This is a genomic window from Bacillus sp. FSL L8-0193, assembly GCF_037976065.1.
GTDB classification, from domain to species: Bacteria; Bacillota; Bacilli; order Bacillales; family Bacillaceae; genus Bacillus; species Bacillus paralicheniformis.
Genome location: NZ_CP150261.1, coordinates 307,843 through 423,185 on the forward strand (window position 1 = coordinate 307,843; position 115,343 = coordinate 423,185).

Here is a 115,343-nt window from a genome sequence, read left to right on the forward strand (position 1 = left end):
GTGACATCCTGCATTTTGATTGCGCTGATCGGTCAGCAAAGTCCTGGATTTTCAATTGCTTCTATTATTTATATTCCTGTTTCATTGGCTGTAATCGGGATTGTTATTGCGTTTTGGTCGATCCGAAAAATTGACCGGGAAGATGTATTATAATGGATCAATTATATAGTGAAGGTGCAAATTGACGGATTCCAGGCATTTACCTATACTTGAAGAACTGAAACAACAAGGAAAACGGGTGAACATGTCATGGAATTTGAAATTCGCTATATTTCTTTTTACGTCATTCAGGTCGACGGCAAGGATGAGCAGGCCAACAAGCAATATAAACATTTTCAGACGCTGGATACAGAGGAATTTGAAACCAGCGAACTGAAGGATTTCTTAGACGGGGAATTGAAAAAAATCGTGAAGCGGAAAGCCGAACGCCATCCGAAATCAGAGCAGGTGCCGACGAAAATCGGCCGCTTCATCACAGAGCCGGGGCATGAGCTTGATTCTAATCCGAACTACAATCTGTTTCACAAAACAAAACTGGCGGAGACAAAGGAAGAATTCAATGAGCTGAGCGAACAGTTCGTCCGCACATACCTCGACACGAGCGCCGTCAGGGGAGGCGTTTTTTTGGTGGCGACAGCCGTACCGCGCAAATACTTCGATGATACATTTGTCTTTGTCATGAAGTGCGACTTTGAACCGAAGGTCGCTTCGATCGCCGATGAATCATCGCTGATCCGCAAGGTCGAAATGGCGATCACGACGAAAAACATGAAATCGATCCAGTATCCGCACATGCCTGAAGAGGGCATGACAGAGGAAAGCGAAGTGAAAATCCACCAGGCCTCGCACGCCCGCTACTTTGAAGACTTCTTAAAATTCGTCGAGTACGGCGAGTCGATGCCGGAAATCATGAAGTCCCAAGTGATGAACATGGTGCAGGAGCATGTGTACGAAGCATTTGAAGACAAAAGCGAAGAACTCCAGCAGTTTGAACATGATCTCGAAATCTGGGAAGCGAGCGAAAAGCGGGAGATTCAGGAACGCCTCGACACCCATCAAGTCATCGAAGCCTCCGCCCAGATCGTTGAGCATATGCCTGAGGCAGAGCTGAAAATGAAGCTGGGAGCAACCGAGATTAAAGGACTGCTGGCTGAATTCGGAGATTCGATCCACCTTGCCAAGGTAAACGGGCGCTATGTCGCGCTGATAGAAGCCGAGACGATTTCCTTTGAAAAGGGCAGTTCTCCGGTGGAATTTTATAAACCTGAGGGACTGCATGAGGTGATTGAGCGGATACGGAATAAAAGTGACAGGGAAGATTAGAAATAAGGAATGGCATCCGTTTTTTCGGATGCCTTTTGATTTTTCATCCAAATTGATGAGGGTGCTATGTAAATTACTGTTTAATAAGGTTAATATAAACATAATCAAGCCGATATAGGGATTATAGAAAGAATTGAGGAGAGGTACCCAATGCGTCTCAATAGTCAATACATCCGTACACAGCTGATGATTCAGAATATGTTGAAAAGGAATGCGGCTGATACAACTGTAAAAAATGTCTCTTCCGATATCACTGCCTTTGCGAAGAAGGCCAGCAGTCAAGCGGGAAGACCATCGAAGGAAAGTTTGAGTAAGCTGAACTACTCAAAGGACAGTATTGTGAATCATGCCGAAGCTTTCAGGCGGGCATACGAAGCAGCAAATGATCAAACTGTGGAAGAAACGAAGATCAATGCCCAAAACCCCTATGAGTCAGAAAGTGATATCAGGAAAAAAATCTTAGATGAAAAATACAGCAAAATCAATGCAATGAACAAAACGAAACCTGATCCTTTAGGCTATATTAAGGATAAATACAAAAATTCCAATTCCCCTTATTTCAGAAATGACCTGTCGGCAGCAGAAAGACAAGCTGCATATGACAATGAAACTGAGTGGCTGTTCAAAGGAAAAGCGCAAAACTATAATATGCAGGATGCCGCGTTTCGAAATGTGAATTTTAATGGGGAAGTAGAGGCGGAGAATGAGAAAATATATCAGCGCAGCCAAGTCAACAAACAGCTTCAAGCGCTGCTGGATCAATATCATATTGCCATTCCTGCGGATACGGCGCTCACCTTTACAATTTCACCGATTGATTATCAAGTAAAAGTGAGCGGAACTGATGATGGGCAGCTCATCCATCAACTTGAACATATATTGCAATCAGGAGAAAACAGCAAACAGTTATTTCTGCATATCATGAAAAGCTTGAGCAGCGATTCAGCCCAATATTCCAAAGAAGCGCAGCAAAAATATCACACGGTTCGCGAGATATATGAGGTGACAGGCTATCACCTGAAGGACTTGGAAGTGGTTGATGGCCGATATGTAACACCTGACGGCCGTGATTTGTTAGATGTGTATAAAGAAGAGCTGGAGAAGGACCCTGTCCAAAAGAAAACGGCTCATTTCGCAATCGCTCATTATGGAGCAGAGCTGAACAGACTTGCAGAAGCCGGATATGATTCTGTTCCGGATTTTATCTTATCTATTGACTACAGCAACGGATCTTTGCGGGATACAGGGCAAAAGAAAAGCTATGGAACCGGGGATACGGCTTGGCTAAGAGAATTAAAGCGCCGAACGGGTGTTAATTATTAGTTAGGCAGGAACATATGGGTTTCCTCTATCAGTTTGATTTTCTTAATAATTGAATTTTGCGTTGCGGGTCACCCTGCCACCTGTTAAAATAAGGATAACTTTAAAGAACGGAGGGATTTCCCAAATGGCATACATCAGATTCCGATTGAACTTTGTCCTCGCTAACTAAATCGTGAACAAAGTCTCTGCCTGTGTGCAGGGTAATCGGGATCAGTCTGCCTGTTTTTAGGGGACCCTTTATGCAATAACAGAGGGAGAGGCGCGGATTCCAGCGCCTCTTTTTTTGCCTTTAAAAATAGCTTATCTGAAGCTTGCCTTCAGTTTATTTGTCATATTATCTTTTTCCGTTTACTTTCCAGCGCAGGCAGACGACCTGTGCTTTTTTTTATTAAAAACCTTCAGTAAAGGGGAAAATCGTATATGACAATTGTAAATGAACAAATTGAACAAATATTAAAACTTGCGGAAAAACACGGCCTTCGGCTGAAACGAAAGCATGCGGAAATCAACGAGTCCGGCATGGATTTTCAAGTCGTCTTTGCCGAAGATGAAGCAGGCAAGAGATGGGTCTTGAGAAAACCGCGGCGCGACGATGTGATTGAAAGAGCAGTGTATGAAGGGAAAGTGCTGAAGCTGCTGCAAAACCATCTTCCCGCCGCTGTGCCGGATTGGCGCATTCATACTCCCGAACTGATTGCATATCCGGAGCTTCCGGGGGTTCCTGCCGCGGTCATTGACATGGAGGTGAAGAATTACGTATGGAACATGGATCATGAGCCTCCGGCTGAAGCCTTTGTCAAGTCATTGGCGAAAACGCTCGCGCTATTGCACAGCATTGATCATAAAGCCGCAGAAGAAGCGGGCATGCATGTGATGAATCCGGATGGCGTCAGGCGGTCAAAAGCAGAGCAGATGGAACAGATCAAAAGAGAGCTCGGGGTTAGCGGCGAGCTCTGGGAAAGATGGCAAAAGTGGCTGTCCGACGACTCGTATTGGCCTGAACATACTGCGTTTATCCACGGCGACTTGCATCCCCCGCATATTTTAATTGACCAGCATCAGAGCATAACTGGGCTGTTGGATTGGACGGAAGCGAAAATCGCCGACCCGGCAAAAGATTTTCTATTATACGAGACGATTTTAGGAGAAGCCGAAACCGCCCGGCTCATCTCTTATTATGAAAAAGAAGGGGGCCGGGTCTGGCCGCGGATGAAAGAGCATATTACGGAATTGCAGGCCGCCTACGGCATCGAAATCGGCATGTTCGCCCTGCAGACAAAACAAGAAGAGCACTTGAAGATGGCGCTGGACGCGCTTGGGGTCAGACAATAAAAAAAGGGCTGTCGATTTCGATCGACGGCCCGTTTCACATCATAATTTTTTCAATTATAGCAAAAAAAACCTTTTTTTCTTCCTCTGACAATTTGCCGAAGAGCTTGTCGATCAAGGCCTGGCGGTTTTCCACCATTTGTGCGGCGATCCTCGTTCCTTCTTGCGACAGTTCGATCCAGACGGTGCGCCGGTCATCGTTATTTCTCGATCTGATCACAAAGCCCTCTTTCTCCAAATGGTTCAGAGCTGTTGTCGTTGCTGATGGAGACAGGGCGACCTCCTGTAAAATCTCCTTTATCGTACATGTTCCGTGTCTGTAAATGATACGCAAAATAAACCCTTTGCCGCTCGTGATACTTTTCGGAATCGTTTCTTCGTCCAATTTCTTTGAAGACCGCAAATATTTCGTGAAAGCATGATCCAATAGATTCGCTTCAATCCGATGGTGATTCATGAAGGTTTCCTCATTTCCGACATCGTGTAGTAGATCAGCAATTTTATGCTGGTCAAACAAACATAGGTCTATTTTATCATAAGCGAATGCTCCGCAAAAAACGATTTTATGAATTTTAACATGAGCGATTTAATTTCTTTTGTTATCAATTCATAAAGATAATAATTCTATTATGAAATAGTTTTACAATGGATATATTTTGTTTTAGAATGAATTTGTGCGTCACATAATCTCACCAGGTTTTGTGAGAAACAATGAAAATTTGGAGATGAAAATTTTGAGTACACTTCAGCAATTAATCAATCATCATATGGAAACGTCAGATGGGTTGGAAGCATTGTCCGGAGGAGATCGAACGTTTACGTTCAAAGCGTATCATCAACGGGTGAACCAGCTGGCTCATTATCTGCTGGAGGAGGGTGTTCAAAAAGGAGACCACATCGCGGTTTTATGTAAAAATAATCATCATTTTCCCGTCATTTTGCTGGCGTCTCTTAAAATCGGGGCGACAGTCGTGCCGTTAAGCTGGCAGCTGACATCGTATGAATTAAAAGGAATCTTGAACAACTGCCGGCCGAAGGTGATGTTTTATGACTTGGAATTTGCCGATATACTAACGCCGCTCCGCGAACAGCTTCAGTTCTGCCTGATGATTGAAGCGGGTGCGGGAATGAACACGACTGAACAGTTTGAGAGCCTATTTAAAAACAGGCCGCTGGAGGTGGAGGCCGACCAGGTGACCGAGCATGATTTGGCTTTAATGCTGTTCACCTCGGGCACGACCGGAAATCCGAAAGGCTGCATGGTCAACCACGGCAGTCTGGCCGCATACTTGACAGAGGTGAACGTGAAATCGAAACAGCTGAAAGGCATGCGCTTTTTAGCGAGCCATCCGCTTTATCATATGAGCTCGCTCAACCATGTTTTTCAGGCGGCTTTTGAAGGAATTGGCCTTCATTTTTTATGGGACCCCGAACCGTTTGAAATCCTGCAGGAGATCGAGAAGAAACACATTCATATGATGATGGCGTTTCCTTCCGTCTACACTTACATGCTGGAGGAAATGAAAAGACATCCATTCGACCTGTCGTCTGTGAAAATGCTTGTCTCCGGCGGCACCAAGGTGCCGGCGCGGCTGATTAAGGAGTACAATGACATGGGAATCCTGATGGTGCAAGGGTATGGCAGCACAGAAGCATGGACGGTCAGCGTATGGCGGCCTGACATGGGCTGGGATAAAGTCAATTCAGCCGGCAAGCCGATTCCGCAAGTCAGCATAAAAATCGAAGACCCTGATACACATGAAGAGCTGCCAAGGGGCGAAGTCGGAGAAGTCGTCGTCAAAAGCCCGTATGTTTTTGAAGGGTATTACCAAAATCCTTCCGCCACGCAAAAGGTGCTGAAAGACGGCTGGTTTTATATGGGGGACTCCGGCAAACTTGATGAAGACGGATTTTTATATATTACCGGCCGGTATAAAGACGTCATTGTCTACGGAGGCGACAACATTTATCCTGACCAGGTGGAGGAGATCATCGATCAAGTGCCCGGAGTCGTCGAATCGGCCGTCATCGGCGTCCCGGATGAAATGTACGGGGAAGTTCCGAGGGCGTATGTGGTGAAAAACGAAAGCTCCGGCCTTAAGAAGGAGGACATTATCGCGTATTGCAAAGAGCGCCTGTCCGACTATAAAATTCCTGAAATCGTTTTTACCGACAGCCTTCCGAAAAACAGGCTCGGCAAAATCGTCAAAAAAGATTTGCGCGAACTGGCTGTTAAAGGACAGTGAGCGCAGTAACAGAAAGCTTATCCAGCATTGGATAAGCTTTTTTTGCTGCCGTTTTTTGTAACGTTTTCCAATGCTAAACCCACTACAACAGTAGGAGGTGTTGACAATTGAAATCGAAATGGAGTGCGATGGTGATATGGACCGGTCTTTTATTGTTGGCCGGATGCGGAGTGCACAAGGAGGCCGATCCCCCGCCCGTCAGATCCGCGCAAAAAACGGACGCCTCGTTATCTGAAGCTGAACAGCGGTTTGCGCTCGCATTGTTTCAAGACATGATAAAAGAGGAAGGAAGCCGGAAAAACATCTTCCTCTCGCCTTACAGTATTCACCAGGCACTTGTGATGACGGCAAACGGTGCCGCGGGAGACAGCAGAAAGGAACTGCTCGGCACTTTAAACCTCAACCAGACGGATATGACATCGATCAACAGGATGTCACAATCTGTGAATCGTTCGCTAGAAACGCTGCCTCACGGCGAATTTTCATCGGCCAATTCGATATGGTCCAAAAGGGAGCTGAAAGAAAGCTTTCAAGACGCGATCAAAGGCCTTGGCGACGCCTATCAGCTTCATGATGATCCAAATCGGGCAGCAGAAGAAATCAACGGCTGGGTCAAAAAGAAAACGAAAGACCGCATTGATCAGATCGTTGACAAGGTCTCGTCGAATACGATTGCCTACATCATTAATGCCGTCTATTTTAGAGAAAGCTGGAAGCATCCATTTGATCCTCACATGACAGCGGAACAGCCATTTTATTCTGCGGACGGCTCCGCAAAAAAACACCCCATGATGACGCAGACAAACCGCTTTCCTTATCTGGAAAACAAACATTTTCAAGCCGTCAAGCTTCCTTTTCAAGACGAAGGTCTGTCATTGGCTGTTTTTCTGCCGAAAAAAGCGGCAAATCTTGAACAGCTTCTAGCTGGCATGACGTATGATCAATGGCGCGCCTTGCATAAGGGCTGGACGATGAAACAGGTGGAGCTCAAGCTGCCGCGCTTCTCATTTCAAACAGACTACATGTTAAATGAACCGCTTAAACGGCTTGGAATGAAAACCGTGTTTAGCAGCGCGGATTTTTCAAATATGTTTGCCGGAGAAGGCGCCGCTCAAATTGATAAAGTCAGACATAAAACATTTATCAAAGTAGATGAAGCGGGTACCGAAGCATCCGCGGCAACGGCGGTTGAGATCATCGAATCAGCTCCCGTCCCTGAAGTGACGATGACTGCAGACCACCCATTTTATTTCGCGATTGTTGATGAAACATCCGGAATGAACCTTTTTGTGGGCAGTGTGGCAGAGCCGTCGGATGAGTAAACTTGGAAAAATTCTATTATTTTATAAAATATTCATTAAACTTCCAATTCAATTACCGATATAAGGAAGGGAGTTCCTTTATGGTGATGAATAAACGGGAGGCAATGACAAATGAAAAAAAGTTTGTTTCTTTTCGTGTTCAGTGTGTTTTTGATGGCGATTCCAGCATTTTCGGCTTCGGCAAATGTTTACGAAGATGAGTATGAACCCAACAATTCTTTCGCTGAGGCTTACGATTTAGGATTGTGGAAATACAAGACGATTTCGGCGACGATTCACAGCGAAAGCGATAAAGATTATTACAAATTTTACGCGACAAAGGGAGAACAGCTTGCCATTCACCTAAAGAACATCCCAGCAAATACAGACTATGATCTTTACTTATTTAAAGATTCTTACGGCTATCCTGCAGTAGGATCTTCTGAAAGAACGGGAAACCAAAATGAAATCATCCGCTTGGATGTTCCGGAGACAGGCCGGTACATTGCGGTCGTCACGTCTAAAGACGGTTCATATGACGGTTGGGGATTTTACAGACTTGAATTTATCGACAGAATGAAGAGCGGTGCTTATACGGCGAATTTGTCTCCATCATCCATCTCAAGCCCGGGACAGGGAGTCGTTTCTCCGGTTGCCGCCGTCAATCTTGCCAATGTCTCGGCCATTCCCGAAGGAGCGACTGTGAAAAGCGTTTCCGCCGAGGGAACCATTTCTCCGAGCCTCGGACACACCTACAGGGAAGTTCTGAACAAGGAAGAAGGCGTTTGGCACACATCGGTTTCCGGCGGCACACTGTTTCCGGATCTAAAGCCTGAACTTGCGCTTCCGGTCAAAACGACATGGAATGTGAGATACTATTCGCTCGCTTGGAGCAGTTCAACATGGAGATCGCCGCAGCTGAAGATCAATTATCAATATGATTCAACATACGGCTGGTAAACAGATCCAAATTCCGTCCGATATAAAAAGTAATCGAATGTAATTGGCATGAAAGGAGCTCCCATGAATATTAGAGACAGGGTAAAACTTTCGCTTTATTCCGAGCAGCTGATGAAGCCTGCCGCCGCGGAGATGCCGGCTAAGACTACAGGTTCCAAGAGAATGGCCGGCAGCCAAACAGACACCCTCTCCATCAGCAAACAGGCTGAAGCGGCTCAAAAAAATGCACCGTCATTACGATCACAAATGAACGGCGTTCAATTTGAGATCTATAATCTTTATGTGGACAGGCAGCGTTTGAACAGCCAGATCGATGAGACGCTGCGCGAGAGCGGAATTTCTCTTTCCGAGAGTGAACATCTGACATTGCATGTAGACGGAAATAACCGGATTATAGTTGAAGGCATCGAAGATGAACAAAAAAGAACCCGGATCGAAGCCGTTTTAAATAACAGTGATAAACGGTTTGGCGCCCGTCTGTTGAGCCATGCGGAATTGATCGGTGAACAAAATGGAACGCCGCTGGATAAAGAAGCTTATGAAAAATGGCATGTGAATGAGTTTTTGAAAACGATTGCCGGTCTGTCTTTGGCTGATGTCAGTTTGGATGAAAAAGGAGAGCTTGAAGGCGGAAATGAGAGGCTCATCAGAGTGATTGACTCTGCCAAAGACCCGAAAAGCGACTTGGAGAAGAGCTTTCAAAACATGCTGAAGAAGCTGAAGAATGTTCTGGCGAAAGGGCCGGACACCATTGCGGACAGATCGGCTTCTTTCGGATATGCCGGCGGAACGCTCATCGATCTCAATGTATCAAAAGGATTCTCCGCGGGCCAGCTGAACGAGTGGCTGGATGATCCGTTTCTTAAAGAAGTCTTGCTGAACAATTCTTAAAAGACCTGGCGAAGCAATTTTGCCGGGTTTTTTGTTTGTATAAAAAAAATTTCAAATTTCGCATTGACCCTCACGTTGCGGGATACTTTATAGTCGATATTGAAGGGAGGTCAGATAAATGAAAATGAAAGTAAAGGAAGTGGCCGACTTAGTCGGCATCAGTGTGCGCACACTGCATCATTATGATGAAATCGGATTATTAGCTCCGTCGGAGACGACCGAAGCCGGGTATCGGCTGTATTCAGATGACGATCTGGAAAAGCTGCAGCAAATCCTGTTTTTCAGAGAGCTTGACTTCCCTTTAAAAAAGATTAAAAGCATTCTTGAGAACCCTTCATTTGACAGGAATGAGGCGCTTCAGCTCCATCGCAAAGCGCTGCTGGAGAAAAGAAGCCGGCTTGACCAAATGATTGCGACAATCGATAAAACGATCCAATTCGCGAAAGGAGAAATCAACATGACAAACGAGGAAAAATTCGCGGGATTTGATTTCAGTCAAAACCCGTATGAGGAAGAAGCGCGGGAACGCTGGGGCGATGAAGCCGTCGACAGATCGAAGGCCTATATCGAATCCATGCCCGAAGGTGAACGGAAAAAGATGGAACAGCAATATGATGCCATTTACAGAAAAATCGCCGCCCTCAGAAAAGGCGCCTCAGACTCAGAGGAAGCACAGGCGGCTATAAAGGAATGGTACGACTTTCTGAACAATAACACCGGCCACAGCTATTCGCTCGAAGCTTTCAAAGGTCTGGGACAAATGTATGTCGCTGACGAGCGCTTTACGAAAAACATTGATCAATACGGCGCCGGCTTGGCAAAGTTCATGTGCGACGCCATGACGGTGTTTGCTGACAGGAATAAGGAATAATCGCTGGAAACCGCCTGATAAGGTCGTGAAATGACCTTTTAGGCGGTTTTTTTAATTTTAATGTGAGCTATTCCTTTTGGGCAATAGCCTGTGCTCACTTATTTGATTTGCAGGGTAAATGCTGTGTTTGATTTGTGTCGAATCTTCTAATATGTTATTATATCGTCAGTCGATATATCGTAAGGCGATGTAAAATAAGGAGGCGAATGATTTGAATACACACTTTACCGGGATGTTATTTGTTTTGAGCGGAATTTTTTTATTAAATTTAGCGATTTTATCAGGAATAAACGGTGTATGGTGGGGACTAGCTCTTGGCGGCAGCATCATTTTCAATCTAATAGGTGTTGTACTGCTCATGAGATATATAAATGAAAAACACCATACTTAAAATGAGGTGCGAAAAGTGAAGAAAAAAACGGCGGAAAGCTATTTACCGCTTACGCAGGCTACGTATTACATATTATTGTCATTAACTCAACCATTACATGGCTACGGCATTATGCAAAGGGTTGAGAGCATGAGTGAGGGTGAGGTCAAACTAGGGCCTGGCACTCTTTATGGTGCACTAAGCAAACTCGAAAAGCAGGGGCTGATTAGAAAGGAAGGCGAATCCGGCGATAATCGGCGAAAGCAGTATATTTTAACGAATGAAGGATGGCAGGTGATTGAACTCGAATTTAAACGCCTATCCAAATTAGTGACGATCAGTCAATCTATTTTTCAAAAAGAGGGAGATACAAGTCATGAGTAAAAAAAGAAAGCGTAAATTCCGTTTTTTTCTTGCTTGGCAAGACCGGAAGGAGGAGAACTGGCTGAATGAAATGGCAAAACAGGGGTGGATGTTAAAGTCCTTCTTTTTATTTATCTATATATTTGAAAAGACAAAACCAAGCAATACAGTATATCGGCTCGACTATAAGACAACATCAAACCTGGATCAGGAAGAATATATTCATATATACGAGGATGCAGGCTGGAAGCATGTGACACAGTTTTTAAATTGGCATTACTTTGCGGCTGATCCCAGTCAAGTTCAAACAAATGCGATTTATACAGACCGCGAATCTGAAGCAGAAAAATATAATGGCTTACTAAAAGTGCTGTATGCTGCATTTGCCAGTGTATTTCTCAGCTTGGGACTACCGCTTCTCGTCATAGGCATCCCTGGATATTTTTATTGGATAGCAGCATTCAATCTCCTTGTTTTGTATCTGTTGACCGTGTGTATATTAAAGGTTCGTAAAAAAACAAGAATTTAATGCTGATTGACACATGCTAATTTTCAGAGTAATATATTTTTTACAAATCATGTACGGTTAAACGATATTGAGGAAGAGCAAGTACGTGTCAGAGCATGGGTTTAAGAGAGTCGGTGGCTGGTGTGAACCGATGCCCTTCTGACGCCGAATGGGCTTCTGAATCGCTTCGCTGAAACGGACAGTAGGCGGAGCCGGGATAGTTCTCTCCGTTATCAAGAGAAGCGTATCGAAAGGGCTGACTGTTCCCTTTCCGTATGTTCCAAGCGAATCGTTGATGCGATTAATAAAGGTGGTACCGCGAGACCCTCGTCCTTTTGTGACGGGGGTTTTTTGTATTTTTAAGGAGGTGGTGGCCATGGAGGAAGGCTGGCCGGAGTGGCCGCATCATATTAAACGGAAACGGAGGTGTGATGGTAAATGGTGATTGCAACGGACGATTTGGAAATGACATGTCCAAATTGCAATGGAAGCGGAAGAGAAGAGCCGGAGCCTTGTCCAAAATGTTCGGGAAAAGGTGTGATTTTGACGGCCCAGGGAAGCACATTGCTCCATTTTATAAAAAAACATATCCACGAATAAAAAGGACGGGTGTTGAAAGTTGAGTCGAGAAGAGAAGAGTACAGCTGAGCAGAGCGGCCATATTCAAAGCGGCGTTCGAAAAGCGGCCGGGGTCGTTTTTATGGTCTTTGGGACGATGTGTTTTGCTTCAAAATCCATTTTTGTCAAATGGGCTTATGAACAAGGTGCACAGCCGGAAGCGGTGCTGTTGTACCGGCAATTATTTGCGGCGCCGCTGTTTTGGCTGATTTTTGTTGTGTATCGTTCAAAGCTTCCGGCTAAACCAGAAAAAGCGGAGATTTTTAAAGCTTATGCGGCCGGATTGCTTTGTTTTTTTCTGTCGCCATTGCTTGATTTTATCGGCCTTCATGATGTTTCGGCAATCGTTGAACGGATGATTGTGATGAGCTATCCCATGTTCGTATTGATCATCACTGCCTTTGTAAATAAAAAAATGATCCCGGGTCAAACGTTTGCTGCCATCTTGCTTGTGAATGCCGGGCTGTTCTTGGCTGTCGGCGGATGGGATGTGCAAGCATTTGAAGCGAACCTGTCAGGAGCTTTTTTGATCTTATTGTCCGCTGTCGCCTATGCGGTTTATCTTGTTGTGGCGGGAGGTCTTGTCCGTCAAATCGGCGGGATTCGGATGAATGCCTATGGAATGTCGGCGGCAAGTCTTGCGATGGCCGGTTATGCGCTGTTTCGCGCAACAGGAAAACAGCCGGGAATCCTGCTTTCTTATCCTCCCGCAATGTATGGTTTTTTTATGATCATTGCGGCGGTGACGACGGTCATTCCTTTTTTATTCATGCTGGAAGGCATGAAGCGGATAGGAGCGGAGCGGGGAGCCGTCATTTCTATGATCGGCCCCGTTCTTACCATCTTCGGAGGTGTTTTGTTTTTAAACGAACGTTTAACATCCATTCAGTGGCTGGGGTGCTTCCTTGTGCTCCTGACCATCAGTCTGCTGGAATACCGGAAATAGAAAAAGGGATTTATATCCCTTTTTCTGTATGCACTTAAATACATAAAGATCGTTTACTCAGTGTCGCCTGTTTTCATGACATAAGTTCTAGCCGCAAAATCGTGGACAGCTTGTTTCGTTTCTGAAAAAACGACGGTTAAATACAGCAGACCGAAAGCAATATGCACCCATGAGACGATGTAGCGCACGAAAGCCTGCCATAGCTTCATCCGTCAGCCTGTATCATCAGAAACAATGCGAATTCTAAAAAGTGCTCTTCCAATGTGCCCCGGAGCTTTGTCAGCGGCATCAAAAGCGGATACAAAAACGAATACCAGCAGTGCTGTTGCACCGACCTCAGGAGATCCGTCTCCAAATCAATGCGGATGAAAAGTGTAATCCGACCGCCAATACGCAATCGATCAACAATGCACCCGCTCTAACCCAAAAACCAGCGTATTGCAAAATGTATAACACCCTCTGTCATAAATGGATGATAAAAACACAGAACTAACTATTTTATAGTCTTTTTTTCTATTTGTCCTCTTTTATAAAATTTTACTTTTCAGCTAAATCATACTGATTTTCATTATCGGATTTCCCCCTCCTGAAAGTTTTGATAAAATAAATAAGTTGTAGTATAAGATACGGAGGTTTAAACGTGGGAAAAGTAAAGAGAAATATGCCTTGCCCCTGCGGCAGCGGGCTGAAATATAAAAAATGCTGCGGCAAAGCAGAGGGAGCGTTTCCGGCTGTCGCGGTGCAGGAATTGAAACAAATCCAGAAAGACGTCATGGAATTCGCTTTTACGGAACATAAAGACACAATCGATCAATTTCTTAATCAGTATTCTTTTCTGTCAGACTTGGATCAGTCTGCACAAAAGATATGTGTTTTTAATCTGGGCGTGTGGGGAGTATTTTCCCGGCCGTTGGCAGACGGAGGATTGACGATTTTCGAAGACTTTTTACAGAAAAAGGGTTCTTCGATTCTCAGATCGCAGACTAAGGAAGCCGTTCAATCGTGGAAAGACCTCTCCCCTGCGCTGCTGCGTGTGAAACATATAACAGATGGCGGCATTCGCTTTGAGGATGCTGTAACAAATGAAGAGCTCACTATAAGGATGAATGTGAAGCGGGAAGGGCCTTTTGTAGGCGAGTACGTGCTCGGCTTTCCGATCAAGATCGGAAGCCATACCGAGTTCTTCTTACAATTCACCATCTATCCTGCAAAAATGGCGGATGCTCTCAAAGACAGGTTAAACGATGCTTTAAGCCGTTTCACAGAAGAAGGCGGAACAAAAGAACAGCTGATGAGAGATGATTTTCATCATGTGTTAATGCAGCTTTGCCGTCAGGAAGAGAGTGCACCGTCTGAACAAGGGTCGGAAGACATCGAATGGGCCAATGAGATGGAGAAAGAAACAGCGTTTGTCTTTGAGAAAGGTATGCTTGACGAAGGACATTCTGAATCATTTGTCTCCTGGGCGGTCGGCCTTTGGAAATCGTATTGTGTTAAAAAAGCGCCGGTCATCAAGAAAACAGAAGCCTTTGCAGCTGCTTTGGAGTATTTTATCAATACGATCTCCAAATCGGAAAAATCGTTATCCCAGGCGAAGCTTGCAAAAAAATACGGCGTCAGCGCTTCGACTGTATCGAATCGTTTTAAAGATATTGAAGCCGTCCTGCAGGACGAACTGGATCATCATCTTGAGCTTATGCCTTCTTAAGGCAAAGGCCGCTAAACCTTTCGGGGAACCGGAAGGTTTTTTGTGTTTGATTCTGATTAAATCTTGAGAAAGGTATTTTAAGATATCGGTACCGATCAGATCAAACAAGGAGAGATTAAGATGAGTACAATTCTATTGGAAACAAGGCATCTTCAAAAAAAGTTTGGAAGGTCGCAAGCGGTCTCAGACGTCTCACTGTCAGTTAAAAAGAACAGTATTTACGGTCTGCTTGGACCGAATGGAGCAGGAAAATCAACGACTTTAAAACTTTTAACCGGAATCTTAAACCCGACTGCCGGGGACATTTTGGTTGAGGGGCGGAAATGGAAAAGGTCTGTATTAAAAGACATCGGTTCTTTAATAGAATCCCCGCCTCTGTATGATAATTTAACAGCCTACGAGAATGCCAAGGTGCATGCCACATTATTGGGTCTTCCTGATGCGAGAATAACAGAGGTGCTTAAAACTGTTGATATGCATCATGCCGGAAAGAAAAAAGCGGGGCAGTTTTCTATGGGGATGAGACAAAGGCTGGGAATCGCCATCGCTCTTTTAAATCGCCCTAAATTACTCATACTTGATGAGCCTACGAACGGTCTCGACCCGATCGGTATACAAGAGTTAAGGGAACTGATCAGGTCATTTCCAAAGCAAGGGATGACGGTCATCTTATCAAGCCACATTTTGTCGGAAGTCGAGCAGATCGCAGACCATATCGGGATTATCAGCGGAGGATACCTCGGATATCAGGGGAAAATCAATAAGGGGGACGATCTCGAGCGGCTTTTTATGGATGTTGTCAAATCAACGCGGGGGAAAGAAGGCGGAGAACAATGATCGGATATTATGCGAAAGCGGAAAACCTGAAGTTTAAAAGAACATTTTCGAGAAAGATGATCTTCATTGTGCCTTTGATTAATATTTGCTTCGCCTTTTTAATGAATCCAGGATTCTTTGTAGCAGGTACGTATAATTGGTGGTCTGTCATCTTGATGCCGGTCATGATCGCCTTGCTTTGTGCATTATCACACCAGAAAGAAATGAAAGCGTCGAATTATAACGGCATTTTTTCTTCTCCCGTACATTTACATATGATCTGGTCTGCAAAAATAAGCGTCATTGCGCTCTATTCTTTAGCGTCTCAAGCTGTTTTTTTAGGGTTCATGGTTGTGATGCAGTTTGTCATTCCTCAATTTTCGAGCATTCATTTGACAGTCATTTCCGCGAATCTGCTGCTTTGGCTTACGACACTGTGGGAGATCCCCATCTGTTTATGGATAGCGCGAAAATTTGGGTTTATATCTGCCGTTTTGTTCAATATGCTGTGCAGTATCGTGTTGGGCATCATGTCGGCATCAAGTCCTTTTTGGTGGCTGAATCCGTGGAGCTGGCCGATCAGGGTCATGTGTCCGACAATTGGCATCCATCCAAACGGTGTGCCTCTTGAAAATGGCGATCCTTTAACAAGCTGGGCAGTCGTTCCTCCGGCTGTTGTTCTATCTATTGTTTTATTTGCTATTTTGGCGCGTCTGACCAGGCGGTCTTTTTCCCCTGCCGTTGATCGCAAATCGATAAAACGGGAGGCGGTTTGATTTGTTGCTATTTTTCAGATGCCTTGCGGCTGATTTTCAAAAAACAAAGCGCACATCTTTTATTTGGCTTCACTTGACCGTTCCGGTTATCTGTGCGAGTGTTTTTCTGCTTTATTTCTATAACAGAGATCATGATCCATATCAATTATACCGCACGTATTTTGAGGCAATTGCGATTGCCCTGCCGCTTCTGATTGGAATAGTGTGCGGAATGACGGCTTCATTAGAGGAGCGGGCAGGCCGTTTTCAAGTGCTGTTGGGCGGCACGGCGCCCAAATTAACGGCTTATTTAAGCAAAGTTACACTGCTTCTGTTCATGAACTTGTGTGCGGTATTCTTGGCTATTGGACTCTATGTATTGGGGCTCAAAGTTCTATTTCATGTGCCGAACCTGACAATCGCCCTTTTTTTAGAGGCTGGGGCATGGCTGGCAGCCGGAAGTGTCACACTTTATTTCATTTATTTTCTGATCAGCTGCATATTTGGAATGGGGGCTTCGATTTTAATAGGCGGGGCAGGTCTTTTGATGACAGCACTGATGAATACGGGATTGGGCGATGTCATTTGGAAATATAATCCCTGGGCATGGGGAATCAGGCTGACAGGGTATAAGGGGATTGACCGATTTGTCCAAATTGATCCGTCTCTGCGTTCTGTTCTAGACGGGGAAATCAAGCAGGGGGCTTTCATCATGGTGTTTGCTATAATAGCTGTATTCGCTCTAAGCATCGTTTGGTTTATCCGCTGGGAAGGAAGAAAAGCTTATGAATAATGAAAAAGGGTGGTCAGCAAGTGGCGAACATATTGGCAGTAGATGATGAGAAAGATATTCTTGTACTCATACAAAATATTTTGCGCCGCGATCAGCATCAAGTTCATACATTGAGTCAAGTTAACGCCGAATCTCTCGACGTGTTTTCAGGGTATGATTTAATTTTGCTTGATGTGATGATGCCGGGGATGGACGGATTTGAATTATGCGAGAAAATCCGGCCGCTGGTAGATTGTCCGATCCTGTTTCTCACCGCTAAGACGGAGGAAGAGGCCATCGTTAAGGGCCTCCTGACTGGGGGAGACGACTATATTTCAAAACCCTTCGGCGTTCTTGAGCTCAGTGCGAGAGTAAATGCACACTTGAGAAGGGAAAAAAGAGAGAAACACGAAACTAAACGTGTGATTTCCGGTTTTTTATTTCACTTTGACAGTAAAGAAGTATTTATTCATGATCAAAAGCTGAATTTAACAAAAAATGAATTTAAAATATGTGAGCTGTTGGCTCAGCATAAAGGACGAACTTTTACACGAGAAGAAATTTATGATTATGTATACGGGCTGGAAGGCAATGCATTATACTCCACGATAACCGAATTTATCCGCACGATCCGAAAAAAATGCAAAGAACACGAAAGAGATCCGATCAAAACGGTATGGGGCGTAGGGTACAGATGGGAATAATCCGTAAAAAAAAGACGCTGCGCAGAGAACTGATCAAATATATGCTCACTTTGAGTTTCAGCCTGATCGCGATCACGGCTGTATATGTTTTGATCAATATGATCGGAATGAATGCAGGGCTGTTTTATCCTGCCAATTACAATGAAATCGAAGCTGAAAAGCTTAAGCCCAAGCTTCAATCGGCTGAACGGATAACGGAAGACATGATACCTGATACGATGCTGTATGCCATATTGGATAAAAAGTCGAAACAAAAGACAGCGGGAAACATGAAAGAAACGAATCTTTCCATTGTACGGAAAAAAATAGAGAGCAGGCCGTATGTCACCTTAAGTCAAAAAGGCTATATGATCATCGAACGCAAAGACGAGTATTGTGTGTTGGAGTATCCTTTGCGCGCTGAGTTTCGGTCTCCCCTGCTGAGACGGTTTCTCCCGAACTATGAGCTGACAAGCTTATGCATCATCATTCTGCTTCTAATTACGGTTGTTTTTGCGGTAACAACCCGATTTGCAAACAGGTTAAAAGATCATTTTCAAACATTAAACACCATCGCTGAGCAAATTAAAAAACAAAATTTAAATTTCACTCCGGAGTTTTCGAATATTAAGGAATTTGATCATGTGATCAGTTCCCTGATAGACATGAGGAATGCCCTTCAAGCCTCCCTCCGCGCGCAGTGGCACTTAGAGAAAACGAAAAAAGAACAGATCGGCGCATTGGCTCATGACATTAAAATTCCAATGACCATTATTAAAGGTAATGCGGAATTGCTGAGCTTATCACCGCAAAATCAAGAGCAGTCGGAATATATCAGATACATACTTGATGCGGGGCAAAAAATCGATCAGTACATTGACCAATTAATCCATTTGTCAAAAACGGAGGAAGCATTAAATATCGATTATAGAGAAAGCGCTGTGAAACCGTTAGTCGAAAGTGTTCTCAATGACACTGAAGCATACATAGGGAACAAATCGGTTGACATTGTGCTGAAGGAACAGAACCTTGAAGATAAAAAAGCACTGTTGGACAAACAGCTGCTTCATCGAGCGTTGATGAACATCATGACGAACGCTGCAGATCACACACCAGAAGGCGGGAGAATCGATTTTGAAGCTGTGTGTACGGATGATCAATTGATTTTCACAATCACTGACAGCGGAAAAGGATTTTCTCAAGAAGGCCTGCAGAAAGCTGCCGAGCTTTTCTATATGGAAGATAAAAGCCGGACATCGAATGGGCATTACGGTATGGGACTTACCTTTGCGCTTCGTGTTGTCAAGCTTCATCAAGGCGATTTATCGATTAAAAACGGTGAAGCGGGGGGCGGACAGGTGCAAGTAACCATCCCCCTCTGAGACCAGATCATCATCATTCAATGTCCCATTATGTCATCATCCCAAACCTTCCGACATCAGCCGGAAGGTTTTTTCGGTTTTCCCAGTTCCTGTTTCAAATATTGGTAAAGCTTTGCATCCGCTTGTTTCAGCGGGAAAGACGCGGTTTTGCAAAGGATGCCGAAGGTTACGCTGATCGGGTCATCGCCGATAAACCGGACAATCGTTCCGGGAGGAGGAGGGGAGACGATGCTTTTCGGAATCAGGGCAACGCCGAGTCCAGCGGCAACATAATTTTTCAAAGCGGTCATGCTTCCAATCTCCATCGTGTTCATTTGGCTTCCCGGCAGCTCTTGAAACGCGATTTCGACTTTCTTCCGGTAGGTGCAATTGTTGGCTGTGATCAGTAGACGGTGCTCCCTAAGATCTTTCAGATGGATGTGTTCATTGTTTCCGGCGGGGTGTCCTTCAGGAAGCAGCACTACGAGCTCTTCAGCATATAGCGGTTCAAAATAAAGATCAGTTCCCATTGCCGGAGTCGAACAGACGGCAAGGTCCAGGCTGCCTTGAACCAGCCGTTCCCCCAATGTCGATGAGTTGGCGATATCTACGGAAACCCGGATCTTCGGATAATCCGCTAAAAATCTCCCCAACATCCGCGGCAAATCACAGCTCGCGATTGGTTCGACCGCTCCTAGACGGATATTTCCCGCTTCGCCAAGCAATAAGTCGGCCATATGATGTTGAAGGTGATCCATATTCTTGACAATATGGCTGCTTTCTTCAAAAAAAAGCCTGCCGGCTTCAGTCAGTCGGAATGTTTTCCCCCGCTCGAGCAATCGGATGCCGAGGTCTTCTTCGAGTTTTTTGATTTGCATTGTGACTGTGGACTGCGCATAATTCAGTTCTTCAGCCGCGCGGTTAAAGCTTCCGCAAGCCACGATTTTATGAAACGTCTTTAACGTTTTGAAATCCATCCCATCACCTCAAGTTCAATAAAATTGAATGAATCCTTCAAATGATTCAATTATACAAAATGATATAACCGTTATACACTATTAAACAATACAAAGGAGGAATAAATATATGCCATTTGTCAGGATGGATCTTTTAAAAGGAAGATCAAACGAAGAGCTTCGACGGATTAGCAGAACGGTTCACAAGGCGATGACGGAGACGATCGATGTTCCGGAAGATGATTATTTTCAGGTCATCACCCAGCACGATGAGGAAGAATTCTTTTTCGATCCCGGCTATATGAATATCGAACGGACGAAGGATTTGATCTATATTCACATCACAATGAAAGAGAGACCGGTCGAAAAAAAGCTGGCGCTGTATCAACGCATTGCAGAATGTTTACAAAAAAACGCCGGCATCCGCCAAGAGGACGTCATGATCATTGCGGCCGAAAACGTGAAAGAGAACTGGTCGTTTGGGAATGGAACAGCACAGCTTGCATCAGTTGAAAAGGGAGTGATGAAAAATGGAAATGAAAAATAAAACAGCCCTTGTCACAGGAGGCGGCACTGGGATCGGCAGAGCGGTATCGCTCGCTTTGGCAAACCGCGGCGCAGCGGTTATTGTCAACTATTCGCGTTCCGAAGCGGAGGCTGAAGAGACGGTTGGGATGATTGAAAATCAAGGCGGCCGCGCGCTCGCGATTAAAGCCGATGTTTCTAAGGTCAATGAAGTTCAAGGCATGTTTGATCGGGCGGCCCGTGAGTTCGGCACCGTCGATCTGCTCGTCAACAATGCAAGCATCACCAGGCATATCGAGCTTGATGACTTGGATGGAGCTTCTGAAGAAGTCTGGGATGAACTGTATGCGGTAAATGTCAAAGGGATGTTTTATTGCGCGAGAGCGGCGGCATCTTTAATGAAGCAAAATAAGCAAGGCGCCATCGTAAATGTCGGCAGCATCGCAGGACTGACGGGCTCAGGTTCTTCGCTCCCCTATGCCGTATCAAAAGCGGCGGTCCACGGACTGACGAAATCATTGGCGCATGCGCTCGCTCCGGATATCAGGGTCAGCTGTGTGGCACCTGGCGCTGTATCGACGAGATGGTGGGAGGGGAATGAAGAGAAAATGAAGCGGCTCAGCCAAAAGCTCCCGCTTGAACGGATCGCAAAGCCGGAAGATATCGCCTTGCTCATTTGCGCGCTGCTCGAACAAGAAACGGTTACTGGTCAAATCTTAACGGCGGACTGCGGCCAAACATTATAGCGGTTATAAGTCTATTATCCTATTTCTATATGAAACCATTTACCTTATGATTAGTCATATCGAAATAGAAAAAAGAGGGAAGAACGTATGAGGCGTTTACAATCGTTAGAAGCCATTGAAAAAGTGAAAAGCGGGGATTATCATGTTTTGCGTGATGCCGAATGGCTCAAGTATCTTGTTTTAACTGAAGAACAAAATGTCAATCTGGAGCGGATATCTTCGCTGGAGAACATGCCTCAGAATCCCGTGTTTCTTTATGTGGAACAGACGCTCTCCATCTTGGAGAAAGCGGACATTCCTGAGCGGGAAAAAGAAATCATTGAAGAGGTTCTCATATGGAGTGAAACGGCTAAGTGCGGCCAGCCTCATAAAAGAAAGGAATGGCGTGAGAAAGGCTTTCAGCTTGCGATCCATAATATCGGGGCGGCGCAGATTTATGCTGATCGAAGACAGGCGTATATGCCGGAGCGGCAGGATATTGACGAACTCATCTATATTTTGATTTTGACGCATGGACTCATCGGGCAGTATATCCGCGGGGAATCAAGGTATCGCCAATTCACTCCTCTTATCGATTGGATTGAAGCATCCGAACTTCAGCACATCGACATCAGGCGGGTTCTGTACGTTCTGAACAAATGTATCATTGAAGGGGTTTCGCCGGCACTTTGGGAATCGATTGAACAAGACGTGAACCGGATAATCGGCCAAATCTGCACAGGAGAAAGAAACAAAGATTGGCCGTTTGCGGAAAGGATCAGAAAACTGCGGGGACAGGCGTTCGATTCCGGCGAAGACAGCAGCCGGTACGAGCGGTTTTTGAGGGAACATGCCGCGGAAGATGTGCTGAGACGCTTCTTTCAGCGGGTCGATTTATGGTATGTGGAATCCGCCTTGTCATCGTTCAGTTTTGAAGAGTTTGTCAAAATCTTTTTGCTAGTGCTTCGTTCTGTCAATCCTTTATCAGTCAAGCATATCAGCTTTGAGCCGCTGATGAAGGACATGTACCGTGATTACCAGGGTGTGCGTCATACGAATGTTTATAAAAAACGGATTATCGAAGCGTGCTTAAAAGAGATGTCGATCAGCGATTTGCTTTTCGGCGGGGTGCCTGTAAATGAACACGTTTCGCTTGCTGTTCAGCCGTTTGATCAGGCTTCCGAGATTGTCGGCGTCACGTTTTCGTTTTCGCAGGCCGGACTGAAGCTGATTGAATTTTGCCAGGAAGCGGAGAAATCGCCTTTATATGAACGGGCGATCGTGCTGCTTTATGATTTTTTTGAGTTTCGCAAGGATTCGTTTGACCGGCTGCAAAATGAAGCGGCTTATCTGTCTGACATGAACGGTGCGGAAGATTATAAAAAGAAGATTGCCGATTATGCTGTTGGAGAAAGAATGCTCGACATCGGAGCCGGAGGCGGCGTGATGCTTGATTTGCTGACGGACCAGCATCCTGAAGCAGAGGTCATCGGCATCGACCTTTCCGTCAATGTCATTGAGGAGCTCCAAAAAAGAAAAGTGCGCGAACATAAGCCGTGGCATGTGAAACAGGCTGATGCGTTGGATCTTCCTGAGTACTTCGAACAGAAAAGCGTCGACACGATTGTATTTTCATCGATATTGCACGAATTGTTCTCATACATTCCGTATGAAGGAAAACGATTTAATCACCTCGTCATTGTCCAAGCGTTAAAAAGTTCCTTTGATATTCTGAAGCGGGGAGGCAGAATCATCATCAGGGACGGAATCATGACCGAAAACAAAGAGGAAACGCGGCGGATTCGCTTTAAAGACCCGGATGGAATGGATTTCTTGAAACGGTATATCCATGATTTTAAAGGGAGAAAGGTGCAAATTCTTGAGGCTGAAAAGGATGCGGCTGTACTGTTTGTGAATGACGCGATGGAATTCCTCTATACATATACTTGGGGAGAAGAAGCCTATTCGCATGAAGTGCAGGAGCAGTTCGGCTATTTTACGCCGTCTGAATTCCGGCGCTGTATTGAGAAAGAGTTGGGGGAACGCGCGAACATTCTTGTGTTCGAACACTATGTACAGGAAGGGTATGAAGAACACCTTAACCCTAAAATCGAGCTGACAGACCGGCTCGGCCGACGCGTGCCGCTGCCGGACAGCACTTGTTTTATTGTAATTGAAAAAAAGCACCACTAGGGTGCTTTTTTTAGTTGTTGCTTTTAAGGAAGCTTGAGAAGTATTGTTCGGTCTTGTAATTATCAGCATCCATTTTCCATTTGTCGTTTTTTGATTTTTCAAGCTTAACTTCAACGGTTTTCTCACTTGAAGTCGCCTGTGCTTTTTTGATTTCTTCACTCATGATGTCAATCGCAGGATTGATCAATTCATCTCTGGACATGAAGTTTTTGCCGCTGTCTTTCACATAGTCTTCCAGTCTTTTCTTCACTTTCTTTTGGACATCCGTATTATCGATTGGTGTAACGGTTGCCTCAACAGTTGCTTCATCGCCTGAAATTGATTTTGTAACTGCTTTGACTTGAGATTTTTCTTGATAAGCGTTTTGGATGGCGCTGATCAGTTTATTCAATTTCTTTTTATCGACATCTTCTTCATCATAATATCCTAAAGAGCGAACGATTGATTTTTGAGCGCCTTCAAGGTAATCGGTAACGACTTCACGTTTATTTTCGTCGACCAGTTTATCAAAGTTATCATTATCTTTGCCGAAAATCGTTACATCTGTGTAAGCCAGCAAAGCTTTTGCCGGATCTTCAAGTTTTTTGGCTGTTTTCAGCAAATCGTCGCTGCCGCCGTCGATCTCGAATTTGACAGGATCGGCTTTGTTTTCACCGTACATGTCAGGTGTGTATTCAAGCTGAAACTTTTTGCCCTTTTCAACGATGTAATAGATATTTCCGTCGACTTCCTTGTCAGAATTCAGCGTGGAAGAACGAAGTCTCTTGTTTCTTTCATCATATACGCTGACGTCCGACATTTTTGAGTCGCCTTCGTAAAGGCTGAATTGGCTTTTATCAACCATCAATGGTTCTTTTCCTGTATTTTTAACGGAAACATTGATCTTTAGTATAAGTTCATTTTCGTGCAGGTTTGTTGATGAATCATCCGGAAGCGTATATTCGGAGCTTAGTATTTTAACTTCTGCATTATCTGCTTTTTTCGTATCTTCTTTCTCTCCGCTCGCACTTTTGCTGCCTCCGCAGGCTGTTGACACGACTGCTACAATCATCAAAAGCATCATTAGAAAAAACTTTTTACTTCGCATGGTCTGTCTCCTTTTTTATTATTATTTTTTCAATGTTATGTAAATGAAAAGAATGGGGTGGTTAGGGTAAAAAGGCCCTTCATCGGGACAAATCTTACTCAAGTCCCGGTCATTTCATTTATCTAACAGTGAAAATTTGATTATAATTCTTCCTTTTTCCTTAGTTTCTTTAAAAAAACAGAAACAACATCACTCATTTTAAGGTTTGAAGAATCAATAATAAATAGGTGTTAAATACTAATTTTGGTCAATGTTTTGCAAGATTAGGCATGTTTTCAAACTTTGGGTAGTATGAATAGACTAAAACTAATGACTTACAAAACGGTGCATTTAATTGAGATTGATCCATTTTCCACCTTAGCCATGACAAGGCAGAACAGGTGAAAAATATAAGTGTTTTGTTTAGAATCCGCCACTTTGTTGATGAATTTTGAAATTGGACTATGGTGGATAAAAAGTCCTGTTTTCGGGTTTTCTTAACCTGAGCTTAAAATTTAGTAGATCAATCGTCTCAGAAACGCCGGTTTTGATGGTTTAGGCTTCTCTATGGTCAGGGAGACGGAGACATGTATGAGGAATGCAGCCGGGGGCTCCGGCTGCATATTGTGGACCGGATGTTTACTTAATACCGATGATCATGGCGATAACAATTGCGGCGGCGCCGATGAAAATCCAGCCTGCGACCAGCTTCCAGACAAACTTGACCCAGCGTTCGTAAGTGACGCCTGCGATTGACAGCGAAGCCATCAGTACACCGGAGGTCGGGATGATGGAGTTGGTGATTCCGTCTCCGTATTGATACGCGAATACGGCAATCTGGCGTTCGAATCCCAATAAATCGGCCAGCGGCGCCATAAGCGGCATCGTTGTGGCTGCCTGTCCGCTTCCGGATGGAATAAATGTGTTGATCACGATTTGCACGGCGAACATGCCAATGGCGCTGATTTCGTTCGGAAGTGAGCTGATGGCTGAAGCAAGGCTGTTGATGATCGTATCGATAATCTGTCCGTTTTCCAATACGATGACAATGGCACGGGCGAAGCCGACAATCAGCGCTCCGTATACAACCTGTTTCATACCGTCAACAAATGAATGGAAGGTGTTGTTGATGCCGAGTCCTCCCGCAAGGCCGGCGGCAAAGCCGATGATGAGAAAGCCGGCCGACAGCTCGCTTAAAAACCACCCCCATTGAAATACACCGAACATATTGATGCCGAAGCCCAATGCTGTAATCAGCAGGACGAGGCCGTGTCTTCCGGTGAAGGAAAGATCAGCGTGTCCTGCGGCTGTCTCTTCATTCATCTCTGTTTCGCTTCCATACATCAAACCGGTATTTGGGTGCGCTTTGACTTTTTCAGCGTACCGCATGACATAAAAAATGGAGAAACCGAGCATGGCGGCATAAACGGCCAATCTATAACCGAGGGCGCTAAACACTGGGACTTCCGCAATTGTCTGTGCGATTCCGACTGTGAACGGGTTCAACATGCCGCCGGTGAACCCTGCAGCCGCGCCAAGGGAAATCATCGCCAGCCCGGTCATTGAATCATAGCCAAGCGCTCTTGCAACAGCGATGCCGATCGGAATAAAAATAATCGTCTCTTCAGATAAACCGATCGTTGCGCCTCCGATGGAAAAGACGAACATGGTGACGGGAATCAGGAGGAAACCGCGTTTCTTCAAGCGCTGCACGAGCACATGAACACCTGCACGAATCATCCCGGTCTGATGGATGATGCCGAAAGCTCCGCCTATTAAAAAGATGTAAAAAATAATATCCGCCGATTGAATCATGCCTTCCGGTATGGCTTTAAACATCTCGAAAAAACCGACCGGACCGGCGTCAGTCTGTATGTAGCTCCCTTGTACGATAACCGTTCGGCCGTCTTCTTCAACCCGTTCAAATTCTCCTGATGGAATGAAGTATGAAGCCAGTGCAGCTAAAATGATAATGAAAAAAATCAAAGCATAAGTATGAGGGAAGTGCAGTTTTATTTTCTGGGGGGTGCCATTGCTCATTCCGTTCGTCTCCTTTATAATGTATTAATATTCATATAATTATATATTTAATCATTTTGAGGATATGAGCTTTACTTTGTCAACCCTGGAAAAGAACTTCCGGTAATGGAGAAGGGAGAACCGTTATGAAAAAACAAATTGAGAAAGAGATCGAACATATTCGTGAAGAGCTGCTGCATATCAGCCAGTATATAGGCAATCACCCTGAACTGGGGCATGAAGAATTCAAAGCTTCAAAGATTCTGTCCGAGGAGCTGAAAAAACACGGTTTTCAGGTGGAATTAGGAACATGCGGCCTTGCGACGGCGTTTACGGCCGAATTTGACAGCGGCCGTCCCGGCCCTGCCATCGGGTTTATGGCTGAATATGATGCATTACCTGACCTTGGCCATGCCTGCGGGCACAATTTGATCGGCACGATGGCGGTCGGCGCCGCAATCGGCGTCAGCAAAGTCATCGCATCATGCGGAGGGAAAGTGTATGTTTACGGAACGCCTGCGGAAGAAACGAAAGGCGGAAAAGTAACCATGGCTGAACAAGGGGTTTTTGATCACTTGGACGCCGCTATGATGGTTCATCCGTATTGCAGGCATGAAAAAAGCGGAACATCGCTGGCGATGGATGCGATTCAATTCGAATTCTTCGGAAAGGCCTCGCATGCGGCGGGAGCGCCTCACGAAGGAATCAATGCGCTCGATGCCGTCATTCAGACATTCAACGGCATTAATGCGCTCAGACAGCATATTCTCCCTGATGCCCGGATTCACGGGATTATCCCAGAGGGAGGGAAAGCGGCAAATGTTGTGCCGGATTATGCGGTTGCCCAGTTTTATGTCAGAGGAACGGAACGTGCTTATGTCAATGAATTGCTTGATAAAGTAAAAAATTGTGCAAAAGCAGCCGCACTTGCGACTGGAGCCCGACTTGAGAGCTCTTTTTACGAGCTGTCTTACGATGATTTGAAAACAAATGAAACGCTGTCAGACGCCTTTACACAAAACATGATCGAGTTGGGCGTCGATCCCGATTCGATTCATGAAAAAGCGGACGGAGGAGGTTCAGTTGATATGGGGAATGTCAGCCAGATCGCACCTTCCATTCATCCTTATGTACAAATTTGCGATGAACCGTACGCGTGCCACACACCCGAGTTTCGGGAGGCAGCCATGAGCAGCCAAGGGTTCGAAGGCTTAATGCTCGGCGCAAAATCTATGGCATTCACGGCCTATGATGTGCTCACCAATGAAGAGCTGTTGAGAAAAATAAAGGAAGAATTCAGCTTTTTAAAACAATAGAAGGTCTGAAGAGGGAAACGAGGTTTCCCTTTTTTTAATGCCAAAAAACGCAGAAGAAAATCTAACATATGAATAGACAACGTATAAATGCATTTTAAACTGGTATGAAAGAGAGGAGGAAAGAGAAAATACATATATAATTAGCGGACTTCGCAGCAGGGAGAGATCAAAACATGACGAAAAAACGAATGTTATTTATTGTGTTAGGCTTATTGCTTTTGATCAATGCCGGGTGCTCCGGTTCAAACGAATCTCGAAATGAAACAAAGGCCCGGGCGAAGACGGAAACTGCTTCTGTTAAGACTGCCCAAGGAAATGACCGTCTGCCCAACATAAGAATTTTGGCTACAGGGGGGACAATTGCCGGAGCGAATCAGTCCAAAACGTCGACGACCAATTATAAAGCGGGTGCAGTCGGGATTGATACGCTCATCGAAGCCGTTCCGGAAATGAAGGATATCGCGAATATCAGCGGAGAACAAGTGGCAAACATCGGAAGTCAGAATATGACTAATAAAACGCTCCTGAAATTGAGCAAGCGCACTGCGAAGCTTTTAGCTTCAGATGATGTCGATGGAATTGTCGTCACTCACGGAACGGACACCTTGGAAGAAACGGCTTATTTTTTAAATCTCGTCCTCAAAAGCGATAAACCCGTCGTTGTGGTCGGATCTATGCGGCCTTCCACAGCGATTGGAGCCGACGGGCCTGCCAACTTGTACAATGCTGTAAAGGTCGCTGCGAGCAAGGAAGCTTACGGGAAAGGAACCATGGTGGTGCTGAATGACCGGATTGCTGCGGCAAGATATGTGACGAAAACCCATACGACAGCTCCTGACACTTTCAAGTCGGAAGAAATGGGGTACCTCGGCAATATTGCCGACGGCATCTATTTTCATAATGACATCACAAAAAAGCATACGAAAGATACCGATTTTAATATTTCCAAGATCAATCTGCTTCCTCAAGTCGACATCATATACGGGTATCAAAACGACGGGCGCTATCTGTTTGACGCTGCAATCAAGGCGGGAGCGAAAGGCATTATCTATGCGGGAAGCGGAAACGGTTCAGTCTCTGACGAGGCGAAAAAAGGGGCAGTCGCAGCGGTGAAAAAAGGGGCGGCAGTCGTGCGTTCTACACGCACCGGCAGCGGGGTTGTCACGCCCAATCCTGATCTTGAAAAGGAAAACATATTGGCTTCCAACTCTTTGAACCCGCAGAAAGCCCGGATTTTGCTGATGCTGGCGCTGACCAAAACAGATGATCCGAAAAAGATCCAGTCCTATTTTGAAGAATATTGACGAGAATCCGCCGGGGAGCCCGGCGGATTTTTTAAAGATCGAGCGCTAAGCGAACCATATCGATGCAGCGCATGCCGTTTTCGTATATCGGTTTCTCGTAATGCCTCAAGAAAAAGTCGCGGTCGATGCCGGTGATTCTAAATCCGCATTTTTGATAGAGCGCAAGCTGGCCGATGCTTGAATTCCCGGTTCCGATTTCAATTGTCTTAAATCCTTGTGATTTTGCCGTTTCAATCGCATGCATAACCAATTGTCTGCCGATTCCTTTTCCCTGCAGATCTTCTTTGACGGCGATATTGACGAGCTCTGCTGTTTCTGGTCTCGTCGGCAGCAGCACATAGACACCTACAATCCGGCGGTCGATTTCTGCTGTATAGCATTGTCCCCGTTTGAGATAATCGATAACCAGTTTTTCGGAAGGGTCTGCCGTCAACAGTAAATCAAGCGGCGGCTCATGTTCTGGGTGTAACCTTCGAATATTCATTTCACTCATCTCCTTTTTGATCTAAACTGAAAACATTGAAATCCTCAAAAGGCTCATGCACAATAGTAAACACAAGCGAACAGTAAAGTGAGGTACTGATATGAATATATCTGACTATATGAAGCATGACGCAGTTGCTTTATCTAAGCTTATCAAACATGGGGAAGTAACGGTGAACGAATTAATCGATGCTGCTTTTTCCCGCCTTGAAGAAGTCAATCCAGAACTGAATGCGGTCGTTCGGACGAGAAAAGAACAAGTCAAACATGAATGCAGACAGCTCGATATCAGACAGCAGCCGTTTGCCGGGGTGCCGATCCTTTTAAAGGACATTTCCCAAGCGTTGAAAGGGGAGCCTCTTACTGCCGGCGCCAAGCTGCTTTCATCTTATCAACCAAAGCGCGATTCGAATTTCGTTGCTAAATTGCGCGGCGCCGGCTTTTTATTTCTCGGCCAAACGAATACGCCCGAATACGGATTGAAAAATATTTCTGAGCCTGAATTATACGGGCCGTCGCGAAATCCCTGGAACACCGATTATTCACCCGGCGGTTCAAGCGGCGGTTCCGCTGCAGCGGTGGCGGCCGGAATCGTTCCCCTTGCAGGAGCTAGTGACGGGGGAGGCTCCATTAGGATCCCCGCTTCATTTACCGGGCTATTCGGTTTGAAGCCGACCCGGGGCAGAACGCCTGTAGGACCGGGCGTCGGGCGGCAATGGCAGGGAGCATCGATCGATTTTGCGCTGTCCCGTACGGTCAGGGACAGCGCTGCGCTCCTTGATATCCTGCAAACCGTTCAGCCTGAAGCCGCTTTTCAAACGCCTTTATTTCCGGGCCATTATGAAGAGGATATGAAAAAAGGGCTGGAGCGCCCGTTGAATATCGCATTTTCTGTAGAATCACCCGTCGGAACGCCTGTCAGTGATGAAGCCAAACAAGCCGTCCACCGCACCGTTAAATGGCTGGAAGCGCAGGGACACCGCGTCGAAGAGCAGGCGAACGGCGTTGATGGACTCCGGTTAATGGAGAACTACTACTTAATGAACAGCGGTGAAATTTCCGCGATGATTCTAGGAATGGAAAAAACGCTTGGAAGAGCGATCACTGTTCAGGATGTTGAAATTGTCACATGGGTGCTTAATGAAGCAGGCAAAAAAGTGTCGGCAGCCGAATTTACGGCAAGCCTTGCTTCCTGGGATCAAGCAGCTGCACAAATGGCGGCGTTTCATGAGACCTATGATCTGTATGTGACCCCTGCAACGGCTTACCCCGCTCCAAAGGTCGGCGAGCTTACTCATACCGAAAAAGAAGCCGAAGCGCTCCTGAAAGTGAGTGAGCTGGAAAAAAATGAGCAGCAGTCGTTGATTTATCAAATGTTTTTGAAAAGCTTGACATATACACCATTCACACAGCTTGCCAACTTAACCGGACAGCCTGCGATGAGCGTCCCGGTCCACCTCACAAATGAAGGTTTACCGCTCGGCGTTCAAGTGACGGCACCGAAAGGAAAGGAACATTGGCTGCTTCGCACCGCACATTTATTAGAGCAATCAGACTTATGGATCGGAATGAAAGGCAATCCGAAGTTCGGCAGTCTGTAACCGCATAAAAGAAGACCGGCTGTTAATCAGGCCGGTCTTCTTTTGGATCATACAGTTTTTCGAGCTCGTCAACCAATGTTCCGACATACGCAACTGCCTGGCGTATCGGTTGATCCGTCGACATGTCAACACCCGCGTGTTTCAACAGGTCCAGCGGTTTCATTGTACCGCCTGTTTTTAAAACGTCCAGCCATCTCTCGACGGCAGGGCGGCCTTCTTCTTTAATTTGCTGCGAGACGATCGTCGATGCTGTCAGCCCGGCTGAATAGGTGTAAGGGTATAACCCCATGTAGTAGTGCGGCTGACGCATCCATGTTAAACCTGCCCCTTCATCAAGCTTCACTCCGCTGCCCCAGAATTCGGACAGCACGGCGGTGGTTTGTTCAGACAGTACGGAAGCGGTAAGTGCGCACCCTTGTTCGGCGAGTTCGTAGACTCTCCGCTGATATTCCCCTTCGAGCAGATGGGTGACGAAATTGTGGTAATACGTGCCCATCAGTTGGTTGATGACCCAGCGCTTCATTTTCCGGTCATTTGTTTTGGAAAACAAATGCTGGGCGAGAAGCATTTCGTTCATTGTAGAAGGCGCTTCGATGAAATATAGAGACGGTCTGACATTCATGATGCGCTGCTTGCGGTTTGCCAAGTAGAAATGACCGGCATGACCGAGTTCATGGGCAAGGGTAAAGGCGTCCCGCATCGTATCCGTCCATGTCATCAAAATGAAGGGATGCACTCCGTACGGACTTGAACAAAACGCACCCGTGGATTTGCCGATGTTGTCAGCGAGATCAACCCACCGCTCAGTCAATGCGGTTTCCATGACTTCCGCGTACTCGGGTCCCATCACTTGTAAAGCGTCCAAGATCATCCGGCCGGCCTGTTCGTAAGTCGTCTTTGGACTGAAGTCGTGATCAAGCGGAGCCTGCAAATCGCAGAAGCGCATGTCGTCGAGGTCTAATACGCGTTTTTTCAAGGCGGCATACTTGCGCATATGAGGTGCAAGTTCGTTTTTAATCACATCAAGCTGGTTGTGGTACATTTCGAGCGTGACGCTTTGCGGCTGAAGAAGCATATCGGTGGCGGATTGATATCCGCGAAGCCTTGACATGCCGACCTGTTTTTTGACTTCTGTTTCATAGACGGCGGCGATGGTATTTTTGTATGTTTGCAGGGTATTTGTAAAGGAGGCAAAGGCGGTTCTGCGAATATGCGTATCAGGAGAGAACATGTATTTTCCTTCATATAACGCGAACGAATTGGCCAACTCATTGCCGTTCCGGTCCTGAATCGGTGAAAATTGCATATCTGCAAGCTTCGCCATCCCGAAAATTTTGTACGGTGCATCATGCACTTCGCCTAAAACGGCTAACGCTTCCTCTGTTTCGGGAGCAAGCTTATACGGCTTGCGCTCCATTATCTCGGACAGCATTTTGCTGAAAGGCTCCAGTCCTTTCTCATTTTTTATGTACGTCTCCACTTGATTTTCGGGGAATTCGAGAATTTCCGATTGGATAAATGAAAGCCCGGCGTTTAGTTTTGCTTGAAGTGCGGCCATCCTTGAAGCGTCGGCTTGGTTGACGGGGTTTGTCAAATCTTCGGACTTTCTGAGGTGAGTATAGGCGGCGGCCCGGACTAGGCGCTCTAGCAGTTTCTCCTGCAGCATTAAACAATCGAGCAACACGTCAGCTCCTTCGTGAAGCCTTCCTTTAAATGAGCCGATGGATACGAGATCTTCCTCAATTTTCACAAGTGCGTCTTCCCAAGCTTCATAAGAAGAAAATAAATCAGTAAGATTCCAAGTCAGTTCCTGCGGCACCTCAGAGCGCTTCGGTCTTTTTTCTGCCACTTTTTCCAATGTACAGCCTCCCCTTGAAAATATTTCGTGTTTCTAATTAATTATATAAAAGACGGCAGCAGAATGAAATAAAAAACGACGGTTTCTAATGAAACCGTCGTAAATCATCCATTATTGAGCATTGCGGTTTCGTCCGCCCATACTTCTCATGACAAGACTGACGATGAAAATCAAAATGATCGCACCGATCAGAGCCGGAATGATATTAAATCCGCCGATCATCGGACCCCAGCGTCCCAAAATCATGGAGCCGAGCCATGAACCGATAAATCCCGCGATAATATTTCCAATGATTCCTCCGGGTACATCACGTCTGATAATGAGGCCGGCCAGCCAGCCTAAAATTCCGCCGATGATCAATGACCAAATAAATCCAAACATTGAACAAAACCTCCTTGTTTTTTAGACATTTTCAGCCTTATACCTATCTTTTGGAATTCGTGAATAAATATACAAATTTTCTCTAAATGAAACCATTCGGGCGAACAAACGTATGGAATACGGACACCTGGAACAGGCATAAGACGCTTAGATCAAGAGAGGAGAGTAAAATGAGACAGCCTATAAAGGAATTAAAAGGCTTTCGGGCATTTGCCCTGGAAAAAATGAAGGAGTGGAACGTTCCCGGAGCCGCTGTTGCAGTCATTAAGGAAGACGAGATCATCATGGCGGAAGGGTTTGGATTCAGGGATAAAGAACGGAAATTAAAAGTGAACCCGGAAACGGTATTTGCGATCGGTTCCGCTTCCAAGGCATTTACAACGGCGGCGATGGCGGTTTTGGCTGATGAAGGGAAAATGGAATGGGACAAGCCGGTAAGGGAATACCTCCCGGAGTTTAAGATGTATGATCCGGTGGCAACCGAACGGATGACTCCCCGTGATCTGGCGTGCCATCGTTCGGGCCTCCCAAGACACGAAATGATGTGGTATAATTCCTCCTTTTCAAGGGAAGAGCTTTTCAGACGGCTCCGCTACCTTGAGCCGAATCTGGATTTTCGATCAAAATGGCAGTATCAGAACCTGATGTACATGACGGCCGGTTATCTTGCAGGAAGAATAGCGGGAACGACATGGGAGGAGTTTGTTCATGAGCGGATTTTCAAACCCTTGCATATGACATCCAGCAGCTTCTCGGTCGAAGATATGCAAAAGCTTTCCGATTTTGCCTTTCCATATCAAGAGAAAAACGGAACAGTTGAAAAAATTCCTTTTCGCAATATCGATGTGATCGGGCCGGCTGGATCGATCAATTCCAATGCCTTGGATATGGCAAATTGGGTGCTGCTTCAGCTTGGCAGCGACAAATTCAGCGGTGTTCTATCAGAGGGAAGCCTTCATGAGCTGCATACGCCTTGCATTTCCTGCGACTCCATTCTTAAAGCGAAGGAACTCCCTGTCTGCAGCTATGGGCTCGGCTGGTTTGTTGAACCGTACCGTGGCCGTCATATGATTCATCATGGCGGAAATATTGACGGTTTTTCATCGCTTGTTGCTTTCATGCCTTATGAAAAAATCGGGATTGCCATTTTGACAAATATGAACGGCAGCTTTCTCCCAAATGTTCTGGCGTACAATATTTTTGACCGCTTGCTTGGATTGGAAGAGATTGATTGGAACGGCCGGCTGAAAGGCGAAGCGGAAAAAATAATGAAAGCGGCTTTAGGGGTGGATCGAACCGCGGATCTTACCAAAATTGAAGGAACGAAGCCTTCTCATGACCTGAAGGACTACACAGGTGTATACGAGCACCCCGGCTACGGTGAAATCAAAATAGAGTGTAAAGACGGTATGTTACAGGCGCTCTTCAATTCGTTTGTGATGCCTTTGAAGCATTATCATTACAATATATTCGAGATGAAAATGCCGCTCACGGAGATGGCGATGCTCTCATCTTTCAGCGCTGATATACACGGACATATCAGCCGCCTTTCCGTACCGTTTGAAATGGCGGAAGGCGCTGGAGAAATCGAATTTGTCAGGAAGCCGGATCAGCGGTTGTACGATCCTGAATTTCTTGCTTCTTTAACGGGCGAATATGCATTGGAAGCCGGAACAGATGTCGTTGTGTCTTTCAGAAACAACCGGACGCTCTGGGTTTCATTGCCCGGTCAGCCTGATTACGAACTTGAGCCTTACCGTGAGTTGACATTTCAAATCAAAAACCTGCCGGGTTTCAGCGTCCGGTTCGAAGCCGGCGATTCCGGACAGGTAACAGGTTTGCGCTTCATCCAGCCGAATGGAGAATTTCCTGCTGTTCGGAAATAGCAGCAGAAGACATATTTCGATTTATTTCCCGAGAAATATACCAAGTGTGAGCCGCCTAGTCACTCCTGGACGGCTTCCAGCAGTAAATCCGCCAGATGAACAGCTCTCACTTGGTTTGTAAGCCCCGCTCGTTCAATGCCGAGCTTCATTTGCAGCAGACATCCGGGATTAGCTGTAACGATCGTAGCGGCCCGGGTCGCTGTTGCTGCTTCCATTTTTGTATCGAGAATTTTCATCGACATTTCGGATTCGACAATGTTATAAATACCGGCTGATCCACAGCAGCTTTCGGCATTTTTCATTTCCTTGAATTCAATGCCGTTGATGCTGCGAATAAGGTATCTCGGCTCAGCGGAGGTGTTCATGACATTTCGCAAATGGCACGAATCTTGGTAGGTGACGATTTGCTGCGGCAGTTCAAGGGATCGCTGATCAAAGTTCAGCTCCAACAGGACGGAAGAAAAGTCTTTCAGTTTCCCTGTAAAAACCGCTGCCCGTTTCCGCCATTCAGAGTCATCTTTCAGGAGATGATCATATTCCTTTAAAAATGCTCCGCATCCCCCTGCATTTGTCACGATAAAGTCCGCGTTTGAATCCTCGAATGCCTGAATATTTCGTTTTGCGAGCAGGATGGCCTCAGACTTTTCGCCGCTGTGTCCGTGGAGGGCACCACAGCAGGTCTGCTGTTCGGGAATGATGATCTCGCAGCCGGCCAGCCGCAGCAGCTCGATGGTTGCCATATTCGTATCTAAAAACAACGTATCCATGAGGCAGCCCGAGAAAAAGGCGGCCCGTTTTTTTCTCTCTCCGATCGCAGGGAGCAGGTGCGGCCGTTTTTTCAGCTGTTTCATATCGGGAACTTTCGGCAAAACAGCCTCCATTTTCGCGAGATGGTCCGGCAAAAGACGAAGTAAGCCCGATTTGCGAATCACATTTTGCATGCCGGAACGCTGATACACGCCGAGTATTCCAGTCAGCGCCCTGATTCTGTTTTGGTGGGGGAAAAGCCCTTTGAATACCGCGCGGCGAAGCACTTTAACCGGAAGGGTGTGTTTTTTGTTCTGCTGAATAATATCCCTCGCTTCTTCAAGCAAGCGCCCGTAGTTTACGCCTGAAGGACATACAGGTTCACACGCCCGGCAGCCGAGGCAAAGCTCCAGTGACCGTTCGACATCCTCATCAGGCTCAATCGCCCCATCGACGACCGCTTTCATGAGCGCGATGCGTCCGCGCGGTGAATGGCTTTCCTGAAAACCGGATTCGATATAGGTGGGGCATGACGGCAGACAAAAGCCGCAGCGCATGCAATTCAGCAGCTCTTCCTCGTCCATTCTTTGTTTAAACTGCTGTTCAATGACCTTTCTTTCGTTAGCTGTCGTCATTTTGTCACCACCACCCGCTTGCGGGAGTCTTTCGCAAATATCTTCCCGGGATTCATGATGCTGTTAGGATCCAGCGCCTGTTTTACCGCCTTCATGGCGGCGATTCCCGCTTTGCCCAGCTTCAGTTCCAGATAAGGAGCTTTCATTTCGCCGACCCCATGTTCTCCGGTGATTGTTCCTCCCAGCTCAACCGCTTTTTTAAAGATGTCTTCAAAAGCCTGTTCGACCCGTTTCATTTCTTCACTGTTTCTGACATCTGTCGTACAGGTCGGATGAAGGTTGCCGTCGCCTGCGTGCCCGAATGTACAAATCAATATTTTGTGCTTTTCGGCGATCGTATTAATTGCTTTTACCATTTCGGCAATTTCAGAGCGCGGTACCGTGGCATCCTCCAGAATGGTCGTCGGCTTTAAACGGGCTAAAGCGGAAAGTGCGGTGCGGCGGGCCTCCCGAAGATTTTCCGCTTCAGCTTCTGTTTGCGCGGTTTGAACGGACACAGCATTTCCTTTTGTGCAAATCTCTTCAATCAGGGCAATGTCACGGCGGACTGCTTCCTCGGTGCCGTCCTGTTCGATCAGAAGAACCGCTTTGGCATGGACGGGAAGGCCGATTTTCGCGAAGTCTTCGATCACCTGAATCGTGGGCTGATCGAGAAATTCGAGCGTCGTCGGAATGATTTTGTGTGCGATGATATTTGAAACCGTTTGGGCTGCAGAGTCGATATCTTGATAGAGGGCGAGGACGGTTTTTTTTGTTTCGGGTGCCGGGATGAGTTTTAATGTTGCTTCAGTAATGATGCCGAGCGTTCCTTCGGAACCGACGAAAAGACGCGTCAAATCATAGCCGGCAACGTCTTTGGCGAGTTTGCCGCCAGTGCGGATGATATCCCCGTTTGCGAGAACGACTTCAAGCGCCATGACATAATCGCGTGTCACTCCGTATTTCAGCCCGCGGAGGCCGCCCGAGTTTTCATTGATGTTGCCGCCGATTGTCGAGATCTTCATCGAGCTCGGATCGGGCGGATAAAATAATCCCTTTTCTTCAGCGGCGTGAATTAAATCAAGCGTGATCACGCCGGGCTGAACGGTTATCGTTAAGTTTTCTTCATCGATTTCTAAAATTCGATTCATATGCTTAAACAGGAGGACAATTCCTCCTTCAGTCGGGCATGTGCCGGCGCAAAGGTTTGTACCTGAACCTCTCGGCACAATCGGAATGCGGTGCGTGTTGCAGATTTTCACGATTTGCGATACTTCTTCTGTGCTGCGCGGGGCTATGACCGCGTCAGGCATCGATTGAAACTGGGGTGTCGCATCATAAGAATAGACGAGCCGTCCGGCGTTCGAATCGTCATAATTGGCAGAGCCGACAATTTCAATCAACTGGGATTTCACTTGTGAGGAAATCATGTATGATCACATCCTTTACCAATTATTATACAAAAACAAACGCTTTCAAAAAATCATTCTTTTAAACTTCAAAAAAAAAGAACCCGTTTTCAAAGAAAACGCGGTTCTTTGCAGGAGGCATCAGGTTGCAAGGCTGATTGCCTGATTCAGCACTTTTGCTCCGTCCATCATTCCATAAGCCATTTGATCAATGACGGCCACGGGCGTATGATAAGGCTCGGCGCGCTCTGTCATTTGCCCTTTTAAATACCGGACCTGCGGACCAATCAGTATCACATCAATTTCATCCAGATGACTTGGCAAATCTGCCTCCGCATATGCATTAATTTCGGCCTTCAATGAACGGTTTTTCGCTTCTTCCCTCATTTTTTTGACCAGTATACTCGTAGACATTCCGGCTGAACATACAAGTGCGATCTTCATTTTTCTCTTCCTTTCTGAAGCTCTTGATATAAATGAATCAATTCTTTCGCCAAATCTTTTACAGTCATGGCTGTCATTAAATGGTCCTGCGCATGGATTAATAATAGATTGGGTGAAAGGCCTTCGCCTTGTGCTTCTTTTTGCAGAAGGCGGGTTTGCGCCTGATGAGCTTGGCTCAGCTCCGATTCTGCTTCTTGTATTTTTTGATATCCGGTTTCCCATTCGTGTTGTTTCACAAGCTGCAATGCTTCCATTGCAGAAGAACGCGCATTTCCGGCGTGAAGAATGATTTCAAATGAGACCTGTTCCAATTGTAGTGTATCTGCCATAACATTCACTCCTTACTTATTCGTTTTCTGTCTGGTGCAAGGCGGAACGTTCTGCTGCTTTTATAAACGGGAGGTAGAGCAGGGTGGCTAGCACCAGGTTGAAGATTTGCAATAAGACTCCCCGGACTGATCCTCCGGTGACGAGATACCCGCTGACAATCGGCGGCGTTGTCCACGGAAGGATCGCGACAGTTTTCGGGACGAGACCGGAAGCCAAAGCGACATATGATGTAATCGTTAAAATTAATGGAATCAAGATAAACGGAATGAACATGATCGGGTTTAATACAATAGGAAGTCCGAACAGAACGGGCTCATTGATGTTAAAAAGGCCGGGTGCGAGAGACACCTTCCCGATCGTTTTGTAGTGCTTCGATTTCACGGCAATTAAAATGCCGGCAAGCAGAGCCAATGTCGTTCCCGATCCCCCCATAAATACGTAAGAATCGAAGAAAGGCTTTGTCACAATATAAGGCACTTCAAAAGCGCTCATTCCTTGCGAGAATAAGTGTTGATTTTCCTGAATGAGCGGGAGGTAGACGGATTCCATGATCGGCCCGAGGATATTTGTTCCATGCAATCCAAAGAACCAGAGCAAATGATTCAAGAAAGTGAAAATCAAGGCTGACCCAACCGTGTTGGAAAGACCTTGAAGCGGCTCTTGAATCGTGCTGAAAACAAGCTCATGGATGCTTTGTCCCGAATAATGAACAATCAGAGCATTACATAGCCCGGCAGTGGATAAGATGACGGCAGCCGGCAATAGAGCATTCAAGGATTTTGTGACGCCGTCAGGCACTCCTTCAGGCATTTTTATTTTCCATTTCTCATTTTGTGAAAACAGCCGGAAGACTTCCGTCGACAGCAAAGCCACGATTAAGCCGACGAACAGGCCTTGTGCTCCCAGCCAAGTCATTGAAAAGCCAAAGTCTTCAGTGGTCGGCGTAAGCACGGCGAATGCGCCAATCCCGATTAATGCGGCAGACAGGCCATCTGTGTGATAGGACTCGGCCAGCTTAAAGCTGACAGCCGCAACGGCTAAAAGGCTCAACAGAGCAAAAGAGCCATTCCATATCGCCCCGCCGACAGCAGTCCATCCCTCTCCGAACAGGCCGGTCATAAAGTTTTGAAACGCCGGTATTGGAAAATTATTAACCAGGATGGCGAGGGAACCGATGATAATAAGAGGCATAATGGCGATGAATCCGTCGCGTATTGCAATCAGGTGTCTTTGGGAACCGATCTTTCCGGCGATCGGCATGATGTTTGCTTCGATGAATGCCATCATTTTATTTTGTTTCATGTTCACAGACCTCCTCAAAAAATTGCGGGAGGTAACGTTTATGCGCCTCGAGCATTTCATCCAGTACCTTTTGAGCTTTGTGATCAGAGGAGACCAACGGATTGGTGATCATGGCTGAATATGCCGTATTGTAGTCGCCGGTGACCGCAGCTTCAATCACTAATTGTTCAAATTTTTTCATCAGGCAGATCGGCCCGCAAATGGCAGCAGGCAGTTTTCCGACGGTCAGAGGAATCGGTCCGCTTTTTGTAATGACACTGTTGACTTCGATCACCGCATCATCGGGAAGGTCTGGTATGCTTCCTTTATTCAGTGTGTTCACGGTCTGAATATCCATTGAATGATGATAAAGCGAGTTCATTAATGAGCAGGCTGATTCACTATAGTAAGCCCCGCCGCGGCCTTCCAGTTCTTTAGGCTTCTCATGGATCTCGGCGTCTTTGTATTTCTCAAACAGCTGCCGCTCCACTTCCATGACGGTTTCCGCTCGTGTTCCGTTGTTATTGTACGCTTCGATATCTTTTGCGAGCGCATCTTCATGTTGATAATAGTACTGATGGTACGGGCTCGGAAGCATACGTAAAGACCGCAGAAATTGGCGATTCCACGGCAACGCCGCAATATTGGAGGGCGAGTAGCCGAGGTGATCATTCAACAGATGCTCAATCGTCTCTTCCGTCCGGTCGATGCCGTCGATCCATACCCTTTTTCCGAAAACAAAATGGTTGAGGCCTGCGAATTCAATCATGACGCGGTTCACATCCACGCCGAATATTTCTGCAATGCTATTTTTCATGTTGTAAGGAATATTGCATACCCCGACGACCTTTTGATGAGGTCCGTGCTTCAGCAAAGCTTCCGTCACGATGCCGGCCGGATTGGTAAAGTTGATCAGCCATGCTTCGGGACAAATCTTTTGGATATCGCGAGCGATATCCAGCATGACAGGAATTGTGCGGAAAGCTTTAAACATACCGCCGGCTCCGTTTGTTTCCTGCCCGATTAGGCCGTGGCTGAGCGGAATTTTTTCGTCTAAAGCTCTCGCCTTCAGTCCGCCGACTCTGATTTGAACCGTGACGAAATCGGCACCTTGCAACGCTTCTGCCCGATCTATTGTATGGCTCAGTTCGATGGGAACCCCCGCATGCCTGATCATTCGCTTCGCGAGTTCTGAGACGATGCGAAGTTTTTCTTTGCTCTCCTCGATATCAACAAGTGCAATCTCATTCACCGGAAATTGATGTTGCCGTTTGATGATGCCTTCAATAATTTCCGGTGTGTAGCTGGACCCTCCGCCTATAACAACTACTTTCAGCGCCATAATCCCCCTCCTTCATTCTCTTTATATGAAAGCGCTTCACACAATTGAAACTTAACATGTCATAACAAATTTGTCCATACATATTTGTTATGACAAATTGTTTTTTTTAGGAACCTTTTGTGTTATTCTATAATTACGAACACACCCCAAAGGAGAACATGTATGGCGAAACAACCACAGCTCCACAGTCAAATTAAACAAGATATTGTAGATAAGATTGAAAGCGGTTATTATCCGCCTGGCAGCCTGCTGCCGACGGAGTCCGAGTTTTGCAAACTGTATGATGTCAGCCGGACGACGCTGCGGACCGCGCTGAATCATTTGCTTATGGAAGGGGCCATTTACCGAAAGCAGGGAAAAGGGACATTTGTCGCCAAAGGAAAAGTAAAGCAGATCTTGAGCTCCAGCAGCCTCCGTTATGCAGAGCAATTGAAGGCTCAAGGCTTTAAACCGAAAATCAAAGTTGTTGATTTGCAAAAAATAAAGCCGTCTGAAAAAATCCAAACCCTCCTCGGAATCGACGCTGAACAAATGGTCTATCAAATCAAAAGAATCCGCTATGCGGACGATGAAGAAATCCAGTTTGAAACAGCCTATATCAGAACGGATCTCGTCCCCGAAGTAACGGAAGAAATGGCGAATATTTCACTTTACCAGTGCATCAGCAGGCAAGGAAACAACATAAAAAGAACAGAGGAACAAATCAAAATTGTGATTTCTGATGAGGAGATTGCACAACATTTAAATATTACACAAGGCACACCTTGCTTCCAGATATCGACGCAAACATTTTTGGCGTCGGAAGAAGTCGTCGAGTATTCTATGGCCTATTTTCGCGGTGACCGTGTTGAGTTCTTCATTGAACGTGATTATGAACAAAGGGGGAATGAAAGGTGAAATCTCTAATCATAAATGCGGATGATTTTGGATTTTCAAGGGGAGTCAACCTTGGAATCATTGAAGCTTTCCAGCACGGGGTGCTCACATCGACTACGCTCATGGTCAATATGCAAGAAGCGGAGCATGCCGTCGAACTCGCACGGCAAAATCGTGAACTCGGAGTCGGCGTCCACTTGACATTGACGGCCGGGCGCCCGATTCTCGGCGGACTGCATACGATAACGGATGAAGAAGGGAATTTTCGCAAGCTTTTGTACTACCAGGGTTTCTTCGACATTGACCTTGATGAAGTATACCGAGAGTGGAAAGCGCAAATAGAGAAAGCTTTGTCTTTCGGTTTAAATCCGACACATATCGACAGCCATCATCATATTCATACATACGGAAATCTCCCTGAGGTGTTTGTAAAGCTTGCGAAAGAGTATGACCTGCCATGCAGAAAGGTCAATCATGATCATCCTTCACTGTGGAAGGGTGTAAGGTCGAACGATGCTTTTGAGCTGAAAGTCGATCGATTGAAGGATCTTTCGAGCATCCTTCGTGATTATCAAGACGCAGCAGTGATTGAAGTGATGTGCCATCCGGCTTACGTCGATAAATGTCTGCTTGAAAAATCGTCTTTCCATTATCCTCGGGTATATGAACTTTCACTGCTGACGGAACCTTCTCTTAAATCGGCTTTGCAACAATGTCCGGATATTCGTCTTACGTCTTACGCTAGTCTATGAAGAGGCTAGAGGCGCCGCTTCTATTCCTTAAATGGAGTAGAAAGCGGCGGTTGTGTAGTCAATGTCTTCAAGTTGACAGTTCAGAAAATTCTGATTAATATAGATTTGTCATAACAAATTCAGCAACCCTTCGCCATTAAAAAGTCTTCTTTTATACGCAAATGTATAGACATCTATACGTGTTTCACCCTCAGCACAACCAGCTTTTCCAAACGAACACACCCGAAATTTTAATGAAATCATGATGTCAATCTCATTTATGTAAGCGTTTTCCCTTGTTGGCTTCTGTGCAGCTGCAGCTATTAGATGACAAGGAAAAATATAAAACAAACAAAAAAGGCGGTGAGGAATAGGAGATTTCTAGTTTCATAGTTTGTCAAAAAAATTGGATGAAAAGGAGATGAACATCGTGTTGGTCAACAAAAGCAAAAAGTTTTTCGTTTTTTCTTTCATTTTTGTCATGTTGCTGAGCTTGTCATTTGTAAATGGGGAAGTTGCAAAGGCCGATTCCGGAAAAAACTATAAAATCATCGGCTACTATCCATCATGGGGTGCTTACGGAAGGAATTTTCAAGTTTGGGATATGGACGTTTCAAAAGTCAGCCACATTAATTATGCTTTTGCTGATATTTGCTGGGAAGGAAGGCACGGGAACCCCGATCCGACAGGCCCCAATCCCCAAACATGGTCATGTCAGGATGAAAAAGGAGTGATCGACGCGCCAAATGGAACAATCGTAATGGGCGATCCCTGGATTGACGCACAAAAGTCAAATCCCGGGGATGTCTGGGATGAACCGATCCGCGGCAACTTTAAACAATTGCTGAAGCTGAAAAAGAGCCACCCTCATTTGAAAACGTTCATATCGGTCGGCGGATGGACTTGGTCTAACCGCTTTTCAGATGTCGCGGCAGATCCTGTGGCAAGGGGGAATTTCGCCGCTTCGGCCGTTGAATTTTTAAGGAAATACGGGTTTGACGGGGTCGATCTTGACTGGGAATACCCGGTCAGCGGAGGATTGCCGGGGAATAGTACACGGCCGGAAGATAAAAGAAATTACACGCTGCTCCTGCAAGAGGTGCGTAAAAAACTTAATGCTGCAGAAGCAAAGGACGGCAAGGAATACTTGCTGACGATCGCATCCGGCGCAAGTCCGGAGTATGTGAGCAACACTGAGCTTGATAAAATTGCTCAAACCGTGGATTGGATTAACATCATGACCTATGACTTTAATGGCGGATGGCAAAGCATAAGCGCCCATAATGCGCCGCTGTTCTATGATCCAAAAGCAAAAGAAGCAGGCGTTCCAAATGCTGAGACCTACAACATTGAAAACACTGTGAAGCGCTATAAGGAAGCCGGTGTTAAGGGGGACAAATTAGTGCTTGGAACACCGTTCTACGGAAGGGGCTGGAGCGGTTGTGAGTCCGGCGGCCACGGAGAATATCAGAAGTGCGGACCGGCGAAAGAAGGGACATGGGAAAATGGAGTATTCGACTTTTCAGATCTTGAAAAGAATTATGTAAATCAAAACGGCTATAAAAGGTATTGGAACGATCAAGCGAAAGTGCCGTTTTTGTATAACGCGGAAAATGGCAATTTCATCACTTATGATGATGAACAATCATTCGGCCACAAAACGGATTTTATTAAAGCAAACGGATTAAGCGGAGCGATGTTCTGGGATTTCAGCGGCGATTCCAATCGGACGCTTCTCAATAAATTGGCAGCCGATTTAGATTTTGCACCGGACGGAGGCAATCCGGAGCCGCCTTCATCGGCACCTGTGAATGTGCGTGTAACCGGAAAAACTGCTACAAGTGTCAGCCTGGCGTGGGATGCGCCGAGCAGCGGAGCAAACATTACGGAATATGTCGTGTCATTTGAAAGCCGGTCGATATCTGTAAAAGAAACATCAGCGGAAATCGGCAACTTGAAGCCGGGTACGGCCTACTCATTTACAGTTTCAGCAAAGGATGCCGATGGAGAGCTCCATACCGGACCAACAGTAAAGGTCACGACGAATTCTGACCAGGCATGTTCATATGACGAATGGAAAGAGACGAACGCATACACGGGCGGAGAGCGGGTTGCATTTAACGGAAAAGTGTATGAAGCGAAATGGTGGACGAAAGGCGACCGGCCGGATCAATCCGGTGAATGGGGCGTATGGCGGCTGGTCGGAGGCTGCGAATAACAGAAAGTCAAATGGATAGAAAACGATAAAGAGAGATTTGGGAAAAAGCTTCTCACGTCTCTCTTTATGGACAAAGGAGTCTGAATAAACATGAAGATAGCCGCTTCATCTATTTTATCCTGTGTGCTGCTCCTTGCGCTTTTTATCCCGAACCGGCACATTTCTGCAGAGACTTCAAATGAACAACCGGACTGCCGTCCGGAAGGGCTTTGGGACTCAGGCGTTGAACATGTGCCGTACTGCGATGTATACGACCGGGACGGCCGTGAAAAGCTTGCCAATCAGTTAGACCGGAGAATCATCGGGTACTTTACAAGCTGGCGTACTGGAAAAGGCAATCAAGATCGTTATTTAGTAAATGATATCCCCTGGAAGTACTTGAGCCACATTAATTATGCGTTTGCCCACATCGGGGAAGATCATCGGATTTCAGTCGGAGATGAGACAGATGAGAACAACCCGTCCATCGGGATGACCTGGCCGGAGCATTCCGATGTAAAAATGGATCAAACCTTGCCGTATAAGGGGCATTTTAACCTTATCCATCAATATAAAGAGAAATACCCGAATGTAAAAGTTTTGGCGGCTGTCGGCGGTTGGGCCGAAACCGGCGGTTATGTTGACAGGGACGGGAAGCGGATTCCAAGCGGCGGCTTTTATTCGATGACAACGAATGGAGACGGATCTGTAAACCACAAGGGTATTCACACCTTTGCGGAGTCGGTCGTTGCGTTTCTCAGAAAATACGAGATCGATGGAATCGATATTGATTATGAGTACCCTACATCAATGCAGGATGCAGGAAATCCTGCAGATTGGAACATCGCCAATCCGCGGCGCAACGGGTTAAATAAAAGCTTTGAGGCATTGATGAAAATATTAAGAGAAAAGCTTGATCAAGCGTCCGCTGAAGATGGAAAGTACTACATGCTGACCATTGCAGCGCCATCATCGGCATATTTACTGAGAGGGATGGAAACGTTTAAGCCGCTTCGATATGTCGATTATGTCAATATTATGTCCTATGATCTTCATGGAGCCTGGAATGAGTTTGTCGGACCGAACGCTTCTTTATTCGATAACGGCGAAGATGCCGAACTCAAGCATTCCAACATATATACTACGCCGGAATATGAAGGGATCGGATATTTAAATACGGACTGGGCTTACCATTATTTTAGAGGAGCTATGGAATCGGGGCGAATCAATATCGGTGTTCCTTATTATACGAGAGGCTGGAAGAATGTGAACGGCGGAGTAAACGGGCTGTGGGGAACATCCAAAAGCGCAGATTGTCCTCAGGGACTCAGGCAATGCGGTGACGGAGCAACCGGAATCGATAATATTTGGCACGATAAAGATGAGCAGGGGAATGAAATTGGAGCAGGGGCAAACCCGATGTGGCACGCCAAAAACCTTGAAAAGGGCATTGCCGGTTCTTATCTGGAAAGGTATGGATTGAGCAAGGCTGATTTGACAGGCGCTTATCAAAGGCATTATGACGCGGGGCTGGCAGCGCCTTGGCTTTGGAATCCAGAAAAGAAAGTGTTTCTATCGACAGAGGATGAGGAATCGATCAAAACGAAGGCGGATTATGTCGTTGATAAAGGAATCGGGGGTGTCATGTTTTGGGATTTGAGCGGTGATTATGACTGGTATCCCGAACGAAACGGCAATAAAGGAGAATACGATATTGGCAATACTTTAACGAGCACGCTGTATCACAAATTCTCGGATACAACACCATACGATAACCGGCTCAGCACATCGCCTTTTCCTGATGAATCATTGGATGTAGACATAGAGCTGACGAACTTTCCATTAGGAGATCAAAATTACCCGATCCACCCGGTAATGAAGCTGATCAATAACAGCGATGTCACGATTACGGGAGGTTCTGTTATCGAATTTGATGTGCCGACATCCACTTCCCCTCGGTTTGGAAGCTGGAGCGGCGATCAAGTTGAAGTGATTGCTAAAGGGCATACGGGACCGAACATTGGCGGACTGACGGGAGATTTCCACCGCATCGGAGTGACTCTATCAAGCTGGAAAACGATTAAACCTGGTGAGGCGGCGGAGTTTCAGCTTGTTTATTATTTGCCGATCAGCGGCCCTTCAAATTTCACGATATCAATAGATGGAAAAAAGTACAGGCTTAATGTGAAGTAAGTGTACCAGCCGTTAGATATAACAGCCCGTTCCAAAAGGAAGCGGGCTGTCTTCGTGTGTTATTGGGCGCTGTTTTTCCAGTTGCTCAAATTGTCAAACACTTCTTTTGTAATCCGGGTGCCTCTGTTGTACGAAGAGCCGCCGTATACTCCATTTGTGTGGACGGCAAGCGAGCATGGACCGCTGCAGTTCGTTCTTGAACTGCTTTGTTCGAATACCGGTGAACCGCTCTGGCCTCCGTACGTGTCCATTGCATACTGCAATTTATACGTTTCGGAGATGGCAATCGGTCCTGAATGCTGCCATTGTGTGCCTGTTGTTTTATCGCCTGGATAACCGCTGATAGTAACAGTTGTCCCGACAAGTGATGAAGTGGTGTACGAGTATCCGAAGTATCCGACAGTATTGCCGATTGGTTCGCTTAGTTCGATTGCACCGTAATCGTAATTGGTGTTACCGCTTCTCCATCCTGACGGAATAAAGTAGCGCGTCGATTTAACAGAGCCGTAAGGGTAGCTTGTCCCGTTCCGTCCCGGCGAAACAGTAGCTGTCCCGGCAAATGAACCGCTTGATGTGTCATAGATGCAATGTCCGGCTGTTGCGACGGTTTTCGGACCGATCATCCATCCGGTGCACGAACCGATGCTGCTTGAAATATGAACGATCGCTCTGTACGGATATGCGCTTGTGTTGGTCACCCTTGTCCGATCATCAGAACCAATCACCGATTTAATGCTGTAAGGAGCTTTGGCGGAGGACTCTTTTGCCGTTTTTTCCTTTGTTTCATTCACTTTGCCGGTGCCTGTAAATGCCTTTGAATACGAGCCGTATTGATCGCTTTTCATGTTTGGATCATAGGTAACCGATGTTTCCGCTTTGTATGAAGGATCGCTTGAAACAGGAGAATGAGGCGATGGTGCGGCTTGGGCCGGGTGGATACCTAAAGAATAAATAGAAATACCAATGAGACCTGTGATCAAACCTCGTTTAACACTCTTTTTACTAACCAAATCGTATCACTTCCTTATTTTGTTGTAAGTTCAAGTTAGATATTAACAAAATAATTCTGAATTTTCCATATGTTTAAAAAAGATCATACTAGAGGCATGTATTCACATTTTGTTTGATCATATTGATACCGGGTAATGTACATGAAGAAAAGAAATTGAGGGGGGTTTAAGTTGTACAGTGATTTAAAAGGAAAAACAGCAATTGTGACCGGTTCTTCAAAAGGTATAGGCAAGGCGGTTGCAGAACGGTTTGGAAAAGAAAAGATGAATGTGGTTGTCAATTATCGCAGCGATCCCGGAGGCGCACGGGAAGCCGTCGACAATATTCAAGCAGCGGGCGGAAACGCCCTTGCGGTAGAAGCTGACGTGTCTTCTGAAGAGGATATAAAAAAGCTGATTAAATCAGCAGTTGAACATTTCGGCTCACTTGATGTCATGGTCAATAATTCAGGATTTAACGGCGCAGAAGCCCTCCCGCACGAACTTGAACTTGGTGAATGGCAGAAAGTGATCGACGTTAATTTAACCGGTACGTTTCTCGGCGCACGGGAAGCCTTAAGATATATGGCGGACCGCCACATGAAAGGGAGCATACTCAATATATCAAGCGTTCATCAGCAAATTCCGAGGCCGAAAAATGTTCATTACTCCGCTTCAAAAGGCGGAATGAAGCTTTTGACAGAAACGCTTGCCCTTGATTATGCGGACAAAGGAATCCGCGTCAATTCGATCGCGCCGGGAACGATCGCAACCGAAAGCAATGAAGACTTGGAGGGAAGCCACAAGTCGGCACAGCTGAAAAAGATACCGATGAACGAATTTGGCGAGCCTGAACAAGTGGCTTCCGCAGCGGCATGGCTTGTGTCGAAAGAAGCCGCCTATGTAACGGGCGCGACTTTGTTCGTTGACGGCGGTATGACGCTTTACCCGTCACAGCTGGAATAGCAAGTGCATTTTTCAGCTCCCGTTCTGCCTTTTTCGAATGGCGGAATGGGGGTTTTTTATTGCGTCACCTTTTATATCCTGTTTTTGTATATAATAGTTAAAAAGATGAGTTTAATAGCTTTAATGCTATTACAACTTAACTAACAAGGAGATTATAATGCAAAACAATGTCGTTCACATTGCCTTCGGCGAATCTGCCGGCGGCAGTATCAACATGATGCTCAAACAGTCGGGAGGAACCCAGGAAAAGAGTCTGATCGTCCTTCCTGAATTATTTTCCATCGGGCCGCTTCAAAACCTGGAAATTAAAGAAGGCAGGGTCAATCGTTATGAATGGTTGAAAACATATCTCAATGACCGATTTCACGAGCTTGGAGAGATATACAGCCGTTTTGAAGATGCGGTTTCTGCATTAAGCTGTATTCAGGAGCAAGCCTCCGTCTTTATGTGGACGGGCGATCATGCACACGAACAAACGGGCCTGAGATTTGTACATCATATCCTTCGGCAAATGAACCTGGCTGTTTTCCATCTGAATACGTCGAAGTACTTTCCCTATACCCGAAGTTCTGGTGAATTGAATGATGAAAAACTGAGATTCATTTATGAACAAGGGGATCAGTCGGCTTTGACAGCCGCTGAAAGACGGGGCCTTGCGGAGGAATGGACAGCGCTGTCTCAGCAGACAAGCGTGTTGCGAGTATGGGAAGACGGCAGAATTAAAAGCGTGAAAGAAGACTTTTATGATTCGTTCATCATCGGCAAGCTCGCACAGCTTCAAAAAAACCGTTCAACCAATACCTTTATCAACTGTCCCCGCCTGATCGGCGAAGTCATTGGCCATCTGAAGGAGAACATCGGAGATGAATTCATCGAGTACCGCATTTTAGAGCTGATCCGCAAAGGCATTTTTGAGATGGAAGGCGTACCAAAAGGAATGAGATATTTTAGCATAAGGTTAAAATCGCCATGTAAGTTCACCATTTAAATCCAATTATCTCAATTTTCATGAAACGATTAATGGTATATTTCGTATACATAAGGAGACGAAAATGAAAGAGAGGTAGACAGGATTTGGTTCGTGAACAGTTAAAACAAAAAGCGCAGTCCATCAGTAAGGTTCCCTCACATTATCAGCTCATGATCGAAGATTACGGAGAAAAGGACGAAAAAGAGAGGCCGGTTTTTTTCGTCTGGAAGGATATTGAAGAGCCGGATCAGGACATATCGGTAGAGTTAGATCATCACGGCCGCTTAATCAGTTTGACAAAAGAGTATGAACCGGCGGTCGAGGAATCTCTTCCAGAGGAAAGGCTGCTGAAAATCGCCCTTCAGTTTACAGAACAGCATTACCCGAGTGCGTCTCATGAATTTGTTTACCATGAAAAGAAGGAAACAGAACAATTCGTCCGTTTTACGTATGTTCAGACTGTCCTTGATCTTCCGCTGCCGCAAACAGGCTTTTACGTCAAGGTCGCCAAGAACGGAGAGGTGATGGAGTTTCGCTATAACGGTGGAACAAGCTCTTTCTCCATTCCAAAGCAGATCGCTGATAAGGAATCGGTGACAGCCGATTATCTTAAACATATTCAATTCGAATTGGCGGTCGAAAAAGTCCGCAGTGAGCTTTATGAAGGGGGAGATGATCGCCCGCATCTCATTTACGAAGCAGACTTGCCGTTTTTCAGCTATCCTGCCGATATCACGGGAAAATGCCATATGAAGCCTGCGGCGGATGAAGAGGAAGAGGAGGAAACATTGCCGCTCCCTTTGCTGCCTGAGGCTGACCGTCATGCTGATATCGATGACATGATCGGCTATACTCCTTCGATGCGGAAAATCCGTGAAACCGATATGGGAGAGTCAATTGGAACGGTATGGCGCCTGGGAAACGAACCTGAGCCGAGAGACCGGAGTATAGCCGGCTATTTCGAAACATGGAACAAAAATACGTTGAAAATCATGAAAGATAAAAAGTCAGGGAAGCTCAAAGGGGTAGCTTCTTTCATCAAATCAGAAGGACACCTTTCCTTGAGCGTGGAAGACTGCTTGAAACGGGCGCTGCAATTTTTGTACAAGCTTTATCCCGGCGCAGATCAGCTTTTTCGAATGCATCCGGCGGAAAATGACGGGGACAGGCAAAACGCTTTTTTTCAATTTGATCTTCAATACAAAGAGGTGCCGTTAAGGCTTGGCTCTGCCAATATCAGTATCAGTCGGACAACCGGCAGGGTCGTCGGTTATAACGGTCCGGAAATCGAGCCGGAAGCGCTGGCCGATCTGAGTCCTTCGCCATCTATTTCAGAGGAAGAAGCGAAAGCGGTTTTTGCAGCGGCATTTGATGTGAAGCTGCAATGGGAAAGGGATTACAGTCGGGAAAAGGATGACTTCTACAGGCTTATTTACCGGCCGGTCTACCCGTACTTTATCGATGCCCATGACGGAAAGGCGTTTATGAGCAAAAACATGTAATAAACGGCGGCTGGCTAAGGCACAAAGGCCCCCGGCCGCCGTCTCTTGTAAGATCAGGTGTCGTCCTCTGTCCCAGTGGAGATCGGATGGTCGGGGTAGCTGATCCAATCGCTCCAGCTGCCGGCATACAGCTTCACATTTTCAAATCCGGCTTCTTTCAGGCCGAGCACATTTGGGCAGGCTGATACGCCCGATCCGCAATAGACGACAATTTCACTGTCCGGGTCTAAAACAGCATAGTGCTGTCTGAGTTGTTCTTTGCTTTTCCATAATCCGCTTTCGGTCAGATTGCCTTTCCAAAAAAAGTTTTTGGCTCCGGGAATATGGCCGGCCCGGTGATCGAGTGGCTCGTTTTCCCCTGTGTATCGAGAAGGATCACGCGCATCAATCAGGATGGAGCTTTTTCTGCCGATTCGCTTCAGCACGTCTCCGGCATCAAGGAGTTCGTTTTCTCTGAGCGCCGGCTTAAACTCGCGCTGGATAGGACGGGGAACCTCGGCGGTCATCGCATAGCCCGATTTGATCCAGTTGGACAGACCCCCATCCATAATATAGACGCTGTCATGCCCGAGGTAGTGAAGCTGCCACCAAAAGCGCGCTGCAAACATGCCGCCGCTGTCATCATAAACAATGACATCTGTTTCCCGGTCAATGCCGATTTTCCCAAGCTTTGCGGCCAGACGGTCAGGGTCTTGAAGCGGATGTCTGCCGCCGTGCACTTCCGCATTACGCGACAGATCCTCTTTTAAATCAATGTAAACGGCTCTCGGCACATGGCTTTTCGTATACGTTTTCCGGCCTTCGTCCGGTTTTGTCAAATGAAACCTCACATCGACAATAACCGTTTGGTCCGGATTTTCCCTTAATCGTTTGTATACCCATTCAGGGCTTTTCAATACTGACAATCCGATCCCTCCGCTCCCCTTTGTTTTTTCTCGGGTTCTGATAATAGAAGAATAGCTTTCTTTCAAGGGGAATGTCAAAGATAAATCCCGAAATCGTCATCACCTAAATGAAACAGAATATGATAAAGGTGACGACATCATGGGGGTGACTAATATGGCAGTAGTTAAGGCTTCTTCTAAAGATATCAATCTTTTGGCCAGACTTTTGAGAGCGGAGGCTGAAGGCGAAGGCGTGCAAGGAATGCTGATGGTCGGAAATGTCGGAATCAACCGCATCAGGGCAAACTGTTCCGACTTTGTGGGACTTCGCACCATTCCGCAGATGATCCATCAGCCGCATGCGTTTGAAGCCGTGACGCACGGTTATTTCTATCAAAGGGCACGGGAAAGCGAAAGGCGCTTGGCGCGCAGGGCGATCAACGGAGAGCGGCTCTGGCCGGCAAAGTTCAGTTTGTGGTATTTCAGACCGGCAGGGGCGTGTCCCGCACAGTGGTATAATCAGCCGCATGTCGGCCGCTTTAAAGCGCATTGTTTTTATGAGCCGACAGCGGAAGAGTGTGAGAATGTCTATAATACGTTTTAATAAAAACATCCCTTTTCAACGGATTTTGAAAAGGGATGTTTTTTGGTCAAAATAACTCTGCAAGTCTTTCGTAAGACTGCTTCTTATCTTCAAACCGGTAAACGTTCGTCAAAACCATAAACTCATCTGTTTGATACCGGTCAGAGAGCTCGAGCAGTTTTCTTTTGACCGTTCGAGGAGACCCGATCACCATACGGCTGCGGTTGTGGGCAAGCTTTTTTTTATCGGCAGCGGTGTAAGTGGCAGATTTTGCCTCCTCAATGCTTGGGACAAGACTGTCCAATCCTTTTTCAACTCTTAGAAGCCATAAATCCTGGCTCAAGCAAAGCTCCTCAGCTTTTTCATCGGATTCCGCACAAACGACGAAAACGGCGGCTAAAGATTGGGGGCGCTTAAAGAAAGGAGAAGGCCGAAAGCTTTCCCGATATAATTGAAAGGCGTTCCTCCCTCTTGCGGAATTGATGAAATGTCCGAATACGTATCCCGCTCCCATGTCACCGGCCAATTTCGCGCTGTTTTCTCCAAGCCCTAAAAGCCACACCTCCGGCGGCGAATCTGTCAAAGGGGCCGCTTTGATTCCGAAATAATCGTGTCCGGAAGGGACGGAATCAGTCAAAAAGCCCAACAAGTCTTGAAGCTGTCTCGGGAATTCGTCCAGGCTTTTATGAACCCCGTCTGTCAGCGCCAGCCTCGTTTTGGCTGTGCCTCCCGGAGAGCGGCCGATCCCCAGGTCAATCCTCCCGGGATAAAGGGCTTCAAGCTGCCGAAAGCTTTCAGCCACTTTAAAGGGACTGTATTGAGGAAGCAGAACACCGCCCGAACCGACGCGAATATTTGCAGTTTTTGCCGCAATGTGTGCGATCATGATTTCGGGAGCGGTACTGGCAAGTCCGCGTGTGCTGTGATGCTCGGCAAACCAATACCTTTTGTACCCCCATTGATCCGCGAGCTCTGCCAGCTCTGCAGAATGCTTCAAGGCTGAATACGCATCTGAGCCTTTTGATATTGGAACCTGGTCAAGAACACTGAGCTGCATCATTTGTCACCGGCCTTCCTTTTCAGTAAGACAAGCATATGAAAAACAGCAGGAAGGGTCAAATCGAAGAGAATACGAGAGTTAAAACAAGATGAGTCAAAACATGACACTGCTGAAACAAAAACGAAATATAAATGTAATATAAATTGACGCCTATTGTCGAAAATAGATGGTATAATAACGTCTGTACATCGGTAACGGATATATTAATCATAGGTCATAAGATTCATTTTTTAATAATGTTCAAGCGAATTTACATAATGAAAAAACAAGAATACATAAAGGAAAGAGGAGTAGAAAGTGAAAAAAAAGGTTTATACTTTTGGTTTAGCGTCGATTCTCGGAACAGCTAGTCTATTTACCCCCTTTATGAACAACACGGCATCGGCAGAAACCTCTCAGCAAAAACAAGAAATTCAGCAAAAGCGTTCTGAAGTGAATTCAGGCATCGAGGGCAAACGGAAAGAAATCGCCAAGCTGCAAGACGAGCAGAAAAAGCTTGAAGCCAAAATCCAAGAGCTTGATAAAAAAGCACTTGAAACAAGCAACAAAATCGAAGACAAAGAAAAAGAAAACAAAAAAACCAAAAAAGAAGTGGAAGCTCTGAAAAAAGAAATCAAAGAAACTGAAAAGCGGATTGAAGAGCGTTCAAAAGTGATTAAAAATCGCGTGCGCAGCCTGCAGGAAAACGGCGGATCCCAAAACTATCTGAATGTCCTTCTGGGCGCACAAAGCTTCGGAGATTTTATCACTCGTGCAACGGCTGTTTCAACAATTGTTGACGCGGATAAAGACCTGCTTGACGAGCAGGAAAAAGATAAAAACAAGCTTGAAAAAGCAATGTCTGACTTAAATACAAAACTGGATGAAATCCAAAAAACTTTAGCCGATTTAAAAACGCTTAAATCGGATCTTGATAAACAGCTGAAAGAACAGGCGAACCTTTCTAAGCAGCTGCAAACGAAACAGGCGGCAGCAGAATCAGAGCTGAGCGATCTGAAAAAAGAAGCGGGCTCACTGACAAAAGAAGAAGCCGCTCTTGAACAAAAACTTAAAGAAGAAAGAGCTGCAGCGGCTGCAGCAGCAAAAGCGAAAGAAGAATCTGCTACGGCTGAAAAGTCAGACTCAGGATCAACCTCAGGTTCAGTCAGCAAATCCAACGGATCGTCCAACAGCGGTTCTTCAAGCAGCAAGAAAAGCAGCAGCCCGTCAAGAAACTACTCTTCCGGTTCTGTTGTCAGCAGCAATGGAAACGCAATTGAAGCTGCCATCAGCACAGGTTCAAGCATCGTCGGCAGATCTCCGTACGTATGGGGAGGCGGACGTTCTCAAGCTGATATCGACAACCGTCGTTTCGACTGCTCATCATTCGTACGCTGGGCTTATGCATCAGCAGGCGTAGAGCTTGGATTCGGTGCGACAACAAGCACGCTTGTCGGCAAAGGACGAGCTGTGAGCGCGTCTGAAATGAAGCGTGGAGACTTGGTCTTCTTTGACACATACAAAACGAACGGCCACGTGGGTATTTATCTTGGCAATGGCACATTCTTGAACGATAACAGCTCACGCGGGGTATCCGTCGATTCTATGAGCAACCCGTATTGGAAGAAAGCCTTCAGCGGAGTTGTCAGACGGGTCGTTGAATAAAATATCATACAGAAACAAACGCCGTTCCTGATCGGGAGCGGCGTTTTTATATTACAGCGGCAAGTCGCGCTTTTTAAAGATGAGAATGCTGAGTGCGAAGGCGGCAAAACCGACCGCGGCAAGAACAAGAGACACTTGAGCGATATCGGCGCTCCCGTTTACAATATCGCCAGGTCTGAATAAAGAGAAAACCGATAGGCTCCTCATCCATTCCGTCTTTTCGCTTAGTTTGCCGAGCAAGTCGAAGCTGAAGAATAAAAACGTGATGCCTCCGGAAAGTCCGAGGGCTCTTTTTTCGTCATTTGAAATGGCCGAAAAGAGGAACGAGATGCCGCCGACGGCAAAGAAGAGCAGAAAGCCGAGCAAGTTCAGAACGAGAAACCTTGACACATTAAAATCGTAATCACCGCCCAGCATCAAATGGTAGCCCGCCAGCCCGGCCGCTGTCGTCACGGCCATAATGATCAAAAGACCTGTCGTTAAAACGGCTGCTTGGGTGAAAGCCACTTTGCCGCGCGTTGTCGGCGCAGACAGAATATAGGCCATTGACCCTTGATCCACGAGCTTTGCCAAAAGCTTAGTCGACAGCATGACAGAGAAGATCGACAAAATCACGATAAAGATTAAACCGTAATACTCTCCAGACATAAAATCTTCAAGATTCCCCAGTCCGTTTTCAAACCCAAAAGCATTGAGAAAGCCTTCCGGCATCGATTTGATCATTTTCTCAATATCCTCCGCATTGCCCGCGATGCTTGGATAAATGCCCAGTATCAAAAGAATATAGAAAGCGGAGCCTGCCCCGTAGCTTATGATTCCTTTCATGTTTGTTCTCATCATTTGTTTGTACAGGGAGAAGTTCATTTCACTGTCCCCTTTCTGTCATAGTAGTTCATGAAAATCTCTTCCAGGCTTTGTGAAGAAGAATCAATGTGCCGAATGTGATATTTGGCGGTTTCTTTAATAAATTGATCATGGTTCCCTAAAACGGCCACTTTGACACGATTGTCCGTCCGGGATTCGATTTGCAGACCCGAATTCATGAAGGCGGGAATGTCGCCCTTGTTTTCAAATGTAACTTCGAATACCTTTCGCTGCATCGACTGCAGTTCATGGATATCTTTGACGGCAATGATGATGCCGTCTTTTATAATGGCGGCTCTGTCACAGGTTCGTTCGATTTCAGGAAAGCTGTGGGAAGACATTAAAAACGTCGTTCCTCTCGCTTTTTCTTCGAGCACGATTTCAATAAACACTTTTTGCATCAGCGGATCGAGGCCTGATGTCGGTTCATCAAGAATGATGACTTCAGGGCTGTGCATAAAGGCAGCGACAATCCCGACTTTTTGCTTCATTCCTTTCGACATTTTTCTGATCGGCGTATGAACATCGAATTGGAGCCGTTCGATGAGTTCATTGCGCTTAGCTGTATCTTTTAAACCATGCATGTTTGCCATGAAATCGAGAAATTGTTTTCCCGTCATTCCTTCGATAAATGCAATCTCTCCGGGAAGATAGCCGATATGCCGCTGAATGTCGCCTTGATGATTCCGGACGTTCATTCCGTTTACTTTGATATCGCCTTGATCAGGCTTCATAAACCCCATGATATGTCGAATGGTTGTTGATTTTCCAGCTCCGTTTGGACCTAAAAATCCAAACACTTCACCTTTTTGAACATGAAATGAAACATCAAATATACCTTTGCCATTGGAAAACTTTTTCGTAAGACGTTCAACTGTCAGCATGTGACACCTCCAAAATGAAAATTATGAAATAATAGTGATTAATAATTACAAAACTAATTTTACGTTCTTATGAACTTTTTTGTCAACGGAATTAGTGAAATATTTTTATGTTATAATTTCATTAAGAAAGATACGTAAGGATGGTTATATGAACGGATTTGAAAAAAGGGCTTTGCTGATTAAAGAGAAAATCAAAAAGACGGCTTTGGATATGCTCAAAACATGGGAGCCAAAGCGCATCCGGATAACCGATATCGCAAAAGCGGCAAATGTTTCGCAGGTGACGATCTATAATTACTTTGGAAGCAAAGAAGCGCTCCTGAAAGAGGTTTTCAAAGACTATATCGATCAGTCCATCAGCGATTTTGAAGAATATATGAACAAAGATATTTCCGTTAAAGAAAAGATCGAATTGATGATTTTGCAGAAAAGGGAAGCCAATAATCAAAAATTTGCTCTAACGGTCGTCAAAGAGGTGATGATCGAAGACAGTGAAATAATGGATTATGTAAAGCGGCAATACGATGAAAAAATCATTCCCCTTATGCTCCAAATGATTGAAAAAGGTCATCGGTCAGGCGAAATCTCTCCCAAGATCACCGCGGAAAGCTTTCTCATATTTATGAATATGATCATTGAACATTCAAAAACTTTGGGTGAAGCCTTTGAAAAAAACAGACAGTTTACAGAGGAAATGATGCATATTTTCTTTTATGGCTTGTGCGGCAGACCGTAGATGTGCTTTTATAATAAAATTGTCATCTCTGTCATTTCTGTGAACCGCTGAAACAATTTCCTTGCTTTTCCGTATATAAGGCAGATACAAAAAACGAAAGGATTTACTAAACGATGAAGCACTCCTTTTTCTTTTTTATGTTCATTGCCTTTTTTCTCGTCACAGGCTTTTCTGAAGCAGGCAAATCCTTTTCGATCGAGCGGGCTGATATACGCGCGACAGTAAAAGAAAACGGTAATTTAAGCGTAGAGGAAGTTTACACATACGATTTTAAAGGCTCTTTCGAAGGGGCGACAAGATCGTTCAGCGAAGAAACCGCGAGCCGCTTGAAGAATTTTAAAGCCTATCTGCTTCCCAATCATCAAAAAAAAGGCGATCAAGCCATCCCGTTGAAGACAAAGAAAGAAGACGGGACTTATTATGCTTATTCGGCATCAAAGGATGAAACAAAAAAAGTGATGTTTCGCTATGTGATCGAAGATGCCGCCCAAAAGTTTGAAGACACGTCGATTTTGATTCATTCATTTTACCAAAAGGCAAATACGGATTTCGGCCGGGTAAAGATTGAAGTGCATCTGCCTGATTCGGTAAAGGCACGTGATATTCATGCGTTTTTGCGTGAAAAAGGAAACGGAAAGATTACGAAGGTGAACGATTCATCAGTCATCTACGAGACAGGACTCTATCGCGCAGGCACGGGCTCGGAACTGAGGATATATTTTCCGCAGAGCGCCTTGAAAGAGGCGGTCCGGCACCCTTCTTATCAGACAAAGGATGAGCTGCTGAAGGAGGAGAAAGACGAGGCGAAACGCTACGCCGATCGGGATGAACGGATTGCCGGCGCAGACAGGATGATTTGGATATTTTCGGGGATTGTCGGGTTCATGGTCATCATGGCTGTCATGCTTTCGTTTTTGAAGAAGAGACGCCGTGCCATGCTTTCGTTTGCAGAACTCGAGTCCTTAGATCCTGTACTTGTCGCTTTTCTTTACAAAAAAGGCCGTTTCACAGACCGTGATCTCCTGGCCGGCATGCTTTCGCTTTATCAACGGGGATTGGTCACTATGCGGAAGGTACAGGCGGAAGAAAGGTTTCTTGACGATCCTGAGGCGCCTGATGACACATACCAATTCGAATTTTCCGGGAGCAAGGCGGATTTGCCAAAGCCTGATCAGCTCTTAATTGAAAAACTTTTTGAGCAAACGGGCAGCGATACCTATATGTTCAGGCTGGATTCCCTCAGCGGGCCGACTGAGGAAGAATGCAAGCATAAGGAACAGCTGGGCAAATATGAACGAAAGAGGATCATTCTTCAAAACGTGGTTCAAAAATGGACGGAAAGTGTCAGACAAGCGCCTGAATTCAAGGAGCTGTTTCAAGAAAACCGCTGGCTGAGAATGCTGTCGCTTTCACTGCTTTCGGTCCATACCGGACTCCTGCTCTTTATCCTGTATGCAGACGTGGTGCATCAGGCCGGATTCATGGCGGCTTGCGTCATATTTGGCTTTGCACTGTCGGCGGGCATTGTTCTTGCAAAATCAAAGCTGTATACGATTTTGTTTTTGGCCGGCTTGTTTTTAGCATCTGTGTTTATCGACAGCATCCATACCATTTTGTATTACGGCATATGCGTCGGGCTGTCTATCTTATTGATTGCCTTCATTCCGGCCGTAAAAGAGAGCAGGTACGCTTCCATCTGCCGAAGATCGATTCTTTCTTGGAGAAACCATCTGAGAAAAGAAGATTTGTTTTCAGGGAGAAGCCTGTCTCAAAACGAAAAGACGATGATCTATGCAATTGTGCTTGAAGTTGAGGATGAATCTGCAGGATGGTTTAATCAATCAGCAAGCAGGCTTGATTACGCTTCCCCTGTCCTGGGTATGGCCGCAGCAGGCTGTTTGCATTATCCGTTTTACAGCTGGCAGCTGCCGTCTTCGCAGGAGCACGCCGGGGCATATGATGCGGGCGGTCCCGGAGCGGGCGGAGGCGACGGGGCAGGAGCTTTTTAAGCAGAAAAGGGGCCTATCGGGTAACCGATAAGGCTCCTTTCTGCTTATTTTCCCGCTATATCTGATCCCCGCATTCGCTGCTCAGCGGTTTTGATTCTGCTGGTGACAGGTTGATGTCCGTATGCTTTTGCCAAGCCGAACAACGGCATGTTATGGTAAAAAGCCTCATAGCGCCCTTTTGGAACAGTATACGTTTCATGATAGATGCCAACGGCTCCTGATGCGGCAGTTTTCTGATAAAAACGGCGCCAAGCCGCCATATGTTTATCAGCCTTTGCATATGCTGTCAAATCTTCGAAAGAACGCCAATATTGAATGAGAAAAATCGTCCTGAAATTGATGGATGATTCCGTTGCCAGAAAGCCGAGGTCTTTGTTTTGATGAAGCTCTTTTATCATAGGGGCCATGGCGGTAAAAACCGGCCACCATTTATGAACAGCATGCCACTTGTTTATTCTCATCCCGATCACAAATACAACGACTTCATCTTCAGGGGCGGCAGTAAAAGGCTTGTTGATGATCGTTTTACCCATTGGTCCCTTCCTTTCCATTCAGCCGGTTGATTGTGGCTTCACACCATTCAATTCCGGCCGAGGTGGTGCGTTTTCCATAATCCAAAGTGAAAAGCCAGTACTCTCTGTCCTTTGAATGGGAGCTGCATGAAAGAATTGACTGCTCGATTGCTTGATATGCCTCAAGCCGTTCTTCAAGCTTTCGTTGGTACTCCTTGACTTTCAAAGCGGTTTTCTCCCGCTCTTCTTCCTTGCTGAAAAACAGCTTCAGCAAAAATTCGTTTTTTTCTGAGGCGATGCCATTGATCGGTTCTTCAAGCCAGCTATGCAGCGCTTTTTGACCTTCATCGGTAATCAGGTACTCTTTTCTGTCCGGCTTTTTGTCCGAGAGCGTCGGAGATGCAGCGACCCAGCCTGCTTCTGTTAATTGGCGCAGCGCGGGATAAATTTGGCCGTAGCTGATTTTCCAAAAATGATTCAAACTTTGGTCGATCATTCGTTTCATTTCGTAACCCGTCTGGTAGCCGGCCGTAATCAATCCAAGGAGAGCGTAAGTCGTGTGATTTCTTTTTGTCATACATACCGCCTTATGTATCTTTTTGATATATATCTTTTAGATATACTATACCAAACACGATGACTTCGTGCAATCGCTACTATTGTCGTCTCTCTTTTGGCCAGGATGAAAAGATGATAAAAAAATATTGAAAAACCGCGAAACTTTCCCCTGAATCTTTCCGTATATATAGTTAAGCAGGTTAAATAATGATTCATTGGTCTTGTAGTTGTGAAGATATGAATCACGCTGGCGTGATAATTGGATCTATCAAACTCTTATTCTCATCCAGCACTGTGATCTTGAAAGTCATGATTCAACGGAGGAGTGAACAGTTTGGCTATTTCTTTAGAGAAAGGTCAGCGGATTGATTTAACAAAAGGGAAAGCGGGGCTTTCGAAGATTTTGGTCGGTCTCGGCTGGGACCCGGTAGCATCCGGAAGCGGCGGTTTTTTTGGAAAGCTGTTTGGAGGAGGAGCCCCGAATATTGACTGTGACGCATCCGTGCTGATGCTGGAAAACGGAAGAGTCACAGAGAACAAGAACGTCATTTATTTTGGAAACTTGAAGAGCAGATGCGGCAGCATCGAACATACCGGAGATAATCTGACAGGGGAAGGCAGCGGAGATGATGAACAAATCATCGTAGATTTGCAAAAAGTTCCTTCGCATATTCATAAGCTTGTCTTTGTCGTGAATATATACGATTGCGTGAAACGAAGCCAGCATTTCGGAATGATTGAAAATGCCTTCATACGCATCGTCAATATGAACGATCGCGTGGAGATGGTCAAATACAATCTGCGGGACGATTATTCTGGACGGACAAGCCTGATCGCGGGCGAGATTTACCGTGACGGCGCCGAGTGGAAATTCACCGCTGTCGGAGAAGGCACAAACGATACGAGCATTACGGAAATCGTCAAACGCTACGCCTGACATTCATAAAAGAAATGGGGAGATAACATGGCAATTTCATTAGCGAAAGGACAAAAGATCGATTTAACAAAAACAAATCCCGGATTGTCGAAAGTCGTCGTGGGCCTTGGCTGGGACGTCAATCAATATGACGGCGGCGCTGATTTTGACCTGGATGCGAGCGTGTTTCTGCTCAATGCAGAAGGCAAATGCGCTTCTGAAAAGGACTTTATTTTCTATAATCAGACCGAAGGCGCAGGCGGAGCTGTCATACATACAGGCGATAATCGAACAGGTGAAGGCGAAGGAGACGATGAGCAGGTAAAAATCAATTTGAATGCAGTGCCTGCCGACATTCAAAAGATTTCTTTTGTGATTACGATTCATGAAGCGGAAGCGCGCCGCCAAAACTTTGGACAGGTGTCAAATGCTTATGTTCGCGTGATCAATGAAGACTCGAATGAAGAGTTAATCCGCTATGATCTGGGTGAAGATTTCTCGATTGAAACAGCGCTGATCACGGGAGAGCTGTACCGTCACGGAGAAGAATGGAAATTCTCAGCGATCGGCTCAGGCTATCAAGGCGGACTGGCGAGGATCGCCACCGATTTCGGCCTGCAGGTCGGCTGATTTTGACGATCCGGACAGCAGTCGCCGCCCTGGCGTCCGTTTGTCCGGTTCCTGACATTTCTTAAAGGAGGTCCTATCGATGGCGATTCAATTATCTAAAGGGCAAAGGATCGATTTAACGAAAACGAACCCCGGTTTGACGAAAGCGCTGATCGGTTTAGGCTGGGATACAAACAAATATACTGGCGGCGCCGATTTTGATTTGGATGCGTCGGCTTTTCTTGTCGATCAGAACGATCGTTGCATCAATGAACGCGACTTCGTCTTTTACAACAACCTCGAGCATCCGAGCGGCGCCGTGATTCATACGGGTGACAACCGGACAGGAGAAGGTGAAGGCGATGACGAGCAAATCATCGTCGATTTCTCAAAAATACCCGACCATGTTGAAAAGATCGGCATCACGGTGACGATTCACGAGGCGGAAAGCCGCAGCCAAAACTTTGGACAAGTCTCAAATGCGTTTGTCCGGCTCGTTGATGAATCAACAAATGAGGAGCTGCTTCGCTTTGACTTGGGAGAGGATTTTTCGATTGAGACAGCGGTTGTTGTTTGCGAATTGTACCGTCACGGAGCCGATTGGAAATTCAATGCGATCGGCAGCGGATTTTCCGGCGGATTGGCATCGCTTTGCCGCAACTACGGCCTGCAAGTCTAGTTTTGCCGGCTGAATCACGTTTGCGTGGTTCAGTCTTGCTTTTTCATCATTAGGAGGTAACCAAAGTGGATTTATTTCATCATATTATGTCAGTTTACGCCTCATTTTTCGATTGGGAAATGTGGGTGGAAGTATTAACGGACCCCGTTTCCTGGGGGCTGATCGGCTCGCTGGTCGTGCTGGAAGGGCTTTTATCGGCGGATAACGCTCTCGTTCTCGCCGTCATGGTAAAGCACCTACCGGAAAAACAGCGCAAAAAAGCGTTGACGTACGGTTTAATCGGAGCCTACTTCTTTAGGTTTCTATTCATTGGACTTGGTATGATCCTGATTAAATTCTGGTGGATCAAACTGCTCGGAGCCGCATATCTGGCATGGCTCGTCATCAAGCACTTCTTCATCGGTGAGGGCGATGATGAATCAAACGCCATCAAAAAAGACAGCTGGATGGTACGCGTTTTCGGGGTCTTCTGGGCGACTGTCATTTCGGTAGAACTCATGGACCTCGCATTTTCGGTGGACAGCATCCTGGCGGCATTTGCCGTATCTGAAAAGGTATGGGTGCTTCTGATCGGCGGCATGCTCGGCATCTTAATGATGAGAACCGTTGCGAAATTCTTCCTGACGCTGATTGACAAAGTGCCTGAACTTGAAGCAACGGCCTTTGTTTTAATCGGGATCATCGCACTGAAAATGGCTGCGAGTGTATGGCATATTGAAATGCCGCACAGCGTCTTCTTTATCATTCTGATTATCGCTTTTGCCGTGACATTCATCATTCACTATATGAACAAGCAAAAAGCTGTGAAAGAGCAAACGGCGGCGTCAAAGGAAGAATAACAAACTGCAAAACATAAAGGGGGGAGTATATCTGCTCCGCCCCTTTTTACATCAAAGGGGTGTATGATTCTTATTCAAAGAAGGTGACCCATATGCAATACTTTGATTTTTTATCCGCCTCTCAAAAAGAAGATGTCTTTTTCAAACTGCCGGGTTCGGTTACTAAAGACTCTCCGAAGCACATTCTGGAGCATGCGCTTGGAGCTGCGCTTTATGTTCCGGGGAACCGAAAAGATATAGCAGATGTCATGATCAATAACAAGTATCCTGAGCTGTGCTCGGTCGTTTTTTGCCTTGAAGATTCGATCGGCGATTGTGAGGTTCTCCAGGCTGAAAACAATCTTGTCAGTCAGGCCGACATGATTTACCAGGCGCAAAAACTGCAGAACATCAGCGGCGATGTGCTGCCGCTGATGTTTATCCGGGTGCGGGAACCTGAGCAAATGCTCGAATTGGGCAACAAGCTCGGCCGCGCGCTTCACTTGTTTACCGGATTCGTATTTCCGAAGTTTTCGATGCTGAATGCGGAGCACTATCTTGATACTTTAACGAAATTGTCGCAAGAATCCGGCATTGTGCTGTACGGAATGCCGATCTTTGAGACACCCGACCTGCTGGCAATGGAAACGAGGGCAAAGGCGCTTCAAGAATTAAAATCAACGCTGGGCTTTTATCAAGATATCGTTCTGAATATTAGGATTGGCGCGACTGATTTGTGCGGTCTGTATGGGATAAGAAGAAAACCGGAAACGCCGATTTATGACGTTTTGGTCATCTCTGATTTCATCAAAGATATCGTCAATTATTTCGGCTTGCAATTTGTGATTTCGGGGCCTGTCTGGGAGTACTTTGAAGATGCTTCGCGAACAGTTAAGACTTTTGGGCCGAATTGGGCTGATGCGGGGGAATCTTCGCTTGTGGTCAATCGGTATATAGACGGATTGATCAATGAAACGCTTCTTGATCTGGCCAACGGCATTCACGGCAAGAGCGTGATTCATCCGTCACAAATAAAAGCGGTCCAAAGCCTGCACGTTATCTCAATGGAAGATTATCTGGATGCCCTGAGCATCGTCGAAAGTGCCGACGGCACCCGAGGCGTTGTGAAAAGCTCTTTTTCAAATAAAATGATCGAAATCAAGCCGTACCTCAGCTGGGCCAAAAAAATATTATTAAAGGCTGAAATCTACGGTGTATATCATGAAAACCGCAGCTATACAGACATACTTAGAGCGTCCAAACCGCTTTCAAATCTTGGATCGTTCGGAAGTTAGGCCGGGCCGGGTGTTGAGAAATGGGCAAAGTGCCTTTGCTGTATAAATGCCGCACCATCTCTCCGGTCTCAAAAATAAGAGCCGTAGACGGCAATCATATATTGTGAATATTCTCAGGAGAAAACAAATGAATGTTTAGGATGAACAGCCATGATGAAAATAGTCGATCTCACGAGCAGCGAGATTCTCAGTTCCCAGCAGGCTTGTGAAGAGTGGGGGATTGATTCGTCTACGCTCCGAAAGAGAGCGCATGATTTTCCTGCAGGAACAATCCGAAAGTTCGGGACAACCTATGCCGTAACAAGAGCGGGCATGTGTGCCGTATTTGGACGGAAAAGTGACACTGACTCAGAAGAAAGGGGAGACGGCTGAGCGCTATGAATCAAGAGATTAATATTCAAAACGCCCTGGTCAATGATGATGAATGGAAGCAGATCATCAAGAAGCCGCTGCCGGAGAGAACCCCGTATGAAAAAAACGGACATCTGATGATAAGCCGTCTGGCGGGACGGATTCTCGGAACGCCGCACGATGAAACGGATTACTACATATATCTCCATGAGCTGTATGAGTCCGGTGATGTGCATGTGTTAAGCGAGACGCTTGATAAGACCATTTCTCCGGAAAGGTTTCAGGCCATACAGCGCATCCATATGGTCAATCAGAGAGAAAAAGGGCTTTCCGTCAATCGGTTTGCCGCTTTTCTCGACGGGGAGCAGCTCATTCCTAAGCACCCTGACGCCGCGATGCACCGCCATTTAAGGAAGGCGCTTATCGAAGTGCTGCAGATGTTTCAGTCCTTTCATGAAAAAGGATTGAACGATCCGGAGTTTCGCCGGGTCCTCCTCGACCTTGTCAAATGGATGGGCAATCATTTGGAGAAGTGGCTGAAAGAAGCCGACTGCGAAAATGCGATGCCGAAAGTGGTTTGGTATGGGGACACCACAAAGAGCCAACGGTATTTTTTATACTATTTGATGCTTGTCGGATGTGATGTGCTGCTGTTCCATCCGGAGGGAAAAGACGAATTTCGGCAGCTTGATCCTGAGCAAAAGCTTTCTTTTGTTTTCACATACCCGGGCACGTCTGCATTAGAGCCGTTCCCGACTGAAAAGCCTCAGCGAAAATCAACGGTGGCGTACCGTTCCGCGAAGGAGCTGGATACTGTTCTGCACAATGAGGATTCGCTCATGTACAAACCTTGGCAGTTCAGGGAGCATACCCCGGTCTCCGTGACTTTGAAGACCACATATGATGAACTGTTTTTAATTGCGAAGGAACGCGCCTTTATCAGACCCGATTTTCAAGCGTCTCAATCAACGGTCAACATTCCGAACTTATTCGCGATGGTCATGGGCGTCTCCGGCAATGAAAAAGAGTACTGGGACCGTCTGCAGACGCTGACGGAGTATAAGGAGTCGCATACGATCCGACGCTTCCCGTTTACAAAGGAAGAGACGTCCAATTATCAATTCCATTACAGCCATGCGCTTGATCAAACGGGGGCGATCGATCCGGGCCGATTAATGGAGAGCAATATATGGCGCTACAAGCATTTGCCTGAGGGAGTTCAGCGCGGCATTGCCCAAGCGGTTTCCAGGCTGTGCAAAAGCCCGAAGATGCTGGCCTTGAACAATGAAAAATCAGCCGATGTGCAGCTGTATTTGTTTACCCAGGCGGTACAGCTTCCGGCAGCGCTTTTGAATATGATTCAGACATTTGACTATTCACAGACAGTGCCGAAGCTGATCTTGTACCACACTGAACAGACGGGAACACTCACCCGTTCAGACGCGGCCGCCTTGCTTTTGTTAAATGAAATCGGCATCGATATCATCATCTATAATCCGCCGGGCTATAAGTGTATTGACCGCTATATCGATGGACAGCATTTCGATATCCATTGGCTTGATGACATGTCCTTCAACCAGGAATTTAAAGAGCCGTCAATCGTCCGGAAGTTCATCAATAAAATCTTTTAAGGAGGGAGCCACTCTGATGGCAAATCCAAATGAAACAAGCATCGTCAATATCAGCAAAGAGGAAGAGATCACGATTGAAAAAGCGGAAGACATCCGTGCCAAACTCCGCCGGGAGCCCGATGTGCAAGCTCTGACACGGCAAATTGACGTAAAAAACCAAGTGGAGCTCTTAGAATTCGGAAAAGAGCCCGCTCTTGAAATATCCAAGTTCTCAGACCGTATTCTCTCTATGATGAGAACAAACAGTGTGACAGATTCAGGTGCGATGTTGACGCAGCTCGGTAAAATCATGGACCGCTTTGACAAGAATGACTTTGAAGAACAGAAAGGCCTGCTTTCCAAGTTATTTAAGCGCGGCAACAGCATGATCGAGAAAATATTTAAAAAATATCAAACGCTCGGCGGTGAAATCGAAAAAATCAACGTCGAAATTTCGAAATATAAAGATGAAATGACAAAATCGACCGTGACGCTTGATGAAATGTATGAAAGCAACCTCAATTACTATGTGGAGCTGGAGAAATACGTCGTAGCCGGCCAGATGAAAATAGAAGAATTGCAGCAGCTCATCCCTGAATATGAAGCGAAAGCGGCCAGCGGTAACCAAATGGCACAGATGGAGCTTGATACGCTTCGAAATGGTATTCAAGCGCTGGAAGAACGGGTGTATGACCTCGATATGGCGCGGATGGTTGCGATTCAAACCGCGCCGCAAATCCGTCTGCTCCAGCGCGGAAACACAAAGCTGATCGGAAAAATCAACTCGGCATTCATCATTACGATTCCGATTTTCAAAAATGGCATCATCCAGGCGGTGACCGCCAAGCGCCAAAAGCTTGTCGCCGATTCAATGAGCGAACTCGACCGCCGCACCAACGAAATGCTGAAGCGAAACGCGGAAAATATTTCGAGCCAGTCCGTTGAAATCGCGAGAATGTCCGGAAGGCCGAGCATCGATATTGAAACGATCGAACAGTCTTGGAATACGATTGTCAAAGGCATGCAGGAGACGAAGCAGATTGAAGATGAGAACAAACGCCTGCGCGAAGAAGGGGCAAAACGCATATTGGAACTTCAGGACAATATGAAAAAAGCCGCTTTAAACGGTTAAAAAGGATAGTGAAGAAGCCGTCCGCCGGATGATCTGGCGACGGCTTCAAATATACAAAAAATCACCGTCATGATAGGCGGTTTTTTATGTTATGCTAGAGAAAGAGAATCACATGGTAAAAAATATATAAACATGAAGGGGATGGAAGTATATGGCCGCTTTATGGCTGGCATTCGGCGGCGGTTTCCTGTCGTTTATTTCTCCGTGCTGCCTGCCTTTGTATCCATCATTTATTTCCTACATCACCGGGATTTCGGTCAGCGATTTGAAAGACCGAGATGCAAAGCGCATCAAACAATCGGTGATGATTCACGCGGCTGCTTTTTTGGTCGGCTTTTCTGTAATTTTTTACATATTGGGTTTCTCCGCCAGCTCGTTTGGCCTGCTGTTTTTGCAATACCATAACTTGATCCGCATGCTGGGCGGAATATTTGTCGTCGTCATGGGCCTGTTCCTCCTCGGCGTTTTCCGGCCGGCTTTCATGATGAAGGAGCGGCGCCTTTCGTTTAGAAGAGGGAAAATAGGCTTGTTGAATTCAATGCTTGTCGGAATGGTTTTTGCGGCGGGCTGGACGCCGTGCATCGGGCCTATATTCGGAACGATCGCATATGCAAATTTTCAGAACCCTGATTTTGGGAGCGCATTCATGATGATCACCGCATATTCTCTAGGTTTTGCCATTCCTTTTTTGCTCATGGCGTTTTTTATCGGAAACATCAGGCCGCTTATGAAATATTCGAATATGCTCATGAAAATCGGCGGCGCGCTGATGATCGTCATCGGCATCCTGCTTTATACGGACAACATGATATGGATGAATATCTGGTATTCGAATTTGACGAATCTCTTTTGAAAAGCTTCCCGCGCCGCATTATGTGAGTAAGATTGTGAAAAACAGCAAAATCGCGGAGGATATCATGTGCTTGTTTGATCACTCATTTAAGGGACATGAGGATTTAGCCAATCGATTTTGGAAGGTTCGCAAATCTGAAGAGCCAAACGGGCTTTACCCGCTCGATAGCGGGATGCTGGAATTCGCGAAAAAAGTGCTTGAATCTTCATTTCAACAATCGGGAGGATCAGGGTGATATACGCTGCTTCTATTCACACGAGCATCCAATCGTCACGGTCCTGGCAGGAATAGAAAACCGCTCGAAAAGAATCGAGCGGCTCCCTTTATATTCGAATTGATTTCTCCTCGGTTTTCCACTGTTTTTTCCATCCGGTCTGAGCAAGCAAAAGCAGTCCGAGTGCCAAAAATGCGATAACGGTAAAGGTGAGGAATCCGCTTGAATACGTACCCGTGATTTGCTTCAGCGTTCCGAGAATATTCGGGAGGAAGAATCCGCCGATTCCCCCCGCAGCGCCCACGACTCCCGTCACCATCCCGATCTCTTGCTGAAATCGCTGCGGTACAAGCTGGAATATCGCGCCGTTCCCCATCCCGAGGCAGCCCATGCCGATAAATAATGCGGCTGTGACAACGCCAAGAGACGGGAGCATACTGACTGAGAACATGCACAGAGCCACCCCGATAAAGAGGAATTGCAGCAGACGCACGCCGCCGATTTTATCGGCAATCAACCCGCCGACAGGGCGGAGGCAGCTTCCCGATGCAACGACGAGCGTGACAAATTCGCCGGCCCTTACCGCCGGAACGGCATATTGGGATGCAAAAAAGTAGCTTAAAAAGTTGGACAAGCCGACAAAACCTCCGAATGTTACGCTGTAGAGAAGGCAAAAATACCAAGTGTCCCTTTCTTTGAAAACAGCAAAATAGTCTTTGAGCGGTTTAGGCGCCGGCTGATTCGGAGGTTCTTTTGCCATAAGGAAATAGCTGAATAACACGAGTATCAGAGGAATCAGCGCCAATCCCATGACGCCGTTCCAGCCCACTTGCTCCGCCAGGCGAGGGCCGAATAGTGTAGCGAGCAGTGTTCCGCTGTTTCCCGCTCCGGCGATCCCCATGGCAAGGCCTTGCAAGTGCGGCGGATACCAGCGGCTCGCCATTGGCAGGGATGCGGAAAAGCTTGCGCCTGCCACACCGAGTAAAATTCCGATGATATACAGCTCGGCGACCGATGAACCGAACTGCCACCCCCATATCAGCGGAATCATCGTCACCAGCATTCCGCCAATAGCCGTTTTTTTCGGTCCGAAACGGTCGGTTAAAATGCCGAGCACAATCCGGAAAAACGATCCGGCCAAAGTAGGTATGGCGACAATCAATCCGACCTGTGATGGAGATAAATCAAAATCAGCCGTAATATAAACACCAAGCGCCCCCAGCAACACCCAAATCATAAAGCTGACATCGAAATATAAAAAAGATGACAACAAGGAAGGCGCGTGTCCGCTCTTCCTCAAATCCGCCAATTTCAATTGCAACACTCCCCATCCGATAGATTCTAGAATTTATCATGACAAAATAGAATAGGGTTGGCAGTATTTTTGTCAGCTTTACTAACAAACTAAAAGATTGAATATTTAAAATGTTAATTTGGACGGCATTATACCCGGCGATGATTGAATGTTGCTGAAGATTTGAGGTGTTATGACTGTTGAAAAGGGGAAACTTAGATTGGAATGGGCCTGATGCACTTGCAGATAAAGCAGTCTTTTGCAGCACGTTTACCAATTTTTCTTTAGCTGCAAGGCATATTTTTACCAAAAAATGTACAAATTTAAGGAAGAAGTATGTAGAGACACAAAATAGACATAAATAAAAATGTATATCACTTGAAAAAGTATGTGAAGTATTGCACAATATGAATGTGAAGAGTTTCACAAACAGCTTAGATTTTAAAACAAACGGCAAAGGAATGATGAGTCATGAGAAACCAAAAAGTCAACCGTACAGTTTTGATCGGTGCGGGTTTTGTTGGAAGCAGTTATGCATTTACGTTAATTAACCAAGGTATCACAGACGAACTTGTGATCATTGATTTAAATAAAGACAAAGCAATGGGCGATGTCATGGATTTAAACCACGGTAAAGCATTTGCCCCGCATCCTGTGAAAACATGGTACGGCACATATGAGGACTGCAAAGACGCCGACATTGTCTGCGTATGCGCCGGAGCAAACCAAAAGCCGGGGGAAACCCGTCTGGATCTTGTCGAAAAAAACCTGAGAATTTTCAAAGGAATTATCGGAGAAGTCATGGCCAGCGGTTTTGACGGCATCTTCCTTGTCGCTACAAACCCGGTCGACATCTTGACTTACGCGACTTGGAAATTCAGCGGACTTCCGAAAGAACGCGTGATCGGAAGCGGTACAACACTTGATACAGCCCGTTTCCGTTACTTGCTCAGCGAGTATTTCGGTGTCGCTGCCCACAATGCGCACGGCTACATCATTGGTGAACATGGAGATACGGAGTTGCCTGTCTGGAGCCACGCGAATATTGGCGGAGTTCCCGTCAGCGACTTGCTGAAAAGAAATGAGAAATACAAAGCAGAAGATCTTGATGAACTGTTTGACAATGTCAAAAACGCCGCTTACCACATTATCGAGAAAAAAGGTGCGACATACTACGGAGTTGCCATGAGCCTCGCGCGTATCACGAAAGCGATTTACCGCAATGAAGAAGCGATTTTAACCGTGAGCGCACATCTTGAAGGCGAATTTGGGGAAAATGATGTTTATATCGGAGTTCCGGCGGTTGTCGGCCGATGCGGAGCGAGGGAAATTGTTGAGCTCGACCTGAATGAAAAGGAAAAACAGCAATTCAAGCATAGCGCAGGTGTGTTAAAAGCAATTTTAAAACCGCATTTTGAACTGCAGGCATAACTGAACATCATGAAGATACTAACACCATGAAGATTGCGAGATGATGAAAATGTGGCAGCAGATATACGATCCGTTTGGGAATCTGTTTATCAGCGCTTTTGCCGCCATTCTGCCGATTCTTTTCTTTCTCCTTGCATTGACCGTGCTGAAGATGAAAGGAATCATCGCGTCATTTTTGACGCTGGCGGTCAGCTTTATTGTAGCGGTTTTCTTTTTTCACATGCCGGCTGCGAAAGCTGTCTCAGCCGTTTTACTTGGAATTGCAAACGGTCTTTGGCCGATCGGATATATTGTCCTGATGGCTGTATGGCTTTACAAAATTTCTGTCAAAACCGGAAAGTTTAAAGTGATCAGAGCGAGCATTGCCGGGATTTCGTCTGACCAGCGGCTTCAGTTATTGCTGATCGGGTTCAGTTTTAACGCCTTTTTGGAAGGCGCGGCAGGCTTCGGCGTGCCGATTGCGATCAGCGCCGTTCTTCTTGTCGAGCTTGGTTTTAAACCTTTAAAAGCGGCATCTCTATGTTTAATTGCGAATGCGGCATCCGGCGCCTTTGGAGCGATCGGAATTCCGGTAATCACAGGAGCACAGATGGGAGGCTTGACACCGGTTGAGCTTTCCAGAACGCTCGCTTTGATGCTGCCGTTCATCACTTTCTTTGTCCCGTTCCTGCTCGTTTTCATACTGGACGGGTTTAAAGGAATAAGGGAAACGCTGCCGGCTCTCCTTGTATTAAGCGGAAGCTATACGGCGGTGCAGACTTTAACGATGATTGGATTGGGGCCGGAACTTGCGGACATTTTGGCCGCTTTAATCAGTATGGGAGCGCTGGCGCTGTTTTTGAAAAAGTGGCAGCCGCGCCACATATACAGAGAAACCGGGAATGAACATGAACCCGCTGAAAAATATCATGCAGCAGACATTATGAAAGCCTGGTCTCCGTTTTATATCTTGACCGCCGTCATTGCGGTGTGGAGCCTGCCCGGTTTTAAAGGACTTTTTCAGGAAGGCGGATGGCTGAAACAATCGACGATTTTATTCAACATGCCTTTTCTTCACCGGGAAGTGCTGAAAACGCCGCCAATCGCTCCGGAACCGGCACCGCTTGATGCCGTGATGAAGCTTGACTTCATTTCAGCGACGGGTACGGCGATACTCATCGCCGTGATCTTCACGATTGTGCTGAGCCGAAACATCAGTTTCCGCGGAGGACTTTCCAGCCTGAAAGAGACGGTCAAGGAACTGTGGCTTCCTGTTCTGACCATTTGCTTTGTGATGGGTTTTGCAAACCTGGCCAATTATGCCGGATTGAGTTCAACCATCGGACTGGCGCTTGCCAAAGCAGGGGATATTTTTCCGTTCGTCAGTCCCGTATTGGGCTGGATCGGCGTGTTTATCACAGGTTCAGTCGTCAGCAACAATGCATTATTCGGCCACCTGCAAGCTGTCACCGGAGCGCAAATCGGGACAAGCTCAGCGTTGCTGCTTGCCGCCAATACCGCGGGAGGCGTGATGGCCAAGCTGATCTCACCGCAGTCGATTGCGATTGCAACAGCCGCGGTCCAAGAGACAGGGCAGGAATCAAAGCTTTTCAGCCAAACCGTTAAATATAGCTTGATCCTGCTTTTCATCATTTGCATTTGGACATTTGCACTTTCAAAGCTTGGCATATAAAGAAGAGCCTTTTCCCGCGATGGGAAAAGGCTTTTTAATCTGTTTGTTCTATCATCTCCTCTTTTTGAATACATTGTACAAGTTATCCGCGGAAGGAGGACGAGATATGATAAACATCTTCCTGAGTTATGTGTTTTTGGGCTTGTCTTTGGCCGCACCTGTCGGCCCTGTGAATGCGGCGCAGATCGACAGGGGGATGAAAGGTGGCTTCTTTCATGCCTGGCTGTTTGGTCTTGGCGCTGTGACGGCGGATGTCTTATATATGGCTTTGATCTATTTTGGAGTCGCTCAATTTTTGACAGCGCCATTTTTAAAAACGTTTTTATGGCTGTTTGGTTTTTTTGTTTTGACCTATACGGGGATCGAGAGCCTGGTCAAGGCGAAGGAAGTATCGCTGATGAGGGGTGCGGGAGAGAAAGGTTCATACCGCAAATCTTTCTTGTCTGGGCTGGTGATCTCCCTTTCAAACCCGCTGAGTATCATGTTCTGGCTCGGCATTTACGGAAGCATTTTGGCGAAAACGGTAGAGACGTACGAATCATACCAGCTGCTAATATGCAGTTCAGGCATTTTAATCGGACTTTTTTTGTGGGACTTGGCCATGTCTTTTCTTGCGGGGACATTCAGAACATTTTTAAGCCCGCGGATGATCCAAGCAACGACTTGGCTCGCGGGCATCAGTCTAATTGTTTTCGGATGTTACTTCGGCTATCAGGGGATGCTCGAACTGCTGAAGGCGGGAGGCTGATTATGTCTGCCCGTTTTTCTGTTCCTGATGGGCCCACCTTTTTTTCATCAGCATTGTCACAACAGCAATAACGGCAAGAAACAGAAGGCTCACAAAAAAGCCGGGTCTACTGTTTTTTTCAAATAACGTACCTGAAACGGCAAATAAAATCAGGACAAGCGCTGTGATAATCTGGACATTCCCTTTCATTTTTGGCTTTGTGAGCTTTTTGCTGGAAAGCAGGATAAACATCCAGTTATAGAGCAGCATTAAGCTGGCGGCCGTTGTCATATGTTCATAAAGCTGCTTCGGCAAAAGCAGTGACAGAACGATGGAAGCAGCGAGAACGAGCACCGTCAGGCCGAGTGCCGGCCACGATACTTTCGCCTTTTCTTTTTTCGCAAAGCAGGCCGGTGCATCTCCATTTTTCGCCATTGTTCCCATCAGTGTGGTGACAGCGAACAGGGAAGCAGTCAGCGTTGAAAAACCGGCGATAATGAAAATGCCATTGAAAATATCCATGATCAAATCGAGATGAAAGTCTTTTAATGACGTAATAAACGGGCTGTTCTGTTCGGTAAATGCCCCGTGGGGGACTAGGAGCATGGCCAGCCCGATCGATGCGACGTAAATCACAGCAAGGGTTATGAGCATCAGGCTCCCTGATTTTGATGAATCTTTCGGGTCTTTTAAGTGAATCGCCATCAGACCCATGACTTCTATTCCTCCATAGGCGTAAAATGTGTAAATCAACCCCGTCCATAATCCCATAAAGCCGAAAGGGAACAATTCGTGAACCCGGTCAGGGAACTGCGCGTCAGGCGTTTTTCCTGGCAACAGCCCGCACAATGCCAAGACAGCGATGATGATAAACATTAAAATGGCCGCCGTTTTCAACACGGCCAGTATGTTTTCCGTTTTTTCAAAACTGCTGCGCCCTGTGAAAATGACGATCAGCCCGAGAACCGCATAAATGGAGGCGAACACCCACAGCGGAACCTGGTTAAACCAATGGCGTGTAAACAGGGAGATCGCCGTCAACTGACTCCCGATAATCAGCATTTCCGATGACCAGTAGACCCAGCCATTGCTAAACCCCGCCCAATTGCCGAAGGCCTCCCTGGCATAAGAACAAAAAGACCCTTCAACAGGATGATCCGCCGTTAATTTCGCCAGCTGCTGAAAGACGAGAAAAGTGCCAAGGGCAGCAAGAAGAAAGGCGGCTAATACGGAAAAGCCGCTTTTCTTAATCGCGATGCTTGAACCGAGAAAAAACCCCGTTCCAATTGTGCAGCCGACTCCGATCATGGAGAGCTGCCACCATTTTAAATCTCCTTTTTTCGCTTGTCGTTTCATCGTTTCAACCCCTCTAAATCTTCTTGTTATTTTGCCAGGGGGCGCCTTTTTTATTCACGAAGAAAAGAGGGAGGAAAGGCTCTCTGCGCACCTCAATATTCACTTTGAAATAAAACATATGCTATAGTTAAAGACATAATCATTACGGTTCATTCAGTCAAAAGGAGGAATGACGGATGACTTTACAAGAAAAAATCATGCAGGAACTGAATGTAAAGCCTTCTATCGAACCGAAACAGGAAATTGAAAAAAGGGTCGGTTTTTTAAAAAGCTATTTGAAAAAAACGGGTGCCAAAGGTTTTGTTTTAGGCATCAGCGGAGGACAGGACTCCACATTGGCGGGCAGGCTTGCCCAGCTGGCTGTTGAAGAATTGAGAGAAGAAGGCGTTCAGGCGGAATTTATTGCGGTCCGCTTGCCTTACGGCGTTCAGCAGGATGAAGATGACGCCCAGCTGGCACTCAAATTTATCCAGCCTGACAAGTCTTTTGCTTTTGACATTGCTTCAACTGTAGGCTCATTTGCTGATCAATATCAGTCAGTCACGGGAGAGGCGCTTGCCGATTTTCACAAAGGCAATGTAAAAGCAAGAGTCCGGATGATTGCCCAATATGCGATCGGGGGTCAAAATCAGCTGCTGGTGATCGGAACAGACCATGCTGCAGAAGCTGTTACCGGATTCTTCACAAAATACGGAGACGGAGGGGCAGACCTTTTGCCGCTAACAGGATTGACAAAGCGCCAGGGCAGAAGCCTGCTGGAAGAACTGGGAGCGCCGGAGCGGCTTTATACGAAGTCTCCGACCGCCGATTTGCTTGATGAAAAACCTCAGCAATCCGATGAAACAGAGCTCGGCCTGACGTATGATAACATCGACGACTACCTTGAAGGAAAAGCCGTCTCCAGCGAGGTGGCCGAGGCGATCGAAAAACGCTATAAGGCATCCGAGCACAAACGCCAAGTCCCTGCTTCAATGTTTGACGACTGGTGGAAATAGCAAAAAAGAGGCTGACTTCAGCCTCTTTTTTTATTAACAGGCACCCTATATCATTCAAGCTGGATTTGCCATATAATTAAGATATTTGATTCCTTTATGCAAGGAGGAGTAGAAGCTGGAAATGAATGCCGCAATGAGAGATAAGAATATCGTGCTGATCGGGTTTATGGGCGTCGGGAAAACAACCATCGGTCAGCTTCTGTCAAAGAAATTAGACCGCGACTTTATCGATATCGACCAGCAGATTGAAAATGACTTTCAAATGACTATTCCGGAGATGTTTAAACAAAAAGGGGAAGCGTTTTTCAGACAGACTGAAAGAGAATATATTTTTCAGATGTGCGAACATACAATGGGCAGCATCGTATCTTTAGGGGGAGGCGCTTTCCAACAGGAGGACATCAGAAAGAAGTGTCTCGAACACTGCTTTGTCATCTTTCTTGATTTAACATGGGAGAGTTGGAAGCAGCGGATGGATCTCTTGATTGAGAACAGGCCGGTTCTTCATAACCGCTCAATCGAAGAAATGAAACAGCTGTTTAATGAGAGAAAGAGCATGTATGCATTCCACAACTTGAAAGTCGAAACAGATCACCGGTCTGCCGAGGAAACGGCCGACTACATTGTGGAGATGCTGGGGCTTAGCTGATCTTAAACAAACGTTTAATTAAGCTGTTTCTATCGCTGTGTCAATATATTGAGCCAATGATTTGTCTGATCATAGGCTCTTTCGGTCTTGTTTGACCGTTTGGCGTCCCGCCGCCATAAAAACGGGCAGGCCGAAGATACACGGCAGCCACTTCTCTGGATAAGATCTTTTCTGGCTCTGCGACCGCAAAAAAGTCGCTTAATGCCTGAGCAGACACTATAATGTAAATAATAGAAACGATAAACTGGCGGTGCACTTATTATGAAACAGCGAATTCAAGAAGAACTGAAAAACATTGAAGCGACATACGGTGTTAAAATCCTCTATGCGGTTGAATCGGGCAGCAGAGCCTGGGGCTTTCCCTCACAGGACAGTGATTACGATGTCAGATTTATTTATGTCCATCAAAAAGATTGGTATCTGTCAATTGATGCAAAGCGCGATGTGATTGAACTGCCGATTGACGATTCTCTCGATATCAGCGGTTGGGAGCTGACAAAAGCGTTAAGATTGTTTAGGAAATCAAACCCTCCGCTTCTCGAATGGCTTTCCTCGGGAACGGTTTATTATGAAGCCTATTCGCTGGCGGAAAACATGAGGCAGCTGAAAAGCCGCGCCTTTTCTCCAGTCTCCTGCATGTACCATTATCTCAATATGGCATCAGGGAATTTTCGCCACTATCTGCAGCGGGAAGAAGTGAAAATCAAAAAGTATTTTTATGTGCTCCGCCCAATTCTGGCTTGTCAGTGGATTGAAAGCCGCCGGACGGTTCCTCCGATTGAATTTCAGGTTTTGCTTAACGAACTTACGGAAGATGGACCGCTGAAAACGGAAATCCAACAGCTGCTTGAGAGGAAAAAGAAAGGGGAGGAGTTCAATCTTGAACCTCAAAACCCTATCCTCCACGCATTTATTGATCGTGAATTGGAGCGGCTTCAGACGGTTGCCAAAGCATATAAAACAGATCATGAAGATCTGACGCAGGAGCTTGACCGGCTGTTTAGAGAAACGCTAGACGAGGTGTGGGCATAACATAATATTCCCTTTAAGTATTCTTAAAGGGTTTTTTCTTTGCATTCATAGGGAAATGGTTGAGTATAACAGAAAGCGTTTTCAAATAAAGCGGCGCGGAACGGCAGAAAGGGCATTCGCAAAAACGGGTTCGCCGAAAACGCATCCTGTTCTTTACCGAAGTTTCTTCCTGATTCTATTGTCGTATACCATCCAAGTTTTAGGAAGAAAGTTTCTGAAAAAATCCCAGCAGATGTAAAACATTGTGGAAAAACCACAAAAATCGTCAGCTTTTTTGTTTTTTCGAAATATTGTGAATCGACCCTTTGCTCTTATAAAATTAAGAATATAAAGAAATATTTCATGAGATGGCGGGGTGTGATAATGGAAGTGATAACAAGAGACTTTTTCCTATTCTTATCTAAAAGCAGCATCCTGAATCGCCTGGCGAGAAATTGGGGGAGTTCCGTCGCGACCGGAAAAATTATCGGAGGAAAAGATTTTGAAGCTTCAATTCCGATTATTAAGGGGCTGAACGAACAAGGGTTGACTGTCACAGTTGATCATTTGGGCGAATTTGTAGACAGCAGGGAAGTCGCAAGGGAACGCACGCAGGAATGCATTCGGGCCATTCAGCTGATTGCTCAGGAACAGCTTAATTCACATGTTTCATTAAAGATGACGTCACTGGGGCTCGATATTGACCTTGACCTTGTCAGGGATAATATGACCAGCATTCTGGAATGTGCTGAACAGCACAAAGTGATGGTTACAATCGATATGGAAGATGAAGTACGCTGCCAAAAGACGCTTGACCTCTTTAAGGAGTTCAGGCAGAAATACGAGTATGTCAGCACGGTCCTGCAGGCTTACTTGTACCGGACCGAACAGGATTTGGAGGAGCTTAATCCGTATAATCCGTTTTTCCGTCTTGTGAAGGGAGCTTATAAAGAATCGCCACAAGTGGCGTTTCCTGACAAAAAAGATGTGGATGAGAATTACAAAAAGCTCATTAAAAAGCAGCTGCTGAGCGGCCATTACACAGCCATCGCAACTCATGACGACAAGATGATTGATTACACCAAAGAAATTGCGAAAGAGCATCAAATCGGCAAAGACCGCTTCGAATTTCAAATGCTGTACGGGATGCGCAGCAAAACTCAGCTGGAACTGGTGAAGGAAGGCTACAATATGCGTGTGTATCTTCCTTACGGAGACGACTGGTACGGATACTTTATGAGACGGCTTGCCGAACGGCCTGCCAACATCGCTTTTGCGTTTAAAGGCATGACGAAGAAATAAAACGATAAAAAGGGGAGATTAGCATGACAACACCTTACAAACACGAACCATTTACAAATTTCGGGATCGAAGAAAACCGGAAGGCATTCGAAAAAGCTCTGGAAACGGTAAATAACGAATGGCTGGGTCAGTCCTATCCTCTTGTTATCGATGGAGAAAGGTATGAAACGGAAGACAAGATCGTATCGATCAATCCTGCAAACAAAGAAGAAGTTGTAGGCACGGTATCCAAGGCTACTCAGGATCATGCGGAAAAGGCCATTCAGGCGGCTGCGAAAGCGTTTGAAACTTGGAGATACACAGATCCTGAAGAAAGAGCGGCTGTTTTATTCCGCGCGGCTGCCAATGTGCGCCGCAAAAAGCATGAGTTTTCTGCGCTTCTAGTCAAAGAAGCAGGTAAACCTTGGAATGAAGCGGATGCGGATACGGCAGAAGCGATCGATTTTATGGAATACTATGCGCGGCAAATGATTGAGCTTGCGAAAGGAAAGCCGGTTAACAGCCGTGAAGGCGAACGAAATCAATATGTGTACACACCGACTGGTGTAACGGTTGTTATTCCGCCTTGGAACTTCCTGTTCGCGATCATGGCCGGAACGACGGTTGCGCCGATCGTGACAGGAAACACGGTTGTTCTGAAGCCCGCAAGCGCAGCGCCTGTTATTGCTGCCAAGTTCGTTGAAGTGCTTGAAGAAAGCGGACTTCCAAAAGGAGTAGTCAACTTCGTCCCTGGAAGCGGAGCTGAAGTCGGGGATTACCTGGTGGATCATCCGAAAACAAGCATCATTACGTTTACAGGTTCAAGGGAAGTCGGAACGCGCATTTTTGAGCGTGCAGCGAAGGTTCAGCCTGGTCAGACACACTTAAAACAAGTGATTGCTGAAATGGGCGGAAAAGATACGGTCGTCGTTGATGAGGATTGTGACATTGAATTGGCTGCACAATCAATTTTCACATCTGCCTTCGGCTTTGCAGGCCAAAAATGTTCAGCAGGTTCACGGGCTGTCGTGCATGAAAAGGTATATGACGAAGTATTGAAGCGCGTAATCGAAATTACGGAGTCCAAGAAAGTCGGAGAGCCTGACAGCGCGGACGTTTATATGGGACCTGTCATCGACCAGGCATCGTATAATAAAATCATGGACTATATCGAAATCGGAAAAGAAGAAGGCCGCTTAGTCAGCGGAGGAAAAGGCGATGATTCAAAAGGCTACTTCATCGATCCGACGATCTTTGCCGATCTGGATCCGAAAGCCCGGTTAATGCAGGAAGAAATTTTCGGACCTGTTGTTGCTTTCTCAAAAGTCAGCAGCTTTGATGAGGCGCTGGAAGTTGCCAACAACACCGAATACGGCCTGACAGGCGCGGTCATTACTAAAAACCGCGACCATATCAACAGAGCAAAACAAGAATTCCATGTCGGAAATCTGTATTTCAACCGCAACTGTACAGGGGCGATCGTCGGCTACCATCCGTTTGGCGGTTTCAAAATGTCGGGAACTGATTCTAAAGCGGGCGGCCCTGATTATCTTGCGCTTCACATGCAGGCGAAAACGATCAGTGAAACGTTTTAAGGTGTAAGAAAAGGGGTTAAACAGGGGGACGAAGGCAGCCTTTCATAGGCTGCCTTCAAAAAAAGAGAAATTAGTCTAAAAATTTAGATAAACGGCAACTTGGGGGGAGATTCTTATTCAGAACGTACAATTGATCATTTCCATCGTGATTTACATGGTAGGGATGCTTTATATTGGGTATTACGCTTACAAACGGACAGCAAACCTCTCAGACTATATGCTTGGCGGACGGACGCTCGGGCCTGCTGTCACGGCGCTCAGCGCCGGCGCATCAGACATGAGCGGCTGGCTTTTGATGGGGCTGCCGGGCGCCATGTTTGCAACAGGCCTGAGCGGTTCATGGATTGTCATCGGCCTTGTACTCGGTGCATGGGCGAACTGGATTTTTGTGGCGCCGCGCTTGAGGTCATACACCGAGGTAGCAGGCAATTCGATCACCATCCCTGCATTTTTAGAAAACCGCTTTCATGACAAATCAAAGATCCTGCGAATATTTTCCGGAGTCGTCATTATTACCTTTTTTACGTTTTATGTATCATCAGGAATGGTTTCCGGGGGCGTTTTATTTAACAGCATGTTTAATTTGGATTACCATACAGGGCTGTGGCTCATTTCGGGCGTCGTCGTGGCTTACACGCTTTTCGGCGGGTTTTTGGCAGTCAGCTGGACGGACTTTGTCCAAGGTATCATTATGTTTGTCGCGTTAGTTCTTGTTCCGATTGTGACGGTCATTCAGACGGGAGGACCTGGAGAAGCCTTCAGCGAAATCCAGTCGATCGATCCTAACCTCCTCAATATTTTTAAAGGAACGAGTGTCCTTGGCATCATCTCCTTGTTCGCATGGGGCCTCGGCTACTTTGGACAGCCTCACATTATCGTGCGCTTTATGGCGATATCCTCTGTCAAGGAAACGAAGAAAGCGCGCCGGATCGGCATGGGGTGGATGATCTTTTCAAGTGCGGGCGCACTGCTGACCGGATTGCTCGGTATTGCGTATTACTCGAAGAATGGGCTTCACTTGGATGATCCGGAAACGATCTTCATTCAATTGGGGAACATCCTGTTTCACCCTCTGATCACAGGCTTTTTAATCTCGGCGATTTTAGCAGCGGTTATGAGTACAATTTCCTCCCAGCTGCTAGTTACATCAAGTTCTCTAACTGAAGATTTATACAAAACGCTATTTAAACGCTCTGCATCTGACAAAGAACTCGTCTTTTTCGGACGGCTTTCGGTTCTGGCGGTTTCCATTGTCGGACTCTGTCTCGCCTGGACAAAAAACAATACGATTCTCGGTCTTGTCAGCTATGCTTGGGCGGGTTTCGGCGCGTCGTTCGGCCCAGTGATCATCTTAAGTTTGTTTTGGAAGAGGATGACAAAATGGGGGGCGCTTGCCGGAATGGTTGCCGGAGCAGTTACCGTTATCATTTGGGCGGAAGCCGGACTTTCCGATGTTCTTTATGAAATGATTCCGGGCTTTGCCGCCAGCTTGCTGTTTGTGTTTGTCGTCAGTCTATTGACATCAAAACCGGAGCAGCAGGTGCTTGATGAATTCGAGCAATACAAACAAACACTGCAACGATGATGGAGATGGGGAACCATTCTCCGTCTCTCTTTTTATAGGCCTTCTCCCCCCTTCTAACAGGGGATTGATCCCATTTTTTTAAAAGTCGCATATAAGTCTATACAAGAGTGTAAAGGAGAAGTATGATTAAGTTAAAAACGAGTAGGAGAAAGGATATGGAAGAGCTATTAGAACAAGTTGTTTCTCTTTCAAACATTAATGAGATCATTGACTTTATCAGCGGCGAGCTGAAAAAGCCGGTCATACTGGAAAGCGCAGATTTTTTCTTATTAGCTTATAACTCCTATTATATTAACCATTTTGATGCAGCAAACCAGCAAACGATTTTCTCCAAAAAATGTCCGCTGCCGATCTTTGAAAAGTTCGTCGAAGAAGGCATTATTGATCAATTGAAAACGATTCCGACTCCTTTTAGGGTAAAACAGATTGAAGAAATCGGGTTAAACCAGCGGGTTGTCGTCAGCGCCAAGTATAAAGACGAAATTATGGGCTATATCTGGGTGCAGGAGATTGAAGACGACCTGTCTGATGAAGAGCTTGATTTCTTATACAAAGCATCCTTTCATGTCGGGAAGATCATTTATAAGAAAAAACGCCTCAAACAAGAAAAAGAAGAACAGGCGGAAGAGCTTTACAAAAAGGCAATTAACGATCAGTTTCAAACGGAAAAAGAGCTGAAAGCCGCCGCCGATAAGGCGAGCGTTGTCCTGCCGGCCGTGTTTACCGTCATGGTGCTTCAAGTCGTTGACGGGGAGGATGAACTGCTCGAGGATCTGAAGGAAACGATTCGGTCTTATTTAAACCTGAAAGATAATATCAGTCACGTATTGGAGGATCATTCGAATATCGCCATCATTGTCGGCAGTGTGTCGCGCAAGCGTTCCGCGCTGGCTGCGGCCTCAGAACTGATCAACCGTCTGTTGACCCATTTGCGCTCGCAAATGCTGCCTCTTATTTTAATCGGGGTCGGCAATGAGTACAGCAGCCCGCTGTCCCTTGGCAGAAGCTACAGAGAGGCGCTCCAAGTGACGAAAGCAGCGGAAATCACGGGAAGCCAGGAACACATTCCCTATGAATACCAAAAGCTCGGGCTTTTCAGGTATCTTGATCAAATCGCCGCAAAAAACGATCATCTGCAATATTTAAACCCGGACCTTCAGCTGCTGAAAGAAAAAGATAAAGAAAGCCACACCGAATTTTTGAGAACGCTTGAAATTTATCTCGTCAACAACTGCAAGGTCAAGCCATCCGCAGAACAGCTGTTTATCCACCAAAACACGCTCAACTACCGTATCAAACAAATATTGGAAATGACATCGATCGATCTCAATGATTTTAATACTAGATGTCAATTGTTTATCGATTTAATGCTGATGAAGAAAGCAGGCTACAAATCGTAAACAGAAAAAGAAAAGCCGGTGCATGAAGTGCCGGCTTTTAATATGTCCGATAAACGTAAGGATCTTTCGGCTCTTTTATAGGAGACCAATCCTTCACCTTCATCACAGGAATCGTAGATTTGAAAGGCTGATAGTATTCGGAAGACAGCGTTCCTTTTACATGGAGCCACTGATCGTCTTTAATATTCGTATGTTCAGGGAATTCGACCAGCATACCGTAGACTCCCGAGTCGGCGATGCAATGAATGATTCCGAAGCGGAGAACAAACAGCTGTTTATCATTGATCGCTTCCCCTTTAAAGGCAAAACCGTCGAATTCGATCGTTCGGTCAAGGAATTCTCCCGGATATTGATAGATCGTTTCCATGCCCTTCAAAAAATCATCGTCTTTTAATGAAATATGCTGTTTTCCTTTATAATTTTTCAGCGCTTTATTCATCAATTCATCGTACCCTTCCTCGCCGTAGTAGATGCTTGTATCAGGGCGCAGGTACTGGGTTTGGGCATAATGCTCCGGCTGTTCGATCGCTTTGAACGAGAAGCCCTTCGACTTGACGATATTGGAATCAAGCGTCGCTGCCGGCAGAAAAAGTCCGGTGCATAAAGGGAAGATGAACACGAAATAAATGAACATCCTTTTCAGAAAAGGCTTATCTTTTTCATGATCGTGATCATGGCCGCATCCGCAGTCGCGGTCACATCCTTTTTCGTCTGAGCCTTTCATATAAATGTAGAATTGCACCGCTGTCAAAATGGACAGAAGAAAAATAGCGATGTATGAAAGGTAAGCATATTTCATATTAATATATTTTGTCAGATTGCCGGATGCATGAAGATGAAAAAAGAAAAACGTAAACAACATTAAAATGAATGTGCGAAACATGTTCTCACCCCTTTACCAACAGTGATCCGGCTAAGACAATAACGGCGATGTAGGCGATTAAGACAAACACAAAGCGTTTTTTAAAGATGCCGAGCATCATCAGCAGATTTTTGATGTCCACCATCGCCCCGAATACAAGAAAGGCGATAAGTGAGCCGAGTGAAAACGTACTGCTGAAAGAAGAAGCAATAAAAGCGTCGACCTCTGAACAAAGGGACAGCACAAATGACAGCACCATCATAACAAGGGAGGAAGATACATCATTCTGCCCGATCGCCAAAAGGGTAGATGTTTTAATATACGTCTGCATTGCCGCTGCGACAAATGCGCCGATGATCAAATATTTTCCGACTGAGAAAAACTCGTCAACTGCATGGCGGAGCGTCCCGCCGAGCTTTTGCAGGAAAGACTGGTTCACATGGGCATGGTGGTGATGGCCGCGTGTCCCGTTCTCGATCAGCTGATTCCCTTTAAATTGATAAGAGATGATCAGCCCGGCAATGAGAGACACCGCAATCGCCAACCCGCCGCGATAGAACACAACATCCCATTTGTTCCCGAAAGCGATGAATGTCGAGAATAACACAATCGGATTGATGATCGGGGCCGTCAGCATGAAGGCGACCGCTGCGTGAAGCGGTACGCCCTTTAAAAGCAGCCTGCGGGCAATCGGAACGATGCCGCACTCGCAAGCCGGAAACAATACCCCGGCAAATGTCCCTGACAAAACGGCGAGAAATCGGTTTTGCGGGATGATTTTCGCCATCATCTCCTCCGTCACAAACATTTGAATCAAACCTGATATAAAAACCCCGATCAAAACGAACGGAATCGCTTCTATTAATATACTGATAAATATTGAGTTCAGCTGCAGAAAGGATTGTGAAGCCACAAAAAAACCTCCGCGCAAATGCATATTTTTAGTTTCAATCTAGCATTATAACATAAATTGAAAAAGCGGTTTTGTGCGGCGGGGTCAGATAATGGGAGGAGCAGAAGTGACAGAATCAATACATATAAAATCCATACACAGCCTTGAAGGGGAATGTTATGATAAGAATATTCAAAAAATGAAAAGAAGAGGGGAAAGACAAGATGCAGCAGCCTTATGATATGCCGCTAGAACAGCTTTACCAGTATAAACCGGAACGGACGGCACCGGCTGATTTTGAAGAGTTCTGGAAGGGTTCATTGGAGGAATTGTCAAATATAAAAGCGGAGCCTGAGCTTGAACCGCATGAATATCCGGCTGACGGGGTAAAAGTCTACTGGCTTACATACAGAAGCACCGGGGGAGCGCGAATCAAAGGCTGGTATGCAGTACCCGACCGCCAAGGGCCGCATCCTGCGATCGTCAAATATCACGGCTATAACGCCAGCTATGACGGAGACATTCATGATATTGTCAATTGGGCTCTTCACGGTTATGCGGCATTCGGTATGCTGGTCCGCGGGCAGAGCAGCAGTGAAGATACAGAGACCTCTCAACACGGACATGTACCCGGCTGGATGACAAAAGGAATCCTCGATCCGAAAACATATTACTACAGAGGGGTCTATTTAGATGCCGTACGAGCAGTCGAAGTGGTCAGCGGTTTTGCTGAAGTCGATGAAAAGCGGATCGGAGTGATCGGGGCAAGCCAAGGAGGCGGGCTGGCTGTCGCGGTTTCGGCGCTGTCCGATATTCCAAAAGCAGCCGTGTCCGAATACCCTTATTTAAGCAATTTTCAACGAGCGATCGATATAGCGATCGACCAGCCTTATCTCGAAATCAACTCCTTTTTCAGAAGAAACACCAGCCCGAATATTGAACAGGCGGCTATGCGGACCCTGTCTTATTTTGATATCATGAACCTTGCCCAAGCGGTCAAAGCGCCCGTTCTCATGTCGATCGGACTGGTTGACACCATCACACCGCCATCCACCGTCTTTGCGGCTTACAATCACTTGAAAACGGATAAAGAAATAAAAGTGTACCGCTATTTTGGACACGAATACATCCCGCCGTTCCAAACCGAAAAGCTGGCGTTTTTGAGAAAGCACCTGAAATGAATAAAAGCGAACACCCGGTAAAGCCGGGTTTTTTTATGTCTTGATTTAAGAATATATCGTATTATAAGATATAATTAGAGAGGGTGATGAAAGTGAATACGGAGAAAATCATAGAAATGATGAATCAGGACTGGACGGATATTTACTACCATCTGCACACAAAGCATGATGATCATTTGTCTCACCACGCGGTTCGAATGCTTCAGCATATCGAAAAAAACCGCTTGGTGACCATTGGTCATTTAGCAAAATTATTGGATGTCTCTCATAATACGGCATCAGAACATGTGAAAAGACTGATACAAAAAGGACTTGTACAGAAAAACCGGGACAGCAGCGATGAACGCAAAGTCTACGTCACGTTAACGCCTGAAGGTGAAGAAGCAGTGAAACGGCATACGAGACTTCATCCGAAAAAACTGCAAAAGGTGTTGGAGCAATTAAATGAAGAAGAAGTCGAAATGATTAAAACAGCATTTTCCTTGTTGAGCCGGGAGGCAAAATCATGTTTTTAATAGTGAAAATCGGGGTTTCTGCAATATTGATCGCCATTATAACCGAAATTGCACGAAAATCGCCTGAAATGGGTGGAATGATTGCGGCATTGCCTCTTGTCAGTCTGCTGAGTTTATTTTGGCTTAGTGTACAAGGGGAATCTTTAAAGCATTTAAGCCAATTCGCGAAAGGCGTGCTATGGGGGTTTCCCGCCACGGCGGTTCTCCTTTTGATCGTGGTTTTGAGTTTAAAAGCATCATTTCCGGTTGTCATTTCTGTTGTGTTTGGAGTATGCGGATGGGGCGGGTGTTTAATGCTGCAAAAGGCTCTCATCCATGCGATATTCGGGTGAAGGGGAATGGAATAAGAAGCCGCTTGTGCTGCCGCACAAGCGGCTGAAACGATCAGGGAGCGGCATACCCCCCTGTATGAGACTGTCACGTATAAAGCTTGGAGTAATAAATCATCCTCGCCGGAAAAGGAACGTCTCTGTATGGCCCCTCGGGCGGGATGGATGTCGACAGAAATCGGAAATAATGGCTCCCGAGTATTTTTAAGTTTATCGGATAAGTCTGGACGGTTTCAGGAGCGAGTTCATAGGAGAATGCTTGAGCTTTAGATTGACTGACCATGAACTTTTGATATTCCCCGTTTTCAAAGCAATATAAATAGCCCTTTAAATGATGCGCTTCCTGGTTGACCAAAGAGATATACAGATCTTCTCGGCCGTTTTTTTCAACCGGGTTTCCTGCTTTGTCAGACAAGTAAATCAATCTTGTTTGAGATGGGCTGCCGCTGTTCATTTGACAGTTAACAGGTTCAATGCAAGCAGGATGAGTCGAGAGCCGGTCAGAATGCGGGGCATGTGAAATCAATTCAAAATAGTAGGGTGCTACATCGTCGGCATCCCGATTCCATTTGCAATCGTGCTCTGCCTTTGGGTCGAACATGAAGGACTGGGTGATGATATAAACGATGTGTCTGCCCGCAGGAACATGCTGGAGCCTGATTTTGATTTCCTTGGACGAATGAGCGGGAACGATGGATGGAAAGGTTTGCGAGGGCCGGTCATTTCCTTCAAAGAAAACGGATATATGGATGCGGTCTTCGGCATTCGTATGGTTGCAGCAGACGTATGATGCTTGGAAATGGCCTGATGGATCGGTTTGATAGCTTAATTTGTTTCTGTCGATCGTATAAAGGTGATCTGCGTGAAAATAAGTCGATCTGAGGATATGGATAATACCGCCTCCGTTTCACAGTATGGAAAGCCGCCGGAGCACCCGGCAGCTTCTTGCTATTTTTTGATATAAACCTCTGTCCGCTTCTCCAGGAAATCCTGGAGCAAAGCGATCGCCGAGCAAACGGCCCAGTAAATCAAGGCAACTAAAATATACATCGTCATATAGTCGAACTCCCGTCCGCCTACGATTTTAGCCTGTTGAAACAATTCAGGCACGGTGATCATGGCGGCGAGGGAAGACGCTTTAACGAGATCAAGCATTACGTTTGCAAGAGGCGGGAGTGCAATTCTAACCGATTGAGGGACAATCACGTGGCACATCGTCTGCCAGTAGGAAAAGCCGATCGATTTTGCAGCGTCCCACTGCCCTCTGTCAACGGACGACATTGCCGAGCGGATAATCTCGGCAATGTATGCGGCGCTGTTCATGCTGAAGCCGATTAAGGCAGCAGTCAAAGCCGTAAATTGGATTCCGATATAAGGAAAGCCAAAATAAAGAATAAATAGAATGACAAGGATCGGAACGCCTCTCATAAACGAAATATAGATTCTTGCCGGCCAACGAAGCAAAGAGATCTCCGACATGCGCCCAAGCGCGATGAAAAAACCGAGAATTAAACCGGCAAACATGCTCGCAAATGAAATAAAAAGCGTATTCCATATGCCTTGCATCACATAAGGAAACGATTTCGCAGCCAATTCTGCATTAAAAATATACTCCCATTGAATAGAGCCCAATTGACATCCCTCTATTTATTCACATCGACATCGACAAAGTCGATATCCTGCTTTTTCGAAACATCGGCACCGCCGAAAAACTTTTTCGAAATCTTTTTGATTGTGCCGTCCTTCAGCATTTCGTCAATCGTTTTGTCGAATTGTTTTTTTAGTTCTGCGTTTCCTTTTTTCATGATCATGCCTTGCTGATGCGGATAGTATTTAAGATCGGGATGAATAGTCAGATCCAGATCAGGCATTGCGGCGAGCGCGAGTTTTTGAAGGTAGTAGTCGTTTAAGATGACATCGGTTCTTCCATTCGCTACATCCTTTAAAAATTGGTCATTTGTTGCGTTGTCGTAAATGACTTCCTCAGCTCCGTATTGGCGCGCGATATCCATGTAAACTGTCGTAGCTGCGCCAGCGGCTTTCTTTCCCTTTAAATCTTCAAGCGTGTGGATGCCTGATAGATCTTTTTTGCGGACGATAGCCGTTCCGAATGAATATTTATAAGGCATAGAGAACAAAAACTTTTCTTTGCGGTCGTCGGTCATTGTAATATCGTTGGCAGCAGCATCCACTTGTCCGCTCCCGACCGCCGTCAGCATGCCGTCAAAGCCCATTTCTTTAAATTCGACATCCAGGTCGAGCCGTTTAGCCGCTTCACGGATGACTTCCACTTCGTAGCCGGTCAGCTTGTCTTTGCCGGAATCAGTGTCATGATATGAAGTAGGATAAAGGGTTCCCGAAGTCGCCACAACGATCTTCCCTTTTTCCTTTATCTCATCCCAGGCTGTTTTTTGATTTTCAGCCTTATTTTGAGTAGTGCTGCATGCAGCTGTTATAAGAGCGAGCGCTAACACCGTTATCAACAATGTAATGCGCTTATACGTATGCAATTTATTCACTTAAAAAATCCTCCTATTCCTTTAGTCAAGTAAACCATAGCACTGAAGTAGGGATTAGGCAATAAGATAATTAGTATTGGGAAAAAATAAAATAATTGATAGTGCAACCTGCTTTACTTTTTAAGGTGAAAGATGGAATCATAAAGATATTGGTAAATTGAAACACAAGGAGGATAAGAAAAGATGAAAAATATTTTAATCATCAACGGACATGAAGCCTATCCCCATGCAAGAGGACAGCTTAATCACACTATTTTTACAGCGTTGGCGGACAAGCTGGGTGAAAAATATGAAGTGAAAAAAACAGTGGTGGCAGACGGATATCAAATCCCTGAGGAGCACGAGAAATTCAAGTGGGCTGATGCTGTTATTTATCAGACGCCTGTTTACTGGTTCAGTGTTCCTGCTTTATTTAAAAAATATATTGATGAAATTTATGAGTACGGGCTTTTTTATCAAGGGTCTGAAGACTACGGCAGAGGCGGGCTGTTTACAGACAAAAAGTATATGTTTTCAACCACATGGAACGCGCCCAAGGATGTATTCTCCAAAGAGGGGACATTCTTCGAAGGTAAAAGCCTTGATGAAGCGCTCTTTCATTTGCACAAAATGCAGGAATTCGTCGGCATGAAGCCTTTAAAAACATTCTCTGTTCATGATGTCATCAGCAATCCGCAAGTAGATCAATATTTAGCTGATTTGGACGCCCATTTAAAAGAAGTATTTTCGATTTAAGTCAAGAGGTTTGTGCTCAGGCGCAAACCTCTTTTTTCGTTATCCTCTAAGAAAACGTGATACAGTTGAGTAAAAGCAAAGCAGGGGTTGCTCGCATGTTTTTAAAAAAGCTGACTTTACTTCGGGAAAAAGTTCCTTCTTATGCAAAATATCCATTTTCAATTCCTGCTATTCAACATTTAAAAGAACTGACGTTTCAAAAAAACGTAACATTTTTTGTGGGGGAAAACGGATCAGGCAAATCGACGCTGCTTGAAGCAATCGCAGATAAATGCGAATTTAACACGGCTGGCGGGGGAAGAAATAATACATATGAAGTGTACGGTTCCGGTTCGGATTTGGGAGACTATATCAGATTGTCATGGCTTCCTAAAGTAACAAACGGCTTTTTTCTGCGCGCCGAATCTTTTTATCATTTTGCTACTCATATTGATGAAGTAGACATCACCGGTTTTCGAGGCTACGGAGGCAGATCTCTTCACGAGCAATCACACGGTGAATCTTTTTTATCGCTTTTCAAACATCGTTTTAAAGAGAAGGGAATCTATCTTCTCGATGAGCCTGAAGCTGCTTTATCCCCGGCAAGACAGCTGGCATTTTTGAAAATTCTTCATGATTTGACGAAATCAAACCAAGCTCAGTTTATTATCGCCTCTCACTCCCCCATTTTATTAGGGTATCCGGAAGCCGACATCTTCAGTTTTGATGGTGAACAAATCACTGAAGTGAACTATGAGGATACGGATCATTACACCTTAACCAAGTATTTTCTTCAGCACCGGGAAAAGCTTCTGGCGGAGCTGTTTTTAGATGATGTTTGATCTGAAACGCGTTTCATAGGATATGATAAAGTGCATCCGGATCAAAATACGAAACAGGAGTTGAGCAATATGATTCATCAGCAATTACGCCCATTTCCAAACCATTTCCTATGGGGATCAGCTTCAGCAGCCTATCAGATCGAAGGGGCCTGGAAGGAAGACGGCAAAGGCCTCTCGGTTTGGGATGTGTTCACAAAGATTCCCGGCAAAACGTTTAAAGGAAGCAATGGAGACATTGCGGTCGACCATTACCACCGTTTTAAAGAAGATGTTGCTTTAATGGCCGAGATGGGGTTAAAAGCATACCGTTTTTCAGTCAGCTGGCCGAGGATTTTTCCCCAAGGCAGGGGAGAAGTCAATGAAGCGGGCTTGAGATTTTACGATGACTTGATTAATGAGCTCCTTGCTCATGATATTGAACCCGTTTTGACGCTTTATCATTGGGATCTTCCCCAGGCTTTAATGGATGAATACGGCGGCTTTGAATCCAGAAGGATTATAGAGGATTTCAATACGTATTGCGTTACGCTCTATAAGCGGTATGGGGACAGGGTCAAATATTGGGTGTCCCTTAACGAGCAAAATTACAATTTTAATCATGCCTTTATCACAGCGATGCATCCTCCGGGTGTGAAGGACAGGAAACGCTTCTATGAGGCTAACCATATTGCATTTCTGGCGAATGCAAAGGCAATCGATTCTTTTCGCCGGTATGTTCCCGATGGAAAAATCGGACCGAGTTTTGCTTATTCGCCTGCATATCCGCTCTCCAGCCGTCCGGATGATATCCTCGCTTTCGAAAATGCTGAGGAATTTACAAATTATTGGTGGCTTGATGTGTATTGCCGGGGAACATATCCGGGCATTCCTTTGAAATATCTGAAGGAAAAAGGCTGGGCGCCGACAATTGAGGAGGGGGATATGGAGCTTTTAGCAAAAGGAAAACCTGATTTCGTCGGTGTGAATTATTATCAAACCATCACATATGAAATGAATCCTCTAGACGGAGTAGCGGAAGGAAAGATGAATACGACCGGCCAAAAGGGCAGCAACCAGGAAACAGGTATGCCCGGTTTATACAAAACAAAGAGGAATCCTCATCTTGAGACATCGAATTGGGATTGGGCCATTGACCCGATCGGTCTAAGAATCGGGCTTCGCAGGATTTCCAGCCGCTACGGGCTTCCGCTTTTCATAACGGAAAACGGGCTTGGGGAATTCGATAAGGTTGAAAATGACGGCACAATTCATGATGATTACAGAATTGCCTACTTGCGTGCGCATCTTGAACAGTGCAGACAGGCTTTAAACGACGGAGTCGATTTAATCGGCTACTGCAGCTGGTCTTTTACAGATTTATTGAGCTGGCTGAACGGCTACCAGAAGAGATACGGTTTCGTTTATATTAATCGTGATGAAGAGAATGTAAAGGACTTGAAGAGGATTAAAAAAGACAGCTTTTACTGGTACCAAAATGTCATTCAGACAAACGGGGAAGAGCTTTAGGAGAAGGGCGCCGGTGACACCGGCGCCTTTATTCTTTGATCAGGCCTGTTTAAAATCGAGAATATAGGTGATCTTCGCAGTGCTGCTTTGATCAGGCATAATCGTATAGCATGTCAGCTGATAGACGCCTTGCGGGATGTCGCATGACAATTTCTTGGATAGGACGCTTGCAATTTCGACCCCGCCATGAAGCACGTCGAAAGAAACGGTGACGCGCCTGTTAAAGGAGGGAACCTGTTCCTGGACATTCAAACGAACTTCTACTAATGATGCCGTATTATCGAGAGCTTCAAACGAGACCGCGTGTTCTCCCGCTGTGTAGCCTCTTTTAATATCCTCGTCTGTCCAATCCATAACGGGCGGCTTTCCGCCTTTTTGATAAACGGTAAACTGATGGTATGACATCGTCATTTCTTCTGCTTCCCACTTTTTGATCAAAGAACGTACCTCCAGTGTTATTTAATCTTGAAAAGTATTTTCGTGCCGTCCGGATAATCGCTTACCTGATTGCCCACCCAAGATCCTGCTCCACGGTTATCAGAAGGACTGATATACTCGACGGAAGCACCTGTTCCGCCTTCTTCGCACATGGCCATCGGCCACTCGTCGCGGTCATAGCCCGATTTGGAAGGAACATCTTTTAACGATTCCTTTCGGCGTTCGTCGGCTCCGTCCCTGTCGATCGTACAGATTTTAGAATGCCCTTTCTTGATGGCCTTTCGAATGTGCGCGCCTGTTTCAGGATAGCGGTCCGACGGGAAAATCAGCACTTCATCATAGTCTGAGCCGTTTTGCCGGCCTGAAGGCTGGTGTTCTGAAGTGAAAAAATCGCCGGATATAATGCCGATGATCACGACGGCGACGGCGAGCAAGGTGATCAGCAAAGATTTAATTTTGTCCATTCGTGTTGTCCTGCTTTCTTATAAGTTGAATCACTCAGCCGCAGCGGGCCGGAAGTAAATACAACTTTATTATCGTAAAAATGATTTGAGAAATAAAGGGGAGATTAATAGGTTTTTCCTCCTGAAAAGCTGAATTTTAGTCTATCATATCGCCTTTTTTTAAAATTTTGCCGGTTCGTTTAGAAGGTTTTAGAGGTTCAAAATTTAAATTTCTCATATGGAAGAAAAACTTTCGAGCCCCCCTTATCAAGCTTTCCTGCGCGAATGATATGAAATACAAGACAGAAAAGGAGCTGACTGAGTTGCTTCGTAAGCTATTGAAGGCACTTCAAAACGGTAAAAACCGACGATACAGCAGCAGTGACTACGGACGGAAATCATACAAAAAATACAGCAGCAGCGATTATAAAAGAAAAGGGTACGGTCATCACCATTACAAAAGAAAGCATAAGAAATTTTTCGGCAGCAGCTAAATCGCGTGAAAACATTGATGAGATGGCTGTTTGACCGCCCGCTCAAAAAAGGAACCGTCTTGGAGGGGAGATATCGAATCAACCGTGTGCTCGGGATGGGCAGCTACGGTATCACATATCTTGCCGAAGAACTTGGGAGATCCGGTTTCCGCGTCATCAAGCAGCAGAGAAAGACAAAAGCATGGACATCAGCCGGCCGGAGGTCTTTCAACCGCGAGGCTGAAATTTTGCGGGAATTGGATCTGCCTGCCGCGCCCCGTATATATGAGGTGCTTCAAGCGGCCGGCGAGCGGTTTATCGTAATGGAATATATCGAAGGAAAAACCTTTGAAGATTTGCTCTTTTATGATGGACATGTCTTTGATGAACAGCAAACGATCAGCATATTGAAGGAAGTGCTTCACAGCGTTTCATTTCTTCACAGGAGAGGGATTATTCACCGCGATTTGAGGATTCCCAATTTGATTGTGAGCGGAGGAACGATCCGCATTATAGATTTCGGACTAGCATGCCATCTGACTGAAAGAGAACGTGTTGATGACCGGCACCCGGAAAAAAGGCTGATGCGTGCTGTTTCCGTCAAAAGTGACTTTTATGCGCTGGGACATTTCGCATTGTTTCTCCTGTACTCCGAGTTTACTCCGTCCGGCGAGGAAGAAAAAAGCTGGGAAGAAGAACTCTGCCTATCGTCCGGGTTTACATCCGTTCTGAGGAAGATGTTGCAAATTGATCAGCCGTATGAGCGTGCAGAAGATATTATCGGCGACTTGACTTCCTGTACGGCGAAAAAGATGAAGCAGCCGTTTTAACGACAGCCCAGCGTGTCGACAAACCCTCGCAGTCGTTGTCAGGCCTGCTAAGTCGGTCTGACGAATAGAAGGAGGATCGGGAGGCTGACGTTCTGAGGGTCACGCTGAAAGGATGACAAAATCCCAAAACTAAAAGTCGTTTTGGGATTTTGTCAACGCGAGAAGATTAATTTTTGTCCCCAATTTCAACTTAAATCGTTTGCTCTTCACTGCATTCCCCTTTTTGTTTCACCAGTAAATACATATCGGTTAAGACGGAGACGTTTTGACAAGATGAACAAAAAACCCCGTTGTGAAAACGGGGTTTTAAACAATTTGAAAGCCTAAAGTTCCTCTGCTTTTTCGGCTTTTTTTGTTTCATACTGTTTTTGTTTATTTGCGATGTAGCTTCTGGCCTCTTGATGCATACGCTGTTTCAGTTTGTAGACTTCGCTGTTTTGATAGATATGTGAATTGTAGTTTAGCGGAGATGCATTTTTCCCTTTTCCTGTTGCGTCGATCAAGGCGGAGTAGTCGGACTGGATCATTTGCTGAATTTGCTCAGAGGCCGAGTATTCTCTTTTGAGCAGCCCGTCAAGATCCTCGACAGCTTTAATCGTGTCTTTTCTGTTTTGGTTTGCAGCATCGAGCTGCTGTTTGATTTCATCGGAAGAGAATGGCTGTAGCGATATTAAATCATCAATCTGTCCTAAAATATTCGACAGTTCTTGTTGCTGTGCAGAGACCATGTTTTGAGAGTGAATGTGGACATTTGCAAGCTCCTGTTCAAGAAATTGAACATCAACGAATGTGTCCTCTGAAAGTCCGGCATTTTCGGCCGCAGCAGATACACCATTCAGAAACTGAATCTGCATATCAGCTAAATCCAGCCAGCCGTCTACGATCCCTGATTGGTCTCTGTAAAACGCTTTAATGGCATCAGCGCCTTTTCCTTGGAACTCATCAAGTTCTGTGACGCTGTTTAACGATTGTTTTAAGCTGACGAGCTGTTCTCTCAAGTTTTTATATTCATCAGATCTTTGCTTCATAGCTGATAATAGGGTTTCCGCTTCGTAGACTTTCATTGGAAATCTGCCCTTCCTGCGACTTATATAGTACAGAGTGTACCACTTTGTCACAGGGGATTGGGCAATAAATCCTGAATATCCATGAAAATGAATCTTTGTGATCAAATTTGTAAGCTCTTTAGGCTTTTTGTCGTGATAGGAGACTTTTGATTTAATAGTTAATTAGTCCCTTTTATGGCGGAGTTGTGTCGTCGGACTGAAGAAAAGCAGACAACTAAAAATGTGAAATACTGTGAACAACACAATTGAAAATGTGATGATATGGTATCTTAAAATTAAATATTAAATAAAAAAGACTCGGAATATTGTAATTAAACATAATTGACTACTTTCTCATGCTTGATTAGTATAATAGTAAAATATTTTTAAAAAAGGATATTTTTAAAAGGGGGGATCAGGATTGAATGAAGAAGGTTACCGGCTTGGAATTGATATTGGAGGAACTTTTACCGATCTTACATTGTTAAACCAGGCGGACGGGAGCATGACCGCAGTTAAAACGCCGACCGTTCCCGAAGATCCGGCCCAAGGGATCATCAACGGTTTGGCTCTCTTGAAGACCCAGGGTGTTCACCCTTCAGAAATTCATCACTTCGTACACGGCATGACAATCGGTTTGAACACATTATTACAACGCAAAGGGGCTGATATTGCTTTATTCGTAACCGAAGGTTTCCGTGATATTCTTTCGCTTCAACGCCTCCGGCTTCCGATACCGTACGATTTTAGATCGAGAATGCCGGAGCCCCTTATTCCCCGGAAAAACGTGTTTCCCATTCAAGAAAGAATGCTTTATGACGGCTCTGAAAAGCTGCCGCTCCATAAGGAAGAGATCGATGAGGCGGTTGGACAAGTTTTAAGAAAAGGATTAAAAGGAATCGTTGTTTCTTTTTTGCACAGCTATCGGAATCCGCTTCATGAACGCCAGGCTGCAGAACGGATCAGACAAATAGCACCTGAGCTTGAGGTTGCAACGTCTGCGGAGCTTTGGCCGCAAATGAGGGAATACGAACGGACGGTTATGGCCGTCGCAAACCTATACATCAAACCGAATGTCCATCACTACTTTCGAACGCTGAAAGAGAGGCTCGCCCTGGAAGGAATTTCAGCGCAGCCGTTTATCACCCAGTCTAACGGAGGACTGATGGACATTGAATCGGCTGCCGAGGCACCTGTCAAAACGCTTTTTTCCGGACCGGCAGCAGGGGTCATCGGTGCCATCAGAACGGCGGAAACCGCCGAAGAGGCGAATATCATCACATTTGATGTCGGAGGAACTAGCGCGGATATTTCGATTGTTGAAGAAGGGGAGCCGACTTTTACACAGTCAAATCAAATCTCTGGATTTCCGATTACGATTCCGTCTGTAGCGATGTATTCGATCGGTGCTGGCGGAGGGTCGGTGGCATGGATTGACAGCGGCGGTCTCTTGAAAGTAGGACCGGAGTCAGTTGGATCTGATCCGGGGCCGGCTTGTTACGGAAAAGGAACAAAGGCCGCACTTACAGATGCGTTTCTTATATGTCATTATTTAAATCCAAACCGGTTTGCATCAGGAAATATGAAACTGTACCGGGAAAGATCCGAAAAAGCGCTCCTCCCGGTTGCCGAATATTTAGGCACAGATGTGGAGCAGGCCGCGGATCAGATGATTCAGGTTGCGCTTGCCAATATGTACACGGAACTAAGCAATGTTATGGAGCAAAACGGGTTTGACCCGCGTGAATTCAGCCTCATGGCCTTTGGAGGCGCAGGACCGGTCACTGCTAATTTTTTAGCTGAGGAAATTCAGGCCAAAAATGTGCTGATCCCGCCGCATCCGGGAACCTTGTCCGCTTTGGGCGCACTGACGGCGGATTTTATTTATGATGCTGTATGTTCAAGACAGGTGCTGCTTGAACAAATAAAAACGGCCGAGTTAAAAGCGGAGTTTGTAAGGCTGCAAGAGCAAGCGGAAACATGGCTGCGGAAACAGCAGGCGGAGATGCTGCCGGAAACCTCTCTTCTTTACTTGCTTGATGCCCGTTATAAAGGTCAGGCATACGAAATTGAGCTCCTTGTTTCACCGGAATGCCTGGAAGGCAAAAGCACGAGTGAAATCGCGGACTCCTTTCACCTCTTACATGAAAAGCAATATGGACACAGCGATGAGAAAGCAAGCATTGAGTTGATGAATATACGCGTCCGCATCATAGGCAAGACACCGAAGCCGCCAGGCGGTAAAGGAGGCCGAAGTGATCTGCCCGAGGCTGAACCGGTCAGCCAAAGAAAGATCATCATAAAAGGCGGTACATATCAAACCGCTGTATACCAACGTTCAGATTTAAGTTGCGGTCAGAGAATAAATGGGCCGGCCATTGTTGAGCAAGATGATACAACGACGCTGATTTTGCCAAATTGGAGCGGAAAAACTGATCATGCCGGAAATTTGATCATTGAACGGAAGGAGAGCTGACCATGCGCACAGATCCTGCCCGGCTGGAAATGATGAGAAGCTACTTTAACGCGATAGCCGCGGGAATGGGACACGTTATTGAACGGACGTCCTTTACCACATTTGTAAAAGAGTCAGCTGATTTCGCTACTGCGCTTGCGACGCCGGAAGGGGAGTTTTTCGTTTATCCGAAAACGGTCGGCGTCACGATTTTTTTAGGCCTTTCATTAAAACGGATCATCGAAGAAAGCGGCCCATTTGAACCGGGAGACATTATCCTCACAAATGATCCCTATACAACGGACGGATTAGCGACCCACTTGCCTGATATACATGTAGTGAAGCCGATTTTCATGGAGGGCGAGGTCATCAGTTACGCGTGGTGTTTTGTCCATTGCAGCGATGTCGGCGGCCTTGTTCCGGCAAGCATTTCGCCGACAGCGACAGACATCCATCAGGAAGGCCTGAGGATACCGCCGGTGAGAATTTACAAAGCGGGAAGAGAAAATCGCGATATATTGAATGTGCTGCGGGCAAACAGCAGGGTTCCCGACTTAAATGAAGGGGATATTCATGCGATGGTGGCCGCGGTCAATACGGCGGAGAACCGATTGACAGAGATGGTCGGCAAGTTTGGAAAAGAAGCGGTCCAACAAGGAATGGATGATTTGCTCGAACAAGCAGCGATGAGAGCCGGCCGGGTTATCAGCGGGATTCCGGAAGGCACATACAGTTTTTCAGACTATCTTGATGACGATATGATTTCTGACGTTCCGATCCGCTTAGCTGTTACGGCAAACGTCTCCGGAGGGGAAATCACATTGGACTTTTCAGACTGTGATCCCCAGGTGAAAACCGCATTTAACCTTGTCACTAATGGAAGCAAACATTCATTTCTATTTCAGGGCCTGATCAACTTTATCATAAGTGAAGACCCGTATATTCCGGTTAACGGGGGACTGACAAGGCCGATCAAAGTCATCGCTCCGAAAGGTACACTGGTTCATCCGGAATATCCAGCGGCCGTCGGAATTCGTCATTCGATTACGATGAGACTTTATAATGCCGTACTGGGCGCTTTGGCCAAGGCGCTTCCGAAAGCTGTGCCTGTAGCAGGCGCCGGTCAGTCAGCGATTGTCGTACTGTCGGTTCCCGACGAATCAACGGGCGGCCGGAAGATGTCCGTGGTCGAACCGATGGGAGGCGGAGGAGGCGGCCAGCATGACATGGACGGAGCAGACGGTATTGACCATGCATCCGGATTTTTGAAAAATACGCCGATTGAAAGCCTTGAACAGCACATTGACATCCATGTCCGCCGCTATGAGCTGATTAAAGATACCGCCGGAGCCGGTTTTCACAGGGGCGGCCATGCAATCGGGCTGGAGTTTGAAGCGACGGCGCCAGAATCGATTGTGACCGCAAGAGGGATGGAGAGAATGCGATTTCATCCGTGGGGGCTCGCCGGGGGAACGGCAGGAGAGCTCGGACGGGTGCGTCTTTATCCGGAGCAGCCTCAGGAGAAAACGATTTCAAAGATCGACGTTTTAAAGCTCAACAAAGGGGATGTTATCAGCATTCATTCGCCTGGCGGCGGAGGCTGGGGAGATCCATACAGCCGGGAAGCTGAATCGATTTTGAGGGAAGTTGAATCGGGCTTGCTGAGCCCGGAAGCGGCATACCATCAATACGGCGCGGCTGTAAAAGAAAACGATGCAGGCTCATTCATTATTGATCTGGAAGAAACAGCTGAAATCAGAAAAAAGAAAGCAGGCGAACCTCGGAAACATTGGGATTTCGGGCTTGCTAGAGAAGAATACGAACGGTGCTGGACAGAGGAAGCCAGCAGCACATTGGCCCGGATTCTGCGACAGTTTCCGGCTCATCAAAGATCACATGTTAAACATCTAGTCCACCGTTATTTTTCAAAAGAACATAACGGTTCGATCAGCAAAGGCGATGTTGCGGCCGCTGTGGAAAAACTGGCTGGCAAAAATAACACGGGAATGGTGAGATGACAATGAAAAGTAAAATTTCTGCTTTATTTATTCTGTCTCTTGTAGCGGTGCTCCTTCTTTCGGGCTGCGGCGGAAAAGGTAGTCAGGAAAGCAAACAATCAGATACAGTCGTTATCGGCGTCTATGGAGGCGATTGGGAAAAACATATTAAGCCTAGCCTCGAATCTTTTGAAAAAGAAACAGGGCTGAAGGTCAAAGTCGTCGCAGGGACAGACTCTGAGTGGTTTACAAAGCTCAAAGCTGCAAATGGCAGAAATGCTCCGTATGATCTCTTAATCCTGCAGCCGGATACGATTCACAGGGCACAGTCGGCGGGATTACTGGCGCCGATTGATCAGGAAAAGGTTCCGAATGTCCGCGATCTGTATCATTCCGTTCAGAAACGCTTCACTGATGATGGAAAGCAGTATGCGGCCGGTTTCAGTATGGGGCAGCTCGGAATTGTCTACCGAAAGGACCTTGTACCGCAGGAGCCTAAACGCTGGACGGATCTTTGGAACAGCAGCTATAAAGGTCATGTGGCCATATCATCGCCGGCTTATTCGGCGGGACTTCAGTTTTTTGTAGGATTAATCAATGCCCAGGGCGGCCTGGAGTCAAATGGGAAAGACGTGGATAAAGCGTTCAACAGTTTGACGGATTTAAAGAACAACATAACAGCCTATCCCGATAATCCGGGCTCGATACAAACACTTTTGGAACGCGGGGATGCATGGGTTGTCCCGTTTTGGGACGGACGCGCTTTTTCTTTGCAGGACGCCGGTCTTGACCTGGGATTTGCATATCCCGAGGAAGGTGCCGTCGCAGCAGTTGCAAGCTGGGCTTTGATGAAAGGAAGCCCTAATCAGGATAACGCATACAAGCTGTTAAATCACCTGCTCAGTCCAAAAGTGCAAGGAGATTTTGCCGATAGAACATTTTACGGCATGGCCAATAAAAAAGTGAAATACAGCGATAAATTAAAAGGAAAGATTAAAGTAGGGGAGGACTATTACAGGAATTTAAAATGGGTTGACTATGAAGTCGCGGCAAAAGATCTAGGCGATTGGACAAATCGCTGGAATCAAGTACTTGGCGGAAAATAGGTGACAAACATGAGCGCAATTCAGATTCAGCATGTCAGCCGGCATTTCGGAAACACCATCGCATTGGAAGACGTACAGCTTGAAGTCAAAGAAGGGGAATTTTTCTCTCTCCTCGGTCCGAGCGGCTGCGGAAAGTCAACGCTCCTTCATATCATTGCCGGGTTCCTTGAACCGACGTCAGGGTTTGTATATATAGGAGGAAGAGATGTAACTGATTTGCCGCCATACGACCGACATATTGGAATGGTTTTTCAGGATTATGCTTTATTCCCGCATCTCAGCGTATTTGACAATGTTGCATACGGATTGAAAGTTCGAAAATGGCCCCGCCGCAAGATTGAAGAACGGGTGATGGAAAGCCTCGCCCTTGTCAGGCTTGAAGCGTTTGCTAATCGCATGCCCCGTCAGCTGAGCGGGGGCCAGCAGCAGCGGGTGGCGATTGCCCGGGCATTGGCGATTCAGCCGTCTGTGCTATTGCTAGACGAGCCGCTGAGCAACTTGGATGCGAAACTTCGAAAAGAAATGCAGACGGAGCTGCGCAGCATCCAAAAGCGCGTCGGTATTACAACGATTTTAGTGACGCACGATCAGGAGGAGGCTTTAAGCTTATCAGACAGAATTGGAATCCTCGGCTGCGGCAGGCTTCAGCAGCTCGGCACTCCGTTGGACGTGTACCGCACGCCTGCTAATCAATTTGTCGCCGAATTTATCGGACAGGTCAATTTGCTGAAAGCGCGTGCGTCGAAGATACAGCCTTCATCAGGCGTTTATGGCTATGAAGCGGTCGATTTTGAAATATATGAAGGTGTTCCGCTGACTTTTGAAATCAGCCGGAATCTCTTAAAAAAATCCTCTGTATTGTTCATGGTGCGGCCCGAGAGAATCTCAGTCTCTTTCGAGAAACAGAAGAACAGGCTGATTGAAATGCCTGCAACGATAACGGAAGTCAGTTATGCCGGGCATGCTCTCAGGCTGAAAGCCGCTGTTTTCAAAGGAGAATGGATCATTCAGGCGCCCGATCCTCAATTTCCAAGATTGCCGAAGGCGGGGGATCAAGTGTATCTTTCTTTGGATCCGGACGATTTTGTTCCGCTCGATGTAAAGGAGGATGCAGATGGGTGCTCTTGAACAAAAACGGTTTTATTGGGTTTTGCTTGTTCCCGTCCTTTTATTTCTCGGCGTTTTTCTCGTGTTGCCGCTTGTTCTGCTGCTGTTATTAAGTTTCAGAGACGTGGACGCTATGATGAATACGCTCGATACGTACAGTTTTTCTCAATATGTCGAAGTGTTCTCTTCGGACATTTATTTGAAAACCATCGGTATAACGCTTTGGACGGCGTTGAAGACCACTGTATTATGCCTTGTGATGGCGTATCCGGCAGCATATTTACTCGTTAAGGCGCCGACCGGCAGGCTGCGGGCTTTGTTTTATATATTGCTTGTTTCTCCTTTACTGACCAGTGTTGTCATTCGGACGTTTTCCTGGATTGTGCTGCTTTCGCAAAACGGGATCGTCAATGAGGCGCTTATCAGCTTGAAGCTGATTGAAAAGCCCCTGCCGCTTTTATGGAATATGAACGCCGTCATCATCGCATATGTCCAGGTTATGCTGCCGTTTGCTGTGCTGCCGCTTGCCGGTTCTTTAAGCGAAATGAAACCGGATCTTAAATTTGCTTCGATGAGCCTTGGAGCGGGGAGGCTTCGGACATTTTTTTTCGTGACCTTGCCAATGACGGTTCCAGGATTGCTGACAGGAGCAATGATCGTGTTTTCGCTTTCGGCCGGAAGCTATATTACGCCTCTTCTCGTCGGCGGAAGGATGCAGCCGCTGCTGCCGTTATCAATCTATCAGCAGGTCATGCAAGTCTTTCATCTTCCTCTTGCAGCAGCTATGTCGATTACTTTATTAGCCGTTGTCAGCGTGGTTATTGGAATCCTTGGCTTTTTCCAAAAGCGTTGGGAGGCGAGAATAAATGGGTAGACAATTGCGCCGTTTGTCTGGGGGAAAGTGGATTGATGTGTGCGTTTGGGCGGCGGGTTTATTGGTATACCTTTTTTTGGCGCTGCCTGTATTTGTGATTATACTGTCGGCTTTCAGCCCGGACGAATATCCGAAGTTCCCGCCATCCGGCGTCTCGCTGCGCTGGTTTGCCGGAGTTTTCAGCAGCAGCGGCTGGATGGAATCGATTTGGGTCAGCGGTATGCTGCTTCTCGTTGTAACGCCTCTTGCGGTGATCCTCGGAACAGTTGCAGCTTATGCATTGGCGCGGCTGAACTTTCCTGGAAAACAGGGCATTCAGGCTTTTATTTTATCGCCGTTGATGATTCCTCAAATCGCATTAGGCGTGTCATTTCTCTATTTATTGACAATGCTTGGGGTAAACGGCACATTTGCCGGCCTGGCCGCCGGGCATATGCTGATCAGCCTTCCGTATGTCTTACGGACGGTCGGCGTCAGCATGGCGAACGTGGATCCGAAGCTTGAACTGGCATCCATGAATCTTGGCGCAGGTCCATGGTATACTTTTTTTCATGTTACCTTGCCGCTCATTAAACCGGGAATCATTGCGGGAGCCGTTTTTGCCGCTGTGACGTCATTCGGGGAAGTATCAATCAGTCTGTTTGTTTCTTCACCTGCTGTCACGCCTGTACCGGTGCGCACGTTCAGCTATATTGACCAGACGTTTGATCCGAGTGTTAATGCGATTTCGGTTATTTTTATCACAGTTTCAGTGATCGCGCTGATCATCATCGAGCGGACGATCGGGCTTTCAAAAACCGTGTAGCAGGCGAAACTCAGCCTGCTTTTTTGTATGGAACACCGAAAGTATTTCAAGATACCGTTTAGGAGGAGACAGCTCAGTGATTTTCCGTTCTGCTTCAATGTTTTCGCAAGCTGTTTGTCTTTTCTCGTATCAGTTTAAACGGCTGGGTAAAAGAAACGTTTTATTTGAATGAACATTGTAAAAGAAAACGCCTAAGCCTTAACGGATTTTCATGATTTATTCATGAAGTTAAGGCTGTTTTTTTAATATTTTAATATATTCTTTATCTAGGATTTGGAATTTTTTGCGGAATTAAGCGGTTTTTTTCGTTTTCCCGCATATTTTTTTGTCGATTTCGGTATCACGCATTAACATTCATGGATAACATTCGGCATCCCGCATGAAACTTTTCACCTATTTTTCGGTGAAAAAAACAAAATTTTCATTTAAAGTGAACTGTGAGCAGAAAATGAATTTATATCAATAAAAGCAGATAAAGGCAAACCTGCGGAAACGCAGGGACGCAAAGCCATGGCCTAAGGTACTGACGGTGCTACGGTTGACAGGTTGCCGAATAAACAGGGAGTTCGCCCGTTTTTATTCGGGTGGACTCTTTTCTTTTTTTATTTCCAAAATAATGTTTTATTGGAAATGACAAATCTGTGACAGCGTTTTTCGCTCATCGCAATACCGCAACATTGCATTGCGGCTTGGCTGTTCGCATCGTCATACATAGCAAAAGATAAAGGAGGAATAAAAAATGGGAAACACATGTTACCCGCTGACACATGCTCAAAGGAGAATTTGGTACACTGAAAAGTTCTATCCCGGCACAAGTGTTTCAAATTTGAGCGGCTTTGGAAAATTAAAATCTGCCTCTGGAATCGATTCCGGGTTATTGACTGAAGCCATTCGCCAGTTTGTCCGTACAAATGAAACCATGCGATTCAGACTGTTGTTTGAAGGAGGGGATGAGCCGAAGCAATATATAGCGGAAGACGAACCTTTCCGGATTGAATATTTCGACGCTTCAGAAATCGGAGGAGCGGACGGCGTTCTTAAATGGGGACAAGCTGAGGCGCGTCGACCCCTGCCTTTGTATGAAAGTCCGCTGTTTAAATTTGCCGTCGTTCGCATTAGTGAGGAAGAAAGCTGGTTTTTTGCAAAAGTTCATCATATCATTTCCGACGGTATTTCGATGACGATCTTGGGCAACCGCATTACAGACATTTATTTGAAGCTTGCTAAAGGGGAAACCGGCCTCGAACCTGTTCAGTCATCATTTACGGAACATATTCAGAGTGAGTTGGAGTATGAAAATTCGAAGCGGTTCCAGAAGGATAAAGCATATTGGAACGCACAATATGAAGTGATTCCGGAGCCCGTATCGTTAAAGGCGAGCGATACGTATCAGATCCAATTGAATGCAGCCCGCTTTTCAAAAGAGATTTCCCCTGTCCTGTATAAAAAAATTCAAACGTATTGTAAGGAACACAACATAAGTGTGCTCTCCCTGTTCTTATCCATTTTGCACATTTATATGCACCGGATAACCGGACAAAAAGACGTCGTTCTCGGAACATTTATGGGTAACCGGACAAATGCAAAAGAAAAACAGATGCTCGGGATGTTCGTATCGACGATTCCAATGAAAGCCTCCATTGATGTACACCAGGACTTTAGTGCATTTGTGCAGGAAAGAATGAAAGATCAGCTTAAGATCATTCGGCATCAAAAGTATCCGTACAATCTGCTGATTAATGATTTGCGGGAAAGACAGCCGCATGTCAGCAAATTGTTCGCCGTCTCACTGGAATATCAAGTTATGCAATGGCAGAGGAAAGAAACGTTGTCATTTCTTACTGAGCCGATTTTCAGCGGCAGTGAAGTAAACGATATTTCCATTCACGTGAAAGAGAGATGGGATACCGGGACGCTTGCGATTGATTTTGATTACAGGGAGGAGCTTTTCACCTGTGAAGAAATGGCCGTTTTATATGAACGGCTGATGACGCTGCTTGAAGATGCCTTGTTGTTTCCGCAAAAAACAATCGCTGAACTGGAGATTGTTCCCGCATTTGAAAAAGAGCGGCTGTTAAAGCGTGCATCAAGCCAAACCATCGCATATGACAAGAACATGACCCTGCACGGTTTATTCGAACAAAAAGCAGCCGATCATCCCGAAAAAACCGCCGTTGTATATGAAGGACAAAAACTTTCGTACCGTGAGCTGAATGAACAATCGAATCGTCTGGCAAGGGCGCTTCGAAGAAGAGGCATCGGGCCTGACGCTCCGGCTGCGATAGTGATGGAGCGGTCAGAGCGGGTTATTACGGCGATGCTGGGCGTTTTGAAAGCCGGCGGAGCTTATGTACCGATCGATCCCGGATTTCCGGAAGAAAGAATTCGCTTTATGCTGGAGGATTCAAAGGTCAAAGTGGTTATCACAGACAGCGGGCTGACTTTTGAAACGGCCGAAACTGTGCGGTTCAGCGAAGCGCTTTCTGAATCGCTGGAAAACGGTCACCCGTCTTCAGAGGCAGGCGCCGGGCACCTTGCATATATCATTTATACTTCCGGGACAACGGGCCGTCCAAAAGGCGTCATGATTGAACACAGGCAGGTCCACCACCTTGTAAGAGGGCTTCAGCAGGCCGTTGGTGCATATGATCAGGATGATTTGAAGCTGGCACTTCTGGCTCCGTTTCATTTTGACGCTTCCGTTCAGCAGATTTTTACGTCTCTATTGCTTGGCCAAACGTTGTACATCGTACCGAAAAAGACGGTTTCCGACGGACGCGCTTTATCGGATTATTACCGCCGCCATCAAATCGATGTGACAGACGGTACGCCGGCTCATTTGCAGCTTTTGTCTGCTGCCGATGATCTTTCAGGTGTCAAACTGAGGCATATGCTTGTTGGAGGAGAGGCATTATCAAGGGTCGCAACGGAAAGGCTGCTTCAATTATTTGCAGAAACAGCTGAATCCGTGCCTGATGTAACGAATGTTTACGGCCCGACTGAAACTTGTGTGGATGCTTCTTCTTTTACGATGACAAACCACGCAGATCTTCAAGGCGATACGGCCTATGTCCCGATCGGCAGACCGATTGGAAACAACCGTTTTTATATTTTGGATGAAAACGGTGCACTCCTTCCTGATGGTGTCGAAGGGGAATTGTATATTGCAGGAGACGGAGTCGGCCGAGGCTATTTGAACTTACCTGACATGACCGCAGACAAGTTCTTGGAAGACCCGTTTGTCCCCGGAGGTTTCATGTATCGAACAGGGGATGCAGTACGTTGGCTTCCTGACGGTACGGTTGATTTCATCGGCCGAAAAGACGATCAAGTGAAAATCCGCGGCTACCGGATCGAGCTTGGCGAGATAGAGTCGGTGCTGCAAGGAGCCCCTGCTGTCGGAAAAGCAGTTGTCCTCGCGCGGCCCGAAACCGGCGGCAGCCTTGAGGTTTGCGCTTATGTCGTGCCAAAACAAAGCGGGGAAATTCACCTTCAGGGGCTGAGGGAGCATTTATCCAAGCATCTGCCTGACTATATGATACCTTCCCACTTTGTCGAGCTTGATGAAATACCGCTGACGGGAAGCGGCAAAGTCGACCGGAAAGCGCTGCTTCGCCATGAAGTCTCTGTCAGCGGGACTGCAGAGTATGCGGCACCGAGAAATGAATATGAAGAAAAAATGGTGGGTATATGGCAGGAAGTGCTCGGAACTGAACAAGTCGGAATCCACGACCAGTTTTTTGAACTGGGCGGCCATTCTCTCAAAGCGATGGCCATGCTGGCAAAAATTTATAAAGCTTTCGGTGTCGAGGTTCCGTTGCAAGTCCTGTTCGAAAAACCGACAGTGGCGGCGTTAAGCGGCTTTGTTTCTGAAGCGGAGAAAGACGGATTCACGGTTATTGAACCTGCGCCGGAAAGTGACGATTATCCTCTCTCATTGGCGCAGCAGCGAATTTATATCGTCAGCCAGCTGGAGGATGCCGGAGTCGGCTACAATATGCCGGCCGCGGCGATGCTTGAGGGCACCCTTGATGTTCAGCGCCTTGAAGCTGCTTTTCAAAAACTGATTGATAGGCATGAGGCGCTGCGCACTTCGTTTACAGTTGTCGATGGCGAGCCGAGACAGAACATTCATCAAAGGGTTCAGTTCAAGATTGAGAAGGTTAAAGCAGATGGGAAGCCGATCGAACAAATGGCGAAATCTTTTGTCCGCCGCTTTGATCTCGCCAAAGCTCCGCTGATGAGAGCAGGTCTCGTCCGTCTCGCAGACCGCAGACATGTGCTGTTGTTCGATATGCATCATCTTGTGTCTGACGGCGTATCGATTTCGATCATATTGAATGAGCTGGCCGCACTGTATAAAGGGGAAGAACTGCCGGAGCCGAATTTGCATTACAAAGATTATGCTTTCTGGCAAAGGACGCAGGCACAAAAAGGTTTTCAAAAAGAAGAGGCTTATTGGCAAAGCGTGTTCGCCCGCGAGCTTCCCGTACTGCAGCTGATAACGGATGAGCCGAGGCCGTCTGTTCAAAGCTTTGAAGGAGACAGGGTATCCGCAGTCCTGCCAAAAGACATGAAAGAAAAATTAGCCGTGCTGGCAGAGCAAAACGGCGCGACATTGTATATGGTCATGCTGGCCGCATACAACATGCTGCTAGCAAAGTACTCCGGGCAGGAAGATGTGATCGTCGGAACGCCGGCGGCCGGCCGCAGACATTCCGATCTGGAAGGAATCATCGGCATGTTTGTCAATACGCTGGCGATCCGTTCAAAAGTGGAGTCGGGCAGAACGTTCAGAGACTTCCTGCATGATGTAAAGAAAACGGTAATCGACGCTTTTGAGCATCAGGAATATCCGTTTGAGCGGCTTGCGGAAAAGGTTGGTGCATCGCGCGATTTAAGCCGTCATCCCGTCTTTGACACGATGTTTATTTTGCAAAATGCATGGGAAGACATTCCGATGTTCGGCGATTTGCACCTCTCGATTTATGAAACGAACTTCAATATTGCAAAGTTCGACCTAACGCTGCAGGCGAAAGAAGAGCAGGGAGAATTGATTCTCGATTTGGATTACAGTACGAAGCTGTTTAAAAAAGATACGGCAGAAAGGATGCTGAAAGCATATTTGCACCTTCTGGAGGGCATGACGGCTGATCCGCTGCGCAGAATCGGCGAGTACAGCCTTTTGACAGAAGAGGAAACGAATCGTCAGCTCGTCGCGTTCAACCCCGCGGCAAGCGATTATCCGAGGGAGAAAACGATCGTTCAGCTATTTGAGGAACAGGCGGCGGAAAGAGGCGGACATCCCGCCCTGCAATTTGAAGACAAAGTATGGTCATACGGTGAGCTCAATCGGAAAGCGAACCAATTGGCGAGGCGCCTCCGCGAAAGAGGTGTACAGCCCGGCACGACGGCAGCCATTCTCACCGCCAGGTCGGCTGAAATGGTCATCGGCATTCTCGCTGTGCTGAAAGCCGGCGCTGCTTATGTGCCGATCGATCCGGATCATCCTGAAAAACGTGTGCAACATTTCTTCGAGGACAGCGGAGCGGCGGTTCTTTTAACGCAAAAGGCGATGAAGCCGCTCGCTGAGGCGGCTGAATTTGGCGGCGACATTCTATTTCTTGAGGATGAACACCTTTATCTGGGAGATGCGTCTGATTTGCGCCTTCCGATTTCACCGGAAGCAATGGCCAATCTAACGTATACATCCGGAACGACTGGGACGCCTAAGGGCAATATGGTTTCTCACCGGAATATATTGCGTACGGTAAAAAACACAAATTACTTGGATGTGATGACATCCGATATCGTTCTTTCAATTTCAAATTACGTGTTTGATGCCTTTATGTTTGATGTGTTCGGTTCATTGCTGAACGGCGCCAAGCTGGTGATAGCTCCAAAAGACACGATTCTTGATATGAGCCGGCTCGCACATGTACTTGAAAAAGAAAAGGTTACCGTCTTAATGATCACGACCGCATTATTCAATCTGCTGACAGACATGCGGCCGGACAGTTTGAAGGGACTCCGCAGGGTTCTGTTCGGCGGCGAACGTGCATCTGTCGATCATGTCAGAAGAGCTCTGAACACAGTTGGCAAAGGACGGCTGCTTCATATGTACGGCCCGTCTGAGAGCACTGTCTTTACAACCTATTATCCAGTCAACGAAGTGCCGGACGATGCGCAGGCTATACCGATCGGAAAGCCTGTCAGCAATACGGAGGTTCTGATTCTTGATTCATTCGGCAATGTACAGCCGGCAGGGGTTGCGGGAGAATTGTGCGTCGGCGGAGACGGCCTTGTCCGCGGCTATTTTAACCGCCCGGAACTGACGGCTGAAAAGTTTACGGAACATCCGTTCAAAACCGGTGAGAAGATTTACCGGACGGGCGATATGGCGAGATGGCTTGCCGACGGATGTCTCGAATTTATCGGACGGATTGATCATCAGGTCAAAATTCGCGGACAGAGGATCGAGCTGGGCGAAATCGAGCACCATCTCCTCACACATGAAATGGTTCAGGAAGCCGCTGTTCTTGCTGTTGACACCGGGAAGAGAGATCAAATGATCTGTGCTTACTTTACGGCCGATCAGGAGCTTTCTAGTGAAGAGCTTCGCCGATATGCGGCAGAAGGTCTGCCGGGCTACATGATCCCGTCCGTGTTTATGCAGCTGCAGGAGCTTCCGCTCACAGGCAATGGAAAGGTCGACAGAAGGGCGCTGCCTGAGCCGGATGTCACGCAGGCCGCGCAAAAGGAATATACGGCGCCAAGGAGCCGAACAGAAGCACAGCTTGCCGATCTTTGGCAGGAGGTGCTCAATGTACCGAAAATCGGTGTGCATGACAATTTCTTTGAACTTGGCGGACACTCTTTAATCGGAATGACGCTCATTGCCCGTATCCAGCAAGAGATGAATGTTGATCTGCAGCTGAAAGATTTGTTCCAGGCGCCGACAATCGAAACCCTGGCGCAGGCTGCGGAAAAAACTGAGAAAAAATCAGCCGTTTATATTGAAGCGGTGCCGGACCGGGATACGTACCCGGTATCTTCGGCGCAAAAACGGCTGTACGTCCTACAGCAGATTGAAGGCGCAGAGAAAAGCTATCACATGCCGGCCGTTCTCCAGCTTGAAGGGAAGCTTGATTTGAAGCGCCTCGAGTCTGCCGCGCAAATGCTGATCAAGCGCCATGAAGCATTCCGCACGACATTTGAAATCAAGGACGGCGAACCTGTTCAGCGGATTTGGGAAGCTGCGGAATTGACCATTGATGTCATCGATGCAGATGAACAAGAAGCGGAAAAGCTGATTAAAGAATTCATCAGGCCGTTTGATTTAACAAAAGCCCCGTTATTTAGAATGAGCATCATACGTTTCACGGGAGAAAAACATCTTTTGCTTGTGGATATGCATCATATCATTTCAGACGGCGCTTCTGTCAGCGTCCTGATCGATGAAATGACAAAGCTTTATGCTGGAGAGGCGCTTGAACCGCTGAGGATTCAGTATAAAGACTTTTCTGTATGGCAGCAGCATCTGCTGACAGAACGGCACAAAGTGCAGGAGGAATACTGGCTCAAGGAGCTGGCCGGCGAGCTGCCTGTTTTGACGCTTCCGGCAGACTATCCGCGTCCTTCTATTCAAACGTTTGAAGGAAGCCGTCTCAGCTTTGCGCTGAAACCGGAGCTTGTCCAGCAGCTGAGAAAACTGGCCAAGGAAACGGACAGCACTTTATACATGGTGCTCGCTGCCTCATACAGCGCGCTTTTATCCAAACTGAGCGGACAGAGCGAGGTCATTGTCGGCTCTCCGGCTGCCGGGCGGCCGCATACTGATTTGAACCGGATCATCGGCATGTTTGTCAATACGCTTGCAATAAGAACGCGTCCTGAAGGAGACAAGCCGTTTTCTGCATTCCTTGAGGAAGTGAAAGAAACGACGCTCGGCGCGTTTGAGCATCAAGATTACCCGTTTGAAGAACTCATCGAGAAGCTGAACATCCAGCGCGACATGAGCCGAAACCCATTGTTTGATGCCGTCTTTTCAATGCGAAATGCCGATTTGAAGGACTTGTCAATGGAAGGGATCACACTCAAGCCGTATGATTTTGCCCATCAGACTGCGAAGTTTGACCTGACGCTGACAGCGGCGGAAGAGGACGGACTTCTCGTTTTTGAAATGGAATACAATACAGCTCTCTTTAAGCATGAATCGATCGAGCGCTGGCGCGGGTACTGGGTCAATCTGCTCGAAGCGGTTGCCGAAAATCCGGATGCCCGCCTTTCAGAGCTTTCGCTTCTGGATGAAGCGGAAAAACGGCGGATCGTCCAAAATTGGAATGAGACGAGACTGGCTGTGCCGCAGGACAAAACGGTCCATGAGCTGTTCGAAGCGCAAGTTCTCCGCACGCCTGACCGTGGGGCAGCGGTGTACAACGGCGTGAAGTGGACGTATAAAGAGCTGAACGCACGGGCGAACCGTCTGGCCCGGCTGCTGATCGAAAAAGGGGCCCGTCCTGAACAGCGGATCGGGATCATGGTCAAGCCTTCGCTTGAAATGGCCGCTGGCGTGCTCGCGATTTTGAAAGCGGGAGCGGCCTATGTGCCGATCGATCCTAGCTATCCGGCTGAACGGATCGGATACGTGCTGAAAGACAGTGGCGCAGAGCTGCTTCTGACGCAAACAAACTTAGCCGCACCTGAAGAATTCAGCGGTGAAACACTTCTTCTCGATTCGATGCTGAGCGAAGAAATCACAAAAGACGATGAGGTGAACCCACAGGCAGGTACACAGTCTGACAACCTGGCCTACTTGATCTACACATCGGGCACGACCGGCCAGCCGAAAGGCGTCATGGTCGAACACCGGTCGCTTGTGAATTTGTGTTATTGGCATAATGACGCCTTTAAGGTCACCGAACAGGACAAAAGCGCGAAATATGCCGGCTTCGGCTTTGATGCTTCCGTCTGGGAAATGTTCCCGTACTGGATCGCCGGAGCGGAGCTTCACATCATCGATGAATCGATCCGGATGGATATTACGCGCTTGAATCAATACTTTGAAGAGAACAAAATAACGATCACGTTCCTGCCGACACAGTTGTGCGAACAGTTCATGGAGCTGGACAACCAGTCGCTGCGCGTGCTGCTT

At 46.4% G+C, this 115,343-nt stretch carries 105 protein-coding genes, 1 riboswitch and 1 other annotated feature (2 of these 107 only partly in view); of the genes, 74 read left to right on the plus strand and 31 right to left on the minus strand.

What is annotated here, in order from left to right:
* The 4 genes from MHH76_RS01680 to MHH76_RS01695 all read left to right on the plus strand — a co-directional run.
* On the plus strand, nt 1-153 hold the 3' portion of the coding sequence (locus MHH76_RS01680) for an ABC transporter permease (protein WP_023857763.1). The gene continues 546 nt to the left of window position 1, outside the view; only the last 153 of its 699 coding nucleotides appear in the window; its start codon lies beyond the left edge, outside the window; its stop codon occupies nt 151-153.
* Between the two features lie 96 nt (nt 154-249).
* Nucleotides 250-1,323 (plus strand): DUF3900 domain-containing protein, encoded by a 1,074-nt coding sequence (locus MHH76_RS01685; protein WP_020450009.1) that lies wholly within the window; start codon nt 250-252, stop codon nt 1,321-1,323.
* A 150-nt stretch (nt 1,324-1,473) separates the two neighbouring features.
* Nucleotides 1,474-2,646: a DUF4885 domain-containing protein gene (locus MHH76_RS01690; protein ID WP_043054031.1), complete on the plus strand. Its 1,173-nt coding sequence runs from the start codon at nt 1,474-1,476 to the stop codon at nt 2,644-2,646.
* Nucleotides 2,647-3,066: 420 nt separating this feature from the next.
* Complete coding sequence (locus MHH76_RS01695) at nt 3,067-3,978, plus strand: macrolide 2'-phosphotransferase (protein ID WP_023857765.1); 912 nt, start codon at nt 3,067-3,069, stop codon at nt 3,976-3,978.
* Between the two features lie 34 nt (nt 3,979-4,012).
* Here the strand turns inward: MHH76_RS01695 and MHH76_RS01700 are convergent, their stop codons facing one another.
* Nucleotides 4,013-4,432, minus strand: coding sequence for a MarR family transcriptional regulator (locus MHH76_RS01700; protein WP_020450012.1), 420 nt, complete (start codon nt 4,430-4,432; stop codon nt 4,013-4,015).
* A gap of 277 nt (nt 4,433-4,709) precedes the next feature.
* Between MHH76_RS01700 and MHH76_RS01705 the strand changes: the two genes are divergently transcribed.
* The 10 genes from MHH76_RS01705 to MHH76_RS01750 all read left to right on the plus strand — a co-directional run bounded on the left by MHH76_RS01705 (nt 4,710) and on the right by MHH76_RS01750 (nt 13,049).
* Nucleotides 4,710-6,221: a class I adenylate-forming enzyme family protein gene (locus MHH76_RS01705; RefSeq protein WP_020450013.1), complete on the plus strand. Its 1,512-nt coding sequence runs from the start codon at nt 4,710-4,712 to the stop codon at nt 6,219-6,221.
* A 107-nt stretch (nt 6,222-6,328) separates the two neighbouring features.
* Complete coding sequence (locus tag MHH76_RS01710) at nt 6,329-7,543, plus strand: serpin family protein (protein WP_023857768.1); 1,215 nt, start codon at nt 6,329-6,331, stop codon at nt 7,541-7,543.
* Between the two features lie 111 nt (nt 7,544-7,654).
* Nucleotides 7,655-8,482 (plus strand): PPC domain-containing protein, encoded by an 828-nt coding sequence (locus MHH76_RS01715; protein ID WP_023857769.1) that lies wholly within the window; start codon nt 7,655-7,657, stop codon nt 8,480-8,482.
* Nucleotides 8,483-8,545: 63 nt separating this feature from the next.
* Nucleotides 8,546-9,373 carry a DUF4885 family protein gene (locus MHH76_RS01720; protein ID WP_020450016.1) on the plus strand — a complete coding sequence of 276 codons (828 nt, stop codon included), beginning with the start codon at nt 8,546-8,548 and terminating at the stop codon, nt 9,371-9,373.
* Between the two features lie 118 nt (nt 9,374-9,491).
* The gene (locus MHH76_RS01725) at nt 9,492-10,244 is read left to right on the plus strand and encodes a MerR family transcriptional regulator (protein WP_020450017.1); all 753 of its coding nucleotides are present in this window, start codon (nt 9,492-9,494) and stop codon (nt 10,242-10,244) included.
* A gap of 211 nt (nt 10,245-10,455) precedes the next feature.
* Nucleotides 10,456-10,635: a hypothetical protein gene (locus MHH76_RS01730; RefSeq protein WP_043054032.1), complete on the plus strand. Its 180-nt coding sequence runs from the start codon at nt 10,456-10,458 to the stop codon at nt 10,633-10,635.
* Between the two features lie 15 nt (nt 10,636-10,650).
* The gene (locus MHH76_RS01735) at nt 10,651-10,998 is read left to right on the plus strand and encodes a helix-turn-helix transcriptional regulator (RefSeq protein WP_023857772.1); all 348 of its coding nucleotides are present in this window, start codon (nt 10,651-10,653) and stop codon (nt 10,996-10,998) included.
* Nucleotides 10,991-11,506 (plus strand): DUF2812 domain-containing protein, encoded by a 516-nt coding sequence (locus MHH76_RS01740; RefSeq protein ID WP_025810819.1) that lies wholly within the window; start codon nt 10,991-10,993, stop codon nt 11,504-11,506. Before MHH76_RS01735 ends, MHH76_RS01740 begins: the two co-directional genes overlap by 8 nt.
* 58 nt (nt 11,507-11,564) lie before the next feature.
* Nucleotides 11,565-11,823 (plus strand) — a binding site (T-box leader).
* Between the two features lie 100 nt (nt 11,824-11,923).
* Nucleotides 11,924-12,085, plus strand: coding sequence for a tryptophan RNA-binding attenuator protein inhibitory protein (locus MHH76_RS01745; RefSeq protein ID WP_023857774.1), 162 nt, complete (start codon nt 11,924-11,926; stop codon nt 12,083-12,085).
* Between the two features lie 19 nt (nt 12,086-12,104).
* On the plus strand, nt 12,105-13,049 hold the full coding sequence (locus MHH76_RS01750; RefSeq protein ID WP_043054033.1) for a DMT family transporter: 945 nt from the start codon (nt 12,105-12,107) through the stop codon (nt 13,047-13,049).
* 53 nt (nt 13,050-13,102) lie between these two features.
* Here the strand turns inward: MHH76_RS01750 and MHH76_RS01755 are convergent, their stop codons facing one another.
* On the minus strand, nt 13,103-13,258 hold the full coding sequence (locus tag MHH76_RS01755) for a hypothetical protein (RefSeq protein ID WP_224146494.1): 156 nt from the start codon (nt 13,256-13,258) through the stop codon (nt 13,103-13,105).
* Between the two features lie 431 nt (nt 13,259-13,689).
* Between MHH76_RS01755 and MHH76_RS01760 the strand changes: the two genes are divergently transcribed.
* From MHH76_RS01760 to MHH76_RS01785, 6 genes are all read left to right on the plus strand, one after another.
* Nucleotides 13,690-14,757 (plus strand): SEC-C metal-binding domain-containing protein, encoded by a 1,068-nt coding sequence (locus tag MHH76_RS01760; protein WP_035337330.1) that lies wholly within the window; start codon nt 13,690-13,692, stop codon nt 14,755-14,757.
* A gap of 120 nt (nt 14,758-14,877) precedes the next feature.
* On the plus strand, nt 14,878-15,594 hold the full coding sequence (locus tag MHH76_RS01765) for a lantibiotic protection ABC transporter ATP-binding protein (protein WP_020450024.1): 717 nt from the start codon (nt 14,878-14,880) through the stop codon (nt 15,592-15,594).
* Entirely contained in the window at nt 15,591-16,349 is a 759-nt protein-coding gene (locus tag MHH76_RS01770; RefSeq protein WP_035337328.1) for a lantibiotic immunity ABC transporter MutE/EpiE family permease subunit, read from the plus strand. Before MHH76_RS01765 ends, MHH76_RS01770 begins: the two co-directional genes overlap by 4 nt.
* Before the next feature lies 1 nt (nt 16,350).
* On the plus strand, nt 16,351-17,121 hold the full coding sequence (locus MHH76_RS01775) for a lantibiotic immunity ABC transporter MutG family permease subunit (protein ID WP_025810815.1): 771 nt from the start codon (nt 16,351-16,353) through the stop codon (nt 17,119-17,121).
* A 20-nt stretch (nt 17,122-17,141) separates the two neighbouring features.
* Entirely contained in the window at nt 17,142-17,804 is a 663-nt protein-coding gene (locus tag MHH76_RS01780; RefSeq protein WP_020450027.1) for a response regulator transcription factor, read from the plus strand.
* The gene (locus tag MHH76_RS01785) at nt 17,795-19,165 is read left to right on the plus strand and encodes a sensor histidine kinase (RefSeq protein WP_020450028.1); all 1,371 of its coding nucleotides are present in this window, start codon (nt 17,795-17,797) and stop codon (nt 19,163-19,165) included. The genes MHH76_RS01780 and MHH76_RS01785 overlap by 10 nt, the downstream gene beginning before the upstream one ends.
* A 56-nt stretch (nt 19,166-19,221) precedes the next feature.
* On the opposite strand, the gene MHH76_RS01790 is transcribed toward MHH76_RS01785, so the two are convergent.
* Nucleotides 19,222-20,121 carry a LysR family transcriptional regulator gene (locus MHH76_RS01790; protein ID WP_043054034.1) on the minus strand — a complete coding sequence of 300 codons (900 nt, stop codon included), beginning with the start codon at nt 20,119-20,121 and terminating at the stop codon, nt 19,222-19,224.
* A gap of 109 nt (nt 20,122-20,230) precedes the next feature.
* On the opposite strand from MHH76_RS01790, the gene MHH76_RS01795 reads away from it, so the two are divergent.
* The 3 genes from MHH76_RS01795 to MHH76_RS01805 all read left to right on the plus strand — a co-directional run bounded on the left by MHH76_RS01795 (nt 20,231) and on the right by MHH76_RS01805 (nt 23,543).
* Nucleotides 20,231-20,647 carry a tautomerase family protein gene (locus MHH76_RS01795; protein ID WP_020450030.1) on the plus strand — a complete coding sequence of 139 codons (417 nt, stop codon included), beginning with the start codon at nt 20,231-20,233 and terminating at the stop codon, nt 20,645-20,647.
* Nucleotides 20,631-21,371 carry an SDR family NAD(P)-dependent oxidoreductase gene (locus tag MHH76_RS01800; RefSeq protein WP_043054035.1) on the plus strand — a complete coding sequence of 247 codons (741 nt, stop codon included), beginning with the start codon at nt 20,631-20,633 and terminating at the stop codon, nt 21,369-21,371. Before MHH76_RS01795 ends, MHH76_RS01800 begins: the two co-directional genes overlap by 17 nt.
* 87 nt (nt 21,372-21,458) lie before the next feature.
* The gene (locus MHH76_RS01805) at nt 21,459-23,543 is read left to right on the plus strand and encodes a class I SAM-dependent methyltransferase (RefSeq protein ID WP_025810812.1); all 2,085 of its coding nucleotides are present in this window, start codon (nt 21,459-21,461) and stop codon (nt 23,541-23,543) included.
* 10 nt (nt 23,544-23,553) lie between these two features.
* Here the strand turns inward: MHH76_RS01805 and MHH76_RS01810 are convergent, their stop codons facing one another.
* Complete coding sequence (locus tag MHH76_RS01810) at nt 23,554-24,630, minus strand: DUF4352 domain-containing protein (RefSeq protein ID WP_020450033.1); 1,077 nt, start codon at nt 24,628-24,630, stop codon at nt 23,554-23,556.
* Nucleotides 24,631-25,248: 618 nt separating this feature from the next.
* Entirely contained in the window at nt 25,249-26,649 is a 1,401-nt protein-coding gene (locus MHH76_RS01815; RefSeq protein ID WP_023857781.1) for a Na+/H+ antiporter NhaC family protein, read from the minus strand.
* A 125-nt stretch (nt 26,650-26,774) separates the two neighbouring features.
* Between MHH76_RS01815 and MHH76_RS01820 the strand changes: the two genes are divergently transcribed.
* A complete protein-coding gene (locus MHH76_RS01820; RefSeq protein WP_020450035.1) occupies nt 26,775-27,944 on the plus strand; it encodes a M20 family metallopeptidase in 1,170 nt (389 codons plus the stop codon).
* A gap of 173 nt (nt 27,945-28,117) precedes the next feature.
* Nucleotides 28,118-29,248, plus strand: a complete 1,131-nt coding sequence (locus tag MHH76_RS01825; RefSeq protein WP_020450036.1) for a type II asparaginase — start codon at nt 28,118-28,120, stop codon at nt 29,246-29,248.
* Between the two features lie 31 nt (nt 29,249-29,279).
* On the opposite strand, the gene MHH76_RS01830 is transcribed toward MHH76_RS01825, so the two are convergent.
* Nucleotides 29,280-29,732, minus strand: coding sequence for a GNAT family N-acetyltransferase (locus MHH76_RS01830; RefSeq protein ID WP_020450037.1), 453 nt, complete (start codon nt 29,730-29,732; stop codon nt 29,280-29,282).
* A 100-nt stretch (nt 29,733-29,832) separates the two neighbouring features.
* On the opposite strand from MHH76_RS01830, the gene MHH76_RS01835 reads away from it, so the two are divergent.
* The gene (locus MHH76_RS01835) at nt 29,833-31,332 is read left to right on the plus strand and encodes an amidase (protein WP_020450038.1); all 1,500 of its coding nucleotides are present in this window, start codon (nt 29,833-29,835) and stop codon (nt 31,330-31,332) included.
* 22 nt (nt 31,333-31,354) lie between these two features.
* On the opposite strand, the gene pepF is transcribed toward MHH76_RS01835, so the two are convergent.
* Nucleotides 31,355-33,190, minus strand: a complete 1,836-nt coding sequence (gene pepF / locus MHH76_RS01840) for an oligoendopeptidase F (protein ID WP_020450039.1) — start codon at nt 33,188-33,190, stop codon at nt 31,355-31,357.
* A 111-nt stretch (nt 33,191-33,301) separates the two neighbouring features.
* Entirely contained in the window at nt 33,302-33,571 is a 270-nt protein-coding gene (locus MHH76_RS01845) for a GlsB/YeaQ/YmgE family stress response membrane protein (RefSeq protein WP_017474015.1), read from the minus strand.
* Between the two features lie 170 nt (nt 33,572-33,741).
* Here MHH76_RS01845 and MHH76_RS01850 point away from each other — a divergent pair, with 170 nt between their 5' ends.
* The gene (locus MHH76_RS01850; RefSeq protein WP_020450040.1) at nt 33,742-35,457 is read left to right on the plus strand and encodes a serine hydrolase; all 1,716 of its coding nucleotides are present in this window, start codon (nt 33,742-33,744) and stop codon (nt 35,455-35,457) included.
* A 59-nt stretch (nt 35,458-35,516) separates the two neighbouring features.
* On the opposite strand, the gene MHH76_RS01855 is transcribed toward MHH76_RS01850, so the two are convergent.
* From MHH76_RS01855 to MHH76_RS01880, 6 genes are all read right to left on the minus strand, one after another.
* Nucleotides 35,517-36,839, minus strand: coding sequence for a (Fe-S)-binding protein (locus MHH76_RS01855; protein WP_035337323.1), 1,323 nt, complete (start codon nt 36,837-36,839; stop codon nt 35,517-35,519).
* Complete coding sequence (gene glcD / locus MHH76_RS01860) at nt 36,836-38,248, minus strand: glycolate oxidase subunit GlcD (protein ID WP_035337322.1); 1,413 nt, start codon at nt 38,246-38,248, stop codon at nt 36,836-36,838. Before glcD ends, MHH76_RS01855 begins: the two co-directional genes overlap by 4 nt.
* A 120-nt stretch (nt 38,249-38,368) precedes the next feature.
* Nucleotides 38,369-38,671, minus strand: coding sequence for a PTS sugar transporter subunit IIB (locus tag MHH76_RS01865; protein WP_023857786.1), 303 nt, complete (start codon nt 38,669-38,671; stop codon nt 38,369-38,371).
* Nucleotides 38,668-39,000, minus strand: a complete 333-nt coding sequence (locus MHH76_RS01870) for a PTS lactose/cellobiose transporter subunit IIA (RefSeq protein ID WP_020450044.1) — start codon at nt 38,998-39,000, stop codon at nt 38,668-38,670. Before MHH76_RS01870 ends, MHH76_RS01865 begins: the two co-directional genes overlap by 4 nt.
* A gap of 16 nt (nt 39,001-39,016) precedes the next feature.
* Nucleotides 39,017-40,303, minus strand: coding sequence for a PTS cellobiose transporter subunit IIC (celB, locus tag MHH76_RS01875; protein WP_020450045.1), 1,287 nt, complete (start codon nt 40,301-40,303; stop codon nt 39,017-39,019).
* Nucleotides 40,290-41,624 (minus strand): 6-phospho-beta-glucosidase, encoded by a 1,335-nt coding sequence (locus tag MHH76_RS01880; RefSeq protein ID WP_035337319.1) that lies wholly within the window; start codon nt 41,622-41,624, stop codon nt 40,290-40,292. The genes celB and MHH76_RS01880 overlap by 14 nt, the downstream gene beginning before the upstream one ends.
* A 162-nt stretch (nt 41,625-41,786) precedes the next feature.
* Here MHH76_RS01880 and MHH76_RS01885 point away from each other — a divergent pair, with 162 nt between their 5' ends.
* The 4 genes from MHH76_RS01885 to MHH76_RS01900 all read left to right on the plus strand — a co-directional run bounded on the left by MHH76_RS01885 (nt 41,787) and on the right by MHH76_RS01900 (nt 47,621).
* Nucleotides 41,787-42,521, plus strand: a complete 735-nt coding sequence (locus tag MHH76_RS01885) for a GntR family transcriptional regulator (RefSeq protein WP_020450047.1) — start codon at nt 41,787-41,789, stop codon at nt 42,519-42,521.
* Nucleotides 42,518-43,252, plus strand: coding sequence for a chitin disaccharide deacetylase (gene chbG, locus MHH76_RS01890; RefSeq protein WP_026580485.1), 735 nt, complete (start codon nt 42,518-42,520; stop codon nt 43,250-43,252). Before MHH76_RS01885 ends, chbG begins: the two co-directional genes overlap by 4 nt.
* 409 nt (nt 43,253-43,661) lie before the next feature.
* The gene (locus MHH76_RS01895) at nt 43,662-45,449 is read left to right on the plus strand and encodes a glycosyl hydrolase family 18 protein (RefSeq protein ID WP_050820859.1); all 1,788 of its coding nucleotides are present in this window, start codon (nt 43,662-43,664) and stop codon (nt 45,447-45,449) included.
* Between the two features lie 90 nt (nt 45,450-45,539).
* Nucleotides 45,540-47,621: a glycosyl hydrolase family 18 protein gene (locus MHH76_RS01900; protein WP_035337317.1), complete on the plus strand. Its 2,082-nt coding sequence runs from the start codon at nt 45,540-45,542 to the stop codon at nt 47,619-47,621.
* A gap of 59 nt (nt 47,622-47,680) precedes the next feature.
* Here the strand turns inward: MHH76_RS01900 and MHH76_RS01905 are convergent, their stop codons facing one another.
* Nucleotides 47,681-48,631 (minus strand): serine protease, encoded by a 951-nt coding sequence (locus MHH76_RS01905; protein WP_023857791.1) that lies wholly within the window; start codon nt 48,629-48,631, stop codon nt 47,681-47,683.
* 171 nt (nt 48,632-48,802) lie between these two features.
* Here MHH76_RS01905 and MHH76_RS01910 point away from each other — a divergent pair, with 171 nt between their 5' ends.
* The 3 genes from MHH76_RS01910 to MHH76_RS01920 all read left to right on the plus strand — a co-directional run bounded on the left by MHH76_RS01910 (nt 48,803) and on the right by MHH76_RS01920 (nt 52,048).
* Entirely contained in the window at nt 48,803-49,576 is a 774-nt protein-coding gene (locus MHH76_RS01910) for a glucose 1-dehydrogenase (RefSeq protein WP_039073164.1), read from the plus strand.
* 157 nt (nt 49,577-49,733) lie between these two features.
* A complete protein-coding gene (locus MHH76_RS01915) occupies nt 49,734-50,564 on the plus strand; it encodes a DUF1835 domain-containing protein (RefSeq protein ID WP_043054038.1) in 831 nt (276 codons plus the stop codon).
* A gap of 86 nt (nt 50,565-50,650) precedes the next feature.
* The gene (locus MHH76_RS01920) at nt 50,651-52,048 is read left to right on the plus strand and encodes a YcdB/YcdC domain-containing protein (protein WP_025810798.1); all 1,398 of its coding nucleotides are present in this window, start codon (nt 50,651-50,653) and stop codon (nt 52,046-52,048) included.
* A gap of 53 nt (nt 52,049-52,101) precedes the next feature.
* Here the strand turns inward: MHH76_RS01920 and MHH76_RS01925 are convergent, their stop codons facing one another.
* Nucleotides 52,102-52,953 carry a sulfurtransferase gene (locus MHH76_RS01925; protein ID WP_033155084.1) on the minus strand — a complete coding sequence of 284 codons (852 nt, stop codon included), beginning with the start codon at nt 52,951-52,953 and terminating at the stop codon, nt 52,102-52,104.
* 154 nt (nt 52,954-53,107) lie between these two features.
* On the opposite strand from MHH76_RS01925, the gene MHH76_RS01930 reads away from it, so the two are divergent.
* Nucleotides 53,108-53,536: a cell wall hydrolase gene (locus MHH76_RS01930; protein ID WP_023857795.1), complete on the plus strand. Its 429-nt coding sequence runs from the start codon at nt 53,108-53,110 to the stop codon at nt 53,534-53,536.
* 46 nt (nt 53,537-53,582) lie between these two features.
* Here MHH76_RS01930 and MHH76_RS01935 read toward each other — a convergent pair whose 3' ends face one another.
* Nucleotides 53,583-54,575, minus strand: a complete 993-nt coding sequence (locus MHH76_RS01935; RefSeq protein ID WP_230631817.1) for an LLM class flavin-dependent oxidoreductase — start codon at nt 54,573-54,575, stop codon at nt 53,583-53,585.
* A 297-nt stretch (nt 54,576-54,872) separates the two neighbouring features.
* On the opposite strand from MHH76_RS01935, the gene MHH76_RS01940 reads away from it, so the two are divergent.
* Complete coding sequence (locus tag MHH76_RS01940) at nt 54,873-56,219, plus strand: C40 family peptidase (RefSeq protein WP_043054039.1); 1,347 nt, start codon at nt 54,873-54,875, stop codon at nt 56,217-56,219.
* A 51-nt stretch (nt 56,220-56,270) separates the two neighbouring features.
* On the opposite strand, the gene MHH76_RS01945 is transcribed toward MHH76_RS01940, so the two are convergent.
* Together MHH76_RS01945 and MHH76_RS01950 are read right to left on the minus strand one after the other, a co-directional pair.
* Nucleotides 56,271-57,083: an ABC transporter permease subunit gene (locus MHH76_RS01945; protein ID WP_023857798.1), complete on the minus strand. Its 813-nt coding sequence runs from the start codon at nt 57,081-57,083 to the stop codon at nt 56,271-56,273.
* Nucleotides 57,080-57,967 (minus strand): ABC transporter ATP-binding protein, encoded by an 888-nt coding sequence (locus tag MHH76_RS01950; protein ID WP_023857799.1) that lies wholly within the window; start codon nt 57,965-57,967, stop codon nt 57,080-57,082. The genes MHH76_RS01945 and MHH76_RS01950 overlap by 4 nt, the downstream gene beginning before the upstream one ends.
* A gap of 148 nt (nt 57,968-58,115) precedes the next feature.
* Between MHH76_RS01950 and MHH76_RS01955 the strand changes: the two genes are divergently transcribed.
* Both MHH76_RS01955 and MHH76_RS01960 read left to right on the plus strand, forming a co-directional pair.
* On the plus strand, nt 58,116-58,703 hold the full coding sequence (locus tag MHH76_RS01955) for a TetR/AcrR family transcriptional regulator (protein ID WP_023857800.1): 588 nt from the start codon (nt 58,116-58,118) through the stop codon (nt 58,701-58,703).
* Between the two features lie 113 nt (nt 58,704-58,816).
* Nucleotides 58,817-60,712 carry a DUF2207 domain-containing protein gene (locus MHH76_RS01960; protein WP_026580492.1) on the plus strand — a complete coding sequence of 632 codons (1,896 nt, stop codon included), beginning with the start codon at nt 58,817-58,819 and terminating at the stop codon, nt 60,710-60,712.
* Between the two features lie 44 nt (nt 60,713-60,756).
* Here MHH76_RS01960 and MHH76_RS01965 read toward each other — a convergent pair whose 3' ends face one another.
* Together MHH76_RS01965 and MHH76_RS01970 are read right to left on the minus strand one after the other, a co-directional pair.
* Nucleotides 60,757-61,245, minus strand: coding sequence for a DUF4188 domain-containing protein (locus MHH76_RS01965; RefSeq protein ID WP_023857802.1), 489 nt, complete (start codon nt 61,243-61,245; stop codon nt 60,757-60,759).
* Nucleotides 61,238-61,801, minus strand: a complete 564-nt coding sequence (locus MHH76_RS01970) for a PadR family transcriptional regulator (RefSeq protein ID WP_025810795.1) — start codon at nt 61,799-61,801, stop codon at nt 61,238-61,240. Before MHH76_RS01970 ends, MHH76_RS01965 begins: the two co-directional genes overlap by 8 nt.
* Before the next feature lie 315 nt (nt 61,802-62,116).
* On the opposite strand from MHH76_RS01970, the gene MHH76_RS01975 reads away from it, so the two are divergent.
* From MHH76_RS01975 to MHH76_RS02020, 10 genes are all read left to right on the plus strand, one after another.
* A complete protein-coding gene (locus MHH76_RS01975) occupies nt 62,117-62,719 on the plus strand; it encodes a TerD family protein (protein WP_020450063.1) in 603 nt (200 codons plus the stop codon).
* Nucleotides 62,720-62,746: 27 nt separating this feature from the next.
* Nucleotides 62,747-63,328 carry a TerD family protein gene (locus MHH76_RS01980; RefSeq protein WP_020450064.1) on the plus strand — a complete coding sequence of 194 codons (582 nt, stop codon included), beginning with the start codon at nt 62,747-62,749 and terminating at the stop codon, nt 63,326-63,328.
* Nucleotides 63,329-63,407: 79 nt separating this feature from the next.
* The gene (locus tag MHH76_RS01985; RefSeq protein ID WP_020450065.1) at nt 63,408-63,986 is read left to right on the plus strand and encodes a TerD family protein; all 579 of its coding nucleotides are present in this window, start codon (nt 63,408-63,410) and stop codon (nt 63,984-63,986) included.
* 65 nt (nt 63,987-64,051) lie between these two features.
* On the plus strand, nt 64,052-64,825 hold the full coding sequence (locus MHH76_RS01990) for a TerC family protein (protein WP_020450066.1): 774 nt from the start codon (nt 64,052-64,054) through the stop codon (nt 64,823-64,825).
* Nucleotides 64,826-64,917: 92 nt separating this feature from the next.
* The gene (locus MHH76_RS01995) at nt 64,918-66,099 is read left to right on the plus strand and encodes an HpcH/HpaI aldolase/citrate lyase family protein (RefSeq protein WP_043054040.1); all 1,182 of its coding nucleotides are present in this window, start codon (nt 64,918-64,920) and stop codon (nt 66,097-66,099) included.
* 150 nt (nt 66,100-66,249) lie between these two features.
* Entirely contained in the window at nt 66,250-66,471 is a 222-nt protein-coding gene (locus tag MHH76_RS02000; RefSeq protein ID WP_003178729.1) for a helix-turn-helix domain-containing protein, read from the plus strand.
* 5 nt (nt 66,472-66,476) lie between these two features.
* Nucleotides 66,477-68,081, plus strand: a complete 1,605-nt coding sequence (locus tag MHH76_RS02005) for a YceG family protein (protein WP_043054041.1) — start codon at nt 66,477-66,479, stop codon at nt 68,079-68,081.
* Nucleotides 68,082-68,097: 16 nt separating this feature from the next.
* Nucleotides 68,098-69,192, plus strand: coding sequence for a toxic anion resistance protein (locus tag MHH76_RS02010; protein ID WP_020450069.1), 1,095 nt, complete (start codon nt 68,098-68,100; stop codon nt 69,190-69,192).
* Between the two features lie 151 nt (nt 69,193-69,343).
* Nucleotides 69,344-70,045 (plus strand): cytochrome c biogenesis protein CcdA, encoded by a 702-nt coding sequence (locus MHH76_RS02015; RefSeq protein ID WP_026580495.1) that lies wholly within the window; start codon nt 69,344-69,346, stop codon nt 70,043-70,045.
* A 34-nt stretch (nt 70,046-70,079) separates the two neighbouring features.
* Nucleotides 70,080-70,280: a hypothetical protein gene (locus MHH76_RS02020; protein WP_025810794.1), complete on the plus strand. Its 201-nt coding sequence runs from the start codon at nt 70,080-70,082 to the stop codon at nt 70,278-70,280.
* Between the two features lie 88 nt (nt 70,281-70,368).
* Here MHH76_RS02020 and MHH76_RS02025 read toward each other — a convergent pair whose 3' ends face one another.
* On the minus strand, nt 70,369-71,574 hold the full coding sequence (locus MHH76_RS02025) for a nitrate/nitrite transporter (RefSeq protein WP_020450072.1): 1,206 nt from the start codon (nt 71,572-71,574) through the stop codon (nt 70,369-70,371).
* A gap of 450 nt (nt 71,575-72,024) precedes the next feature.
* Between MHH76_RS02025 and MHH76_RS02030 the strand changes: the two genes are divergently transcribed.
* From MHH76_RS02030 to MHH76_RS02040, 3 genes are all read left to right on the plus strand, one after another.
* Nucleotides 72,025-72,984 carry an L-lactate dehydrogenase gene (locus MHH76_RS02030; protein WP_020450073.1) on the plus strand — a complete coding sequence of 320 codons (960 nt, stop codon included), beginning with the start codon at nt 72,025-72,027 and terminating at the stop codon, nt 72,982-72,984.
* Between the two features lie 49 nt (nt 72,985-73,033).
* A complete protein-coding gene (locus MHH76_RS02035; protein ID WP_025810793.1) occupies nt 73,034-74,656 on the plus strand; it encodes an L-lactate permease in 1,623 nt (540 codons plus the stop codon).
* A 109-nt stretch (nt 74,657-74,765) separates the two neighbouring features.
* Entirely contained in the window at nt 74,766-75,404 is a 639-nt protein-coding gene (locus MHH76_RS02040) for a LysE family translocator (RefSeq protein ID WP_023855684.1), read from the plus strand.
* Here MHH76_RS02040 and MHH76_RS02045 read toward each other — a convergent pair whose 3' ends face one another.
* The gene (locus MHH76_RS02045) at nt 75,405-76,739 is read right to left on the minus strand and encodes an amino acid permease (protein ID WP_035337285.1); all 1,335 of its coding nucleotides are present in this window, start codon (nt 76,737-76,739) and stop codon (nt 75,405-75,407) included. It abuts the gene before it with no gap.
* Between the two features lie 176 nt (nt 76,740-76,915).
* Between MHH76_RS02045 and nadE the strand changes: the two genes are divergently transcribed.
* From nadE to MHH76_RS02080, 7 genes are all read left to right on the plus strand, one after another.
* Complete coding sequence (nadE, locus tag MHH76_RS02050) at nt 76,916-77,734, plus strand: ammonia-dependent NAD(+) synthetase (RefSeq protein ID WP_020450077.1); 819 nt, start codon at nt 76,916-76,918, stop codon at nt 77,732-77,734.
* 121 nt (nt 77,735-77,855) lie between these two features.
* On the plus strand, nt 77,856-78,383 hold the full coding sequence (locus MHH76_RS02055) for a shikimate kinase (protein WP_043054042.1): 528 nt from the start codon (nt 77,856-77,858) through the stop codon (nt 78,381-78,383).
* Between the two features lie 261 nt (nt 78,384-78,644).
* Nucleotides 78,645-79,415 carry a nucleotidyltransferase domain-containing protein gene (locus MHH76_RS02060; protein ID WP_020450079.1) on the plus strand — a complete coding sequence of 257 codons (771 nt, stop codon included), beginning with the start codon at nt 78,645-78,647 and terminating at the stop codon, nt 79,413-79,415.
* 369 nt (nt 79,416-79,784) lie between these two features.
* The gene (locus MHH76_RS02065; protein ID WP_173401204.1) at nt 79,785-80,696 is read left to right on the plus strand and encodes a proline dehydrogenase; all 912 of its coding nucleotides are present in this window, start codon (nt 79,785-79,787) and stop codon (nt 80,694-80,696) included.
* 23 nt (nt 80,697-80,719) lie between these two features.
* Complete coding sequence (gene pruA, locus MHH76_RS02070) at nt 80,720-82,270, plus strand: L-glutamate gamma-semialdehyde dehydrogenase (protein WP_023855681.1); 1,551 nt, start codon at nt 80,720-80,722, stop codon at nt 82,268-82,270.
* 130 nt (nt 82,271-82,400) lie between these two features.
* Nucleotides 82,401-83,855: a sodium/proline symporter PutP gene (gene putP, locus MHH76_RS02075; protein WP_026580502.1), complete on the plus strand. Its 1,455-nt coding sequence runs from the start codon at nt 82,401-82,403 to the stop codon at nt 83,853-83,855.
* 155 nt (nt 83,856-84,010) lie between these two features.
* The gene (locus tag MHH76_RS02080; RefSeq protein ID WP_043054043.1) at nt 84,011-85,255 is read left to right on the plus strand and encodes a PucR family transcriptional regulator; all 1,245 of its coding nucleotides are present in this window, start codon (nt 84,011-84,013) and stop codon (nt 85,253-85,255) included.
* Between the two features lie 37 nt (nt 85,256-85,292).
* Here MHH76_RS02080 and MHH76_RS02085 read toward each other — a convergent pair whose 3' ends face one another.
* Entirely contained in the window at nt 85,293-86,138 is an 846-nt protein-coding gene (locus tag MHH76_RS02085) for a TIGR03943 family protein (protein WP_043054044.1), read from the minus strand.
* 4 nt (nt 86,139-86,142) lie between these two features.
* Nucleotides 86,143-87,054 carry a permease gene (locus MHH76_RS02090; protein ID WP_043054045.1) on the minus strand — a complete coding sequence of 304 codons (912 nt, stop codon included), beginning with the start codon at nt 87,052-87,054 and terminating at the stop codon, nt 86,143-86,145.
* Between the two features lie 179 nt (nt 87,055-87,233).
* Between MHH76_RS02090 and MHH76_RS02095 the strand changes: the two genes are divergently transcribed.
* The 3 genes from MHH76_RS02095 to MHH76_RS02105 all read left to right on the plus strand — a co-directional run bounded on the left by MHH76_RS02095 (nt 87,234) and on the right by MHH76_RS02105 (nt 89,037).
* Entirely contained in the window at nt 87,234-88,190 is a 957-nt protein-coding gene (locus MHH76_RS02095; protein ID WP_035337279.1) for an acetylxylan esterase, read from the plus strand.
* A gap of 86 nt (nt 88,191-88,276) precedes the next feature.
* On the plus strand, nt 88,277-88,705 hold the full coding sequence (locus tag MHH76_RS02100; protein WP_043054046.1) for a winged helix DNA-binding protein: 429 nt from the start codon (nt 88,277-88,279) through the stop codon (nt 88,703-88,705).
* Entirely contained in the window at nt 88,696-89,037 is a 342-nt protein-coding gene (locus tag MHH76_RS02105; RefSeq protein ID WP_020450088.1) for a DUF3147 family protein, read from the plus strand. Before MHH76_RS02100 ends, MHH76_RS02105 begins: the two co-directional genes overlap by 10 nt.
* A gap of 85 nt (nt 89,038-89,122) precedes the next feature.
* Here the strand turns inward: MHH76_RS02105 and MHH76_RS02110 are convergent, their stop codons facing one another.
* Complete coding sequence (locus tag MHH76_RS02110; RefSeq protein WP_224066819.1) at nt 89,123-89,449, minus strand: hypothetical protein; 327 nt, start codon at nt 89,447-89,449, stop codon at nt 89,123-89,125.
* Between the two features lie 213 nt (nt 89,450-89,662).
* Between MHH76_RS02110 and MHH76_RS02115 the strand changes: the two genes are divergently transcribed.
* Nucleotides 89,663-89,824 (plus strand): hypothetical protein, encoded by a 162-nt coding sequence (locus MHH76_RS02115; protein WP_023855674.1) that lies wholly within the window; start codon nt 89,663-89,665, stop codon nt 89,822-89,824.
* A gap of 158 nt (nt 89,825-89,982) precedes the next feature.
* Here the strand turns inward: MHH76_RS02115 and MHH76_RS02120 are convergent, their stop codons facing one another.
* Together MHH76_RS02120 and MHH76_RS02125 are read right to left on the minus strand one after the other, a co-directional pair.
* Entirely contained in the window at nt 89,983-90,666 is a 684-nt protein-coding gene (locus tag MHH76_RS02120) for an amino acid ABC transporter permease (RefSeq protein WP_043054048.1), read from the minus strand.
* 11 nt (nt 90,667-90,677) lie between these two features.
* Nucleotides 90,678-91,553, minus strand: coding sequence for a transporter substrate-binding domain-containing protein (locus MHH76_RS02125; protein ID WP_020450091.1), 876 nt, complete (start codon nt 91,551-91,553; stop codon nt 90,678-90,680).
* Between the two features lie 183 nt (nt 91,554-91,736).
* Here MHH76_RS02125 and MHH76_RS02130 point away from each other — a divergent pair, with 183 nt between their 5' ends.
* The 3 genes from MHH76_RS02130 to MHH76_RS02140 all read left to right on the plus strand — a co-directional run bounded on the left by MHH76_RS02130 (nt 91,737) and on the right by MHH76_RS02140 (nt 94,615).
* The gene (locus MHH76_RS02130) at nt 91,737-92,288 is read left to right on the plus strand and encodes an NAD(P)H-dependent oxidoreductase (protein WP_035337275.1); all 552 of its coding nucleotides are present in this window, start codon (nt 91,737-91,739) and stop codon (nt 92,286-92,288) included.
* Nucleotides 92,289-92,383: 95 nt separating this feature from the next.
* Nucleotides 92,384-93,109 carry an AAA family ATPase gene (locus tag MHH76_RS02135; protein WP_020450093.1) on the plus strand — a complete coding sequence of 242 codons (726 nt, stop codon included), beginning with the start codon at nt 92,384-92,386 and terminating at the stop codon, nt 93,107-93,109.
* Nucleotides 93,110-93,178: 69 nt separating this feature from the next.
* Entirely contained in the window at nt 93,179-94,615 is a 1,437-nt protein-coding gene (locus tag MHH76_RS02140; RefSeq protein ID WP_020450094.1) for a family 1 glycosylhydrolase, read from the plus strand.
* A 39-nt stretch (nt 94,616-94,654) separates the two neighbouring features.
* On the opposite strand, the gene MHH76_RS02145 is transcribed toward MHH76_RS02140, so the two are convergent.
* Both MHH76_RS02145 and MHH76_RS02150 read right to left on the minus strand, forming a co-directional pair.
* Nucleotides 94,655-95,053 (minus strand): competence protein ComJ, encoded by a 399-nt coding sequence (locus MHH76_RS02145; RefSeq protein WP_023855672.1) that lies wholly within the window; start codon nt 95,051-95,053, stop codon nt 94,655-94,657.
* Nucleotides 95,054-95,070: 17 nt separating this feature from the next.
* Nucleotides 95,071-95,517, minus strand: a complete 447-nt coding sequence (locus MHH76_RS02150; RefSeq protein WP_020450096.1) for a NucA/NucB deoxyribonuclease domain-containing protein — start codon at nt 95,515-95,517, stop codon at nt 95,071-95,073.
* A 302-nt stretch (nt 95,518-95,819) separates the two neighbouring features.
* On the opposite strand from MHH76_RS02150, the gene MHH76_RS02155 reads away from it, so the two are divergent.
* Entirely contained in the window at nt 95,820-95,990 is a 171-nt protein-coding gene (locus MHH76_RS02155) for a hypothetical protein (protein WP_023855671.1), read from the plus strand.
* A gap of 5 nt (nt 95,991-95,995) precedes the next feature.
* On the plus strand, nt 95,996-96,799 hold the full coding sequence (locus tag MHH76_RS02160) for a protein kinase (RefSeq protein ID WP_025810788.1): 804 nt from the start codon (nt 95,996-95,998) through the stop codon (nt 96,797-96,799).
* A gap of 323 nt (nt 96,800-97,122) precedes the next feature.
* On the opposite strand, the gene MHH76_RS02165 is transcribed toward MHH76_RS02160, so the two are convergent.
* Nucleotides 97,123-97,863, minus strand: a complete 741-nt coding sequence (locus MHH76_RS02165; protein ID WP_020450098.1) for an LXG domain-containing protein — start codon at nt 97,861-97,863, stop codon at nt 97,123-97,125.
* 403 nt (nt 97,864-98,266) lie between these two features.
* Here MHH76_RS02165 and MHH76_RS02170 point away from each other — a divergent pair, with 403 nt between their 5' ends.
* From MHH76_RS02170 to licA, 7 genes are all read left to right on the plus strand, one after another.
* A complete protein-coding gene (locus tag MHH76_RS02170) occupies nt 98,267-100,321 on the plus strand; it encodes a hydantoinase/oxoprolinase family protein (RefSeq protein ID WP_023855670.1) in 2,055 nt (684 codons plus the stop codon).
* A gap of 2 nt (nt 100,322-100,323) precedes the next feature.
* Complete coding sequence (locus MHH76_RS02175; protein WP_075213478.1) at nt 100,324-102,318, plus strand: hydantoinase B/oxoprolinase family protein; 1,995 nt, start codon at nt 100,324-100,326, stop codon at nt 102,316-102,318.
* A gap of 2 nt (nt 102,319-102,320) precedes the next feature.
* Nucleotides 102,321-103,403 carry an ABC transporter substrate-binding protein gene (locus MHH76_RS02180; RefSeq protein ID WP_023855668.1) on the plus strand — a complete coding sequence of 361 codons (1,083 nt, stop codon included), beginning with the start codon at nt 102,321-102,323 and terminating at the stop codon, nt 103,401-103,403.
* Between the two features lie 9 nt (nt 103,404-103,412).
* Nucleotides 103,413-104,531 carry an ABC transporter ATP-binding protein gene (locus tag MHH76_RS02185; protein ID WP_020450102.1) on the plus strand — a complete coding sequence of 373 codons (1,119 nt, stop codon included), beginning with the start codon at nt 103,413-103,415 and terminating at the stop codon, nt 104,529-104,531.
* The gene (locus tag MHH76_RS02190) at nt 104,518-105,384 is read left to right on the plus strand and encodes an ABC transporter permease (RefSeq protein ID WP_025810784.1); all 867 of its coding nucleotides are present in this window, start codon (nt 104,518-104,520) and stop codon (nt 105,382-105,384) included. Before MHH76_RS02185 ends, MHH76_RS02190 begins: the two co-directional genes overlap by 14 nt.
* A complete protein-coding gene (locus MHH76_RS02195; protein ID WP_023855666.1) occupies nt 105,377-106,189 on the plus strand; it encodes an ABC transporter permease in 813 nt (270 codons plus the stop codon). Before MHH76_RS02190 ends, MHH76_RS02195 begins: the two co-directional genes overlap by 8 nt.
* A 467-nt stretch (nt 106,190-106,656) precedes the next feature.
* A riboswitch (cyclic di-GMP riboswitch) is annotated at nt 106,657-106,743 on the plus strand.
* A gap of 185 nt (nt 106,744-106,928) precedes the next feature.
* A protein-coding gene (licA, locus tag MHH76_RS02200) for a lichenysin non-ribosomal peptide synthetase LicA (protein WP_326337365.1) crosses the window boundary here: on the plus strand, nt 106,929-115,343 show its 5' portion. It continues 2,334 nt past the right edge of the window; only the first 8,415 of its 10,749 coding nucleotides appear in the window; the start codon lies at nt 106,929-106,931; its stop codon lies beyond the right edge, outside the window.

Bases quoted from the DNA above. Each gene is read 5' to 3' on its own strand.
- MHH76_RS01970 (WP_025810795.1), bottom strand. From the start codon at position 61,801: ATGACAAAAAGAAATCACACGACTTACGCTCTCCTTGGATTGATTACG.
- MHH76_RS02035 (WP_025810793.1), top strand. From the start codon at position 73,034: ATGTGGCAGCAGATATACGATCCGTTTGGGAATCTGTTTATCAGCGCT.
- MHH76_RS01995 (WP_043054040.1), top strand. From the start codon at position 64,918: ATGCAATACTTTGATTTTTTATCCGCCTCTCAAAAAGAAGATGTCTTT.
- MHH76_RS02030 (WP_020450073.1), top strand. From the start codon at position 72,025: ATGAGAAACCAAAAAGTCAACCGTACAGTTTTGATCGGTGCGGGTTTT.
- MHH76_RS01985 (WP_020450065.1), top strand. From the start codon at position 63,408: ATGGCGATTCAATTATCTAAAGGGCAAAGGATCGATTTAACGAAAACG.
- MHH76_RS02100 (WP_043054046.1), top strand. From the start codon at position 88,277: ATGAAAGTGAATACGGAGAAAATCATAGAAATGATGAATCAGGACTGG.
- MHH76_RS01855 (WP_035337323.1), bottom strand. From the start codon at position 36,839: ATGACGACAGCTAACGAAAGAAAGGTCATTGAACAGCAGTTTAAACAA.
- MHH76_RS01785 (WP_020450028.1), top strand. From the start codon at position 17,795: ATGGGAATAATCCGTAAAAAAAAGACGCTGCGCAGAGAACTGATCAAA.
- MHH76_RS01755 (WP_224146494.1), bottom strand. From the start codon at position 13,258: ATGAAGCTATGGCAGGCTTTCGTGCGCTACATCGTCTCATGGGTGCAT.
- MHH76_RS02000 (WP_003178729.1), top strand. From the start codon at position 66,250: ATGATGAAAATAGTCGATCTCACGAGCAGCGAGATTCTCAGTTCCCAG.
- MHH76_RS01825 (WP_020450036.1), top strand. From the start codon at position 28,118: ATGACGAAAAAACGAATGTTATTTATTGTGTTAGGCTTATTGCTTTTG.
- MHH76_RS01850 (WP_020450040.1), top strand. From the start codon at position 33,742: ATGAGACAGCCTATAAAGGAATTAAAAGGCTTTCGGGCATTTGCCCTG.
- MHH76_RS01765 (WP_020450024.1), top strand. From the start codon at position 14,878: ATGAGTACAATTCTATTGGAAACAAGGCATCTTCAAAAAAAGTTTGGA.
- MHH76_RS01980 (WP_020450064.1), top strand. From the start codon at position 62,747: ATGGCAATTTCATTAGCGAAAGGACAAAAGATCGATTTAACAAAAACA.
- MHH76_RS01830 (WP_020450037.1), bottom strand. From the start codon at position 29,732: ATGAATATTCGAAGGTTACACCCAGAACATGAGCCGCCGCTTGATTTA.
- MHH76_RS01945 (WP_023857798.1), bottom strand. From the start codon at position 57,083: ATGAACTTCTCCCTGTACAAACAAATGATGAGAACAAACATGAAAGGA.
- MHH76_RS01690 (WP_043054031.1), top strand. From the start codon at position 1,474: ATGCGTCTCAATAGTCAATACATCCGTACACAGCTGATGATTCAGAAT.
- MHH76_RS01795 (WP_020450030.1), top strand. From the start codon at position 20,231: ATGCCATTTGTCAGGATGGATCTTTTAAAAGGAAGATCAAACGAAGAG.
- MHH76_RS02190 (WP_025810784.1), top strand. From the start codon at position 104,518: ATGGGTGCTCTTGAACAAAAACGGTTTTATTGGGTTTTGCTTGTTCCC.
- MHH76_RS01960 (WP_026580492.1), top strand. From the start codon at position 58,817: ATGAAGCACTCCTTTTTCTTTTTTATGTTCATTGCCTTTTTTCTCGTC.
- MHH76_RS01715 (WP_023857769.1), top strand. From the start codon at position 7,655: ATGAAAAAAAGTTTGTTTCTTTTCGTGTTCAGTGTGTTTTTGATGGCG.
- MHH76_RS02135 (WP_020450093.1), top strand. From the start codon at position 92,384: ATGTTTTTAAAAAAGCTGACTTTACTTCGGGAAAAAGTTCCTTCTTAT.
- MHH76_RS01900 (WP_035337317.1), top strand. From the start codon at position 45,540: ATGAAGATAGCCGCTTCATCTATTTTATCCTGTGTGCTGCTCCTTGCG.
- MHH76_RS01930 (WP_023857795.1), top strand. From the start codon at position 53,108: ATGGCAGTAGTTAAGGCTTCTTCTAAAGATATCAATCTTTTGGCCAGA.
- MHH76_RS01835 (WP_020450038.1), top strand. From the start codon at position 29,833: ATGAATATATCTGACTATATGAAGCATGACGCAGTTGCTTTATCTAAG.
- MHH76_RS02015 (WP_026580495.1), top strand. From the start codon at position 69,344: ATGGCCGCTTTATGGCTGGCATTCGGCGGCGGTTTCCTGTCGTTTATT.
- MHH76_RS01955 (WP_023857800.1), top strand. From the start codon at position 58,116: ATGAACGGATTTGAAAAAAGGGCTTTGCTGATTAAAGAGAAAATCAAA.
- MHH76_RS01820 (WP_020450035.1), top strand. From the start codon at position 26,775: ATGAAAAAACAAATTGAGAAAGAGATCGAACATATTCGTGAAGAGCTG.
- MHH76_RS01935 (WP_230631817.1), bottom strand. From the start codon at position 54,575: ATGATGCAGCTCAGTGTTCTTGACCAGGTTCCAATATCAAAAGGCTCA.
- MHH76_RS01965 (WP_023857802.1), bottom strand. From the start codon at position 61,245: ATGGGTAAAACGATCATCAACAAGCCTTTTACTGCCGCCCCTGAAGAT.
- MHH76_RS01950 (WP_023857799.1), bottom strand. From the start codon at position 57,967: ATGCTGACAGTTGAACGTCTTACGAAAAAGTTTTCCAATGGCAAAGGT.
- MHH76_RS02095 (WP_035337279.1), top strand. From the start codon at position 87,234: ATGCAGCAGCCTTATGATATGCCGCTAGAACAGCTTTACCAGTATAAA.
- MHH76_RS01870 (WP_020450044.1), bottom strand. From the start codon at position 39,000: ATGGCAGATACACTACAATTGGAACAGGTCTCATTTGAAATCATTCTT.
- MHH76_RS01815 (WP_023857781.1), bottom strand. From the start codon at position 26,649: ATGAGCAATGGCACCCCCCAGAAAATAAAACTGCACTTCCCTCATACT.
- MHH76_RS01885 (WP_020450047.1), top strand. From the start codon at position 41,787: ATGGCGAAACAACCACAGCTCCACAGTCAAATTAAACAAGATATTGTA.
- MHH76_RS01725 (WP_020450017.1), top strand. From the start codon at position 9,492: ATGAAAATGAAAGTAAAGGAAGTGGCCGACTTAGTCGGCATCAGTGTG.
- MHH76_RS01810 (WP_020450033.1), bottom strand. From the start codon at position 24,630: ATGCGAAGTAAAAAGTTTTTTCTAATGATGCTTTTGATGATTGTAGCA.
- MHH76_RS01700 (WP_020450012.1), bottom strand. From the start codon at position 4,432: ATGAATCACCATCGGATTGAAGCGAATCTATTGGATCATGCTTTCACG.
- celB (WP_020450045.1), bottom strand. From the start codon at position 40,303: ATGAAACAAAATAAAATGATGGCATTCATCGAAGCAAACATCATGCCG.
- MHH76_RS01695 (WP_023857765.1), top strand. From the start codon at position 3,067: ATGACAATTGTAAATGAACAAATTGAACAAATATTAAAACTTGCGGAA.
- MHH76_RS01865 (WP_023857786.1), bottom strand. From the start codon at position 38,671: ATGAAGATCGCACTTGTATGTTCAGCCGGAATGTCTACGAGTATACTG.
- MHH76_RS01845 (WP_017474015.1), bottom strand. From the start codon at position 33,571: ATGTTTGGATTTATTTGGTCATTGATCATCGGCGGAATTTTAGGCTGG.
- MHH76_RS01720 (WP_020450016.1), top strand. From the start codon at position 8,546: ATGAATATTAGAGACAGGGTAAAACTTTCGCTTTATTCCGAGCAGCTG.
- MHH76_RS02105 (WP_020450088.1), top strand. From the start codon at position 88,696: ATGTTTTTAATAGTGAAAATCGGGGTTTCTGCAATATTGATCGCCATT.
- MHH76_RS02175 (WP_075213478.1), top strand. From the start codon at position 100,324: ATGCGCACAGATCCTGCCCGGCTGGAAATGATGAGAAGCTACTTTAAC.
- MHH76_RS02010 (WP_020450069.1), top strand. From the start codon at position 68,098: ATGGCAAATCCAAATGAAACAAGCATCGTCAATATCAGCAAAGAGGAA.
- MHH76_RS02130 (WP_035337275.1), top strand. From the start codon at position 91,737: ATGAAAAATATTTTAATCATCAACGGACATGAAGCCTATCCCCATGCA.
- MHH76_RS01880 (WP_035337319.1), bottom strand. From the start codon at position 41,624: ATGGCGCTGAAAGTAGTTGTTATAGGCGGAGGGTCCAGCTACACACCG.
- MHH76_RS01745 (WP_023857774.1), top strand. From the start codon at position 11,924: ATGGTGATTGCAACGGACGATTTGGAAATGACATGTCCAAATTGCAAT.
- nadE (WP_020450077.1), top strand. From the start codon at position 76,916: ATGACTTTACAAGAAAAAATCATGCAGGAACTGAATGTAAAGCCTTCT.
- MHH76_RS02180 (WP_023855668.1), top strand. From the start codon at position 102,321: ATGAAAAGTAAAATTTCTGCTTTATTTATTCTGTCTCTTGTAGCGGTG.
- MHH76_RS02150 (WP_020450096.1), bottom strand. From the start codon at position 95,517: ATGGACAAAATTAAATCTTTGCTGATCACCTTGCTCGCCGTCGCCGTC.
- MHH76_RS02165 (WP_020450098.1), bottom strand. From the start codon at position 97,863: ATGAAAGTCTACGAAGCGGAAACCCTATTATCAGCTATGAAGCAAAGA.
- MHH76_RS01740 (WP_025810819.1), top strand. From the start codon at position 10,991: ATGAGTAAAAAAAGAAAGCGTAAATTCCGTTTTTTTCTTGCTTGGCAA.
- MHH76_RS01770 (WP_035337328.1), top strand. From the start codon at position 15,591: ATGATCGGATATTATGCGAAAGCGGAAAACCTGAAGTTTAAAAGAACA.
- MHH76_RS02185 (WP_020450102.1), top strand. From the start codon at position 103,413: ATGAGCGCAATTCAGATTCAGCATGTCAGCCGGCATTTCGGAAACACC.
- MHH76_RS02195 (WP_023855666.1), top strand. From the start codon at position 105,377: ATGGGTAGACAATTGCGCCGTTTGTCTGGGGGAAAGTGGATTGATGTG.
- MHH76_RS02045 (WP_035337285.1), bottom strand. From the start codon at position 76,739: ATGAAACGACAAGCGAAAAAAGGAGATTTAAAATGGTGGCAGCTCTCC.
- MHH76_RS02085 (WP_043054044.1), bottom strand. From the start codon at position 86,138: ATGTTTCGCACATTCATTTTAATGTTGTTTACGTTTTTCTTTTTTCAT.
- MHH76_RS02060 (WP_020450079.1), top strand. From the start codon at position 78,645: ATGAAACAGCGAATTCAAGAAGAACTGAAAAACATTGAAGCGACATAC.
- MHH76_RS02140 (WP_020450094.1), top strand. From the start codon at position 93,179: ATGATTCATCAGCAATTACGCCCATTTCCAAACCATTTCCTATGGGGA.
- MHH76_RS01800 (WP_043054035.1), top strand. From the start codon at position 20,631: ATGGAAATGAAAAATAAAACAGCCCTTGTCACAGGAGGCGGCACTGGG.
- pruA (WP_023855681.1), top strand. From the start codon at position 80,720: ATGACAACACCTTACAAACACGAACCATTTACAAATTTCGGGATCGAA.
- MHH76_RS01685 (WP_020450009.1), top strand. From the start codon at position 250: ATGGAATTTGAAATTCGCTATATTTCTTTTTACGTCATTCAGGTCGAC.
- MHH76_RS02055 (WP_043054042.1), top strand. From the start codon at position 77,856: ATGAATGCCGCAATGAGAGATAAGAATATCGTGCTGATCGGGTTTATG.
- MHH76_RS01805 (WP_025810812.1), top strand. From the start codon at position 21,459: ATGAGGCGTTTACAATCGTTAGAAGCCATTGAAAAAGTGAAAAGCGGG.
- MHH76_RS01915 (WP_043054038.1), top strand. From the start codon at position 49,734: ATGCAAAACAATGTCGTTCACATTGCCTTCGGCGAATCTGCCGGCGGC.
- glcD (WP_035337322.1), bottom strand. From the start codon at position 38,248: ATGATTTCCTCACAAGTGAAATCCCAGTTGATTGAAATTGTCGGCTCT.
- MHH76_RS02005 (WP_043054041.1), top strand. From the start codon at position 66,477: ATGAATCAAGAGATTAATATTCAAAACGCCCTGGTCAATGATGATGAA.
- MHH76_RS02090 (WP_043054045.1), bottom strand. From the start codon at position 87,054: ATGCATTTGCGCGGAGGTTTTTTTGTGGCTTCACAATCCTTTCTGCAG.
- MHH76_RS01790 (WP_043054034.1), bottom strand. From the start codon at position 20,121: ATGGATTTCAAAACGTTAAAGACGTTTCATAAAATCGTGGCTTGCGGA.
- MHH76_RS02080 (WP_043054043.1), top strand. From the start codon at position 84,011: ATGGAAGAGCTATTAGAACAAGTTGTTTCTCTTTCAAACATTAATGAG.